This window comes from Streptomyces sp. NPDC007856 (assembly GCF_042868225.1).
GTDB lineage: Bacteria > Actinomycetota > Actinomycetes > Streptomycetales > Streptomycetaceae > Streptomyces.
This window is the reverse complement of record NZ_JBIAEC010000008.1, coordinates 169554-280508: the sequence shown is the minus strand read 5'-3', so window position 1 is coordinate 280508 and position 110955 is coordinate 169554. Positions and strand designations below refer to the sequence as shown.

Genomic DNA, 110955 nt, shown 5'->3' with positions numbered 1-110955 from the left:
CAGCGCCCTCAGCTTTCCCGACGCGTCCGACCGTACGACCCCACCGCCCGCGATGATCGCCGGACGCTCGGCCCGCGACAGCAAGTCGGCCGCCACCGCTGTCAGTTCGGGGCGCGGGACCAGGTCCTGAGGCGTCGCGTCCGGGGCCGTCACCACCGGCAGGGCGGTCGGCGCGAGCAGCACGTCCTGCGGGATCTCCACCCACACCGGGCCGTGCGGTGCCGTCAGCGCCGACTTCCAGGCCGCCGCGATCGCGGACGGGATCTGGGACTGGGTGCGGACCGTGTGGACGGACTTGACCACACCGCGGAACGAGGCAGCCTGGTCGGGGAGTTCATGGAGGTAGCCGTGGCGGCCGCCGCCCAGGCCGGCCGTCGGGATCTGGCTGCTGATCGCCAGCACGGGAGCCGAGGCGGCCGCCGCCTCCTGAAGCGCGGCCAGCGACGTCAGCGCGCCCGGCCCCGTCGACAGCAGCAGTGGTGCCGCCTCGCCCGTGATCCGGCCGTACGCGTCCGCCGCGAAGCCCGCGTTGTTCTCCACCCGCAGGCCGACATAGGTCAGGGAAGAACGCCGTAGAGCGTCGAACATGCCCAGCGCGTGCTGGCCGGGCAGGCCGAAGACCGTCGTCGCGCCGAGCCCGGCCAGCGTCTCCACGACCAGGTCTCCGCCGTTGCGGCCGGGCGGGGGATTCAGCGCGGCCGCCGTCTGCTGATCGGTCGGGCGGAGTACCAGGTCGTGGTCGTGAGTCACTGCTCTCGGTCCCCTAACGAGAATCAGGCGGTGCGGGCCGCCGCGATCTGGCGGCTCATGATGGTGGTCAGTTCGTAGGCCGTGTGCGAGGCCGCGACCGACGTGATCTCCGCGTGGTCGTACGCCGGCGCCACCTCGACCACGTCCGCCGAGACGAGGTTGCAGGACGCCAGGCCGCGCAGGATCTCCAGCAGCTCACGGGAGGTCATGCCGCCCGCCTCCGGCGTACCGGTGCCGGGCGCGTGCGCCGGGTCGAGGCAGTCGATGTCGATGGAGATGTACAGCGGGCGGTCGCCGATGCGCTGGCGCAGCTGGTCGGCCACCTCGTCGGCGCCCCGGCGGTAGATGTCGGCGGACGTGACGATGCCGAAGCCCATCTTCTCGTCGTCGGTGAGGTCCTGCTTGCCGTACAGCGGGCCGCGGGTGCCGACGTGGGAGAGGGCGGAGGTGTCGAGGATGCCCTCCTCCACCGCGCGGCGGAACGGGGTGCCGTGGGTGTACTCGGCGCCGAAGTAGGTGTCCCAGGTGTCCAGGTGGGCGTCGAAGTGCAGCAGGGCGACCGGGCCGTGCTTCTTCGCCACGGACCTCAGCAGGGGCAGGGCGATGGTGTGGTCGCCGCCCAGGGTCATCAGTCGGGCGCCGGTGCCGAGCAGCTCGTCCGCCGCGGCCTCGATCGTCTCGACGGCCTCGTTGATGTTGAACGGGTTCACGGCGATGTCGCCGCCGTCGGCGACCTGGGCCAGGGCGAAGGGGGACGCGTCCTGCGCGGGGTTGTACGGGCGCAGCAGCCGGGACGCCTCGCGGATGGCGTTGCCGCCGAAGCGGGCGCCCGGCCGGTACGAGACGCCGGAGTCGAACGGCACGCCCACCACGGCGACGTCGGCGGTGCCGACCTCGTCCAGGCGGGGCAGCCGGGCGAAGGTCGCGGGGCCGGCGTACCGCGGGATGCGGGAGGAGTCGACGGGGCCGCGGGGCGTCTCGTTGCTGCTCATGGTCAAATGCCTTCTTTCTTGCGCTTCGTCGCGCATGTACTGCTTTCTCTATGACTCTACTGGTGAGCCGGGACCGGTTCGGACGCGAGTTCGGGGGTACGGCCGGCGAGGCGCTCGCGCCAGGTGGCGAGAACCGTCTCGTCGGTGGGCTTCGTCGCCAGGGAGACGAGGAGGTAGGCGGCGAGGGAGGCGAGCAGGCCGTAGTAGACGGGCTCGTTGGCCAGGATGCCGTAACCCGCCATCAGGCCGATGACCGCGAGGCCGCCGACGATCACGGAAGCCAGCGCGCCCTGCACCGTGCCGCGCTTCCACAGCAGGCCGCCGAGGATCGGTACGAGCAGGCCGCCGACGAGGAGGTTGTAGGCGACGGTCAGCGCCTCGACCACGTTGTTCAGCGCGATCGCGGTGCCGATCACCGCCACACCCATGATCAGGATGAAGGCGCGGTTGCCCTTGACCTCGTCGTGTTCCTCGCCGTCCCGCCGTACGGCGCCCTTCAGCCGCGACCAGATGTCGTTGTTGGCGACCGTGGCGCAGGCGATCAGGGCGCCGGAGGAGGTGGACATGACGGCGGCGAGGGCGGCGGCCAGGACCAGGCCGCGCACGCCGACGGGGAGTTCGTCCTTGACGATGGTGGCGAAGGCGTCGTCGGGGCTGCCGAGCTTGGGGTAGAGCACCTTGGCGGCCGTGCCGATCACCGCGCCGGCGAGAGCGTAGGCCAGACAGTAGGTTCCGGCCACCGTGCCGCCCCACTTGGCGGTCCGGTCGCTGCGGGCGGTGAACACGCGCTGCCATATGTCCTGGCCGATCAGCATGCCGAACGTGTAGATCAGGACATAGGTGAAGATCGTCTGGCCGCCGATGCCCAGCGGGTCGAAGTACGAGGTCGGCAGCTTGGCCTTCATCTCGGAGAAGCCGCCCGCCTTGACGACCGCGATCGGCAGGAGCAGGAGCAGCACGCCGATGGTCTTCACCACGAACTGGACCATGTCGGTCAGCGTGATGGACCACATGCCGCCGAGGGTGGAGTAGGCGACCACGATCGAGCCGCCGAGGATGATCGCGACGGTCCGGTTCATGTCGAACAGGACGTCGAAGATCGTGGCGTAGGCGATGGTCGAGGTGACGGCCAGCATGAGGGTGTACGCCCACATGACCACGCCGGAGATGACGCCGGCCCGTCCGCCGTAGCGCAGGTCCAGCATCTCGGAGACGGTGTAGACCTTCAGGCGGGCGATGCGGGCGGAGAAGAACACGGACAGGGCGAGCAGGCCGAGGCCGATGGTGAAGACCATCCACGCGCCGGAGAGGCCGTACTGGTAGCCGAGGCCCACGCCACCGATGGTGGAGGCGCCGCCGAGGACGATCGCCGCCATGGTGCCGGAGTACATGGCAGGACCCAGGCGGCGGCCCGCCACCAGGAACTCGCTCTTCGATTTGGCGCGGCGCATGCCCCACCAGCCCATCGCCAGCATGCCGGCGAGATAGACGACGATCACTGTGTAGTCGACGGCCATGGGGGCCCTCCTTCGCGCACATTCCGGTGGCGTGTCGTGCAGATGCGGTGGGGACGAGCCGGCAACAGATCGCGGGGACATCCGCCCGTACCCGCGGCTGCCGGTCTGCCTTGACACTAGGTGGCCGGAAAGCGACTGCGAAGTGTACGTTCCATCCATATGAACGAGGTCGGATGGAGGGAACGCACACCATGTCGGAAACGACTGCCCCGGTGACCCCGGCGGTCCCGCCGACCCCACCGGTACCGCTCTCCGCCCTGCTGGCCCGTGAGGATCTCGCCCTGCGCCAGATCGCGGGCCCGTCCGGTCCGTCGATCGTGATCCACTGGGCGCACACCTCGGAGATGGCCGACCCGTACCCGTATCTGCTGGGCGGCGAGCTGCTGCTCACGGCCGGGGTGCACATCCCGGAGGCGGCCGGTTCGGATGGGAGCGCCCCCGGTCATGGGGGTCCCCCCGCTCGAGCGAAGTCGAGAGTGGGGGAGGATTCGAGACTGGGGGACTACTTCGACGACTACGTCTCCCGGATCGTCGCGGCGGGCGGCGCGGCCCTCGGCTTCGGCCTCGCCCCGGTGCACGACACGGTCCCGCGCGCGCTGGTCGCGGCGTGCGACGCCTACGGCCTGCCCCTCCTGGAGGTGCCGCCGCGGACCACCTTCTCCGGGGTGGCCCGCGCGGTGTGGCAGCTGATGGCCCAGGCCCGGCTGGCCGAACTCCGCCGGGTCACGGAGGCTCAGCAGAGCCTCGCCGCGGCGGCCTCCCGCCCCGATCCGGTCCCGTCGGTACTGCGCCAGCTGGCCCAGCGACTGACCGGGCACGCGCTGCTGTACGGCCCCGACGGCACCGAGATCGCGGCGGCGGGCCGGAGACCGGCGGAGGGGGTGCGGGGGGCGCTCGCGGAGCTGTCGGGCGTGGTGCGGCCCACGGGGCGTACGGCACCCAGGGCCACCTCCGCCACCGACACCGTCGGCGACACCCACCTGGCCGTCTACGCCCTCGGTGCCGGGGAGGGATTCGTGCTCGGGGTGGCCACCGCCCGGCGCGACCCCGGCGATCACACCATCGCCTCCGTCGCCGCCGTTCTGCTGTCCCTGCTGACCGGTGAGCACCACAGCGGCGCCGGTGCCGGGCGTTCCTCCGCTCTCGTACGGATGCTGCTCGGCTCCCCGCCCGAGGAGGTGGCCCCGCTGCTCGGCGCGGGAAAATGGCTGGTCGTGCACGCCCGGCCGGAGACCCAGGTGCCCGATGCCGTCGCCGCGTCCGCGCTCGGGGCCGCACTGGGGTCGCCGCTGGTCGATCTCGGGCGGGATGTCGTACGGGTGCTGGTGCCGGGCGGGCGGGTGCCGGAGCCGCAGCAGGGGTGGACGATCGGGGTGAGCGCGGCCGTGGACCCGCGGGAGTGGGCGGCGGCCGACGCTCAGGCGGGGCGTGCGCTCGCGCGGGCCCGGGCCACCCGCGCTCCGCTGGTCCGGCACGGCGCCCGGCCGGGCCTTGAGGATCTGGTGCCGCGGGCGGACGCCGAGGCGCACGCCCGGGCGCTGCTCGCCCCGCTCGCCGGCCGGCCCGAGCTCGCCGAGACCCTGCGCAACTGGCTGGCACTGCACGGCAGTTGGGACCGCACGGCGGTGGCGCTGGAGGTGCACCGCAACACCGTGCGGCAGCGCATCGCCCGCTGCGCCGCCCTGCTGGACACCGACCTGGACGACCCGGACGTCCGCATGGAGTTGTGGTTCGCGCTGCGGCGCGGCTGACAATTCCCTTTGCTCGAAAGCCCGGGGTGCCGGGCGGCGGCACGCATGTCTGCTCCCCGAGCTCAAGTGAACGAAAGTACGAGGCAGTCGGCCCCGAGATCGAATCGGGGACGATCACGACGGGTGCGGGGCGGCGACGGGGAGGAGCGCTGCCGCACAATGGAGGCATGCCGATACCCCGGACACCCAGCCGCGCCCAGCTCGTCGACCACCTGGTGAGGACCCGTATCGCGGGGGACGTCGCCACACCCCGCGAGAACAACCTCTCCCACTACCGTCAGCTCGCCAACGGTGTCCGTAACTTCTGGCTCGGCCTGGAGCTGGGCGACCGCTGGACGGACGAGCAGGACGTGCTCGCGGTGATGGCCGAGCGGGTCGGCGTCAACGACGATCCCGAGTACCGGTACGGGCAGGACACGATCGACCCCGAGCTGACCGTGGACGCGCTGGAGCGGATGGCGGCGCGGCTGCGCAAGGCGGCCGAGGGGCGCCAGCGGGTGCTGTTCGCCACCGGGCATCCGGGCGGGCTGCTGGACGTGCACCGGGCCACGGCCGCCGCGCTGCGCGCCGCCGGCTGCGAGATCGTGGTCATCCCGGACGGGCTGCAGACGGACGAGGGGTACGTCATGCAGTTCGCGGACGTGGCGGTGCTGGAGCACGGGGCGACGCTGTGGCACACGCACTCCGGGGAGCCGATGCGCGCCATTCTGACCGGACTTGAGCGCGAGGGACGCCCGCTGCCGGACCTGGTCGTCGCCGACCACGGGTGGGCCGGGTACGCGGGGCAGCACGGCCTGGACTCGATGGGATACGCGGACTGCAACGACCCGGCGCTGTTCCTCGCCGAGTCCGAGGGCACCCTCCAGGTCGTCGTACCGCTGGACGACCATGTCGTCAGCCCCCGTTACTACCACCCGCTGACGGCGTACCTGCTGGCGGAGGCGGGACTTTCCTGACCGCCCGCGCTCCCGGCACGGGACTGTGCGGCCCCGCGAGCGGAGCCGCACAGTGTGGGCGCGATGGGCGCCGCGGGTCAGTTACCGCCCGCCGCCGCCCCAACCCCAGCCGCCCCCACCCCAGTTGCCGCCGCCCCAGTTGCCGCCGCCCCAGTTACCCCAGCCCCAGTTGCCGCCGCCCCAACCCCAGCCACCCCGGTTGCCGCCGCCCCAGCCCCAGCCGCCCCAGCCGCCACGGCCGTGGTGGCGGTGGTGGCGGTGGTGCCAACCGCCGCAACCGCAGTCGACGACCCGGCTGTGGACATTGAGGTTGTGCTGTGCGGGGGCCGCCGAGGCGGTGCCCGCCGTGCCGATCGCGGCTCCGCCCGCCAGCAGGAAGCCTGCCGTGGACATGACGACGTACCGCTTCACGCGCTGTGCTCGCATGGAAAGTTACCCTTCTGTCTCCATCATCTCCCGTGCCTCCGTGGGGAAGACGCGGTGTGGATGGCCGGCGCCGTGCTCACCGATCGGTGAAGGCACGGCGCGCTCTTCAGGTGTCACCGCAGCGGATTCACTGTGTGGCCGTCGCCGCCGACGTCTGCCTTTCCGGGAATCCGGAAGCCGTCGGCCGGTTACGCCACGTGCTGCGGCTGTCACTCATAGAGATTAGTACCGCACCCGTCACTCGGCACCTCGAGGCAACTTCAGTCACGCGGGACGCGGACCACACCCTCCTGTATGACGGTGATGGCGAGCTGTCCGTCCTGTGTGTAGATACGCGCCTGGCCGAGGCCGCGGCCGCCGTGCGCGGAGGGCGACTCCTGGTCGTAGAGCAGCCAGTCGTCGGCGCGGAAGGGGCGGTGGAACCACATGGCATGGTCCAGGGAGGCGCCCACGACGTCCCCGACCGCCCAGCCGCCCCTGCCGTGCGCGAGCAGCACGGAGTCGAGGAGGGTCATGTCGGAGACGTAGGTGGCGAGGACGACGTGCAGCAACGGTTCGTCAAAAGCAGAGTCCAGCTTGCCGTTGGTGCGGAACCACACCTGCGAATGGGGCTCGCGCGGCGCGCCGAACTGCCCGTACGGCGGCTCCTCCACGTACCTGAGGTCGATCGCCTCGCGGGCCTCGATGAACTTCTCGACGACCTCGGGGGCGAGGTGGCCGTAGCCGCGCAGCCGCTCCTGCGAGGTGGGCAGGGTCGCCGGGTCCGGCGAGGCGGGCATGGGCGCCTGGTGCTCCAGACCCTCCTCCTGTACCTGGAAGGACGCGGACAGGTGGAAGATCGGCTTCCCGTGCTGGACGGCGACCACGCGACGGGTGGTGAAGGACCGGCCGTCGCGGATGCGGTCCACGGTGTAGACGATCGGCGCGCCGGGGTCGCCCGGGCGCAGGAAGTAGGCGTGGAGCGAGTGGGCGGGGCGGTCCGCGGGGACCGTACGCCCCGCGGCGACCAGCGCCTGCGCCGCGACCTGCCCGCCGAAGACGCGGGGTACGACGGCGGAGCGGGACTGGCCGCGGAATATGTTCTCCTCGATCTGCTCAAGGTCGAGCAGATCGAGGAGATCCTGGAGTGCCTGGCTCATGGCATCTAGTTGTACAGGCCAGTGATTGCGGCGACGACAGGTCCGTCTTACAGGCCCATGTCCTTCGCGATGATCGTCTTCATGATCTCGCTGGTGCCGCCGTAGATGCGGTTGACGCGGTTGTCCGCGTACAGGCGGGCGATCGGGTACTCGTTCATGTAGCCGTAGCCGCCGTGCAGTTGGAGGCAGCGGTCGATCACGCGGTGGGCGACCTCGGTGCAGAAGAGCTTGGCTGAGGCGGCCTCGGCGGGGGTCAGCTCGCCGGCGTCCAGGGCCTCCGTCGCGCGGTCGGCGACGGCCTCGGCGGCGTCGACCTCGGCCTGGCAGGCGGCCAGCTCGAACTTGGTGTTCTGGAAGTGGGCGACCGGCTTGCCGAAGACGGTGCGCTCCTGGACGTACTGCTTGGCGAACCGGACGGCGGCCTTGGCCTGCGCGTAGGCGCCGAAGGCGATGCCCCAGCGCTCGGAGGCGAGGTTGTGGCCGAGGTAGTAGAAGCCCTTGTTCTCCTCGCCGAGGAGGTCCTCGACCGGCACCTTGACGTCGACGAAGGCCAACTCGGCGGTGTCGGAGGTCTTCAGGCCCAGCTTGTCGAGCTTGCGGCCGACGGAGTAGCCCTCGGACTTGGTGTCCACGGCGAACAGGGAGATGCCGTGGCGGCGGTCCTCGGCGGTGGGCGCGGAGGTGCGGGCGCACACGATCACGCGGTCTGCGTGGACGCCGCCGGTGATGAAGGTCTTCGCGCCATTGAGGATGTAGTGCGTGCCGTCCTCGGAGAGCTTGGCGGTGGACTTCATGCCCGCGAGGTCGGAGCCGGTGCCCGGCTCCGTCATCGCGATGGCCCACATCTCCTCGCCGGTGACGAACTTCGGCAGGTAGCGCTTCTTCTGCTCGTCGGTGGCGAGCATCTTGATGTACGGCAGGGCGAGCAGCACGTGCACACCGGAACCGCCGAACTGGACGCCCGCGCGCGCGGTCTCCTCGTACAGGACGGCCTCGAACTTGTGGCTGTCCAGACCCGCGCCGCCGAACTCCTCGGGCACGTTGATGCCGAAGATGCCCAGCTCACCGAGCTTGTAGTAGAAGTCCCGCGGCGCCTGGCCGGCGGCGAACCACTCGTCGTAGACCGGCACGACCTCGGCCTCGATGAAGGCGCGCAGGGTCTCCCGGAACGCCTCGTGATCCTCGTTGAACACCGTACGGCGCACGCCGCCCACCTCCAGGTACCTGTCTAAGCGCTTGCTCAGACTCGAAGATACCGGCGAGTACGACGACGCGTCCAGGGTGACCTTGGCCACGGCCCCGGTCAGTCGCCCTTCCCGTACCGGCGGAACTCGGAGGTCTTCACCATCCAGGGGCCGGACGCAACCGAGTCCCCGAAGACGTACGGCTCCGTGTGGGCGTAACGGCCCTTGACCGGGTCGGAGTGGACCTCGCCGGTGCCGGTGCGCGGGTCGACGATCATGTAGTGGGCGATCCCCATGGCCGGGTGGTCATCGAGCTTCTCACCGAAGCCGGGATGCGGGTTCGGCGAGAGAACCTCGACCACCGCGAGCACCTGCGCCGCGTCGACGGCGAACCCCTCCTCGTCCAGGAGGGCCTCGGGGATCACGACGACGTCCGGCCGACGCATACGGCCCATCGCCGGATGCTCGATCTCAGGGCCGTTCACGCAGACGCAGCCCGGATGAGTGGCGCGGACCTGCTGGTCGAGCTGGTCGCGAACGCGGCGCAGCAGACGGTGTCGGCGCAGCGACGGCCATCTCATGGCCAGCAGCGGACCGGACGGTCCGATCTCGACACTCCAGGATCCTTCGAGTCGCTCGGACCAGGCATCCAGCTCCTCGGCGATCGCGCGCATCTTCGCGTACTCCACGCCCGGAGGGTAGTGAGCAGCCGCAGGCTGCCGCGTCACCCCTCCCCCGCCGCCGCGAACGCCCCCCGCGCCATCCGGTGCAGCAGGGCCGCCGTGGCCCCCCGGCCAGGGAGCGTGCCCGCGCGGCCCAGGTGCGGGGTGGAGTTCAGCAGGCCGAAGACCGAGTGGACGGCCGAGCGGGCCGACGGCTCGGACAGCCCCGGGTAGACCTCGCGGACCACCTCCACCCACAGCTCGACGTACTGCCGCTGGAGCTGGCGCACCAGCTTGCGGTCGCTGTCGCGGAGGCGGTCCAGCTCGCGGTCGTGCAGGGTGATGAGGGGACGGTCGTCCAGGGCGAAGTCGATGTGGCCCTCGATGAGGGAGTCCAGGACCGCCGTGGGCCGGCTGTCCCCGTCGGCCTCAGCCAGGCGGCGCTTGGCGCCCGTCAGCAGCTGGCCGCTGATGCCGACCAGCAGCTCGGCGAGCATCGCGTCCTTGCCCGGGAAGTGCCGGTATAGGCCGGGGCCGCTGATGCCCACCGCGGCGCCTATCTCGTCGACGCCGACGCCGTGGAAACCGCGCTCGGCGAAGAGCCGGGCGGCCTCCTTGAGGATCTGCTGGCGGCGGGTCGGGGCGTCGGTTCTGGTGACCATGCAGGCAATTCTAGACAGCGAGGTTAGCGGTCGTTAACCTGAAGGAAATGGTTAACGCTCATTAACAGCGGATCACGGGTTCGATCACCGGGTGAGGGGACCGCAGGATGCACGAGGCACCGGAGCTGACGACCGCGGCAGATCCCGCGTCGGAGGCCTGGCGGGCCAATGAACAGGCTCATCTCGCACTCGTCGAGGAGCTGCGCGGCAAGCTGGCCGCGGCGGCCCTCGGCGGCGGCGAGAAGGCACGCGCCCGGCACACCGCGCGGGGCAAGCTGCTGCCGAGGGACAGGGTGGACACGCTGCTCGATGCGGGGTCGCCGTTCCTGGAGCTGGCGCCCCTCGCGGCCGACGGGATGTACGACGGGCAGGCCCCGGCCGCCGGGGTGATCGCCGGGATCGGGCGGGTCAGCGGGCGCGAGTGTGTGATCGTCGCCAATGACGCCACGGTGAAGGGTGGGACGTACTACCCGATGACCGTGAAGAAGCACCTGCGCGCCCAGGAGATCGCCCTCGACAACCGCCTGCCCTGCGTCTACCTCGTGGACTCGGGCGGTGCCTTCCTGCCGATGCAGGACGAGGTGTTCCCGGACCGGGACCACTTCGGGCGGATCTTCTACAACCAGGCCCGGATGTCCGGCGCCGGGATCCCGCAGATCGCGGCCGTGCTCGGCTCCTGCACGGCCGGTGGCGCCTACGTCCCGGCCATGAGCGACGAGGCCGTGATCGTCCGCAATCAGGGGACGATCTTCCTCGGCGGCCCGCCCCTGGTGAAGGCCGCCACCGGCGAGGTCGTCACGGCGGAGGAGCTGGGCGGCGGCGAGGTGCACTCCCGGATCTCCGGGGTCACCGACCACCTCGCCGAGGACGACGCGCACGCCCTCAGGATCGTGCGGAACATCGTCGCCACGCTCCCGGCCCGGCAGACCCTGCCCTGGGAGGTCCGGCCGGCGGCAGAGCCCAAGGTGGACCCGTACGGGCTGTACGGCGCCGTCCCGGTCGACTCCCGTACCCCCTACGACGTACGCGAGATCATCGCCCGTATCACCGACGGCTCCCGTTTCGCCGAGTTCAAGAGCGAGTTCGGGCAGACCCTCGTCACCGGTTTCGCGCGGATCCACGGCCACCCGGTCGGGATCGTCGCCAACAACGGCATCCTCTTCTCCGAGTCCGCCCAGAAGGGCGCGCACTTCATCGAGCTGTGCGACCAGCGCGGGATCCCGCTGGTGTTCCTGCAGAACATCTCCGGGTTCATGGTCGGCAGGGACTACGAGGCGGGCGGCATCGCCAAGCACGGCGCCAAGATGGTGACGGCGGTGGCGTGCACGCGCGTGCCGAAGCTGACGGTGGTGGTCGGCGGGTCGTACGGCGCGGGCAACTACTCGATGTGCGGCCGGGCCTACTCCCCCCGCTTCCTGTGGATGTGGCCCAACGCCAAGATCTCCGTGATGGGCGGCGAGCAGGCCGCCAGCGTCCTCGCCACGGTCAAGCGCGACCAGCTGGAGGCCCGGGGAGAGGCCTGGGCCGCCGAGGACGAGGAGGCCTTCAAGGCGCCGATCCGCGCGCAGTACGAGCGCCAGGGCAACGCCTACTACGCCACCGCCCGCCTCTGGGACGACGGCGTGATCGACCCGCTGGAGACCCGTCAGGTGCTGGGACTCGCCCTGACGGCCTGCGCCAACGCGCCTCTGGGAGAACCCCAGTTCGGCGTCTTCCGGATGTGAGGAGGGGAACCGTGTTCGACACAGTGCTGGTCGCCAACCGGGGCGAGATCGCCGTACGCGTCATCCGTACGCTCCGCTCGCTGGGCGTGCGCTCGGTGGCGGTCTTCTCCGACGCCGACGCCGACGCGCGGCATGTCCGGGAGGCGGACACGGCGGTACGGATCGGGCCCGCGCCGGCGGCGGAGAGTTATCTGTCCGTCGACCGCCTGCTGGACGCCGCCGCCCGCACCGGCGCGCAGGCCGTCCACCCCGGGTACGGCTTCCTCGCCGAGAACGCGGGCTTCGCGCGTGCCTGCGAGGAGGCGGGGCTGGTCTTCATCGGTCCGCCGGCGGACGCGATCGCGCTCATGGGCGACAAGATCCGCGCCAAGGAGACGGTGCAGGCGGCCGGGGTGCCGGTGGTGCCGGGTGGCCGTGACCCCGAACTGGCCGAGGCGGCCCGGGCGCTGGGCGCGCCCGTGCTGCTCAAGCCCTCCGCCGGCGGTGGCGGCAAGGGCATGCGGCTGGTGCGGGACATGACCGTGCTGGAAGAGGAGATCGCCGCTGCCCGCCGCGAGGCCCGCGCCTCCTTCGGCGACGACACCCTGCTGGTGGAGCGGTGGGTCGACCGGCCCCGGCACATCGAGATCCAGGTGCTGGCCGACGGGCACGGGAACGTCGTCCACCTCGGCGAGCGCGAGTGCTCGCTGCAACGGCGCCACCAGAAGATCATCGAGGAGGCGCCCTCGGTCCTGCTGGACGAGCGGACGCGTGCGTCGATGGGCGAGGCGGCCGTACAGGCGGCCCGCAGCTGCGGGTACCGGGGCGCGGGCACGGTGGAGTTCATCGTGCCGGGCGGGGACCCGTCCTCGTACTACTTCATGGAGATGAACACCCGCCTCCAGGTGGAGCACCCGGTCACCGAGCTGATCACCGGCCTGGACCTGGTGGAGTGGCAGCTGCGGGTCGCGGCCGGGGAGAAGCTGGGCTTCACACAGGACGAGGTGACGCTGACCGGGCACGCGGTCGAGGCCCGGATCTGCGCGGAAGACCCCGCGCGCGGCTTCCTGCCCTCCGGCGGCACCGTCCTGCTGCTGAACGAGCCGCAGGGCGACGGCGTCCGCACCGACTCCGGGCTCAGCGAGGGCACCGAGGTGGGCAGCCTGTACGACCCGATGCTGTCCAAGGTGATCGCCCACGGCCCCGACCGGGAGACCGCGCTGCGGAAGCTGCGGGCGGCCCTGGCGGAGACGGTCACGCTGGGCGTGCAGACCAACGCGGGCTTCCTGCGGCGGCTGCTGGCCCATCCGGCGGTCGTGACGGGGGACCTGGACACCGGGCTGGTGGAGCGCGTGGTGGACGAGCTGGTCACCACGAACGTGCCGGAGGAGGTGTACGAGGCGGCCGCGGCCGTACGCGCGAAGGCGCTGGAGCCCCGCACGGACGGCTGGGTCGACCCCTTCTCGGTGCCGAGCGGCTGGCGGCTCGGCGGCACCCCGAAACCGCCCGCCTTCCACCTCCGGGTGCACGACCCGGTGACGTACACCCCGCGCGGCACCTCGGCCGTCGCCGACGCCACGGTCTCCGTCACCCTCGACGGCGTCCGGCACACCTTCCACCGGGCCGGTGAGTGGGTCGGCCGCGACGGCGACGCCTGGCAGGTGCGGGACCACGACCCGGTGGCCGCGTCCCTCAGCCGGTCGGCGCACGCGGGTGCCGACTCCCTCACCGCGCCCATGCCGGGCACAGTGACCGTGGTCAAGGTGGCCGTCGGTGACGAGGTGGCCGCCGGGCAGAGCCTGCTGGTGGTGGAGGCGATGAAGATGGAGCACGTCATCTCCGCCCCGCACGCCGGCACGGTCGCCGAGCTGGACGTGACCCCGGGCACGACGGTCGCGATGGACCAGGTGCTGGCTGTGATCGCACCGCACGAGGAGGTGGCTTGATTGACGGCCGAGCAACTGCCCATGGTCGTACCGGCCTCGGACCTGCCCGCGCGGGTGCGGATCCACGAAGTCGGCGCGCGTGACGGGCTGCAGAACGAGAAGCGGACCGTGCCGACCGAGATCAAGGCGGAATTCATCCGCCGGCTCGCCGACGCGGGCCTGACGACGATCGAGGCGACGAGCTTCGTGCACCCCAAGTGGGTGCCCCAACTGGCCGACGCCGAGCAGCTGTTCCCGCTGCTCGGCGGGCTCGAAGGGGTCGAGCTGCCGGTGCTGGTGCCCAACCAGCGCGGCCTGGACCGGGCGCTGGCGCTCGGCGCCGACCGGATCGCCGTGTTCGCCAGCGCCACCGAGTCCTTCGCGAAGGCCAACCTCAACCGCACGCTGGACGAGTCGCTGGCCGTGTTCGAGCCGGTGGTGCGGCAGGCCAAGGACCGGGGCGTGCATGTGCGCGGCTATGTGTCCATGTGCTTCGGCGACCCGTGGGAGGGCGCCGTCCCGCTGCACCAGGTGGCCCGCGTCTGCACGGCCCTGCGGGACATGGGCTGCGACGAGCTGAGCCTGGGCGACACGATCGGCGTCGCCACCCCCGGCCATGTGCTCGAACTGCTCTCCCTGCTCAACGAGAAGGGCGTGCCGACGAACATGATCGGCGTGCACTTCCACGACACCTACGGCCAGGCGCTCGCCAACACCCTGGCGGCCCTCCAGCACGGCGTCACCACCGTGGACGCCTCGGCCGGCGGGCTCGGCGGCTGCCCGTACGCGAAGTCCGCCACCGGCAACCTGGCCACCGAGGACCTCGTCTGGATGCTGCACGGACTCGGCATCGAGACCGGGGTCGACCTCGGCCGTCTGACCGCCACGAGCGTGTGGATGGCCGCCCATCTGGACCGGCCCAGCCCGTCCCGTACCGTCCGCGCTCTCTCCCACAAGGACCAGTGATCAGCATGGACCACCGTCTCAGCCCCGAGCTGGAGGAACTCCGCCGTACGGTGGAGGAGTTCGCGCACGACGTCGTGGCGCCGAAGATCGGCGACTTCTACGAGCGGCACGAGTTCCCGTACGAGATCGTCCGCGAGATGGCCCGCATGGGCCTGTTCGGGCTGCCGTTCCCGGAGGAGTACGGCGGCATGGGCGGCGACTATCTGGCGCTCGGCATCGCCCTGGAGGAACTGGCCCGTGTCGACTCGTCCGTGGCGATCACCCTGGAGGCCGGGGTCTCGCTCGGCGCCATGCCCCTCCACCTGTTCGGCACGGAGGAGCAGAAGCGCGAGTGGCTGCCCCGCCTGTGCTCGGGCGAGATCCTGGGCGCCTTCGGCCTGACCGAGCCGGACGGCGGCAGCGACGCGGGGGCGACCCGCACCACGGCCCGCCTGGACCCGGACACGAACGAATGGGTGATCAACGGCACCAAGTGCTTCATCACCAACTCGGGCACGGACATCACGGGCCTGGTGACGGTGACCGCCGTGACCGGCCGCAAGCCGGACGGCAAGCCGCAGATCTCGGCGATCATCGTCCCGTCCGGCACCCCGGGCTTCACGGTGGCGGCGCCCTACTCGAAGGTCGGCTGGAACGCCTCCGACACCCGCGAGCTGTCGTTCGCCGATGTCCGGGTCCCCGCCGCCAACCTGCTCGGCGAGGAGGGCCGCGGCTACGCCCAGTTCCTGCGCATCCTGGACGAGGGCCGGATCGCCATCGCCGCGCTCGCGACCGGCCTGGCCCAGGGCTGTGTGGACGAGTCGGTGAAGTACGCCAGGGAGCGCCAGGCCTTCGGCCGGCCGATCGGCGCCAACCAGGCCATCCAGTTCAAGATCGCCGACATGGAGATGAAGGCCCACACGGCACGTCTGGCCTGGCGGGACGCGGCCTCCCGGCTGGTCGCGGGCGAGCCCTTCAAGAAGGAGGCGGCCCTGGCCAAGCTGTACTCCTCCACGGTCGCCGTCGACAACGCCCGGGACGCCACCCAGATCCACGGCGGCTACGGCTTCATGAACGAGTACCCGGTGGCCCGCATGTGGCGCGACTCCAAGATCCTGGAGATCGGCGAGGGCACCAGTGAGGTCCAGCGGATGCTGATCGCAAGGGAGTTGGGGCTGTCGAGCTGAGATGGCTCCGCTCTCGCCGCATCAGACGAGGGCGCGGCGCAGTGCGGCGCGGACGATGCGGCGGTGGAACGGGCGCACCGGCCGAAAGTAGAGCCGGCCCAAGGCGTTGTGAAAGTGGACCACGGTGGCCAGGGTGAGAGTGGCGCCATCGGTGTGGACCGAACCGCGGAAGTCGAGGTGGCGGTCGTCCACACCGGTGATCACCTCGCGCTCGGTCGCCAGCAGACACGGGAATGGCATCGATGCGCGGTGGTCGCCGCGGCGCAGACCGAACGGGCGGACGAGCCCGTCGCGCAGCCTCATCAGCCGCCGGGCCCATGGGGGCAGGTCACTGAAGAGCCGCCGAGCCCACTCCTCCGGATTGGTGCTGCTGCCCGGTGGGAGGCGGACGGCAAAGGCGTCCTGGTAGTCCACACGCGGCAGTTGCGCGGCGAGGGCCGAGTCGGCGCCCGACGGTGAACAGACCCCGCAGCAGCGCTTCGGCCCCGGTCCGCAGCCATCCGGCCCGGCTCCACACCAGCGCCCAGGAGCGGCGCAGCGCGGCGAGCGGGGCGAGTCCGTCCGCCGCGGCGGCCGCCGGGGCCAGGGTCCAGCCTGGGCGGAGGACGAGGGCCGTCAGCACCGCCGAACCCGGCGCGCCGTAGCGGACGAAGGTCCAGGGGCCGCCGTCCGGACGCAGCGGTGCCGGGGCGCCGAACGCGGTGGCGGTGAGGGCCTCCGACACCAGGAAGCCGCCCACCAGCACCGTCCACACGGACAGGCCCCGCAGCACGTACACCGCGAGGACACGGGGCAGCCGGGAGCGGCAGGCAGTGCTCAACTCCCGCTCGATGAACATCCGTTGGCGCGCCCGGGACTCCACGGCACGGGAGTGGACGATCTGCAGCGCCGCGCAGCCGAGGCACAGCAGGAGGAGGAGAAGCGGCAGCCCACCGAGAAGGACGTGCCCCGGCGGGGCGGTGTCGGGGGCATAGGAGTCCTCCATCTCGTGGGCCCTGAACTCGCCTTGGCGCATCTCGGCGAACGCCGGTCCGGCGACGGCGAAGCCCGCCGGCGTCACCGCCAGGCCCGCCAGCCCGGCCAGGCCGACACCCTCTCGGCATCAAGCAAGGTTAGGCTAACCTATCTTCGAACTTGTCCGGCGGGCGTTCCGCCCTGTTCGAAAGCAGTCATGCCCATGCCCCATGCCCGTGCCTCCCACCTCACTCGCCGCGGCCTGCTCGCCGCGGGCGGCGCCCTCGGACTCGGCGCCGTGCTCGCTGCCTGCGGGGACGAGAAGGGGAAAGACGGTGGCTCCGGCACAGGGGCACAGTCCGGCAAGTCCGGCCCCTGGAGCTTCGAGGACGACCGCGGTACGACCGTGAAGCTCGACAAGGTCCCCGCGGACATCGTCGCCTTCACCGGCGTCGGCGCCGCGCTCCACGACTACGGCATCCAGGTCAAGGGCGTCTTCGGTCCCACGACGACCAAGGACGGCAAGGCCGATGTCCAGGCCGGCGACATGGACGTCAGCAAGGTGACGGTCCTCGGCAACACCTGGGGCCAGTTCAACATCGAGAAGTACGCCTCGCTCGCGCCGGACGTGCTGATCACGACGATGTTCGACGACGCGGGCACCCTCTGGTACGTCCCCGAGGAGTCGAAGAAGAAGATCGACCGACTGGCCCCCAGCATCGGCATCTCCGTCTACGACCGCCGGCTCACCCGGCCGTTGCAGCGCATGTGGGACCTGGCCGAGTCGCTGGGCGCGGACATGACGGCCGCGAAGGTGACCGACGCGAAGAAGCGGTTCGAGGCGGCGGCCGCCCGGCTGCGCGCCGCGGCCAAGGCCAAACCCGGCATCAAGGTGATGGCCGGCAGCGCGAGCGACCAGCTGTTCTACGTCTCCGGCACCAGCCTCTCCATCGACCTGGAGTACTTCAAGGCCCTCGGCGTGAACTTCGTCGAGCCGCCGGAGAGCGCCAAGAAGCAGGGCGGCGGCTGGTACGAGTCGCTGAGCTGGGAGAACGTCGACAAGTACAAGGCCGACATCATCATGATGGACGACCGCTCGTCGGCGCTCCAGCCGTCCGACATCACCAAGCCGACATGGAAGCAGCTGCCCGCGGTGAAGGCCGGGCAGGTCATCGCCCGGTCGCCCGAGCCGATCCTGTCGTACGACAAGTGCGTGCCGCTGCTGACGAGTCTGGCGGAGGCCTTGGAGAAGGCCAAGAAGGTCAGCTGACCGACCTGACGCTATTTCAGGAGCCCTTATGACGACGGCCGTAGCCGCCCCGTTCCGATTCTTCTCCCTGCAGGTCGTACGGACGAGGCGGCTGGGGCCGTCTCTCGTTCGCGTCACCTTCGGCGGGACCGATCTGCACGCGTTCCACTCCGACGGGCGCGACCAGTCCCTCTCGCTGTTCCTCCCGCACCCGGGTCAGCCGAAGCCCGTCGTACCCCTGGATCTGGGGGACGGCTGGCGGCAGGCCTGGCGGGAACTGCCCGACGACGTACGGGCCGTGCTGCGTTCGTACACGCTCCGGTGCCTGCGCCGCGACCCCGACGAGATCGACATCGACTTCGCCCTGCACACCCCCGCGGGCCCCGCCTCCCGCTGGGCCTCCCGGGCCACTCCCGGCGACCGGGTGCTGCTGCTCGGCCCGGCGATCGCCGACAACCGCGCCATCCGCTTCCGCCCGCCCGAGGACACCGACCTGGTCGTCCTGTGGGGCGACGAGACCGCCGTACCGGCCGCGACCGCCATCCTCGAAGCCCTTCCGGCCGGCACCCGCGTCCGGGCCTGGCTGGAGGTGCCGCAGGCCGGTGACATCCAGGACGTGCGCACGGAGGCGGACGCGGAGATCACGTGGCTCGTACGGCATGACGTCTTCCCCATGGCCGTCGACGCCGCACGAACCGCTCAACTGCCCGCCGCCGAGCGGCCGTACGTGTGGATCGCCGGTGAGTCGGGGCGGGTCAAGGCGCTGCGGCGGCACTTCGTCGGCGAGCGCGGGGTCGATCGGCGGCGGGTGACCTTCGTCGGGTACTGGCGGCAGGGGATGACCGAGGAAGAACTGCGGGCCGCGGAGTAGCTCCAGCGTGCCTTGATCCAGAAAACTTAGGTTAGGCTAACCTAAGTCAAGGCGGGTCCCCTTCGAACCCGCACGGACTGTCCCCACGGAGGACCCCCGCATGCGCTCGCACCTGCTCAATGGCCTCACCGCGGAGCACTACCGCAGCTCCGTGACCGAAGGAGTCGAGCGGGTGGCGGCCAAACTCGCCACCACCGACCGTCCGTTCACCGGCGTCACCGCCGACGCCCTCTCCCCCCTGATCGACGCCATCGACCTGGACCGCCCGCTCGGCACCACCACCGCCGCCCTGGACGAGCTGGAGGAGGTCTACCTCCGTGACGCGGTCTACTTCCACCACCCCCGCTACCTCGCCCACCTCAACTGCCCGGTCGTCATCCCCGCGGTACTCGGCGAGGCCGTGCTCTGCGCGGTCAACTCCTCCCTCGACACCTGGGACCAGTCGGCCGGCGGCACCCTCATCGAGCGCAGGCTCATCGACTGGACGGCCGCCCGGATCGGCCTCGGCCCCGCCGCCGACGGTGTGTTCACCTCCGGCGGCACCCAGTCCAACCTCCAGGCGCTGCTGCTGGCGAGGGAGGAGGCCAAGACCGACTCGCTCGCGAAGCTGCGGATCCTCGCCTCCGAGGTCAGCCACTTCAGCGTGCAGAAGTCCGCCAAACTCCTCGGGCTGGGCCAGGAGGCGATCGTCCCCGTCCCCGTCGACCGCGACAAGCGGCTGCGGACCGTCGCCCTCGCCCATGAACTGGAGCGCTGCCGCCGGGACGGCCTCGTCCCCATGGCCGTCGTCGCCACCGCCGGCACCACCGACTTCGGCTCCATCGACCCGCTCCCGGAGATCGCCGAGCTGTGCGCCCAGTACGGCGTGTGGCTGCACGTCGACGCGGCCTACGGCTGCGGGCTGCTCGCCTCGCTCAAGCACCGGGACCGTCTCGCGGGCATCGAACGCGCCGACTCCGTCACGGTCGACTACCACAAGTCCTTCTTCCAGCCGGTGAGTTCGTCCGCCGTGCTGGTCCGGGACGCGGCCACCCTGCGCCACGCCACCTACCACGCGGAGTACCTCAACCCGCGCCGCATGGTGCACGAACGCATCCCCAACCAGGTGGACAAGTCCCTGCAGACGACCCGGCGTTTCGACGCCCTCAAGCTGTGGCTGACGCTACGGGTGATGGGCGCGGAGGGCATCGGGCGGCTCTTCGACGAGGTCTGCGACCTGGCGGCGGAGGGCTGGCGGCTGCTGGCCGCCGACCCGCGCTACCACGTCGTGGTCGAGCCGGCCCTCTCCACCCTGGTCTTCCGCTACATCCCGGCGGCCGTCACCGACCCGGCCGAGATCGACCGCGCCAACCTCTACGCCCGCAAGGCCCTGTTCGCCTCCGGTGACGCCGTGGTCGCGGGCACCAGGGTCGGCGGCCGTCACTACCTGAAGTTCACCCTGCTCAACCCCGAGACACGGGCGGCCGACATCGCCGCCGTCCTCGACCTGATCGCCGGCCACGCCGAGCAGTACCTGGGAGAGTCCCTTGACCGCGCGTCCTGAAGCCGGCCCGGCCCACGACTTCGTGGGGATCGGGCTCGGCCCCTTCAACCTCGGCCTCGCCTGCCTCACCGAACCCATCGCCGGCCTGCACGGGATCTTCCTCGACTCCAAGCCGGACTTCGAGTGGCACGCCGGGATGTTCCTGGACGGCGCCCGTCTCCAGACCCCGTTCATGTCGGACCTGGTGACCCTCGCCGACCCGACCTCGCCGTACTCCTTCCTCAACTATCTGAAGGAGAAGGGCAGGCTGTACTCGTTCTACATCCGCGAGTCGTTCTATCCGCTGCGGGTCGAGTACGACGACTACTGCCGCTGGGCGGCGAACAAGCTCGGCAGCGTCCGCTTCGGCACGACGGTCACCGAGGTGACGTACGAGGACGAGCTGTACGTCGTCCGCACGCAGACCGGCGAAACGTTCCGTGCCCGGCACCTGGTCCTGGGCACGGGGACGACCCCCTACGTCCCGCAGGCCTGCCGGGGGCTGGCCGGCGACTTCCTGCACACCTCCCAGTACATGCGCCGCAAGGCGGAGCTGCAGGCGAAGAAGTCCATCACGATCGTCGGCAGCGGCCAGAGCGCGGCCGAGATCTACCACGAGCTGCTCGCCGAGATCGACGTCCACGGCTACCAGCTCAACTGGGTCACCCGCTCCCCGCGGTTCTTCCCGCTGGAGTACACCAAGCTGACCCTGGAGATGACCTCCCCGGACTACATCGACTACTTCCGGGCGCTGCCCGAGGGGACCCGCTACCGGCTGGAGGAGCAGCAGAAGGGCCTGTTCAAGGGCATCAACTCGGATCTGATCGACGCGATCTTCGATCTGCTCTACCAGAAGGACGTCGAGAGCGGCGACCGCCCGTTCCCCACCCGCCTCCTCACCAACTCCAGCCTCACACACGCCAGTTATGACGACGGCGGCTACACCCTCGGCTTCCACCAGGACGAGCAGGACAAGGACTTCGAGATCCGCACCGAGGGCCTGCTGCTGGCCACCGGCTACCACTACGAGCCCCCGGCCTTCCTCGCCCCCATCCGCGACCGCCTGCGCTTCGACGGCCACGGCCGCTTCGACGTCGCCCGCAACTACGCCATCGACGTCACCGGCCGCGGCGTCTTCCTGCAGAACGCGGGCGTCCACACCCACAGCATCACCAGCCCCGACCTGGGCATGGGCGCGTACCGCAACGCGTACATCGTCCGCGAGCTGCTCGGCACCGAGTACTACCCGGTCGAGAAGACGATCGCCTTCCAGGAGTTCGCCGTATGACTTTCGCCTTCCGTGCCGTCGACCCGTTGAAGGACGGCGAACTCCTGCACTCCTGGGTCACCCATCCCAAGGCCTCCTTCTGGATGATGCGGGACGCGAAGCTGGAGGACGTCGAGCGGGCCTACATGGAGATCGCGACGGACGAGCACCATCACGCGCTGCTCGGGCTGCGCGCCGGGGAGCCGGTGTTCCTGATGGAGAAGTACGACCCGGCACGCCGGGAACTGGCCGGCCTGTACGAGGCACGGCCCGGTGACATCGGCATGCACTTCCTCACCCCGGCGACCGACACACCCGTCCACGGCTTCACCAGGTCCGTCATCACGGCGGTGCTGGCCCACCTCTTCGAGGACCCCGCGGTGCAGCGGATCGTGGTCGAACCGGATGTACGCAACAAGGCCGTGCACGCCCTGAACGCGGCCGTCGGTTTCGTGGCCGAGCGGGAGATCCAGAAGCCGGAGAAGAAGGCGCTGCTGAGCTTCTGCACACGCGAGCAGTTCGCCGCCGCGACGGGGGTGACCGCATGACCCTCGCCGACGCCGTGGCCCACCTCTCCCCCGAGCGCTGGGCGACCGCCAACCGTCTGCTCATACGCAAGGCGCTCGCGGAGTTCGCGCACGAGCGCCTGATCACGCCGGAGGCCCTCGACGGCGGACGGTACGTCGTCAGCAGCGACGACGGCCTGACCCGCTACCGCTTCACCGCCACCCGCCGCGCCCTCGACCACTGGCAGATCGACGCCGACTCGATCACCCGCCACCGCGACGGCGCCGAGCTCCCACTCGCCGCTCTGGACTTCTTCATCGAGCTGAAGGAGTCCCTGGGCCTGAGCGACGAGATCCTGCCGGTCTACCTGGAGGAGATCTCCTCCACCGTCTCCGGCACCTGCTTCAAGCTCACCAAGCCCCGCATCACCTCGGCGGAGCTGGCGGGCAGCGGCTTCCAGGCCGTCGAGACCGGGATGACCGAGGGCCACCCCTGCTTCGTGGCGAACAACGGGCGGCTCGGGTTCGGCGTCCACGAGTACCTGTCGTACGCCCCGGAGGCGGCGAGCCCCGTCCGGCTGGTGTGGCTGGCCGCGCACCGCTCGCGGGCCGCGTTCACGGCGGGTGCCGGGATCGAGTACGAGTCGTTCCTGCGGGAGGAGCTGGGCGAGCCCACGCTGACCCGCTTCCGCGCCACACTCACCGGCCAGGGCCTGGACCCCGCCGACTACCTCCTCATCCCGGTCCACCCCTGGCAGTGGTGGAACAAGCTCTCCGTCACCTTCGCCGCCGAGGTGGCCCGCCGGCACCTGGTCTGCCTCGGCGAGGGCGACGACGAGTACCTGGCCCAGCAATCCATCCGGACCTTCTTCAACACCTCCCACCCGGAGAAGCACTATGTGAAGACGGCCCTGTCCGTCCTCAACATGGGCTTCATGCGCGGGCTGTCCGCCGCCTACATGGAGGCCACACCGGCGATCAACGACTGGCTGGCCCAGCTGATCGAGAACGATCCCGTGCTGAAGTCGACGGGCCTCACGATCATCCGGGAGCGGGCGGCCGTCGGCTACCGGCACGTGGAGTACGAGCAGGCCACCGACCGCTACTCGCCGTACCGCAAGATGCTGGCCGCGCTGTGGCGGGAGAGCCCGGTGCCCTCACTTGAGGACGGCGAGTCGCTCGCGACCATGGCCTCCCTGCTGCACGTGGACCACACCGGCGCCTCCTTCGCGGGCGCGCTGATCGAACGGTCGGGCCGCACCCCGACGGAATGGCTGCGGCTCTACCTCCGTGCGTACTACACCCCGCTCCTGCACAGCTTCTACGCCTATGACCTGGTGTTCATGCCGCACGGCGAGAACGTGATCCTGGTGCTGAAGGACGGGGTGGTGCGGCGGGCGGTCCACAAGGACATCGCCGAGGAGATCGCGGTGATGGACCCGGACGCCGTGCTGCCGCCGCAGGTCGCGCGCATCCGCGTCGACGTGCCCGAGGACAAGAAGCTCCTGTCGATCTTCACGGACGTCTTCGACTGCTTCTTCCGCTTCCTCGCCGCGCACCTCGCCGCCGAGGGGATCCTGGCGGAGGACGCCTTCTGGCGCACGGTCGCCGAGGTCACCCGTGAGTACCAGGACGCGCGGCCGGAGCTTGCCGACAAGTTCCGGCGGTACGACCTCTTCGCCCCAAAGTTCGCGCTGTCCTGCCTGAACCGGCTCCAGCTGCGCAACAACCGGCAGATGGTGGACCTCACCGATCCCTCCGGCGCGTTCCAGCTGGTGGGCACGCTGAAGAACCCCATGGCGGGCCTCTGACGGCAATCCTTGATGTCCGACTTAACCCCTTTTGCCGCGAAGTCTCGGCATTTCCCCATTTAATCCATTGAGTCGTTTTGCTTGCGCCACGTGACTCAGTTCACTTACGAAGCTTCCTAGGATCGCGAGCGGCCCTTAACTTCCGGATTCCCCAAAGACTCGGCCATGGTCGACATCGCAGAGCAACTAGCCCGCTTAGTAAATAGGGCAATTGCCGATTTATTCCCCGCGGATTAAGAATGTTCCCGCCGCAGCGCACCGCTAAACGAAATGCAGTGCTGTTTGCCGAGGGGAACCGGCAACTGCGGGTGATCAATTCCCCGGAAAAGGACCGCTCCATGCCCCGTCATGCCCGCAAGCCCTCATCCCGGGCCCGCCGCTTCCTCGCCGGCGGCGCCGTCACCACCGGCACGCTCGTCCTGGCCTGCACGGCCACGGGCGCCGCTCAGGCCGCCACCGCCGCGCCCACCGGCAAGACCGCCTACACCGTCCAGGCCGGCGACCACCTGGCCTCGATCGCCCGGTCCCTCCATGTGCCGGGCGGCTGGCAGGCCATCGCCTCGGCCAACCACCTCGCCAGCCCCTACATCATCCGGACGGGACAGGTCCTCACCCTGCCCGCCGGGTCGGCCTCGGCCACGTCGGCACCGTCCGCGACCAAGGCCGCCACGGCCAAGACCGCGACGGCCAAGACCACGACGGTCAAGACCACGACGGTCAAGACCGCCACGGCCAAGACCGCCACGGCCTCCACCGGGACCTACACCAACAACCTGGACGGCTGGATCAAGCACTCCCTGGCGATCATGGCCAAGAACAACATTCCGGGGACCTACAACGGCATCCACCGCAACATCATGCGGGAGTCCTCCGGCAACCCGAAGGCCATCAACCTCTGGGACTCCAACGCCGTCAAGGGCACCCCGTCCAAGGGCCTGCTCCAGGTGATCCAGCCGACGTTCGACGCGTACCACGTGCCGGGCACCTCGTCGGACATCTACGACCCGGTCGCCAACATCACCGCCGCCTGCAACTACGCGTACCACCGCTACGGCTCGATCGACAACGTGAACAGCGCCTACTGACAGCGAATTTCCAAGCGGTCAGACATGCAATTCGGTTGACAGCCACACCTGCCTCTGAATTGCACTGGCAAAGATCCAAGGATCAAGGACGGGCACCCCGGAGTACGGTTCTCCGGGGTGCCCGTCGTTTTGGCTTCAGTGGGTGATCAACTCTTCGGCCAGGGGACCTGCGGTGAGCGGTAATAGGTGATGCCCAGGGCGTCCCAGCGGGGGGCCTGGGCGGCCAGGCGGAGTTTGTAGGTGTTCCAGTCGTGGGTGGCCGCCGGGGACCAGGCCAGTTCGGCCGCGCCCGGGAGGCGGGGGAACGCCATGTACTCGATGTCGGCCGACGTCTTCAGGGTCTCCGACCACAGGGGGGCCTCCACGCCCTGGATGGCCGAAGCCGGGGCGCCGGGGAGGTAGTTGCCGGGGTTCCAGTCGTACGACCGCTGGACCTCGACGTAACCGGCCCACTTCGTGCCCAGCCTGGTGCCGCTGGTGTACTTCATGTCGAGGTAGAGACGGTCCGCCGGGGACAGGATCAGGCCCGTGCCGTTCTTGGCGGCCTCGGCGACCTGGGCCTTCTCGGCCGCGCTGGTGCCGTCCAGGCCCCAGTACTGGGCGAGGGCGCCCTTGGCCGGGTGGGCGCCGGTGAGCTGGTGCCAGCCGATGACGGTCTTGCCGTACTTGGCGACGATCGGCTGCACCCGGTCCATGAACTTCACGTAGTCGGGGTGGCTGGTGGAGTGCGCCTCGTCGCCTCCGATGTGAAGGTAGCGGCCGGGGGTGAGGGCCGCCAGCTCCCGGATGACGTCGTCCGCGAAGGTGTACGTGACGTCCTTCGGCACACACAGCGAGCTGAAGCCGACCTGTGTGCCGGTGTACAGCGGAGGTGCCACGTCGTTGCAGTTGAGCTGGGCGTAGGAGGCGAGGGCCGCGTTGGTGTGGCCGGGCATGTCGATCTCGGGGACGACCTCCAGATAGCGGGAGGCGGCGTAGGAGACGATGTCGCGGTACTCGGCCTTGGTGTAGTAGCCGCCCTTGCCGCCGCCGACCTCGGTGGAACCGCCGTAGCCGGCGAGGCGCGGCCAGGAGTCGACGGCGATGCGCCAGCCCTGGTCGTCACTGAGGTGCAGATGCAGCTCATTGATCTTGTACATCGCCAGCTGGTCGATGTACCGCTTGACCTGCGCGACGGTGAAGAAGTGCCGGGAGACGTCCAGCATGGCGCCCCGGTAGGAGTAGCGGGGGCGGTCCTCGATGGTGCCGCCGGCGATCTGCCAGGGGCCCGGCTGGGCGGTCTTCTTCTCGGCTGCCGCCGGGAGCAGCTGGCGGAGGGTCTGTACGCCGTGGAAGAGGCCGGCGGGGGCGCTCGCGGTGATGGTGACGCCGGCTGGGTCGCTGTGCAGCCGGTAGCCCTCGGCGCCGAAGTCGCCCTGGGCGAGGTGGAGCTGGATGCCTCCGCCGCCCTGGCCGGTGGTGATCGGCAGTCGATAGCCGGTGGAGGGCCGCAGGATGCCGGTGAGGTAGGCGCCGATGCCGCGGACCTCGGCGGAGTCGTCGACGTCGACGCCGGTCGCCCAGGTGATGCGGTACGGGCCCCCGCCGGGCTCGGCCGAGGCGGGCGCCGGGACGATCCGGTCCAGCGGTGTCGGGGCGGCCGCCTGCGCCGTGGGGGCCGTGCCGAGGGTGAAGCCCCCGGCCGCCGCCAGAAGCAGCAGTGATCCGAGGATGCGAGGTGTTCGGGGAGTCGTGCTGTGGTTCCGTCTCACATGCGCTCCCTTCAGATGTGGTCGAGACCACTCTCCCGCAGATCCGGTGAAACAATCCCTCCATGGCGGAAATCATCCAGAAGGACGGCACCTGGACCTTCGACGGCGATGCCCTGCGGCTCACCCCCGGGCGGGACAAGAACGTGAGCCTGTTCCGCCGCGAGCTGGGCGAACTCGTCGTACCGCTCGGGGCGTTGGCCGGTGTCTCCTTCGAGCAGGGGCGGCGGTCGGGGCGGCTGAGGCTGCGGCTGCGCGACGGCGCCGATCCGCTGACGCAGGCCACCGGCGGCCGGCTCACCGAGCCGAACGACCCGTACCAGCTGGCGGTGGAGTCCGACCGGTACGGCGTCGCCGAGTACTTCGCGGACGAGGTGCGCAACGCCCTGCTGCTGGACGGGGTTTCACCGGATCCGGTCGACGGGTACCTGCTGCCGGGGCCGCCGCTGCCGGTGTCCGCCTCCGCCGGGGACGGCACGGCGGGCTTCGACGGGGAGCGGGTGCGGCTGGAGTGGAACTGGAAGACGGAGGAGGCGAAGTCCTCCGGCGGCCCCCGCACGATCCCCCTCGCGGACGTCACCGGCGTGGAGTGGCAGCCCGCGGCCGGTCTGGAGAACGGCCATCTGCGCTTCCTGGTGCGGGGCGCGCCGGTGTCGGCGCCGCCCAAGTACGACCCGAACGCGGTCGAGCTGTGGGGGTTCAAGAAGGATCCGCTGATGGCGCTGGTGGCCGCCGCCGTACAGGCGCGGCTGCCGCATCCCGCGTCCTCCGCAGACGAGGACGCCATACGCCCGCGGCCCGTGCCCCTCGGCGAGGAGCCGGCCGCCGAGAACGACCATGACGCCCTGCTGCGGCGGCTGCGCGAGCTGGGGGAGCTGCGGCGCGACGGGGTGCTCACCGAGGAGGAGTTCGCCCTCGCCAAGCAGGCGGTCCTCAAGCGCATGTGAGAGCGCGTGCGAGGACCGCCCGCGGCCCGGCTCAGGGAGTTACTTGGCCGTGCGGGACACCGTGAAGTGGTCGATGCGGTTGCCGGTCTCGGCGATGCCCGACACCTTCAGCGTGGTCTGGCGGCCCTTCGGCGCGGGGCAGACGTCCACGCGCAGGAAGGAGTAGTTCAGGTAGCGGACCCGGGACCAGGTGACGGTCTCGTTGACCTTGCCGTCCTTGGTGTTGATGAAGGACGCGACCGAGTCGACCTCGTGCTCGTTGCCCTCGTAGGAGTCCGGGGCACTGAACGCGTACAGGCTGCGGCCCGCCGCGCCGGCGGTGACGTAGACCACGCCCTCGGTCTCGGAGTAGGCGGTGCCGCCGATCGGTAGCTTCTTGGTGACCTGGCCGCCCTTGATGACGTCGGTGCGCTCGTACTGGTGGTTGTGGCCGTTGATGACCAGGTCCACCTGGTACTTCTCGAACAGCGGCACCCACTCCTGGCGCACGCCCCCCTCCGAGGCGTGCGCCGTGGAGGTGCAGTACGCGCAGTGGTGGAAGAACACGACGATGAAGTCGACGTCGTCCGACGACCGGTACTTCTTCAGCTGGGCCTCGAACCACGTGGTCTGGGTTCCGCCGGAGATGCCCAGGTTCGCCGGGATCTCGAAGGAGACGTCGTTCGGGTCCAGCGAGATGACCGCGGTGTTGCCGTGCACGAAGGAGTAGACGCCGGGCAGGTTCTTCGCGTCGGGGCCGTTGTCCGGGAGGGTCCAGCGGGCCTCCTCGCCGCCGTAGCCGTTGGGCGAGTACCAGGCCTCCATGTCGTGGTTGCCGTAAGAGACCATCCACGGGATCTGCTTGGCGACCGACTCGGTCTGGTACAGGAACTGGTCCCAGGTGCGCGAGTCGAAGCCCGTGTCGGTGGCCTTGCCCTGGCCGGCCGGGTCGCCGTACGCGATGTCGCCGGCGTGCAGGTGGAAGGCCGGGTTCTGGCCGAGGATCAGGCTGTCGTTGGCCAGGGCGTGGTAGCTGACGCCCTGGTCGCCGAAAGCGGTGAAGGTGAACGGCGCCTTGTGGGCGGGGGCGGTGGTGAAGGTGCCCAGGGTGCCCGCGAGGTGCGGCTCGGCCGGGTCGAAGCCGTCGTGGCCGACGCCGTAGTAGTAGGTCCGGCCGGGGCGCAGGTGGGTGAGCTTGGCGTGCAGGTAGTACTGCGTGTGGTCGCCGCTCGCGCCGACGCCGGCCGGGGTGTAGAGGCTGCGGACCTCGGCCTCGATCTTGCGGGAGAGGTCCCAGGGCTGCGCGCCGATGCGGATGAACGGTTTCTTCACGGCGACCGGGACCTGCCAGGAGACGGTCATCTCCGTGCGCGGGTCGCTGCCGTAGGCGAGGTGGCGGCCGAAGGGGGCGACGAGGGCGCCGTCGACCGTCTCGGTGGCGGGGGCGGCGGCCTGTGTCGGCACGGCCGCCTGGGCGGTGGCGCCCGGCACGAACGCGCCACCGGCGACGGCGCCGAGCGTGACGGCACCGCCTCTGATCATGGTGCGCCGGGAGAATCTGGCGCGCAGGTACTCGTGCTGCTCGGCCATGCTCATGCGCTCGGCCAGCTTGTCCGGTACTCCCATACGAAGAATGTCCATGGCGTCCGAAACTCGTGGGTCCGGACGACGAGACGCAAGACACAAAGTGGACAGCCCGCGAACAGAGATCCAACAGCCCCACACCAGGCCTCTGCCCGAAATCGGGCACGATTCTTGCGAAACCGGCGGCGGTACTCCAGGATCTACGGGTGCACGACGAACTTGTTGATCATCTGTCGCGGTCCACACCCCTGAGCCGGGGCGAGGCGCTGCGGGTGATCCAGGACGTGCTCGCCTTTTTCGACGAGACGACCCAGGATTTCGTCCGTCGCCGCCACCGCGAGCTGCAGGCCCAGGGCCTGGTGAACGCGGAGATCTTCGAACGGATCGAGGCGGACCTGAAATACCGGGCGGTGGCACCGCCGGAGCTGACGCTCAGGCAGCTGCGCCGCATCGTCTACGGCTGAGAACCGGCCGGGACCACGGGCCGAGGGATACGGGATACCTATATATGTGCGGAATTGTCGGATACATCGGGAAGCGTGACGTCGCCCCTCTCCTCCTGGAGGGCCTGCAGCGGCTGGAGTACCGCGGCTACGACTCCGCGGGCATCGTCGTCACCTCCCCGAAGACGCCCGGGCTGAAGATGGTCAAGGCCAAGGGCCGGGTGCGCGACCTGGAGGCCAAGGTCCCGGCGCGTTTCAAGGGCACCACCGGCATCGCCCACACCCGATGGGCCACCCACGGCGCCCCCTCCGACGTCAACGCCCATCCGCACATGTCGGCCGACAACAAGGTCGCCGTCGTGCACAACGGCATCATCGACAACGCCTCCGACCTGCGCCGCAAGCTGGAGGCGGACGGCGTCGAGTTCCTCTCCGAGACCGACACCGAGGTCCTCACCCACCTCATCGCCCGCTCCACCGCCGAGAAGCTGGAGGACAGGGTCCGCCAGGCGGTCCGGCTGATCGAGGGCACCTACGGCATCGCGGTCCTGCACGCCGACTTCCCCGACCGGATCGTGGTGGCCCGCAACGGCTCCCCGGTCGTCCTCGGCATCGGCGAGAAGGAGATGTTCGTCGCCTCCGACATCGCCGCGCTGGTCATGCACACCCGCCAGATAGTGACGCTGGACGACGGCGAGATGGCCACCCTCAAGGCCGACGACTTCCGCACGTACACCACCGAGGGCACACGCACCACCGCCGAGCCCACCACGGTGGAGTGGGAGGCCGAGTCGTACGACATGGGCGGCCACGACACCTACATGCACAAGGAGATCTTCGAGCAGCCCGACGCCGTGGACCGCGTGCTGCGCGGCCGCATCGACGACCGCTTCTCCACCGTGCACCTCGGCGGCCTCAACCTGGACGCCCGCGAGGCCCGGCAGATCCGCCGCGTGAAGATCCTCGGCTGCGGCACCTCGTACCACGCGGGCATGATCGGCGCCCAGATGATCGAGGAGCTGGCCCGTATCCCCGCCGACGCCGAGCCGGCGTCCGAGTTCCGCTACCGCAACGCGGTCGTGGACCCCGACACCCTGTACGTGGCCGTCTCCCAGTCCGGTGAGACCTACGACGTCCTCGCCGCCGTCCAGGAGCTGAAGCGCAAGGGCGCCCGGGTCTTCGGCGTCGTCAACGTGGTCGGCTCCGCGATCGCCCGCGAGGCGGACGCCGGCATCTACGTGCACGCCGGCCCCGAGGTCTGCGTGGTGTCGACCAAGTGCTTCACCAACATGACGGTCGCCTTCGCGCTGCTCGCCCTGCACCTGGGCCGCACCCGTGACCTCTCGGTCCGCGACGGCAAGCGGATCATCGAGGGCCTGCGGAAGCTGCCCGAGCAGATCACCGAGATCCTCAAGCAGGAGGAGCAGATCAAGGAGCTGGCCGAGCAGTACGCCGACGCCCGCTCGATGCTCTTCATCGGCCGCGTCCGGGGCTACCCGGTGGCCCGCGAGGCCTCCCTGAAGCTCAAGGAGGTCTCCTACATCCACGCCGAGGCCTACCCCGCCTCCGAGCTGAAGCACGGCCCGCTGGCCCTGATCGAGCCGGCCCTGCCCACGGTCGCGATCGTCCCCGACGACGACCTGCTGGAGAAGAACCGCGCGGCCCTGGAGGAGATCAAGGCCCGCAGCGGCAAGATCCTCGCGGTGGCCCACCAGCACCAGGAGAAGGCCGACCAGACGATCGTCGTCCCGAAGAACGAGGACGAACTCGACCCCATCCTGATGGGCATCCCGCTCCAGCTCCTGGCCTACCACACGGCGAAGGCCCTGGGCCGGGACATCGACAAGCCGAGGAACCTCGCGAAGTCGGTGACGGTCGAGTAGGAAATTCACGCGACCACCTAAGCGACAATCGAGCAACCCCCGCGGCGAGCAACCACGTCCGCGAGAGCGGCGCCGGTTTAGGCGCAAAATGGGGACCCCCACGTGTGCCACCGAGCACGTGGGGGTCCATTCGGTGCCGCTGCGGATCAGCCGGTGGCCGTCACCCCCCGGCCGGCGGCACGCCGAGGAAGCGCTGTCGGCCAGTGCGCGACCGCGGCCGTCGCCGCGTACCAGGCCACCGCACCGGACACCGCGGCCACCCAGCCGCCCGCCTTGGCCAGAGACGAACTGTCGGCGAAGGCCGCGACGGCCAGCACCAGCATCGCCAGGAACAGCAGCCCGTGCATGACCTGTCCGAGGCTGTCCCCGCCCGCGAGGGTCAGGGTGAGCGCCACCAGGGCGAAGAGAAGCAGGAAGAGCCCGGCCGCGTCGGCCGAGCCGTGGCCGGCGACGGCCCAGGTGAACCACAGCGCACCGAGGGCCACAAAGCCCGTACCGGAGGCGCTGTCACCGCCCCGGAAGGCCAGCAGGCCGACGAGGAACAGGGCAACTCCGCCCACGTAGTGGGCCACTGAGACGGCGTCGGACGCCGCTACGCCGTGAATGACACCGGTCGTACCGAGCCCGAACGCCAACAGGGTGATTCCCAGGGCGAGTCGGCCGACCACGGTAGTGCTTCCCGTTCCCGCAGAGACTTCGTTGTCCACGGCGGGCTCCCTTCATGCAGTGCTGTTGCGCGGTGACCGATATACGCCCTTCACAAGGGCACAAACCACCTCTACGCGCGAGTAGTTTCGCGCTGCACAAAGGGAGTTGAGAGGCTCGGAGAACCAGGATCAGGGAATGACGATCACCGGTCGCTGCGCCCGCTTGGCGAGCCGCCCGGCGACGGAGCCGAAGATGCGGCCGACGATGCCGTGCGTGGACCCGACGACGATCGCGTCCGCCTCGTACTCCCGCCCCACCTCTTCGAGTTCGTGGCAGATGTCGCCGCCCCGCTCGACCAGGATCCACGGCACCTCGGCCAGATAGTCCGCGCAGGCCAGCTCGAGGCCGAGGACCTCGGTGCGGTGGTCCGGCACGTCGACGAAGACGGGCGGCTCACAGCCGGCCCACACGGTGGTGGGCAGCCGGTTGGCGACATGGACGATGATCAGGCCCGAGTGCGAGCGGTGGGCCATGCCGATGGCGTAGGCGAGGGCGCGCTCGCTGGAGGTGGAGCCGTCGAAGCCGACGACGACTCCGTGCCGGAAGGCTGGGTCGCAGCTGGGGCGTGGCTCTTCCGCCGCCTGGGGATCGGCCGCCGTGGGATCGGCGACCGGCCGCTTGCGGTCCGCGGGTTCGAAGAATTCGTGACCGGCCATGGCTGTCTCGGCGTTGTGATCCTTTATGGGTGGGACGACAGTGTGCGGCGGAGCTGTGTCCGGGAAACATCTTCCCAACCCCATACCCCCAAGGGTACGGCGGCACGCCTTCCGAGCCCAGATCCCGCGCACGCTCCGTAAGCGGTCCCCCGACGTCCGTAGGGGTTCACCGGAGCATGCACGAGCCGCGCCCGTAACGCAATGGTTGCTGCCCCGTACAGGCGGTTTGCACAGGATCAACAGACGTACGACCGGTGACCGAGTGGTCGAACAGGCGTTGAACGGGATGAGCCACCGCCACAGGGAGTAGGAGTCATGCCCGGTCGTCGATCCACCTCCGAGCCGCCGCCCGTGCCGGACACCGTGAGCGATGTGATCCGCTGGGCCGCCTTCAGCTGCGTCCTCGTCCCCGTGGTCCTGGTCTGGTACGGCACCTCGCTGGCCGGCGCGGCGGGGGCCGCCCTGGGCCTGGCCGCCGTCACGGCCGCGTGCCGCTTCCTGCTGCGCCGCTCGGAGCGCTGTGCGGCGCGTTGCGCCGAGCAAGGAGGCGGACGTCACACCCGCCGACAGACACCGGTCGACTGACCTGTTTTCGTACCCCCGAACGCTTCTTTTCAGCCAACTTCTGAATGCCGCCCAAGAGGGGTCCCGACCACCCTCCAACCCCCGTTCGACCTGCACGGAAAGGGTCTACGGGCAGCTGTGCACCCTACGCGGTTTGGCCACTGCCACAAGGCGCACTTCCCTGCGCGCTCCGCGAGTGCAACGCTTCGTGATCGAATGCTTCACGCCAAGTTGTCATGTCGACAATCTGGGGCGTGTGGAACTGGTCACCGCCCGACCGCGGGAACCAGTAGATTCGATCTTGACTGTCTTACGGCGGGGGACTCGTGCAGGACCGAGGGGAAACGTGCAGGAGCGACACAACCGAGGAGCCGCGACCACCGAGGGGGGCTTAGCAGTATGAGCCACGACTCCACTGCCGCGCCGGAAGCCGCAGGCCGGAAACTCTCCGGGCGACGCCGCAAGGAGATCGTCGCGGTGCTGCTGTTCAGCGGCGGCCCCATCTTCGAGAGTTCCATTCCGCTGTCGGTGTTCGGGATAGACCGCCAGGACGCCGGCGTGCCGCGCTACCGACTGCTGGTGTGCGCCGGCGAGGAGGGCCCGCTGCGGACCACAGGGGGCCTGGAACTCAGCGCACCGCATGGACTGGAGGCGATCTCCCGCGCCGGGACGGTCGTCGTACCGGCCTGGCGCTCGATCACCGCGCCACCGCCGGAGGAAGCGCTCGACGCGCTGCGCCGGGCGCACGAGGAGGGTGCCCGCATAGTCGGGCTGTGCACCGGTGCCTTCGTCCTCGCGGCGGCGGGCCTGCTGGACGGCCGCCCGGCGACGACCCACTGGATGTACGCGCCGACGCTGGCCAAGCGCTATCCGTCGGTGCACGTCGATCCACGGGAACTCTTCGTCGACGACGGCGACGTCCTGACATCGGCGGGTACGGCGGCCGGAATCGATCTCTGTCTCCACATCGTGCGGACGGACCACGGCAACGAGGCGGCCGGCGCGCTGGCCCGCCGGCTGGTGGTCCCGCCGCGCCGCAGCGGCGGTCAGGAGCGCTACCTCGACCGGTCTTTACCGGAGGAGATCGGCGCCGACCCGCTCGCCGAGGTCGTCGCCTGGGCGCTGGAACACCTCCACGAGCAGTTCGACGTGGAGACCCTGGCGGCACGCGCCTATATGAGCCGCCGCACGTTCGACCGCCGGTTCCGCTCGCTGACCGGCAGCGCGCCGCTGCAGTGGCTGATCACCCAGCGGGTGCTGCAGGCGCAGCGGCTGCTCGAGACGTCGGACTACTCCGTGGACGAGGTCGCGGGCCGCTGCGGCTTCCGCTCCCCCGTCGCGCTGCGCGGGCACTTCCGCCGCCAGCTCGGCTCCTCCCCCGCCGCCTACCGGGCCGCCTACCGGGCCCGCAGGCCGCAGGGCGAGAGGCCGACCGACACGGAGCCGCCGATGCCGCCGTCCGGCCAGCCGGGCCCGCCCACGGGCCTCGCGGGCCCCGGACCGGTGGGCCACGCACCCATGCTGCACCCGGACCGGGACAGCGGGGTACCGATACAGAGCCGCCGCCAGACAGCGGGCGCGGTGGGACTGCTGCCGGGGCCGCGGAGCGGTAGCTGAGAAGAGGGGGGCGGGCACATCCCGCCCCCCTTTTTTCAGCTTGCAGGACGGAAGCGCCCCGTAGGGGCGCGGGGAACTGCGCGAGCAGCCACGACGGACCCGCAGACGAGCGACGGCCCCTCTCGGCACTTCCTGCGGAGCACAGGGGCACCCAAAAGCTCAGGTCCGCTTTAGGGTGGTCGCATGAACGATCGCATGGTGTGGATCGACTGCGAGATGACCGGCCTCTCGCTGTCCGACGACGCTCTCATCGAGGTGGCCGCCCTCGTCACCGACTCCGAGCTGAACGTACTCGGCGAGGGGGTGGACATCGTCATCCGCCCGCCGGACCAGGCGCTGGAGACGATGCCCGAGGTGGTGCGTCAGATGCACACCGCGTCCGGCCTGCTCGCCGAGCTCCCGAACGGCACGACCCTCCAGGACGCCGAGGAGCGGGTCCTCTCCTATGTGAAGGAGTACGTGAAGGAGCCCGGCAAGGCCCCGCTGTGCGGCAACTCCGTCGGCACCGACCGCGGCTTCCTGCTGCGGGACATGCCGACCCTGGAGGACTACCTCCACTACCGGATCGTCGACGTGTCCTCCATCAAGGAGCTGGCCCGCCGCTGGTACCCGAGGGCCTACTTCAACAGCCCGGAGAAGAACGGCAACCACCGGGCGCTCGCCGACATCCGCGAGTCGATCGCCGAGCTGCGCTACTACCGCGAGGCAATCTTCGTCCCGCAGCCCGGCCCGGACTCCGACACCGCGAAGACGATCGCCGCCAAGCACGTCCTGCCCGCGCAGTAGTCCCCCGGGGTACGGCTCGAGGTGCGCCGCGCGAAAACGTGTGCGCGAGCACCCCTTCGGACCCTGTAGACTTCTTCTCGGCCGGTCGGGGAAACGACGAGTTCCACCGCCGGTCGTGGTGGGTGTAGCTCAGCTGGTAGAGCACCTGGTTGTGGTCCAGGATGTCGCGGGTTCGAGTCCCGTCACTCACCCTCACCGATCAGCCGGTGACTCCCTCGGAGTCACCGGCTGTTTCGTGTGCAGGCCGTCACCTCTGCGGCAGCCGTCCGATGTCGGACACCGGTCCGAGGTGACCGAGCTTGTCGGGGTTGGAGACGGCGCGGATCGCCCGGACCGCGCCGTCGGCGATGTCGAGCTCGACCACGCTGGCCACCCGCCCCTCGGCGTCGTAGGTCACGGCGCCCGGCCGGCCGTTGATCCACGCCGCCCGCATCGAGGCGCCGAGCATCCGGACTCGGCGAAGGCCCCCGACCAGCAACTGTGCGACGTGCCGCGGGTCGGTCACCGACCTGGCGAGCGCCCGTGCCTTGCCGCCGCCGTCGCCGTGGAACACCACGTCCGGGGCGAGCATGTCGAGCAGCGCGTCCATGTCGCCGCCCTCGGCGGCCGCGAAGAACCTACGGGCCAGCTCCTCGGCCTCCGCCCGACGCACCGGGCCCGACGGCGTCACGACCGGCTGACCGTCGGGAGCGATGCGCTTTCGGGCCCGGGCGAAGATCTGCCGGCAGTTCGCCTCGGACTTGCCGGTCAGCCGCGCCACCTCCGGGTAGCCGTACCCGAAGACCTCGCGCAGCACGAACACCGCCCGCTCCACCGGGGAGAGGGCCTCCAGCAGCACGAGGAACGCCATCGACAGCGAGTCGGACAGTTCGGCGTGCTCGGCAGGGCCGGGCCGGTCGGCGGACACGACGACCGGCTCGGGCAGCCAGTCGCCCACATAGGTCTCCCGCCGTACCCGCGCCGAGCTGAGGTGGTTGATGCCCAGCCGTGTCACCGAGGTGGTCAGGTACGCCTTCAGGTTCTCGACCGTGGTCCCGGCCCGGCGCGCCCGGGTCAGGCCGAGGAAGGCGTCCTGCACGATGTCCTCGGCGTCGCCCACGGATCCGGTCATCCCGTAGGCGATGGAGAACAGCAGCGACCGGTATCCGTCCGCGTCCGTTCCAACCGCTGTTGCCGGCACGGATTCCCCCTTCGAACATCCGCAAGACGTCCAGCAGCGTATCCGCTCCTGTCACAGACCGCCGGGGTGCCCTGTCTCAGAGGGCCGACAGCGAACGACATGAACAAGGGGAACAGGTCATGAACCTCGCACTGTGGATCGTCACCGGACTGCTCGCCCTCGCCTACCTGCTCAGCGGCGGCGGCAAGGTGGTCGTGGCGAAGGAGAAGATCGCCGCGTTCGGGCCCAGTGCGCAGTGGGTCAACGACTTCAGCGGCGGCGGCGTGAAGGCCATCGGGGCGCTGGAGGTGCTGGCCGCGGTGGGGCTGGTCCTGCCCGCCGCGCTCGACATCGCGCCGGTCCTGGTGCCGTCGGCCGCCCTCGGACTGGTGATCCTGATGATCGGCGCGGCGATCACCCGGCTCCGGCGCCACGAGGTCCGGTTCATGCTGGTGGACGTGGTCTACATCGTCCTGGCAGCGTTCGTCGCCTGGGGCCGCCTCGGCCCCGAGTCCTTTGTCCACTGACGATTTGTGCACTGACGAGAGGAGACCGCGGCCATGGGGTTGTCGACGGCGTTCACACGGTTGTTCGGGGTCGAGCATCCGATCGCCCTGGCACCGATGGGCGGTTCGGCCGGCGGGGCGCTGACCGCGGCGGTCTCGCGCGGCGGCGGGCTCGGACTGCTGGGCAGCGGCAACGGCGACCGGGACTGGCTGGCCCGCGAACTGCCCGTCCTCGCCGCCGAGGGCGCCGGAAAGCCCTGGGGCGTCGGCTTCCAGGCGTGGGCCACCGATGTCGGTGCGGTGGAGTGGACGCTGGGGCACGGTCCGGCGGCGGTGATGCTGTCCTTCGGTGACCCGAGCCCGTTCGCCGGGCGCGTCCGCGACTCCGGTACGGCGCTGATCCTTCAGGTCACCGATATGGAGGAGGCCCGCAGAGCGGTGGACCTGGGCGCCGACGTGATCGTGGCGCAGGGCACCGAGGCCGGCGGGCACGGGGCCCGGCACGGGCGGTCGACGCTGCCGTTCGTGCCCGTCGTGGTGGACCTGGCGGCGCCCGTGCCGGTGCTGGCGGCCGGCGGGATCGCCGACGGCCGGGGGGGTGGCGGCCGCCCTGGCCCTGGGGGCGGCGGGCGCCGTGCTCGGCACCCGCTTCCAGGCCACGGCCGAGGCCCTGGTCGATCCCGCGACCGCCCGGGCCCTCGTCGCGGGACGCGGCGAGGACACCGAGCGCAGCCGGGTGCTGGACATCGCTCGCGGCTCGCGCTGGCCGGCCGAGTACACCGCCCGTACGCTCCCGCATCCCTTCCTGGACCGCTGGCGCGGCCGGGAGACGGAACTCGCCGCCGACCCCGAGGCCGGGCCGTCGTACCAGGAGGCCGTCGCACGCGGTGACATCCCCGCGCTCCCGCAGTGGGCCGGCGAGGGCGTGGACCTCATCACCGACCTGCCCTCGGCGGCAGACCTGGTCGCCACGCTGGCGGCACAGGCGGAGGAGGCACTGAACCGGGCCTTGGGCCGCTGACCCGTGTGTGCCGGCGCTGTCCGCGTCCGCCCGGCCACCCTCTCCGGCCGGGCTCGCAGACGCCCGGCCTCGTGCGGAACGCGAGCAAACACACGCGAGTGAACACACGGGGACGCTCGCAGGCGAACGTAGGCGGACGCGACCGGCGTTACGAGGACGCCCGCCCCACCAGCTCCGTCGGCAGCACCGCGTGCCGCCGCTCCAGCCCCCGGGACACGGGCGGGCGGCGGTCGGCGATCTCCGTGAGGAGGAGGTCGATCATGGCGCGGCCCATCTCCTCGATGGGCTGGCGGACGCTGGTCAGCGGGGGGTCCATGTGGCGGGCGATGGCGGAGTCGTCGTAGCCGACCAACGCCACGTCGTCCGGGATACGACGGCCCGCCTCGCGCAGCACCTGCCGGGCGCCGGCCGCCATCACGTCCGAGCCGGCGAACACCGCGTCCAGGTCAGGGCGCCGGTCCAGGAGCACCGACATGGCCCGGCGGCCGCCCTCCTCGGTGAAGTCCCCCGGTTCGACGAGGAGTTCGTCCACCTCCCGGCCCGCGTCGCGCAGGGCGTCGCGGTAGCCGTCGACGCGGCGCTGGGCGCCGTAGACGTCGAGTCGGCCGGTGATGTGCGCGATGCGGGTACGGCCGCGGGAGAGCAGGTGCTCCACGGCCGAGCGGGCGCCGCCGTAGTTGTCCGAGTCCACCGAGGTGAGCGTCTCACCGGCCGAGCGGGGGCCGCTGATCACGGCCGGGATCTCCAGCTGGGCCAGCAGGTCCGGGAGGGGGTCGTCGGCGTGGACGGAGACCAGCAGGACGCCGTCCACCCGGTGGGCCGCCAGGTACTGCGCGAGGCGTCGGCGCTCCCGGTCGCTGCCCGCGAAGATCAGTAGCAACTGCATCTCGGTGTCGGAGAGTTGGGAGCCGACTCCGCGCAGCATGTCGGAGAAGTAGGGCTCCGCGAAGAAGCGGGTCTCCGGCTCGGGGACGACCAGCGCGATGGCGTCGGTGCGGTTGGCGGCGAGGGCGCGGGCGGCGGTGTTGGGGACATAGCCGAGCTCGGCGACCGCCGCCTCGACCGCGGCGCGGGTGGCGTCGCTGACCCGGGGCGAGCCGTTGATCACCCGCGAGACCGTGCCCCGGCCGACCCCGGCCCGGGCGGCGACCTCCTCGAGCGTGGGCCGGCCCCCGCTCCGGCCCCGCGCTCCGTGGCTTGCCATGGGCTCCGCCTCTCTCGACCGACTCCTGGTGCTGAGCTGGAATGTAACAGTCCCGTCCGCTGCAGTGACCGTCCCAGGGGCTGCCGCCCCCGAACCCCGGCTCATCGGCCTTCGGCCTCGTCCTCAATCGCCGGACGGGCTGGATTGCAGCCCAGTTAACGCTCAGATAACTGAACGCAGTTGTCCTCGTCCGTTCCCTTGACACCCCGCCGCCAACCGGCGACTCTTCAACACATCACTCATGGGAGCGCTCCCACACTACCTGGCACCTACACATCCCGCACGTTCCCCGCCCGAGCCGCAGCGAGTACGAACGGGCCCAATTCCATGCAGTTGGCCGGGGGGTCGGCACGTCAGGCAACAGGAGGACGCAATGCGCACGAGCATCCGCCGGTCCCAGCGGCTGATGGCCCTCGCGGCCGTCGCCGCGTTGACCACGGGGCTGCTGGCCGGCTGCGCCAAGGACTCGAACGACGGCTCGTCGGACGGCTCCGGCGGCGGAAACGGCAGTGGCAAAGGCAAGATCACGCTGACCATCGGCACCTTCGGCGTCTTCGGCTACAAGCAGGCCGGCCTCTACGACGAGTACATGAAGCTGCATCCGGACATCAACATCAAGGAGAACGTCACCACCCGCACCGACGTCTACTGGCCGAAGGTGCTCACCCGCCTCCAGGCCGGCTCCGGCACCGACGACGTCCAGGCCATCGAAATCGGCAACGTCACCGAGGCCGTGCAGACGCAGGCGAGCAAGTTCGTGGACCTCGGCAAGGAGGTCGACAAGTCCCAGTGGCTGGACTGGAAGAACGCCCAGGCCACCACCAAGGACGGCAAGCTCATCGGACTCGGGACCGACATCGGGCCGATGGCCATCTGCTATCGGAAGGATCTGTTCCAGAAGGCGGGACTGCCGACCGACCGGACCAAGCTCGCCGAGATGTGGAAGGGCGACTGGGCCAAGTACGTCGACGTCGGCAAGCAGTACATGAAGAAGGCGCCCAAGGGCACCAAGTTCGTGGACTCCGCTGCCTCCGTCTACAACGCGGCCCTCGGCGGCGGCGACGAGCGGTACTACGACAAGGACGGCAACGTCGCCTGGGACAAGTCCGACGGTGTGAAGAACGCCTGGAACGTCGCCATGGACGTCGCCACCAGCGGCATGTCGGCGAAGCTGAAGCAGTTCGACCCGACCTGGGACCAGGGCTACGCCAACGCCACCTTCGCCACGGTCGCCTGCCCGGCGTGGATGATCGGCTACATCGAGCAGAAGTCCGGTGACTCCGGCAAGGGCAAGTGGGACGTGGCGGCGGCGCCCACCGCGGCCAACTGGGGCGGCTCCTTCCTCGGCGTGCCGCTCGCGAGCAAGCACCAGAAGGAGGCCGTCGCACTGGCCAAGTGGCTGACCGCGCCCGAGCAGCAGGCCAAGGTCTTCGCCAAGCAGGCGAGCTTCCCGTCGACCCCGTCGGCGTACGCGAGCCTGAAGCCGGCCGCGGACACCACCGCGTACTTCTCGAACGCGCCGCTCACCCAGATCTTCTCCGACTCGGCGAAGACGATCCCGACCCAGTACTTCGGCATCAAGGACCAGCCGATCAACTCCGCGATCACCGACGTCGGCATCCTCCAGGTCGAGCAGAAGGGCAAGTCGCCGTCCCAGGGCTGGGACGCGGCGTCCAAGGAGATCAAGGACGTGCTCGGCCAGTGACCAGCCCCAAGCAGGCTCTCGCGCATCCCGCGTCGAGCGCCGACACCGCGCCCGGCACCCCGCCGGGCGCGGCGCGGGGCGCTCACGGTCGCGGTGCGCCGGCGGGTGCCGACTCCTGGCGCAGCCGGCTGTACCGCTGGGACATGAAGGCGTCGCCGTACGCGTTCGTGTCCCCGTTCTTCATCCTGTTCGGGGCGTTCACGCTGGTCCCGCTGCTGTACACGGCCTGGTACTCGCTGCACGACGTGCAGTTGTCGTCCCTCGACCACCAGAGCTGGGCGGGCCTGGACAACTACAAGAACCTCTGGTCCTCGGATTTCTTCTGGAACGCGCTGAAGAACACCCTGACCATCGGTGTCATCTCGACCGTGCCGCAGTTGCTGGCCGCGATCGGGCTGGCGCATCTGCTGAACTACCGGCTGCGGGGCTCCACCGTCTGGCGTGTGGTGATGCTGACCCCCTACGCCACCTCGGTGGCCGCGGCGACCCTGGTGTTCACGCTGCTGTACTCGTGGGACGGCGGCATGGTCAACTGGATCCTGCACTTCTTCGGGGTGCACGCCGTCAACTGGCGTGAGTCCGACTGGGGTTCGCAGTTCGCGGTGTCGTCGATCGTGATCTGGCGGTGGACCGGCTACAACGCGCTGATCTACCTCGCCGCCATGCAGGCGATCCCGACGGATCTGTACGAGTCGGCGGCGATCGACGGGGCGAACCGCTGGCAGCAGTTCCGGCATGTGACGATCCCGCAGCTGCGCCCCACGATCCTGTTCACGGTCGTGGTCTCCACCATCGGCGCGACCCAGCTCTTCGGCGAACCACTGCTGTTCGGCGGGGTCAGCGGGTCCAAGGGCGGCTCGGAGCACCAGTACCAGACGCTCGGCCTGTACATGTACGACCAGGGCTGGATCATCGGCAACCTCGGCAAGGCGTCCGCGATCGCCTGGTCGATGTTCCTGATCCTGCTGGTCATCGCCGCGGTCAATCTGCTGCTCACCCGACGGCTGAGGAAGTCCCAATGACGACGAGTGAACTGACCCTGCCCGCGAGGAAGGCGCCGACGGCCAGGCGTCGCCGGGTGATGGGCGCCGGCAAGCAGCTGCACGCGGGTCCGGTGACGTATGTCGTGCTCACCGTCTTCGCGCTGGTCTCGCTCGCCCCGCTGGTGTGGACGGCGATCGCCGCCTCCCGCACCGACCGGCGGCTCGCGCAGACACCGCCGCCGCTGTGGTTCGGCGGCAACCTGTTCGAGAACCTGCGGACGGCCTGGGACCAGGCGGGGCTGGGCACCGCGATGTTCAACTCGGTGATCGTGGCGGGCGCGATCACGGTGAGCACGGTGCTGTTCTCGACCCTCGCCGGCTTCGCCTTCGCCAAGCTGCGGTTCCGGTTCTCCAGCCTGCTGTTGCTGCTGACCATCGGCACGATGATGATCCCGCCGCAACTCGCCGTCGTACCGCTGTACCTGTGGATGTCGGACCTCGGCTGGTCCAACCAGCTGCAGACGGTGATCCTGCCGAGTCTCGTCACCGCCTTCGGTACGTTCTTCATGCGGCAGTACCTGGTGCAGGCGCTGCCGACGGAGCTGATCGAGGCGGCCCGGGTGGACGGGGCGAGCAGCATCCGGATCGTCTGGCACGTGGTCTTCCCGGCGGCGCGTCCGGCCATGGCCGTGCTCGGCCTGCTGACGTTCGTGTTCGCCTGGAACGACTTCCTGTGGCCGATCATCGCCCTGAACCAGCAGAACCCGACCGTGCAGGTGGCCCTGAACTCGCTCGGCACCGGGTACGTCCCCGACCAGGCGGTGATCATGGCGGGCGCGCTGCTGGGCACGCTGCCGCTGCTGATCGCGTTCGTCCTGTTCGGCAAGCAGATCGTGGGCGGGATCATGCAGGGCGCGATCAAGGGCTGACCGCCTGCTGCCCAGGGGCCGGGCCACCGCCGCCCCGGCCCCTTCGTACCTCCGCCTCACCTACTACGCCAGGTCTCCTACGACCCCAATGGGAGCGCTTCCATGCCTGAACCCGTTACCTCCGTGACCTTTCCTCCCGCCTTCCTCTGGGGCGCCGCGACCTCGGCGTACCAGATCGAGGGGGCGGTGCGGGAGGACGGCCGCACCCCCTCGATCTGGGACACCTTCAGCCATACGCCGGGCAAGACGGCCGGCGGCGAAACCGGTGACATCGCTGTCGACCACTACCACCGCTACCGCGACGACGTGGCGCTGATGGCGGAGCTGGGCCTGACCGCGTACCGCTTCTCGGTCTCCTGGTCCCGGGTGCAGCCCACCGGCCGGGGCCCCGCGGTCCAGCGTGGCCTGGACTTCTACCGCCGCCTGGTGGACGAGCTGCTCGCGAAGGGCATCAAACCGGCGCTCACCCTCTACCACTGGGACCTGCCGCAGGAGTTGGAGGACGCGGGCGGCTGGCCGCAGCGGGACGCCGCGTTGCGGTTCGCCGATTACGCGCGGCTGGTCGGCGAGGCGCTGGGCGACCGGGTGGAGCAGTGGATCACCCTCAACGAGCCCTGGTGCAGCGCCTTCCTTGGCTACGGTTCGGGCGTCCACGCCCCCGGCCGCACCGACCCTGCGGCCTCGCTGCGCGCCGCCCACCACCTCAATCTGGCGCACGGCCTGGCGGCGTCGGCCCTGCGCTCGGTGATGCCGGCCCGCAACGAGATCGCGATCAGCCTCAACTCCTCGGTGGTTCGGCCGCTTTCCCAGGACCCGGCCGACCTGGCCGCGGCCCGCCGGATCGACGACCTCGCCAACGGCATCTTCCACGGCCCGATGCTGCACGGGGCGTACCCCTCGTCGCTGCTGGAGGCCACGTCCTCGATCACCGACTGGTCGTACGTCCTGGACGGCGACACGCGCGCGATCAACGTCCCGCTGGACGCGCTGGGCCTGAACTACTACACCCCGGCCCTGGTCTCGGCCGCGTCCGGCGAGGTCAAGGGCCCGCGGGTGGACGGCCACGGCGCCAGCGAGCACTCCCCCTGGCCGGGCGCCGACGACGTGCTCTTCCATCAGACGCCGGGCGAGCGCACGGAGATGGGCTGGACGATCGATCCGACGGGCCTGTACGACCTGCTCCTGCGCTACACGCGCGAGGCCCCGGGCCTGCCGCTGTACGTCACGGAGAACGGCGCGGCCTACGACGACAAGCCCGACCCCGAAGGCCGCGTCCACGACCCCGAGCGCATCGCCTATCTGCACGGCCACCTGTCCGCGGTCCGCCGCGCGATCACCGACGGCGCTGACGTCCGCGGCTACTACCTGTGGTCCCTGATGGACAACTTCGAGTGGGCGTACGGCTACGGCAAGCGGTTCGGCGCAGTGTACGTCGACTACGCGACGCTGAAGCGCACGCCGAAGTCGAGCGCCCGGTGGTACGGGGAGGCGGCTCGGACGGGCACGCTGCCGGGGGTGGAGCCGGCGGCCTGACAGACAGGCGCGGCCCGCCGTGGGGGGCGGGCCGCGCCGGACGGGGCTACGCCGTGGCGGGGTCGGCGGCTGTCACGCCTCCGCGAACAGCTCCTCGCCGCTCGTGACGGAGAGCGCCCGGTCGAACCAGATGCCCAGGACGTCCAGGTCCTCGCAGCACATGACGCGATCCCGATCGGCTTCGGAGATCTCGATGCCTCGCACATCGAGGATGCGGAGAATGTCCTCGGCACGGGCCTTGGCACGGCCCTCGGCGCGGCCCTCGGCAAGACCCTCGTTGATGGCTTCCTCGATGATGGTGCCGCTGCCGGGGAAACGGGGGGTGTATGTGGCCATGAGTCGCCTCCACAGTGCACGGGCCGGGGTGTCGCCCAGGCCGACTTCGGTGAATTCCGCCCAGCGCTTCGCGGTCTCGCCGCCGGTGTCGGCCACCGCCTCCGCCAGCGCATCCAGTATCGCAGGCAGGTCCGGATCCTTGGCGTGGGCGAGCGCGGAGAAGACGGCGAGGGCGAGGTCCTCGGCCGCCTCTTCCGGGTCGGTGACCGCGGGGACGTTGCCCGGGCCCAGGACGAGAGGGAAGACCGCGATGCTGGTGTGGCCGGGCAGGCCGACGCGGACGGGTTCCGCCGCCCAGGCCGCGGTCGCCTTGTCCCGGCAGACCACCAGCAGGACCGGAGGCAGCTGGTACTTGGCGTACAGGTGCGCCAGGTAGTAGGTCCAGCTGCTCGGCTTGTCCCGGTCCGGCTTGCCCTGGGCTTCCACGGCGAGCAGGAAGCCCCCGTCCTCGGCCGTGTCGACCCGTAAGAGCGTGTCCACACGGCGCACCAGCGGTCTGATCTCGGTGAGGTCCGTGTCCAGCGGCTGGATCCCCGTGGGCTCGGGGAAGGGGATGCCCGCCCTGGGGAGGGCCCGGGCGAAGAGCCCCGGGTCCTCCCGGAAGATCTGGTGCATCGCCTCGTGCGCTGAACTGACCATGCGACGGAACGTAGGCGAGGTGTCCGGCGCGGCGACGGCGGTTCCGCTGGGGATTCAGCCGTACGGATGAATGTGCCCCTGGCCTATGCCAAACTCTGCTGTCAACGTCCCGGTCTACAGAGTCAGTTGAAGGCGCCGAACGCCTTCGAGAAGGCGAACTCGTCCTGGACGATCGAGCTGCAGGTGGGGTCGGCGGAGTTCTTCGCGCCGCCTGCGCACTGCTTGTCTCGGGCGGCGGACCACATGGACAGACCGCCGAGGCCCTTGGACTTGGCGAAGTTCACCAACTGGGTGGCGTCGTCCACCTTGAAGATCTCGGAGGAGACGTCGTTGACGCCGATCATCGGGGTGACGGCGACCGTCTTCCAGGCGGCGGAGTCGGACAGGCCGAGGACGCTCTTGACCTGGGCCTGGGTGGCCGTGGCGGCCTGCTGGGCGTAGTCGCCCATGTCGCCGTTGTACGAGGCGCCGTAGTCCATCGCCATGATGTTGACGGTGGAGATCTTGACGCCGTTGGACTTGGCGTCGGACAGCAGGTTCACACCGTCCTGGGTGAGGCCCTCGGGCATCACCGGGAGGGTGAAGGAGACGTCCAGGTTCGGGTGCTGGGCCTGGAGCTTGGCGATGGCCTGGGCGCGGCGGGTGTTGGCCGCGGTGTTCGGCAGCGCGCCGCCCTCGACGTCGAAGTCGACCTTGGTCAGCTTGAACGCGTCGACCGCCTTGCCGTACGCCGCCGCCAGCGCGTCGGCCGAGGAGCAGGTGGTGGCCAGTTCTGAGCCGGAGGCACCGCCGAAGGAGACCCGGACGTCACCACCCTTGGCGCGCAGGGAGCCGATCTGCGCGGCGACGGCGTCGCCGGTCAGGTCGGTCACACCGCCCCACTTGGGGGTGCAGCCGCCGCCGTCGGTGATGAACGCGAGGTTGTAGTTCTTCACGCCGGTCGCGTCGGCCGCGCCGGCCAGGTCGAAGGCCGGGTAGAGGGACGTGTCTACGTACGGGGCGAAGCCGGCGGAGGCGGTGGTGCCGGTTCCGCTGCCGCTGCCGGTCGTCTGGGAGGCGGTCGGGGCGGGGGTGCCGCTCTTGGTCGGGGCGGCGGTGGGGGTCGGCGACTGGGTCGCGGTGGGGCGGCCGCTGGGCTCCGGCGTGGCGCCGCCGTCCGCGGAGCACTGGGCGCCGTCGATACGACAGCCCGTCGGGTCGCCGCTGCCGTCGACCACGAAACCGACGGTCACCGACTTGCCTGGCGCGAGGCCCTCGGAGTCCCACTTCGCGGGCTTCACGGTGACGTGCGAACCGCTGACGCTCGACTCGCCGTTCCACAGCGAGCTGAGCCTGGCTCCCGCCGGGAGGTCGAACTCCAGGGTCCAGGTCTTCTCGGTCTGGCCGCTGTTGTTGGTCACGACGTACTGCGCGGTGTACCCGGTCGACCAGTCGCTGGTCTTGGTGTACGCGGCGTTCACTCCGGCCGCGTTGGCGGTGCCGGTGAGCAGGAGCGCGCCACCGCCGACCACAGCCGCGGCCACGAGACCGCCGATCGCCTTGTTCCTGCCGCTGATCCTGCGCCGGTGCGTGGTCATGCGCGTGCCTGCCTTCGCTGTTCACGTGGGTGAGGTGCGGCAGCACGCTAGCGATCCGGAATCGGGCAAACCGCCCGATCGGGGCGGCCGTTGCAGACCTTAGGGTTCGCTTAAGGAAGGGATCGGAGACGATTAATGGTCGAGACCAGTGGGGACCGGTTTGCCCGCTCGGCGTCTTCGGACACGACCCCGCGCCACCGGCCGCCGCCCGTCCAGCTGGAACCAGATCCGCACCTCGGTGCCGCCCAGCACCGAAGAGCCGATCCGGACGTCCCCGCCGGTGGACTCGGCGAGCCGGCGCACGATGTCGAGCCCGAGACCGGTCGAACCGGCGTTCCCGGAACCGCGGCCACGGGCCATCGCCGCCTCGGGGTCCGAGATGCCGGGGCCCGCGTCGGAGATCAGCACGATCACCGCGTCCTCGCCGTTGTGCACGTCGACCGCGAAGGCGGTGCCCTCGGCGGTGTGCCGGAACACATTGCCGAGCAGCGCGTCGAGCGCGGCGGCCAGATCGGCGCGGGCCACGGGTATGCGCACCGGCCGCTCGACCCCGGCCACCCGCCACTTGCGGCCCTCGTCCTCGGCGAGCGCGGACCAGAACTCCATGCGCTCACGCACCACTTCGGCCGCGTCGCACCCGGCTCCGGGGCCGAGGGCGGCCGTCTGCGGCTTGGCCTCCCGGGCCGTACGGATGATGGTGTCGACCTCGCGCTCCAGCTGGGCGACCGCGGCCCGGGTCTGCTCGGCGGCCGGTCCGCCGCCCAGGGAGGCCGCGTTGAGCCGCAGCACGGTCAGCGGTGTGCGCAGCCGGTGCGAGAGGTCGGCGGCCAGCTCTCTTTCGTTCGCGAGGAGTTGGACGACCTGGTCGGCCATGGCATTGAACGCCACGGCCGCGAGCCGCAGTTCGGTCGGACCGTCCTCCGGCACCCGGGCGCCCAGCTTGCCCTCGCCCAGATCGTGCGCGCCCCGCACCAGCCGCTGGGCGGGCCGCACCATGCGCACCCCGAGCCGGTCGGCGACCGCGACCGAGCCGACGATCAGCGCGAGGCCGACGGCCGCGAGCACCGCCCAGGCCGTGCCGACGCCGTTGGTCATCTCGGACTCGGGGACGTACACCTCGACGACCGCGATGTCACCGGAGCCCAGCGCGACCGGCTGGAGCAGTGTGGAGCCGCCGGCCACGGAGGTGGTGGAGGCCCGGCCCAGTTTCCGTACGGCCTGGATGTCGCGGTCGGCGGCGCGCTGCCGGCCGAGGTCCAGCGCGGACCGGCCGCCGCCGGCGGGCAGGTGCACGGCCATCCCGGAGTCGGCGCCGGCCGAGGCCACGACGCGCTCCAGCTTGTCCTGGTCGGTGGTGATGGACAGCGCGGGCGCGACCGCGGCGGCCTCCCGCTCGGCGTTGGAGAACGCCCGGTCGCGGGCCATCTCCTTGACGACCAGGCCGAGCGGGACCGCGAAGGCGACCACGACCATGGTGGTGACCGCCAGGCAGACCTTGACCAGGGCCCATCTCATCGCACCGGCTCCCCGTCCGCGGCCGGTTCCATGGGCGGTTCGAGCTTCACGCCGACACCCCGGAGCGTGTGCAGATAGCGGGGCCGGGCAGCCGTCTCCCCCAGTTTCCGGCGCAACCAGGACAGGTGGACGTCGATGGTCTGGTCGTCACCGTAGGACTGCTGCCAGACCTCGGCGAGGAGTTCCCTGCGCGGGACGACCACCCCGGGTCGGCCGGCGAGGAAGGCGAGCAGGTCGAACTCGCGGCGGGTGAGGTCGAGGCGGACCCCGTCCAACTCGGCCTGGCGGCGCAGCGGGTCGACCGTCAGGCCGCCCACGCGCAGGACGCTGGACGGCGGGGTCTCGCCGCCCGCCGAGCGGGCCCGGCGCAGCACGGCCGCGATCCGCGCGGAGAGATGCTCGACGGAGAACGGCTTGGTCAGGTAGTCGTCCGCACCGGCGTTGAGCAGCCGGACAATCTCCGTCTCGTCGTCCCGGGCGGTGGCGATGATCACCGGGACGTCCGTGATGCCGCGCAGCATCTTCAGCGCCTCGGAGCCGTCCAGGTCCGGCAGTCCGAGGTCCAGGATGACCAGGTCGAAACGGAAATGGGCGACCTCGCGCAGCGCCTCAAGTGCCGTACCGACGCTGCGCACGGTGTGTGCGGCGTCGGTCAGATGCCGGATGAGCGCGGAGCGTACGAACTGGTCGTCCTCGACCACGAGCACACTTGCCATGCGCCGCACCGTACGCCATGCGGCCCATCCCGGACCGACGCCTGTGGATAACTCGGAGCATGTGCGCACGGCGGTCCCCCTGGGGCAGTATGGCCCGCGATGCGCAGAGGACTCGTACACGTACTGGCGTGGCTGCTCGCGACCGGAGCGGCGGTCACGCTGTCGTGGTGGGGTGTGCACACGGTGATGGCCGGGACGGCGTACGACCCGCCGCGCGCGCTGCCGGTCACGGCCGCCGACGCGACGACCCAGGGCGCGAAGGCCCTTCCCTCGCCGGCACGCCGGCCGGCCCCGTCGCACCGGCCGTCGGCCGGCCAGGCGCCGCCGAATCCGGCCGCCCCGCGGTCCCCGAGCCCTTCTGCCTCCCCCAGCGCGTCCGCGTCCGGCCAGGTCAAGTCGTACGACACCGACGGCGGCCGGGCCGTGTTCGACCTGGGCCCGTCCAGTGCCACGCTCGTCTCGGCGACGCCGGGGACCGGCTGGTCGATGCAGGTGTGGAAGACGGAGACCTGGATCCGGGTGGAGTTCAGCCGGGGCACGGACCGGGTGTCGGTGATGTGCACCTGGCACGACGGGCCGCCGCATGTGGACATCGGCACCTACTGAACCGGTTGAAGGACCGCTGAACTCACCGGAACACCGAGGGCGGTGGGGCGGGCGAGGCCACGGCCGCCGCGTCCGTCACCGGGACCGCGCCGCCCGTGAAGTCCATGAGCGGCTTGCCGTGTTCGACCCGGCCCGGGTGCGGGTCGGAGGCGGCACGGCGGGTGAGTTCGGCGACCGGGAGCGGGGCGTCGGAGGCGACCAGGACGGCGTTGCCGAAGCGCTTGCCGCGCAGCACGGCCGGGTCGGCGATCAGCGCGAGCTCGGCGAACCGGGCGGCGGCGGTGGCGATCTGGCCGCGCAGATGGGCGAGCGGCGGGCCGTCGGCGAGGTTGGCGGCGTAGACCCCGGACGGCTTCAGGGCCCGGCGGACCTCGTCCAGGAACTCGGTGGAGGTGAGATGGGCCGGGGTGCGGGCGCCGCTGAAGACATCCGCGATGATCAGGTCCGCCCAGCCGTCCGGCACCTTGGCGAGGCCCGCGCGGGCGTCCGCCGTCCTGACCCGGATCCGGGCGTTCGGTTCCAACGGCAGCTCCCGGCGGACCAGTTGGACCAGACTCGCGTCCCGCTCGACGACCTGCTGGGTGGACCGGGGCCGGGTGGCGGCGGCGTACCGGGCGAGGGTGAACGCGCCGCCGCCGAGGTGCACGACGTGCACGGGCCTGCCGGGCGGGGCGACGAGGTCGATGACATGGCCGAGCCGGCGCTGGTACTCGAAGGAGAGGTACCCGGCGTCGTCCAGGTCGACGTGGGACTGGGGCGCGCCGTCGATCAGCAGCGTCCAGGCGCGGCCCCGGTCGGGGTCGGGCACGAGCTGTGCGAGCCCGCCGTCGACCGCCTCCACGACGGCTTCCTCGGCCGCCGATCTGCGCCGTGTGTTCCTGGACCTGCCCATCCGACCATCTTCGCAGCCCGTCGGGGGGCTCGCCGCATCGGCGGCGGTCGGCTCGGGCGGCGGTCCCGGGCCGCTTCACTGGCAGCCGTCGGCCGCCTCGATCATCCGGGCCGCCTCCCCGAGGGCCCGGCGCAGCACCACCGGGTCGGTGGCGAGATCGGCCTCGCCGGGCGGCAGCAGCCAGTCGGAGCCCGCCACCGGCGGCTCGGGGTTCAGCCTCAGTCCGCGGCCGTCGGTCTCCGTGCAGATGCTGCCCGGCACGTCCCAGCCGGCCGCCGTGCCCGCCGGGACCAGGAAGCCGAGGGTCGCGCAGCCGCCGTCGTGCAGCACGGGCCCCATCGCCTCACCGGCGCCCCGCCGCAGGATGTCGACCGCCTCCAGGCCCTGCCGGAACGGTACGGTCACGAGGTCGCAGGCCGCCGTGTCCGGGTCGTCCCCCTCGCCCGACGACGGCGACGTACAAGGTTCGTTGCTCTGACTGGACTCCCTGGTCTCCATGCCGGCCTCCACACAGCCCTGTCGCGGTCCATGCAGCCCAACGCTCGAGGGCGTCAACGGCTACGGCACAAGTGCGCCGCAAAGGATGGCACTTCATGGCAGATCGTGGATGAGATATCCGGTTTGTAGCTAAACACAGCGTGGCGGGTCCTTCACAGCAGGTACGTTCATGCCCGCCGGAACCAGGGCGTCACTCGGACAACTCGTCCCGAATCCGCCCCGGCACCGGCATGGTTCGACGGTTCGCACGAGAGGACCCGGCCATGGCGTCGTCAACCGAGACCTCGTCACAGCCCGAACGGCCACCCCGGCCGAACCTCGCCTTCCGGCGACTGCGCGGCAGGCGTTCACCGGCCGAGTTCGCGGCGCTCGTACGACGCGCCGCGCGCGAGATCGGTGAGCGGGTGAGCTGTGACGCGCGTTACGTCGGCAGGGTGGAGGCGGGCGAGATCCGCTGCCCCAACTACGCCTACGAACGGGTGTTCCTGCACATGTTCCCCGGCCGTACCCTCACCGACCTCGGCTTCGCGCCCCGTTCGGCCGTCCGCGGCCGTGCGGCGCGTACGGCGGTGGAGGTGCCCGGGGCACCCGTGGGCGCGCAGGCGCCCGGTGAGTCACGGGGGGCCTTCGAACCGTATGACACGCAGGACCCGTGCGGCGCGCCAGAACCGTACGCGAAAGACCATCTGAACCACGAGGAGAGCGACGTGCTGCGTCGCGCATTCATGACTGGCGGCGGCGCCACGGTGGCCGCCGCCACGCTGGGCCCGCTGGGGCTCACCACGGACGCCGCGGCCGCGGTCCGGACCGCTCGCCGGCCCGGGACCCCGGAGGCGCTCGCCCTGGAGGAGGCCGTCCGCCGGATCCGGCTGCTCGACGACCGGCACGGCGCGGACGGCCTGTACCGGCGCGCGGCGGCTCCGTTGCGCGCGGCCTACGCGCTGCTCGACGCGGGCGCGACCCGGCAGACCACCGCGGAACGGCTCCACTCGGGCGCCGGTGAACTCGCCATCTCCGTGGGCTGGCTGGCGCACGACTCCGGCCGCTTCGACGACGCCCGCTCGCACTACGCGGAGGCGCTGGCCACGGCCCGGATGACCGGGGACCCGGCGCTGGAGGCGCACGCCTTCTGCAACACCGCGTTCCTGGCGCGGGACGCCGGCCGCCCCCGGGAGGCGGTCCGCGCCGCGCAGGCCGCCCAGCGCGCGGCCGCACCGCTGGGTTCGGCGCGCCTGATGTCCCTGCTCGCGCTGCGGGAAGCCGGCGGCTGGGCGGGGCTCGCCGACCGCACCGGCTGTGAACAGGCGCTCGTGCGGGCCCAGACCCTCTTCGCGCGGGGCCGCTCGGAAGCCGACCCCGAGTGGATGAGCTTCTACGGAGAGGCCGAGCTGGAGGGGCTGGAGGCGCAGTGCTGGTCCACGCTGGGCGACTGGCGGCGGGCGGCCCGGCACGCGCGCCGGGCGGCGCATCTGCAGGATCCGCACTTCACGCGCAACATCGCGCTGTACACCGCGGAACTGGCCGACGATCTCGCGCGTGAGGGCCGGCCGGACGAGGCGGCCGCCGCGGGCTTGCAGGCGCTGGCCCTGCTGGACGAGGTCCAGTCCTCGCGTATTCAGAGCATGCTGGCGGGAACGGCGCGGGTGCTGCTGCCGCACCGGCGGGCGTCGGGGGTCTCCGAGTTCCTTGACCGGCATGCCGCCGTGCCGAGAACGGGGAGGGCGTAAGCGGTACGGGAGGGGTACGACTATCCCGCCAAGTGCCCCAAGTCGTTCCAGCTCTCGATCGCCGGCTCCCCGTACGCCCAGCCCAGCACCGACAGCGAGGTCGGGTTCAGGCGTATCCGCGCGGCGAAGTCCAGCGGGAGACCCAGCCAGCGCGCGCCTATGGAGCGCAGGATGTGGCCGTGGGCGAAGACCAGGACGTCGCGGTCGGCCGAGCGGGCCCAGGACACCACCTCGTCCGCGCGTGCGGTGACGTCGGCGAGGGTCTCGCCCGCAGGGACCCCGTCCCGCCAGATCAGCCAGCCCGGCCGCACGGCCTGGATCTCGTCCGGCGTCATGCCCTCGTAGGCGCCGTAGTCCCACTCCATGAGCGTGTCCCAGGTGGTGGCCCGGTCGCCGAAACCGGCGAGTTCACACGTCTCACGCGCGCGTGCCAGCGGGCTGGTGCGCACCTCCACCCCGGGCAGTCCGTCCAGCGGGGCCCGGTGCAGTCGCTCGCCGAGCAGCTTGGCTCCCCGCCGGCCCTCCTCCAGCAGCGGCACGTCGGTCCTGCCGGTGTGCTTGCCGGACAGTGACCATTCCGTCTGTCCGTGCCGGGCCAGCAGGATGCGCGGTGCCATGAGAGACCTTTCCGGAAGCGAAGCGGACCTTCTCATCATCGCTCACCCCCGGCCGGGGCAACCCGGGGGGCGATCTCGGCGTCTTTGTGGGCCGGAGCGCCCTCATGGGCGGGGATACGGACACCGTAAAGTGACACGGTCGCCCTCCGGGGCGCGCCGCACAGCGACAAGGGGGAGGGCGATCGGATGCCGCAGACCGAGACACCGGGCACCGAGGGGGCCCCGCGTACCCGGCTGCGCTGGTGGACCGAGCTGCCCCTGATCCTCCTCGTCTACGGCTGCTACTCGGCCGGCCGCCTGCTCGCCCGCGGTGACGTCTCCTCCGCCGTCGACCACGGCCTGGCGATCCTGCGCATCGAGAAGGCCCTGAGCCTCAACGCCGAGCACCCGCTCAACCGTGTGTTCACCCGCGAACCCTGGCTCGGGATACCGGCCGACTTCTGGTACGCCTCGCTGCACTACCTGGTCACGCCCGCCATCCTCGTCTGGCTGTTCCGGACCCGCGCCGAGCACTACCGGCGGGCCCGCACCTGGCTGATGGCGTCCACGTTCATCGGCCTGATCGGCTTCACCCTGCTGCCGACCTGCCCGCCCCGGCTGCTCTCCGCGGACCACGGCTTCGTGGACACCATGGCCCACTACAGCTCGTACGGCTGGTGGGGCGGCGAGGCGAGCGCGCCGCGCGGCATGGGCGGGATGACCAACCAGTACGCGGCCATGCCGAGCCTGCACGTCGGCTGGGCGCTGTGGTGCGGGGTGATGCTGTGGCGGCACGGCGGCACGCGCGTGGGGAAGATCCTCGGCGTCCTCTATCCGCTGGGCACCGCGCTCGTGGTCATGGGCACCGCCAACCACTACTTCCTCGACGCGGTCGCGGGCGTCGCCGTGATGGGCGCCGGCCTGCTGCTCGCGCCGCGCGTGACATGGGCCGTGGACCTGGTCCGGGCCCGCCTGTTCCCGCGCCGCACAACGGTCACGGACGGCACGGGTTCCCCGATTGTCAGTGCCGGATGCCAGACTTCCGCGGGTGAGCGAATTCCACGGCAGCGCGAGTCGCAGCTCGACGCCGGGGCCGAACCGGACGCCTCCCCCAGCGACGCGGGAGAAGGGGCTCCGGCACCGGCTCGCTGAGCTGCGCGGTCCCGACGTACCGGCCAAGGCCCTGGACGCGCGCGCCCTCGCGGCGCTCGCCGCGAACCCCGGGTGCGAGCGGCGGGCGATCCTGGACGGCGCCGGGGTGGACAAGGCGCGGCTGGCGAGCGCGCTGGGCGCGCCGTCCGGCTTCGGGCAGTCGCAGTTCGCGCTGACGCGTGGGAACGCGTTCGAGGCGAAGGTGAAGGCCGACGGCGGCGCGGAGCTGCTGCGACTGGCGCACGCCCGCCTGGATCCGGGCGCCGAACCGCCCCAGGGCGCCGCCGTACCCGACCTGACCGCGCACGGCCCCGAGGGGCGTACGGCCCGTACGGCGCTGGCGCTGCGCGAGGCCACGCGGGCGGGCGGCTGGACCCTGCTGGACCATCCGATGCTCGCACTGGACGTGGCGGGCTCGCTCGCCTTCCTGGAGCCGGACGCGGTGGTGGTGCACCCGGACGGCAGCTGGTCGGTGGTGGAGATCAAGTCGTTCCCGATGCTGGACGGTTCGGCGGACCCGGCGAAGGTCGGCGCGGCGGCCCGGCAGGCGGCGGTGTACGTGCTGGCCCTGGAGAACCTCGCGGCGCGGCTCGGTCCCGCCCCGGTCGTACGGCACCGGATCCTGCTGGTGTGCCCGAAGGACTTCTCCAACCTGCCCGCGGCGTCCGCCGTCGACGTCCGCAAGCAGCGCGCGGTCACCGCCCGTCAGCTGGCCCGGCTCACCCGGATCGAGGAGATCGCCGAGACCCTGCCCGAGGGCGCGTGCTTCGCGCCCGACCGCAGCGCCGAGGAGCTGACGGCGGCCGTGGCGGCGGTCCCGGCGACGTACGCGCCCGAGTGCCTGTCCGCGTGCGAACTGGCCTTCCACTGCCGGGAACGCTCCCGCGAGGAGGGTGCCGTCACCCGCCTGGGCCGGCCGCTGCGCGCGGAACTGGGCGGTCTGACCACGGTCGAGGACGTCCTCGCGGCGGCCCGCGGCGAGAGCGGCGACCCGGCCGACCCGGCGGTTGTGGCCCTGCGCCGGGCCGCGGCCCTGCGCGCGGAGGCCCTGACGCAAGCGCCGCGCCAGGAGGTCGCCCCGTGTCCCTGATCGCCACCCTCGCCCGGCTGGAGGCCGTCAGCAGCGGCCGGGCCCAGCCCGCCGCGACCGTCCGGCACCGCCATCTGTCCCCGCGCCCGCTGGTGTTCGTGCCGCTCACCACCGCCGGCGAGGCGGGCGCCCCGCTCGGCGCGCTGGTCGGCACCGACCGGGACGCCCCCCGCCTGCTGGTCGTGCCGCAGCCCCGCGACCGCGATCTGCGCTTCTCCTTCCTCGCCGACCTGGCCGATGTCGTCCTGCCGTACATCGACTCCTACGCCGAGTCGGTGGAGGCGGCCGAGCGCACCGAGACCGACCCGGAGACCGGCAAGCGGGTCAAGGTCGAGGTGGAACTGTGCGCGGACGCTCCCCAGCTGATCGTCCCGAGCCGCGCCGGCCTGGACCTCGTACGGCTGCTGGGCCGCTCGATGCGGTTCCGCCGGACCGCCGAGCAGGACCCGGACGCCCCCTACCCGGCGCCGCCCCGGGTGCCGCTGCTCGGCCGCTGGCTCACCCACTACGGCGAGCGGTCGCGCGTCCCCGGCTCCTCGCTCCTGCTCGCCCTGACCGATGTGCTGTCCCGGCACTGGGCGACCGGCCAGTCCAGTCTGGAGGACCAACACCTGGGCGCGCTGCTCGCCTGGATCGACCCTCCGGAGGGCACCTCCGGCGCCGAGGCCGCGCGCCGGGCCGAGCTCGCCCGCGACTCCGCCGGCCAGTTGCTGTGCCCGCCGGCCGGACCCGCCACCGACCCGGCGTTCGACAACAAGCTGCTGGCCCCGGCCATCGAGCGCTACGACCGCGCGCGCACCGCACTCGCCGCCGCCGAGGACGCCCTGGCCGCCGACGACCGGCTGGCCGCGCTCACGGCGGCCGAGCGGGAGATCCGCGACCTGGTGGCAAGCCGGACCCGGCCCACCTGGGACGCGGTGTGGCGGGGCCTGGACCTGCTGCGGGCACTGCCGGAGGGCGCGCATGTGGAGGAGCGCTGGACCCGCGACCGCTGGTCCTTCACCGGGCACCGGGACCGGGTGCTGGCGGGCGAGCCCCCGCAGCCGCGCCGGGACGACGCGGTGACGGCTGCGAACAAGCTGGCCACGCGCGAGCGCGAGCAGGCCCGGCTGGAGGCGCAGGAGGCGCTGGACGACCCGCTGGTGATGGCGGGCCGGCGGCTGGCCGGGGAGGCGTTCGCGGGCGAGGTGACCGATGTCGTCATGGCGTACAGCGAGGGCAAGCGGCCGAGCCCGCGCCCGCTGGTGACGGTCCGCACGGACGACCGGCCGCATCTCGCCGAGCGGACGAGGGTGTACCGCTCGCTGGGCGGCAAGCCGCAGTCGGCGGAGTTCGCCGGCTACGAGGGCTCCTCGGACGGGGGTGTGCTGGTCCTCCGCGTCCTGGACAAAATGGGGCGCGGCAGGGAGCCGGAGCCCGGTTCGGTGCCGAAGCAGGGCGACCGGGTCTGCTTCACCCTGTTCGAGCACGAGCAGCGCGGTGGCGCGAAGCTGCCCGACCCGGAGGAGACCCCGTGGACCCACGGCGGCCCGCCGGGTGAGGCCGTCCAGGAGGCCGCCGATCCCATCACCGAGGAGGACGTGCTGTGACGACGGTCGACTTCGACCCCGGAGCCGCTGCCACCCGCGCCACCGACGCGATCCTCCACGACACCCTGCACGGCACCGAGCGCGGTGTGGTCGTGGACTCCCCGCCGGGTGCCGGCAAGTCGACGCTCGTGGTCCGCGCGGCCCTCGAACTGGCCGGGGCGGGCCGCCCGCTGATGGTGGTGGCGCAGACGAACGCCCAGGTGGACGATCTCGTCCTGCGGCTCGCCGAGAAGAACCCGGACCTGCCGGTCGGCCGCCTGCACAGCAGTGACACCGACCCCTACGACAAGGCGCTGGACGAGCTGCCGCAGGTCCGCACGTCGGCGAAGGCGGCGGATCTGAACGGCCTGCCGGTGGTCCTGTCCACGGCCGCGAAGTGGGCGCACGTCAAGGTGGACGAACCCTGGCGGCACGCGATCGTGGACGAGGCGTACCAGATGCGCTCCGACTCCCTGCTGGCCGTGGCGGGCCTGTTCGAGCGGGCGCTGTTCGTCGGCGACCCCGGGCAGCTGGACCCGTTCGCGATCGTCGGCAGCGAGCAGTGGGCGGGCCTGTCGTACGACCCCTCGGCCTCCGCGGTGACCACCCTGCTGGCCCACAACCCCGGCCTGCCCCAGCACCGCCTCCCGGTCTCCTGGCGGCTGCCCGCCTCGGCGGCGCCCCTGGTCTCCGACGCGTTCTACCCGTACACGCCCTTCCGCAGCGGCACGGACCACGGGGACCGCCGCCTGACCTTCGCCGTCCCCTCCGACGGCTCCGGCCCGGACCAGGTGATCGACGAGGCGGCGGAGTCCGGCTGGGGCCTGCTGGAACTGCCCGCCCGGCACACCCCGCGCACGGACCCGGAGGCGGTGCGGGCGGTGGCCGCGGTCGTGCGCCGCCTGCTGGACCGAGGCGGCGCGGCGGTCTCCGAGCGCTCGGACGATCCCGCTCCCCTCACCGCCGACCGCATCGCCGTCGGCACGGCCCATCGCGACCAGGCGGCGGCGGTCCGTGCGGCGCTCGCCGAGCTGGGCGTGGCGGACGTCACGGTGGACACCGCGAACCGTCTCCAGGGCCGGGAGTACGACGTCACGGTCGTCCTGCACCCGCTCTCCGGCCGCCCCGACGCCACCGCCTTCCACCTGGAGACCGGCCGCCTGTGCGTCCTGGCCTCCCGGCACCGCCACGCCTGCATCGTGGTCTGCCGCGCGGGCGTCGGCGATCTCCTGGACGACTACCCGTCCACGGAACCGGTCCAGCTGGGCACGCTGGTGAAGTTCCCGGACGGGTGGGAGGCGAATCACGCGGTGCTGGCGCATCTGGCGGAACACCGGGTGAGCCGGCGGACGTGAGCGGATCCAGGTGCCGGACGCGCACCTTCCGCCGGACGGAGTCCGGCACGCCGCCGGAGGCGGCCGATGAACAGAGCCCGGACGGCTGGGAGGCGAATCACGCGGTGCCGGCGCATCTGGCGGAACACCGGGTGAGCCGGCGGACCTGAGCGGATCATTGGGTTCCGGTCCCCCGCGAGAACCAGCCATGACGGCCTCTTGCGGGGGCGCGGGACAATGGACGGTGGCCCACCTGAAGGCGGCGCCCAGCGAACCGTACGAGGAGGAGACAGGACATGGCGGAGCCCACGCCGCGTCGTAACGAACCGCGGCTACGCCCCGCGCCTCTGATCTTCGAGCCCGCGGAGGCGGCCGGCGATCCCGAGCACTTCTTCGACCTGGAGTCGATCGAGGATCCGCGGTCGCTGCTGGCCCGGGCCACGGAGCTGACCCAGGCGTTCCGCGCGGCCGCCGACCGGGCCGTGGAGTTCCAGGCCATCGCGGCGGCCCAGCTCGCCGACCCGCGCCGGTTCGACCGGCTGACCCCGGCGGACATCGCCGAGCGCGCGGAGTGGACCGAGGACTACGCGAAGAAGATGGTCGAGTACGGCCGGGACCTGATGCGGGGGAACGCCGAGGGCCGGACCTACCCCGATCCCGTGTGATCCCGGGATCTGGGCAAGCCCGCCAGTGAGCCCGCCTGGCATATGCCAGGCGGGCAAGATACTCCTCCCCCACCGTCTCTGTCCCGGTTTTCGGCAACTCAGAAGAACTGCCCGCTCACGCCCGGTACATCTGGGTGGCATGAGCAGCGCACCGAACGTCAACCGAGTCACCTCCGACGGCGTCGCCTGGCTCGCCTCGGCCGGCACCTATCCCCGGAGCATGCTGGCCCTCTGGGAGGAGCGCCCGGACGCCCCGGTCGTCCTGCCCTGCGGCACCGTCTTCGACGTGGTGAGCGCACCGGCGGTCTTCGGCCGCCGGATGCTGGACCGGTTGTGGGACGACGGCCCCGGCTCGGGCCCGGTCGCGATGTTCCGGGGCCGTGTGCTGCTGTTCGCCGCGCCGGGCACGGCCCAGCGGCTGCCCTCGCTGCTGGCGTGGGAGGAGTGGGGATCGAACCGTACGGAGGCGGTGCCGCCGCTGCTGTGTCACGGCACGGGCGACGCCGTGACCGTCCCGGCGCCGGCCGGCTCCGACGCCCCCGGCGACTCCCGCTGGCTGGTCGCCCCGGACACGCGTCATCCCTGGCTGCCCGGGCCGGAGGTGGTCCTCTGGGCGGCCGTGCGGGCGGCCCGCGCGGCAGTGCGGATATCGATTTTTCCTCCCGCCGACCAGGGTGCTAAGGTCTACGACGTCAGCAGGCGCCGCTAGCTCAGTTGGTTAGAGCAGCTGACTCTTAATCAGCGGGTCCGGGGTTCGAGTCCCTGGCGGCGCACGATGGCGATGGCGAGGCATGTCCGCGGAAGGCGCGGACCTGGCTCGCCATCTCTGTTTGTTGCGCGGCTTCGCCGCGCGTTGTGGGGGCTTCGCCACCCACACCCCCACCAGGTCGGTCCAGTGGGCGTGGGTCGCGAGCGCGTCGATCCAGGTGACCGGGGACCCGGAGCGCGTCGGCCCGCGCCGGGAGGTCAGCCGGTGATGCCCGGGGTGATCTGCACCGTCCATGCGCCGGACATCGTTCTCCCCTCCACTTCCACCTTGACGCCCTGGCCGGGCACGGTGAAGGTCTCGCCCAGGGCGACCGGGGCGTCGGCGAGGGGTGGGTAGACCGAGTTCTCCCAGCAGGCCTCGGTGTGGGGGTGGGCGTCGACGACCTCCACGGGGCCGCCGCCGGACTCCGTGCCGCTTCTGATCCGGTACACCAGGACACCCTGCCGGCAGATGGCCCGGTCGTTGCCGGCCGCTCCGCGCGCCTCGAAGGCCAGGACGCTGTCGGGTCCGGTGCGCACGATCGCCAGCTTCACCCCGTGTCCGAGGCCGAAGGCCGCGGCGCCCGCCGTGCCCAGCACTGGGAGGCCGGGGCCGGCCTCCAGCGGCTCCAGGGTCAGCCGGGTCGGCCGCGCGCCGCGCACGCACACCACCTGGCGCGGATCCAGCCAGCCCAGCTTCCACTTGTGCCAGGCGAACAGGTCCGGCGACAGCCCGAACTGGCTACCCATCAAGTCCCAGTCGCCGACGTAGGTGTCCCAGTCGCCCTTGCCGTCGACCGGGCGGTGATAGAGATCGGGTAGGTCGAACACATGGCCGGTCTCGTGGGCGAGAACGAGACGGTCCGGCGGGTGCTTCTCGAAGACCGTGACGACCCGCCGGACGTCCGTGCCGTCCACGTGGACGGGCGCGTCGAGGTTCACGACCTTCGTGGCGTCCGAGTCGACGCCGGGCGCGTCCGGGTCGGCGACGAAGTACACGACCTGGTAGCGGGAGAAGTCGACCTCCTTGTCGGCCACCGCGAACGCGTCCCGCACATAGGCGGCCCGGTCGTCCTCGTCCCAGTCCCGCTTTATGGCGTACGCCGTGGACGGCCGGGGCATGCGCAGCCAGTGCTTCAGCGGGTGCGGTCGGATGGTGAACCTGCCGTAGGAGGCCTGCTGGTAGTAGCGGCTGGTGGCCGGGAAGTGGTCGGCGGTCAACTCGGCGGGGGTGGTGCGCGGGGTGGCGTCCGGGAAGGAGAGGAACACCAGCACGGCGTCCTCCGCGCCGGCCGCACGTCCGTAGTCGGCGTTCCAGGTGTCCAGGCCCTCGGAGTGGTGGGCGTCGGTCCGGTGCAGGGCGCAAGGGGTCGTGGAGAAGGGCTCGGCGACCGCCGGGCCACCGAGGATCGAGGTCGCGGCGAGCGCCGACAGCGTGGTGCACACGGCGGCGGTGCTGCGCAGCTTGGGCACGGGCATGACCTCCGGACGCGTTCGCGGGGACCCGCATCCAGATTGCTGGTATTCATTGGGATATGCCCTGTTCGTCTGCACCACACGGGTGAGTGCGCCCCCGGGGTGCGCCGGCGCACCATGGCGCCCGACACCCCGAAACACTCACGGAACGTCACAACTGGTCGGGGGCCCCAAGAACCCGTCCAGGTGCGGGCAGAAACGATCTGTCAGAAACTGTGCTCCGTCCGGGACACTGGAGAGTGGCTGGAAGGGCCCGGGGCCAGCCTCTATGATCGGCACACTTTCCGGCACGGACATCGATCGAGTGCACTGCGGGAGCGAGCGGTGAGCGGAACGTCCGAAGGGCCGACGCCCGCGGCAGACCTCGACCGGTCAGCCGTCACAGACAGTGACCACACTACCTACCACCGTGTCTTCGCGGCCGCCCCGCTCGCCATGGCCGTCGTGGACCGCGCCGGACTCGTCGCCGGCGCCAACGCGGCCTTCGGCGAGCTGCTCGGCACCGATCCGGACACACTCACCGGACGGGTCGCCGCCGACCTCGTCGACCTGGCCTCGGACGCCCGCAGCTGGCACGCCTACCGCGAGGTCCTGCGCGGCCGGCAGGCGAAGCTGCGCTGCACCCGCCGACTGAAGCACCCCGAGGGGCACTCCGTGTGGGTGCAGGTGACCGTGGCGCCGCTGAGCGGCGAGCCCGGGGTGCTGCTGTCCGTCGCCGACATCAGCGCCCGCCGCGAACTCCAGGCGCGGCTGCGGCACTTGCAGATGCACGACCCGGTGACCCGGCTGCCCAACCGCACGCTGTTCTTCGAGCGGCTCACGGCCGCGCTGGAGGCGGAGTCGTACGAGCAGAGCGGCACCGGCCGGATCGGCCTGTGCTATCTGGACCTCGACGGCTTCAAGGCGGTCAACGACACCCTCGGCCACCGCGTCGGCGACCGGCTGCTCGCGGCCGTCGCCGAGCGCCTGACCCGGGTGGCCGACGAGGCCGGCTACGCCCGCGCGGTGACCCCGCTGGTGGCCCGGCTCGGCGGCGACGAGTTCGCGCTGCTCGTGGAGGACTCAACCGGCACCGAACAGCTCGCCGATCTCGCCGAGTCGGCGCTCAAGTCCCTGGAGGAGCCCTTCGATCTGGCGGGCCAGCGGCTGTCGTTGACCGCTTCCATCGGAGTCGTCGAACGCCATGCCGCCGGCACGACCGCCACCGGTCTGATGCAGGCCGCGGACACGACCCTGTACTGGGCGAAGGCCGACGGCAAGGCCCGCTGGACCCTGTTCGACCCCGAGCGCAACGCGCACCGGATGACCCGTCAGGCGCTGTCGTCCACCCTGCGCCCGGCCATCGAGCGCGGTGAATTCGCTCTGGAGTACCAGCCGTTGGTCGGGATGGAGGACGGACGTCTTTCCGGGGTCGAGGCGTTGATCCGCTGGAATCATCCTCAGTTCGGCACACTGACGCCGAATCGGTTCATCGGACTGGCCGAGGAGGACGGTTCGATCGTGCAGCTCGGCCGCTGGGCGCTCGCCACAGCCTGTCGCCAGGCCCGCCGCTGGCAGTTGGACCATCCCGCGGAGCCGCCCATCTTCGTCAGCGTCAACGTGGCCGTACGCCAGGTGTGGGACTCCGACCTGGTCTCCGACGTGGCGGAGATCCTCACCGAGACCGGACTCGCCCCGCATCTGCTGCAGTTGGAGCTGACCGAGTCGGCGGTGATGGGCTCGGCCGGCCGCCCGCTGCAGGCCCTCCAGGCCCTCAGCGACATGGGCGTCCGCATCGCCATCGACGACTTCGGCACCGGCTACTCCAACCTCGCCTACCTCAGCCGCCTGCCGGTCTCCACTCTGAAACTGGACGGTTCCTTCGTACGCGGCTTCCAGTACGAGGCCGACAAGGACACCGCGATCGCCCCCAACCCGGCCGACGAGGTCATCGTCGAGGCGATGATCCAGCTCGCCCACCGGCTCGGCATCACCGTCACCGCCGAGTGCGTGGAGACCTCGGCCCAGGCCACCCGGCTGCGCCGCATCGGCTGCGACACCGGGCAGGGCTGGCTGTACTCCCGCCCGGTGCCGCCGGATCGTATCTCCGAGCTGCTCGGCGAGCAGACCTACGCGGTCGGCAAGCCGTAGGCGTCCGCGATCAACTCATAGGAGCGCAGGCGCAGTTCGCCGCGATGGGCGTGGGAGACGAGCATCAGCTCGTCGGCGCCGGTGCGCTTGTGCAGATCGTCCAGGCCGGAGCGGACCTCGTCGGCGGTGCCGTGCACGATGTTGGAGGTCCAGGAGGCGATGAACTCCTCCTCCATGGGGCTGAACTCGTGCTGCTCGGCCTCGTCCGGGTCGGGGAAGAGGCCGGGCCGGCCGGTGCGCAGCCGGAGCATGTTGAGGGCCATCGCCCGGGTCTGGCGGCGGGCCTCGCGCGCGTCGTCGGTGGCGAGGGTGGAGACGCCGATCAGGGCGTAGGGCTCGTCGAGGACCGCGGAGGGGCGGAAGGTCTGCCGGTACAGGTCGAGCGCCGGGATGGTGTTCTGCGCGGAGAAGTGGTGCGCGAAGGCGAACGGCAGGCCCAGCAGACCGGCGAGGCGGGCGCTGAAGCCGGAGGAGCCGAGCAGCCAGACGGGCGGGCGGTGCGGGGACTGGACGCCGCCGGGGGCGGTGGCCTGGACGGGCCCCGGGATCGCGTGGATACGGCGGTACGGGTGCCCGTCGGGGAAGTCGTCGTCGAGGAAGCGGGTGAGCTCGGCGAGCTGCTCCGGGAAGTCGTCGGCGCCCTCGTTCAGGGTGTCGCTGCGGCGCAGGGCCGCGGCCGTGGCGCCGTCGGTGCCGGGGGCGCGCCCGAGGCCGAGGTCGATGCGGCCCGGGGCCAGCGCTTCCAGGGTGCCGAACTGCTCGGCGATGACCAGGGGCGCGTGGTTGGGCAGCATGACGCCGCCCGAGCCGAGCCGGATGCGCTCGGTGTGGGCGGCCAGGTGGGCGAGGATCACGGCGGGCGAGGAGGAGGCGACACCGGGCATGGAGTGGTGCTCGGCGACCCAGTACCGGTGGAAGCCACGGGCCTCGGCGAACCGGGACAGCGCCACGCTGGTGCGCAGGGCGTCGGAGGCGGTGCTGCCCGCGCCGACGGTCACCAGGTCCAGTACGGACAGGGGGACGGGGGCGGTGCCGTGCGTCGTTCCCCGGATCTCGTCTGCCTCGTCTGCCGACACGTGTGGGCCTCCTGTTTGTGGTGTGCGCTGTCCTGGGCGGCTTAACAGGAGGCAGTCTCCGTTTATTCCGGGGTTCGTGCCGCCCGGGTCAGACCTGCACGATCGGTTCCCTCGTGAACAGCGTCCCGAGTGTGGGCGCGTTCACTCGCCGGTCGGCCAGCCGCAGCCCCTCCCACACCGTCACCTGGTTCGCGGTGAGCACCGGCTTGGACAGCGCCTTCTCCAGCAGCGACAGATGCGCGGCCGTGTGCAGGGCCGTGTCCGGCAGCAGGACCGCCTCCGCGTCCGGGACGTCGGCCGCCCGGGCCAGCGTCAGCACGTCCTCCTCGCCCCACGTGCCGACCTCGGCCGCCGTGATGATCCCGGAGGACCGGACCCCGGCCACCTCCAGCCCGCCGGACCGCAGGAAGTCCGCGAACAGCGCGGCGATGTCGTCCGGGTAGGTCGCGCCGACCGCGACCCGCCGCACCCCGATCTCCCGGGCCGCGTGCACGAAGGCGAAGGACGTCGAGGACGCGGGCATCCCGGCCAGCCGGGCGAGCGTGCGCACCTGGTCCTGGGCGCCCTCCCAGCCGTGCACGAAGCCACCGCTGGTGCACGCCCAGACCACCGTCTCGGCCCCGGCGAGCCGCAGGCTCTCCATGCCCGCCCTGAGCCGCTCGGTGGACCCCATCTCGCGCAGCGCCGCCACCCGGTGCGCGTCCTCGCCGATGTCGGTGTGGACCAGGTCCACCCGGATGTCGCTGCCCAGGAGCTGCTCTATGCGCGGATAGTCGTCCTCGGCGGAATGGCCCGGGTAGAGGAATCCGAGTGCGGTCATGTCCAGCCTTCCTGCGTCTCTTCCGGCGTGTCTTCCGGCAGTGCGGAGGGCCAGGCGCGCGCCGACTCGTCCAGCAGCGCCTGGTACGGCCCCACGGCTCGGGTACCCAGTCGGCGCAGCGCAGCCCACATCGTGACCTGGTTGGCAGACAGCACGGGAATGCGCAGCTCGGCCTCCAGCTGGGGGATCACGTCGTACGTCGGCAGGTTGGTGCAGGAGATGAAGAGCGCGTCGGCGGTGCCGGGGCGGACCGCCTGCCGGGCCATGGCGACGACGTCCCGGTACGGCACCCGCCAGATGTGCCGGGTCAGGCCCATGAAGGCGCACCCGGTGACCTGGACGCCGGCCTCGGCGACGAAGTCCTCCAGCGCCCGGGTCACCGACACGGTGTACGGCGTGACCAGCGCGACGCGCCGGACACGCAGCTCCTCCAGCGCCTGGAGCAGCGCGCCGGACGTGGTCACGGAGGGCGGCGCGCCCGCGAGGCTCATCGCCGCGCGCATCGCCCGCTCCCCGGCGATCCCGCCGACGAAGCTGCCGGAGGCGCAGGCGTAGGCGACGGCCTCGGGCGCGACGGTGGTCAGCGCGCGCACGGCGTCGCCGAGGGTCTCGTGCTCGCTCACCAGCCGGGCCAGGTCCAGGCTCACCTCGACCGGCACGAACGGGGTCCGGGTCAGATGCAGCGACACGTCGTCGGGCACCCAGCGCCACAGCTCGCGATCCAGGGCGAAGTCGAAGGGGGCCACCACGCCCACCCCGCGCTGGGGGCGGGGGCCGCCGAGAAAGGAGACGTGCATCGCTGGCACCGGCCTCACGCTGGGAGACGAGTGGGCAACGGATCGCGAATGCGCCCGTGTTGACGAAGGTAGGTTCGGGTGCGAGCGTGGTCAATCCGCGGTTAATCCGCGCATGTCAGACGCTCGATCCGCGCTCGTCGGACTCCCGTGGTCCGCGCACGTCAGACGCTCGGAGCCGCCCCGTATGACGACCCTCCCGACCCTCCTGGTGCTGGACGCCGACCCGCCGCCGCGCCTCGGCCGGCTGACCGGCCGCGCCCGGATCGTGCACACGGACGCGGCCCGGCTGGCCGAGCGGCTGCCGCAGGCGGACGTGCTCCTGGTCTGGGACTTCACCTCGCACGCGGTGCGCGAGGCCTGGCCCGGGGAGGGGCCCCGCCCGCGCTGGGTGCACACGGCGAGCGCGGGCGTGGACCATCTGCTGGGCCCGGAGCTGGCGGCCTCCGACACGGTGGTCACGAACGCGCGCGGGATCTTCGACCAGCCGATCGCCGAGTACGTGGCGGCCCTGGTGCTGGCGGTCGCCAAGGATCTGCCGCGCACGCTGGAGTACCAGCGGGAGCGGACCTGGCGGCACCGGGAGGGCCGGCGGGTGGCGGGCACGCGCGCGTGCGTGGTCGGCTCGGGCCCGATCGGCCGGGCGATCGTACGCACCCTGAAGGCCCTCGGCGTGACGACGGCGCTGGTCGGGCGGGTGCCGCGGACCGGCATCCACGGCCCGGCCGACCTGGACCGGCTGATCTCCCGCGCGGACTGGGTGATCGCGGCGGCGCCGCTCACCGAGGAGACGTACGGCATGTTCGACGGCCACCGCTTCGGCGTGATGCAGCCCTCGGCCTTCTTCGTGAACGTCGGCCGCGGTCAGCTCGTCGACGAGGACGCCCTCGCCCACGCCCTGACCCGGCGCTGGATCGCGGGCGCCGCGCTGGACGTCTTCACCGCCGAGCCCCTCCCGCCGGACAGCCCGCTGTGGGGGCTGCCGGGGCTGATCGTCTCCCCCCACATGAGCGGGGACACGGTCGGCTGGCGGGACGAACTGGGCGCGCAGTTCGTGGAGTTGTACGAGCGGTGGGCGGCGGGCAGATCACTGGTCAACGTGGTCGACAAGAAACGCGGATACGTCCCCGGTCACTGACCGCCCGGATCCTTGGAGGGTGCATGCAGCTCACCGACCTCACCGCCGTCCAGCTCCTCGACGGTTACCGCAAGGGCGAGTTCAGCCCCGTGGAGGCGACCGGACAGGCCCTGGAGCGGGCGCGCCGGATCCAGCCGGAGGTGAACGCGTTCGTACGCCTCACCGCGGAGGACGCACTCGCCCGGGCCCGGGAGTCGGAGGAGCGCTGGCGGCGCGGTGAGCCGGCCGGGCTGCTCGACGGGGTGCCGGTGACGGTGAAGGACATCCTCCTGCTGCGCGGCCACCCGACCCTGCGCGGCTCCAGGACGATCTCCGAGCAGGGCAGTTGGGCGGAGGACGCCCCCTCGGTGGCCCGGCTCCGCGAGCACGGCGCGGTGTTCCTGGGCAAGACGACGACCCCCGAGTTCGGCTGGAAGGGCGTGACGGACTCCCCGCTGTCCGGGATCACCCGCAACCCGCACGACCACTCCCGCACCGCCGGCGGCTCCAGCGGGGGCAGCGCGGCGGCCGTGGCGCTCGGCGCGGGCCCGCTGTCGCTGGGCACGGACGGCGGGGGCAGCATCCGTATCCCGGCCGCGTTCTGCGGCATCTTCGGGCTGAAGCCGACGTACGGCAGGGTGCCCCTGTATCCGGCGAGCGCGTTCGGCACGCTGTCGCACACGGGTCCGATGACCCGGGACGCGGCGGACGCGGCCCTGCTGCTCGACGTCATCGGCGCGCCCGACCCGCGCGACTGGTCGGCCCTGCCGCCCGCGCCGGGCTCCTTCACCGAACACCTGAAGGAAGGCGTGCACGGCCTCAGGGTGGCGTACTCCCCCTGCCTCGGCGGGCAGGTCGCGGTGCAGCCGGCGGTCGCGGCGGCGGTACGGCGGACGGTGGCCACCCTCGCCGAACTCGGCGCGTACGTCGAGGAGACCGACCCGGACTTCAGCGAGCCGGTGGAGGCCTTCCACACCCTGTGGTTCAGCGGCGCGGCCCGGCTCACCGAGCGGTTCTCCCCGCGCAAGCGGCAGCTGCTGGACCCCGGCCTGCGGGAGATCTGCGTACGGGGCGCCCGCTACAGCGCGCTGGACTATCTGGCCGCGGTCGACGTCCGTATGGACCTCGGCCGGCGCATGGGCCGCTTCCACGAGCGCTACGACCTCCTGGTGACCCCGACCCTGCCGCTGACGGCGTTCGAGGCGGGCGTGGAGGTGCCCAGGGGCTCGGCCCACCACCGCTGGACGGGCTGGACGCCCTTCACCTACCCGTTCAACCTCACCCAGCAGCCCGCGGCGACCGTCCCGGTGGGCACGGACGCGGACGGTCTCCCGGTGGGCCTCCAGCTCGTCGCCGCCCGGCACCGGGACGACCTGGTGCTGCGGGCCGCGCACACGCTGTACGAGGCCGAGGTGGCATCGGCGCCCACGGTCACCGCCGTCCGGTAGCCGGGCGGGCCTCACGCCCGACGGAAACCGAGCGTCTCCCCGGCCGCCCCGCTGCGCCACAGGTCGGTGCAGGCCTCGGCCATCGCCTCCAGCCCCTCCACCACCTGTCCCCACACGATCCCCGGCACCCACCCCACGTCACCGTTGAGCAGCAGGTTGTTGCGCTCGTAGAACAGGGCCAGGTCGACCACCGTGGTGCCGGGGCGGACCTCGCGGTCGTAGCCGTAGGCCCGGGTGCCCAGTTCGGTGCCGGCGAAGGAGAAGTAACAGAGGTCGCCGGGAATCGGGGTGACCGTCGGGTTCTCCAGTGGGGGTTCCGTGGAGGCGAACGGCGGGAAGAGGGCGTAGATCTCGTTGCGCGCGTATTTGGCGTGATAGACGTCACCCGCGAGCGGGAGCGCGTCCCATACCGCCGCGCAGGTCAGGGGTGCGCGGTCGGCCAGCAGTCGTGCCGTGCAGTGCACGTCCCGCTTCTCGAGCGAGACGGTGACGAATCGATCGGCCATGAGAACAAGGGTGCATAGCCCGGATGCGCTTGGGTAGCCGCGCCGCCATGGCTCCACCACTTGGGAACGACGTACACACATTCCGGTCGGAACTCAGACACGCCGGGCACACCCGGCGTTCGGCGCTCGGTGGCCTTGCCGCCCTCGGTGTGCTGGGCGCGGCGGGCTGCTCCCGGGTGGCCGAGGCGTCCGGCAAGGAGGGCGGCGACCTGCTGGACCGCCTCCGCGCGCAGGGCGTCGTACGGCTCGGGATCGCCGGTGAGATCCCCTTCGGGTACATCGACAAGGACGGGCAACTCACCGGTGAGGCGCCCGAGCTGGCCAAGGTGATCTTCAAGCGGCTCGGGGTGGACAAGGTCCAGCCGGTGCCCACCGAGTTCGGCTCGCTGATCCCGGGGCTGAACTCGCAGCAGTTCGACGTCGTGGCGGCCGGGATGTACGTCAATCCGGAGCGCTGCCAGCAGGTGATCTTCGCCGATCCGGACTATCAGATGCTGGACTCGTTCATCGTGCGCAAGGGCAACCCGCTGGGGCTGCACTCCTACAAGGACGTCGTCGCGAAGAAGGCCAAGTTCGCCACCGGCACCGGATACGCCGAGATCGAGTACGCGGTCGGGGCCGGGTACAAGCAGAGCGACATCCTGATCGTCCCGGACCAGGTCGCCGGGCTGAACGCCGTCGAGGCGGGCCGCGTCGACGTCTTCGCCGGTACGGCGCTCACCACCCGCGAGGTGGTGAAGAAGTCGGGCAAGGCGGAGGCCACCCAGCCGTTCGCGCCGCTGGTCAAGGGCAAACCGCACGTCGACGGCGGCGCGTTCGCGTTCCGGCCGACCGAGACGACGCTGCGCGACGCCTTCAACGTCGAGCTGCGGAAGCTGAAGAAGAGCGGGGAGCTGTTCCGGATCCTGCGGCCGTTCGGCTTCACCAGGGCCGAGATGACCGACCTCACCGCGAAGGAGCTGTGCGGCGGATGACCTCGGGACTGTGGGAACTCGTACTCAAGGGCGTCTGGACCACCGTCCAGCTGCTGGTGTTCAGCGCGCTGCTGGCCGCCGCGGTGTCCTTCGTCGTGGGCATCGCGCGCACGCACCGGCTGTGGATCGTGCGCTTCATAGCCGGCTTCTACACCGAGGTGTTCCGCGGCACCTCGGCGCTGGTGATGATCTTCTGGGTGTTCTTCGTGCTGCCGGTCGCCTTCGGCTGGCAGCTGGTGCCGATGTGGGCGGGCACGCTGGCGCTCGGCCTGACGTACGGCGCGTACGGCTCGGAGATCGTGCGCGGCGCGCTGCAGTCGGTCGATCCGGCGCAGCAGGAGGGCGGTATCGCGCTCAGCTTCACCCCGGCCCAGCGGCTGCGGCTCGTTCTGCTGCCGCAGGCCGTGCCGGAGATGATCCCGTCCTTCTGCAATCTGCTGGTCGAGCTGCTCAAGGGCACCGCGCTCGTGTCGGTGATGGGCATGGGCGATCTGACGTTCAGCGCGAACCTGGTCCGGCTGGCGCTGCAGCGGAGCGCGGAGATCTACACGTATGTGCTGCTGATCTACTTCGTGATCGCCTTCCTGATCACGCGGCTGATGCGCTCCCTGGAGAAGCGGCTGAAGGCGGGGATCGGCAAGGACGCCGGGACCTTCTCGGCGGCGCGTGAGCTGAAACGCGCGCAGACGACCGGAGTGGGGGGTCGTGTCGCATGAAGTGGGACTGGAACGCGGTGAGCGGGTTCATGCCGCACTTCTGGGACGGGCTGCGGGTCACCCTGGAGGCCCTGGCCCTCGGTTCGCTGGTGTCCTTCAGCCTGGGCCTGGTGTGGACGCTGCTGATGCGGACGCCGAGCCGCTGGGTGCGCTGGCCGGTCGGGGTGGTCACGGAGTTCGTGCGCAACACCCCGCTGCTGGTGCAGCTGTTCTTCCTGTTCTACGTGCTGCCCGAGTGGAATGTGACCTTCTCCGCGCTGACCACCGGTGTCTTCGCGATCGGCCTGCACTACTCGACGTACACCATGCAGGTCTACCGGGCCGGTATCGAGGCGGTGCCCGCCGGCCAGTGGGAGGCGGCGACCGCGCTGAACCTGCCGCGGCGGCGGACCTGGACCGCGGTGATCCTGCCGCAGGCGATCCGCCGGGTGGTGCCCGCGCTCGGCAACTACGTGATCTCCATGCTCAAGGACACGCCGATGCTGATGACGATCACCGTACTGGAGATGCTCGGCCAGGCCCGGCTCTTCTCCCAGCAGCACTTCCAGTTCACCGAGCCGGTCACCGTGATCGGTGTGGCCTTCATCCTCATCTCCTACCTGGCCTCCCTACTCCTGCGAGCCCTGGAGCGACGCCTTGTCCGTTGAGACCCGTCCGCAGCCCTCCCGTACCGACGCCCAGCCCACCGAGCTGATCCGTCTGGAGAACGTCACCAAGCGCTTCGGCGCCAACACCGTGCTCGACCGGCTGGACTTCTCCGTCGACGCCGGCCGGCACGTGACCCTGATCGGCCCGTCCGGATCCGGCAAGACCACGATCCTCAGACTTCTGATGACCCTCACCAAGCCGGACGAGGGCACGATCACCGTCGACGGGGAGCAACTGTTCCCGGCGCCGGAGAAGCAGGTCCGGGAGGTCCGCAAGAAGATCGGAATGGTGTTCCAGCAGTTCAACCTGTTCCCCAACATGAGCGTGCTGCGGAACATCACCGAGGCGCCGGTGCAGGTCCTCGGCATGTCCAGGGACGAGGCCGAGGAGCGCGCCCGGGAGCTGCTGGAGCTGGTGGGGCTGACCGACAAGTGCGACGTGAAGCCGACCCGGCTCTCCGGCGGACAGCAGCAGCGGGTGGCGATCGCCCGGGCGCTGGCGATGCGGCCGCAGGTGCTGCTGCTGGACGAGGTGACCTCCGCGCTCGACCCGGAGCTGGTCGCGGGCGTCCTCGACGTGCTCAGGGACATCGCCCGCAGCACCGACATCACCATGCTCTGCGTGACCCACGAGATGGGTTTCGCCCGCGACATCTCCGATCGGGTGCTGATGTTCGACGGCGGCCAGGTGATCGAATCGGGTTCCCCGGAGAAGATCTTCTCCGAGCCGGAGCAGGACCGCACCCGGGAATTCCTCAGCGCGGTGCTGTGACCACGGCGCGTGGATCCGGAAGATGCCGAGGTCCAACCGCTGGGTCTTGACTTTGGCATATGCCAGAGGGTCTGCGCCGCAGTTGGGAGGGGTCCGGCGGGCGGAAGAATCTCGCCAACCCCCTCTCCCCGCAGCGGGTTTGCCCGTTATCGTGGTAGCGATCCGCCGACCGGATCTCGCGGCACACACAGGCGAGCGAGCGCAGGGGGAACACCGTGGCGCTGATGAACGAGCCGACCGCCCCGTACCACTCGGCCCAGGACGCCCTGCGCGTGCTGGAGACCGTCGCCCGCCACTCCGCCGGCATCACCGACACCGAAGTGGCCCACCGCACCGGCCTCGGCCCGGCGCGGCTCACCGCCCTGCTGCGCATGCTGCGCCGGGAGGGCTATGTCGAGCAGATCACCGACGGGGCGTACGTCACCGGCGACACCCTGCGCCGCCTCACCTCCGCGCACGACCGGGAGCGGGCGGTGCGCGAGAAGCTCCAGCACACCCTGGACCGGCTGCGCGACTCGGTCGGCGCGGCGGTCTACATCAGCCGGTACGTCGACGGCGAGGTCAAGGTCACCCAGTACGCCGCCGGGCCCACCACCCCGGCGGTCAACGAGTGGGTCGACTTCCGCTACTCCGCCCACGCCACGGCGGTCGGCAAGAGCCTGCTCACACAGCTCGACCACAACGCCCGCCGCGACCATCTCTCCCGCCACAAGATGGCCCGCCTCACCTCGCGCACCATCACCAGCGACAAGCTGCTGCTGTCCCGTCTGGAGTCCCAGCCGCCGACCGTGCCGGTCCTGGACCTGCAGGAGTACGCGATCGGCACGGTCTGCGCGGCGGTCCCGATCACGGCGGGTTCCTCCGTGGGCTGCCTGGCGCTGTCGCTTCCCGTGGCGCACGCCCACCGCCTGAAGCAGGCGGCGGACACGCTGAACCGGAACGCGGCGCCGGTGCTGCTGTCCCTGGCGCTCTAGGGGCCCCACAGGGTGGTCACGAGCACCCCTCAGGACCAGGTAGTATTTTCTTCGTCGCCAGCCGCGGGAGACAAAACCGCGGCGGGCGAGAGTCATGCGCCGCTAGCTCAGTTGGTTAGAGCAGCTGACTCTTAATCAGCGGGTCCGGGGTTCGAGTCCCTGGCGGCGCACGATGACGATGGCGAGCCACGTCCGCAAAATGCGCGGACCTGGCTCGCCATCTCTGTTATTGCGCGACTGCGCCGCGCGTTGTGGGGGCTTCGCCACCCGCACATGCCGACGGCTACGGCATCAGGCCGCCGGACTCCGAGAACGTCATGTGGGCGGTGGCGATGAAGAAGACGCAGAAGGTGATGGCCGCGCCGAGGAAGGCCACCCCGAATCCGGTGCCGACGGCCAGCCTGGCGGGCGCCGGCGGGCGGGCGGTGGCCCGCTGGGGCTGCTCCGGCAGGTACCGCACGGTGACGAAGTCGCCTTCCACGACGGTCGCCGGGCCGCCGTCCTCCTCGAAGCGGACCGTGCGGCCCTCGCGGGTGGTGAACTCGTAGACGTGATGCAGGGTCGTCCGCACGGACGTGTCCCCGCCGCCCCCTCTGGTCGTCGTGTACATCCGCAGACAGCGCCCCTCGGCGGTCAGGCCGTGCGCCCAGGTCCTGCCGACCCGCCGGGCGCGGCGCATCAGCAGGAAGGCGGAGTACCCGAAGCCGGCGATCATGACGGTGGGTACGGCGTAGAAGAAGATCTCGAACATGAGGTTCCCCCGAGGTCCGGTACGCCGTCCACTCGATCGGCGTGCGAGGAACCTACCCGACGGTAGGGGCAGCCGGTCTCAAGGGAACCTCAGTTTCCGCGCTGTGGCGGAACGGTCCTCAGAAGGTGACGTCCGAGCAGGCGTAGAACGCGTTGCCGGTATCGGCGATCGTCCACACCGCGAGGATGACCTGGTGCCCGCTCAGCCCGGTCGGCAGGGTGCCGCTGTGGCTGAGTGTGGCCGGCGGGCGCCGGCCGTCGTACGGGACCGCCAGGAACGGGGTGAGGTTGAGGTCCGAGCGGGACAGGGCGTGGTTCTGGTTCCAGCCCTGCCTGGTGACGAAGTACCTGAAGTCCGTCGTGGCGTGCTGGGCGGTGAACTGCCAGCGGAAGGTGTACGTCCGCCCGCCCGTCACCCTGGTGGTGGGCCAGGCCCCGCCGGACGGGGTGGTCGGCGAGCTGAGCTGGGCGAACCGGCTCAGCCCGCCGTTGCAGATCTGGCCGTCGGCGGGCCCCGCGGCCGGGAATCCCTTGGGGCCCTCGACGCTCTGCGGCTCGTACTGGATGTCGCCGCAGCCGGTCACCGTGCCGTTGGCGCAGAGCTTCTGCCTGCTGATCGGGAGGTCGGTGTAGCCGTGCCCGCTGGCGCCGCCGGTGGAGAGCGCGAACGCTCCGGCGGTCACCACGCCCAGCACGACCGCGGACAACCTGGTCCTGGTGTGCATACTGCCGCTCCTGCAGAACGTGGGGAGTTCGGTGAGCTGTGCAGGTAGGTCCAGACCAAGTGTCAGGTTATTGGCGTTAGTTGAACATGTCCATACCAATCGCGGCCCGTGCCGGAGGCCGTGCGGCAGGCCGGGCTACGCCGGTTCCCCGCGCCCTGCGCAGAAGGCGACCGTCAGATCCCGCACCAGCACCTTCCGCTCGTAGTCGTCGAGTTCGACCAGACCGCGCCCGGTCAGCCGGGTCACCGTGTCCTCCACCGAGTCCACCACCGAGTCGAGCATGCCGGCCCGCTGCCCGGCGTCCAGCCGGGCGATCCAGCGCCGGTGCATCGCGGCGGCGACCTCCGGGACGTACTCCACCCGGAGCGGCTGCACCGCGAACACCTCCAGGCCGACCGGCTCGGTCTCCTGCGCCACCAGCCGGGTCAGCTCGTCCCCGGCCGCCGTCACCCCGCCGTCCGTGCCGCCCGCCGGCTCCACCGGCACCCGCGCCAGCGCCGCCTCCACGCACTCGCGCAGATACGCCTCGTGGTCCTCGACGCCGAGCGTCGCCCGCGCGGTGTCCCGCATCCGCCACACCACCAGCACCGCCACCTTGAGCGGCACCCCGTCGGGATCCGCCGCCGACATCGGCTCGCTGCGCCAGTGCCGCAGCCGCACATCGACCCGGTGGCGCGGCAGCAGCGGGTTCACCCAGAGCAGCCCGGTGCGCCGCACCGTCCCCCGGTAACGGCCGAACAGGCCGAGCACCCAGGCCCGCCCGGTCCGCCCCCGGGTCAGCCCGCCGAAGCCGAAGATCCCGAGCACACTGGCCCCGGTGTACGCCGCCCACTGCGCCGGGCCGAGCCCCGCGCCCAGGGACGCGGGCAGCCGCAGCACCTCCACCGCGGCCGGCGGGAGCTGCCCCGCCCACCAGGAGGTGGCCAGACAGCCGGTGATCCCGCACACCCCGGCCAGCGCACCGGCCGCGCCCGGCAGCACCCGCGCCGGGCGCTCCACCAGTTCCGGGTCGATCTCCGGCCGCGGCCGACGGCGCTCCGGCGCCGGGGGTTCCGCGTCCGGCTGCTCACCGGTGTCCGGCCGACGGGCCACCACGGCGGGCTTCAGCGGCACCTTCACCGGGTCCAGCGGCTCGGTGTCGTCGCGGTAGAGCAGATGGACGGGGATCTCCGTGGCCGACCCGTTCTGGGTCAGCCGGTCCGTGCGCTCGCCCGGCTCCAGTCCCTCGGATTCGGGCGGTGTGTGCGATGTGGTCGTACTCATGCGTGTCTCCAGCCTCCGCGCCAGACGCGTGATGAACAGGGGGATGAACAGTGGGATGAACAGGGGTTGGGGTGGATGCGTGATGAACAGGGGTGGTGTGGCGGACAGGGATGGTGTGCTGGACAGGGCCTTGGGGCCGGGGCCGGCCGGGTCGGAGCCCCGTCGTGTGGTCGGGGTCCGGCTACGCGAACAGCCGGCGCCAGGTCTCCGGTCCCGGGTAGCCGTCCGCCGCGCCGCCGCGCCAGCCCTGGGTGCGCTGGAAGGCCTCCACCGCGCGCCGGTCCGCCTCGCCCCAGCGTGGACCGGGACCGGTGGCGTAGAACCTGCCGAACCCTTTCTCCACCAGCCGACGGCCGAGCCGCGTGACGTACGCGTTCTCCGCGCCCGGACGGAAGTAGCCCCGGCCCGGATAGCCGGGCACCCCGTGCGAGGCCGGCACCCGCTGGGCGGCCGGCACCCCCTGCGCGGCCGACCGGCCCGATCCTGCCGCCGCCGGGGCGATGTTCTTGCCCTTGCCGGTGACCAGCAGTTTCCAGGTGCGGGGGCCGGGCAGCCCGTCGGCGTTCCTGCCGGTCCAGCCCTGGGCGAGCTGGAAGGCCCGGGTCGCCCGCCGGTCCGCCTCGCCCCAGCGTGGACCGGGGCCCCGGGTGTAGTACCGGGCGCCGCCCCTGGCGATCAGCATCCGGCCGAGCAGGGTGACGTACGCGTTGTCGGCGCCCGGGCCGAAGTGGGCGGCGCCCGGATAGGGGACCTTGTTCTTGAGCGCGGCCGGCGGCGCGCCCGCGGTACCGGTGCTCAGGCCCTTGTAGCGGTAGGGGACGTACTTGTCGGCGTGGCTCCAGTAGGGATACGGAGTGGTCTGCCGGCGGGCGTGCGGGGGTGTCTGCTCGTAGACCGTGTAGTACGTGTGCGTGTAGTCCGTCCAGCCGCCGAAGATCACCACATGAGAGCCTTTCTCGGGGTCGTCGGGATTGTGGTAGAGCAGGATGTCGCCGGGTGCCAGCGCCTCCTTGGTGATCTTCACGCCGAACTCGTCGAGGCTGCCCGTCCACTCGTTGCTCGGCAGACCCCAGGCCATGGACACAAAGCCCGAGCAGTCCTGCCGGTAGCCGTCGCTCCAGTAGTCGTCCATGCTGTACGGCACCTGCGCGGCCACCCAGATCTTGGCCCGGTTGATGATCTTGGTCCGGGTGGTGGCGGGGATCCGGGCCGTGCCCGGCCCCGCCGGTTTGCCCTCGGGGCCGTGCAGCGGAGCCTGGGCGCCCTGGGGGGTCTCGGGCTCACCGCCGCCGGCGGCGTCGGCGCGCGCGTCGGCGAGGGTGCCGGGAGCGACGACGGCGGCCGCCGGGGTGACCGCGCCGAGGACGGCGGACGCGGCGGCCACGGCCACGATTCCGCAGGCCGCCGGGCGGGCGCCCGAGCGGCCGGAGAACAGACCGAGGCCGGCCCGCCGCCCCTGGACGCAGCCGGGGCAGTCGCAGTCGCGGGCGGGGGCGACTTCCTCGAACGCCGGAGCCGTCATGCGATCTACCTCACATTCGAATGGGCTTTGTCCGTGAGTGTGCACATTGATCAGTTTTCCAACTGTCCGGCAGATCGCCACTTTGACGGTCCGAATGATGTACCCGCCCCTCCGGGCCGCCGACCGATCACCTGGGGGTGGTCAAAGGCACCCCTCAAGGTCAGGTAGACTTATCTCCGTCAGCAGGCGCCGCTAGCTCAGTTGGTTAGAGCAGCTGACTCTTAATCAGCGGGTCCGGGGTTCGAGTCCCTGGCGGCGCACGATGACGATGGCGAGCCACGTCCGCAAAATGCGCGGACCTGGCTCGCCATCTCTGTTATTGCGCGACTGCGCCGCGCGCGGTGGGGGCTCCGCCACCCACACCCCCGTGTCACAGTGAACCGGTATCGAGAAGCGGAACAGGGCCCTCCCCCCGACTGGCCGGATACCCTCTGGCCATGGCAGCCCGGGACCTCCAGGAGCGGATCAAGAAGCTGATCGTCGACCGACGGCTGCCCTCGGGTGCCCCGCTGCCGACCGAGCCCGAGCTGATGGAGTACCTCGGCGCGAGCCGGAACTCGGTGCGCGAGGCCCTGAAGGCGTTGCAGGCGATGGGGATCGTGGAGATCCGGCACGGGTTCGGGACGTACGTCGGCTCGATGTCCTTCGCACCCATGATCGAGGGCCTGGCCTTCCGCACCGTCGCCGGGCACTACCGCGGCGAGGACTCCCTGCTGCAGCTGCTGGAGCTGCGCGAGGCCGTGGAGACCGGGCTGGTCTCGCGGCTCGCCGGGCGGCTGCCCGAGGCGGACCTCGTTGAACTGGACGCCCTCGTGGACCGTATGGAACAGGAGGCCGCCGAGGGGGCGGGCCTCGCCGAGACCGACCGGGCCTTTCACGCCACCCTCTACCGGGGGCTGGACAACGTGCTGCTGAGCGAGGTGCTGGAGGCGTTCTGGGACGCCTTCCACCGGGTGCAGCGGGATCTGGTGGACGTGCCGCAGGACCCCAGGGTCACCTGCCGGCAGCACCGGGAGATCCTGGACGCGGTCCGGTCCGGCGACTCACTGCGGGCGGAGGAGGCCATAAGAGATCACTTCGGCAACATCCGCGTCCGCCTCTCCACCACCGGCACACCCCGGCCCCCCGAGACCACCGGCACACCACGGCCCGCCGAGACCACCGGCGCGCCCCGGCCGCCACAGACCACCGGCGCGCCCCCGCCTCCCGAGCCCCACGCGCGCCACAATGAACGGGTTTGAGCGGTAAACACCATGTTTCGCGTCTTGCGATCATGCGGAGCGCCGTAGAACCCTGGGTGTCCAAGCTGCCGCCGTTTGGCGGGAGTTGGGGGGAAGCAAACGGTTGCCGGACGGCGGGGAGGGGGCCCGCCCATGAACCGATGCCGAGGGGGGCATCATGCAACCGGAAGGTCGCCGTCCCGTGTCTACAGGGTGGGGAAGACGTGGGGACTGCGAGCCACCACAGCGACAGAACACGCGGTGACCTGCGTGTGGGGGGAATGACTCATGACGTCGACGCCGACGGGCGCCGGACAGAGCCACGTTCACGACGATCCGTCACAGACCACGCAGTTGAGGGTGATCGGGCACCGGACGGCCCAGTTCCGCCGGATAAGGAAGAGCCTGCCGAGATACGACTACGAGCACTACAGCCGACTCGCGGGCCCCCTCACCCAGCCCGACCCGGGCAAGCCCTACAAGGTGCAGTACCGGTCGCTGCTCTCCCAGGAGCCGCACCGCATCCGCGCCGCGCTCATGCTGGGCGCGGCCCCGATCCTCTCCCTGGTCCTGCTGTTCTGGCTGCTGCAGCCCGAGCACTGGACCGAACGGGACTATCCCGCCCATGACTTCCTGCCGGTGCTCGACGTCGTCATGCTCGTCTCGATCGGCCTGATCGAGTTCTTCCGCTGCATGAACGTGCTGTCCAACGCGCACGCCACGCTCGTCGCCCGCGACCCGGTCCCGGTGATCCCGGAGACCGGCACCAGAGTCGCCTTCCTCACCACCTTCGTGCCCGGCAAGGAGCCGCTGGAGATGGTGACGAAGACCCTGGAGGCGGCGGTGAAGCTCCGTCACCGGGGCCTGCTGCACGTGTGGTTGCTGGACGAGGGCGACGACCCGGCCGTCAAGGAGGTCTGCGCCCGGCTCGGCGTGCACCACTTCACCCGCAAGGGCGTCGAGCGGTGGAACCAGCCCAAAGGCCCGCACCGCGCCAGGACCAAGCACGGCAACTACAACGCCTGGCTGGCGGCACACGGCGACGACTACGACTTCTTCGCCTCGGTCGACACCGACCACGTTCCGCTGCCCAACTACCTGGAGCGGATGCTCGGTTACTTCCGCGACCCGGACGTCGGCTTCGTCATCGGCCCGCAGGTGTACGGCAACTACGACACCTTCGTCACCAAGGCCGCCGAGTCCCAGCAGTTCCTCTTCCACGCCCTGATCCAGCGCGCCGGCAACCGCTACGGCGCCCCGATGTTCGTCGGCACGTCCAACGCAGTGCGGATCAGCGCCCTCAAGCAGATCGGCGGCCTGTACGACTCCATCACCGAGGACATGGCGACGGGCTTCGAGATGCACCGTGCCAAGAACCCGGCCACGGGCCGGAAGTGGAAGTCCGTGTACACCCCGGACGTGCTCGCGGTCGGCGAGGGGCCGAACGCCTGGACGGACTTCTTCACCCAGCAGCTGCGCTGGTCCCGGGGCACGTACGAGACGATCCTCAAGCAGTACTGGAAGGGCCTGTTCACGCTGGGGCCGGGCAAGCTCTTCAATTACACGATGATGATCATCTTCTATCCGATGTCCGCCCTCAACTGGATCCTCGCGGCGCTGAGTTGCGCCCTGTTCCTGGGCCTGGGCGCCTCGGGCGTGAACATCGACCCGACCGTGTGGCTGATGCTGTACGGCAACGCCTCCGCGCTCCAGATCGGGCTGTACATCTGGAACCGGCGGCACAATGTCTCCCCGCACGAGCCGGAGGGCTCCGGCGGTGTCGCGGGCATGGTGATGTCCGCCCTGTCCGCGCCGATCTACGCACGCTCCCTGATGGACGCCGTACTGCGCCGCAAGAGCAGGTTCGTGGTGACGCCGAAGGGCGAGTCGGCGAGCCCCGACACGCTGTTCGGGACGTTCCGGGTGCACTGGTTCTTCATCCTGGTCTTCGCCGGCTCGCTCGCCGCCGGCTTCGTGTTCGGGCACTCCCACCCCGCGATGCTCACCTGGGCGTCCTTCGCCCTGCTGATCACCGCCTCGCCGATCTGCGCCTGGCGGTACACGCTGCGGCAGGAGCGGAAGAAGCCGAGGCCGGCGGCGGCCACGGCGGCCGGCGAACCGCGGGACGCGGTGCCCGCCCCGTACGCGGCCCATCCGCCGCTCAAGCGGCCCACCTGGACGGCCGGCGAGCAGCAAGGGGGCCGCAGCGCGGACCGGAGCGGGGAGAACGAGCAGACCATGCAGATCGCCCTTGGCGGACTTGGGGGAAGCAAGGAATGAAGGACCAGGCCGGCCGCCGTCGCGCCCGCAGGCTCGCGATCGGTACGGCGGTGGTACTCGCGCTGGCCGGGATGAACGGGCCGTGGCTCTACCGCTTCGGCACCGCGCAGTATCACCAGTACAAGATCAACAGACCCGAGTACAAGGCCGAGAACGGCCACTGGGACATCATCGAGTTCCCGCCGGAGTACCGCCAGGACACCATCCACGCGGCGCTCCTGCACACCGGCAAGGTGCTGCTGGTGGCCGGCTCGGGCAACAACCAGGACAACTTCAACGAGAAGAAGTTCGACACCCGGATCTGGGACCCGGTCAAGGGCACGATCAAGAAGATCCCCACGCCCAGCGACCTGTTCTGCACCGGCCACACCCAGCTCGCCAACGGCAATCTGCTGATCGCGGGCGGCACCAAGCGGTACGAGAAGCTCAAGGGTGACGTCAAGAAGGCCGGCGGCGTCATGATTCTCTACAACGAGAACCCGGACAAGCCGATCACCCTGCCCGCGGGCACCAGGTTCACCGGCAAGCAGAACGGCAGGACGTTCGTCTCCCAGGACCCGGTGCTGATCCCGCGCGCCACCAAGGTCTTCGACAAAACCGGCAAGTGGCTGCGGAACAACCCCGGTTACGGCCGTGTCTACGTCGAGGCGCCGCAGGAGGGCGCCCAGTACGAGACCGGCACCCAGGACAACTACCGGATCCAGGGCCTGACCGGCACCGACGCGCGCAACACCTATGGCATCGCGCAGAAGCTCGCCCTCGACAAGAAGGACTTCGAGGGAATCAAGGACGCCTACGAGTTCGATCCGGTCGCCGAGCGGTACGTCAAGGTCGACCCGATGAACGAGGCCCGCTGGTACCCGACGCTCACCACCCTGTCGGACGGCAGGATCCTCAGCGTCTCCGGCCTGGACGACATCGGTCAGCTGGTGCCGGGCAAGAACGAGGTCTTCGACCCGAAGACGAAGAAGTGGACGTACACGAAGACGGTCCGGCAGTTCCCGACGTATCCGGCCCTGTTCCTGACGCAGAACGGGAAGATCTTCTACTCGGGTTCGAACGCGGGGTACGGCCCGGACAACGTCGGCCGGGACCCCGGCATCTGGGACGTCGACACCAACAAGTTCAGCAAGCTCCCCGGGCTGAGCGACCCGAACATGATGGAGACCTCAGGGACCGTGCTGCTGCCTCCGGCGCAGAACGAGAGGTTCATGGTGATCGGCGGTGGCGGCGTCGGTGAGTCGAAGCTGTCCAGCAGGAAGACCCGGCTGATCGACCTGAAGGCGCAGAACCCGCACTTCGTGGACGGTCCCGAGTTGGAGAAGGGCACGCGCTATCCGCAGTCCTCGGTCCTGCCCGACGACACGGTGCTGGTCTCCGGCGGCTCCGAGGACTACCGGGGGCGCGGCGACTCCAACATCCTGCAGGCGCGGCTGTACCACCCCGACAGCAACAGCTTCACCCGGGTCGCGGATCCGCTGGTGGGGCGTAACTACCACTCCGGGTCGATCCTGCTGCCGGACGGCCGGGTGATGTTCTTCGGCTCCGACTCGCTGTACGGCGACAAGGCGAACACCAGGCCGGGGAAGTTCGAGCAGCGGATCGAGATCTACACACCGCCGTATCTGTACCGGGACTCGCGGCCGACGCTGAGCGGTGGCCCGCAGACGATCGCCCGCGGCGCCTCGGGGACGTTCACGTCGGATCACGCGGCCGGCATCAAGAAGGTGCGGTTGATCCGGCCGAGTGCGTCGACGCACGTGACGGACGTCGACCAGCGGTCCATCGCCCTGGACTTCAAGACGTCCGGGAACAGGATCACGGTGACGGTCCCGGAGAACCGGAACCTGGTCACCTCCGGTTGGTACATGTTGTTCGTGGACGATGACCAGGGGACGCCGAGCAAGGCGCAGTGGGTGAGGGTTCCGTAGGGGTCACTTGCTCTTCTCGGCGAGTCCGAGAGCGTACGTCGCCCACCAGTCCCCCGCCTTGGGACCCCCCTTGCACTGCCCGTCCGACTCCCCCGGCCGCTTGACCCACAGATAGGCGTCCACCAGGGGGTCGGCGGTCTTCGTCGTCGGGGTCTCGCCCAGGGCCCGGCCCGGCGGGTTGCACCAGCGCTGGGCCGGGTCGCCGGACGTGTAGGGGCCGTTGCCGTTGCGGCTCGTGTCGATGACGAAGTGCTTGTTGCCGACCTTCGCCGAGAGCTGCTTGCCGTAGGCGATGGAGTCCTGGGTGGAGTAGAAGTTGGAGACGTTGACGGAGAAGCCGTCGGCCTGGTCGATGCCGGCCTGCTGGAGGGGCTGGAAGATCTGGTCGGGGCGGCCCCAGCCGGCGTTGCCCGCGTCCAGGTAGACCTTGGTGTTCTTCAGCGACTTGAGCCTCGCGATCGCGCCCTTGAGAAGGTCGTAGCGCTCCTCGTGGAACTGGGCCGGGGTGCAGCCGTCCACGAGGTGGAGCACGGCGTCCGGTTCCAGGATCACGATGGCGGGACGGTCCTCGATGCCCCGGGCCACGGCGTCGATCCAGGCGCGGTAGGCGTTGCCGTCGGCGGCGCCGCCCTGGGAGTACTGGCCGCAGTCGCGGTGCGGGATGTCGTAGAGGACGAGCAGGGCCGTGCGGTCGGACTTCGCGGCGGCCTCGGTGAAGCCGCGCGCCTCCTTCTCCGGATTCTCCGGGCCGATCCACTCCCCCACCGGCTGCTCGGCGATCTTGCGGATCTGCGCGGCCTCGGCCGTCTTGCCGGACTTCTCGTAGGCGGTTAGCTGACGGGCCGCGGTGCCGTCCGGGTTCACCCAGAACGGATCGGCGGCCTTGGGCTGTTGGGTGATCCGGGCCCCCGGGTCGCCGTTCTTGTCCCCGCCGCCGGAGGAGCATCCGGCGAGCAGCAGCGCCGCCCCCAGCACCGCCGCCGCCGACGCCCGCGCGGAAGAACGGGCCCCCCTGCTGTCGTACATGCGATTCCCCCCTGGGCGCACTGGTCCGGGTGTCCAATCGTGGCATATCCGCCCGGTCCGTCACGAGGTCGCGAGGTCGTGCGGCGGGGCGTACGGGACCGGACGTACGGGGGTCAGCCGGCGGTTCCGGTGAGGTACGCGGAGACCACGACGTTGGCCGTGTAGCTGTGGGCGGCGCGGTCGAAGGGGCCGCCGCAGGTGATCAGGCGCAGCTCGGCGCGACCCGGCCGGTGGGGGCCGTAGGCCTGGCGGGCGTCGAAGCCGGCGCGGGGCAGCACGCGGACGTCGTCGATGACGAACTGGGCGACCTTGCCGTCCGAGCGGACCACCCGGACCGTCTCGCCGGGCTTGAGGGTGCTGAGCCGGTAGAAGACCGCGGGCCGGGTCTCCGTGTCGACGTGCCCGACCAGGAGCGCCGCACCGCTGGCGCCGGGTGTGGTGCCGGCGCCGTACCAGCCGACGACGCCCGGCTGGTCGAACGGGGGCGGGTCGACGGCGCCCCGGGCGTCCAGTCCGCGGCTCACCACCGGCGCCTGGACGCCCAGTTGGGGGATGTCGACGCGCTGGGGCACGGCGCCCGCCCCGAGCGGCGTGGCCGGGCTGGGCAGCCGGGCGGCCTGCGCGGGTGCGAGGCCGAACAGGTTCCCGGTGGCGGGGCCGTCCGTGGTGTGCGGTACGCCGGTCAGCCCGCGCCCCCACAGCCACAGCCCGAACAGCAGCACCGCCCAGGTCAGCCAGGTGATGAGCCGGTCGGTGCCGGTGGTGCGCCCGTGGTCGTCGGACATGGGCGGCGCTCAGCGGGTGCCGCGGCCGCGGCGGGTACGGAGCCCGACGGCGACCGCCGCGATGCCCGCGAGGGCCAGGCCGGTCACCGCCTGGCCGGTGTCGGGGCCGGAGTCGGTGGTGGCCACCGTGGCGAAGTGAGCGGTGCCGCCGCCGCCCGCGGGGACGGGGGCGACGGGCGAGGGGGCCCCACCGAACAGGCGGCCGGGGTCCTGGAACGGTCCGACTGCCTGGTTGGGCGCCGTCCCCGGCGCCGTCCCCCTGTCGACCACCGTGATCCTGCCGCTGATCACGAAGTCGGCGCAGGTGATCCTGACGTCGTAGGCGCCCGCCCTGAGGGAGGAGCGGACGCGGGTCTCGCCGGACAGGGTGCCCTGGCTGCCGGTCAGCTGCGCGTCGGCGACGAACGCGTCCGAGACGGCGGTGCCCTGCCGCCCGGAGCAACCGTGCACCCGCACGGAGACGTCGGTGCCGGGTGCGGGGGCCGCGGGCGTCACGGAGACCGAGCCTCCGTCGGCCGCGTGGGCCGCCGGGGCGAACGCGGCGACGGCCAGGATTCCCGTACAGAGAGTGAGGCGTAGTGAGCCCATCGTGAACCTCCAGTTACCAGGAGGCTCCCCCGCGCCGGGCGCCTCCGCATCCTCGGGAGGCGCCCGATTGCTCCGAACGGGTGGATGAAGGTTTGAAAACCCCAGGTCAGACCCGTTTGGCGGCAGCTCAGACGAGGTCGACCAGGTCCGCGATGGAGTCGACGACCTGCGAGGGGCGGAAGGGATAGCGGTCGACGTCGTCGGGCTGGGTGACGCCGGACAGCACCAGGAAGGTGCGCATCCCGGCCTCCAGGCCCGCGAGGACATCGGTGTCCATGCGGTCGCCGATCATCGCGGAGTTCTCGGAGTGGGCCCCGATGGCGTTGAGCCCGGCGCGCATCATCAGCGGGTTGGGCTTGCCCACGAAGTACGGCTTCTTGCCGGTCGCGGCGGTGATCAGGGCGGCGACCGAGCCGGTGGCGGGCAGGTCGCCCTCGGTGGAGGGGCCGACGTTGTCCGGGTTGGTGGCGATGAACCGGGCGCCGTCGTTGATCAGCCGCACGGCCTTGGTCAGGGCCTCGAAGGAATAGGTGCGGGTCTCGCCGAGGATGACGAAGTCGGGGGCGTGGTCGGTGAGGATGTAGCCGATGTCGTGCAGCGCCGTGGTCAGACCGGCCTCGCCGATGACATAGGCGCTGCCGCCGGGCCGCTGGTCGTCGAGGAACTGGGCGGTGGCCAGGGCGGAGGTCCAGATGTTCTTCTCCGGCACGTCCAGGCCCATGCGGCGCAGCCGCGCGTGCAGGTCCCGGGCGGTGTAGATGGAGTTGTTGGTGAGCACCAGGAAGGGCCGCCCGGACTCGCGCAGCTTCTTCAGGAAGGCGTCGGCGCCGGGGATCGGAACACCCTCGTGGATCAGGACACCGTCCATGTCGGTGAGCCACGACTCGATCGGCTTGCGGTCTGCCATGTTGTGCGTCTCCTGGCGTGCGTACGGTCAAGAAGAGCGGGGGACGCCGGAACCACGGCGTACCGACGCCCCCAGCCTAATCAGCGCGGCCTGATCTTGACCCGGCCGTACGGCGACCGATCGGCTCAGCTTCCGGTGGCCGACTTCCAGTCCTCCACGTACGACATGAGGTTCTTGTCGATGTCGTTCCAGTCCGGCTCGAAGATCTCCACGCCGTCCATCAGCCTGGTGAGGGCGATGGCGTTGGCGTCGGTGGCCTTGACGTCCTGGCGGGCGGCGAAGCCGCCGCCGATCTCGCTGACCTCCTGCTGCTGCTTCCGCGCGAGCATGAAGTCGAGCAGCTTCTTGCCGTTCTCGCTGTGCGGGGCCTCGGTGACCAGGCCGGCCGCGTACGGCAGGGCGAAGGTGGTGGGCTTGCCGTCCTGGCCGGCCGGGAACCAGATGCCGAGGCCCGGCATGTCCTTGGACTGGGCGTAGTTCATCTGCACATCGCCGTTGGCGACGAGCAGCTCGCCCTTGTCCACCTTGGGTGCGAGCTTGCCGGTGGAGGCGGACGGGCCGACGTTGTTGGCCTGGAGCTTCTTCAGGTAGGCGAGCGCCTGCTCCTTGCCGCCGAAGTCGTGGACTGCCTTGATGAGCACGGCGGTGCCGTCACCGGCGACACCGGGGGTGGAGTACTGGAGCTTGTTCTTGTACTTGGAGTCGAGCAGTTCGTCCCAGGTCTTCGGGGCCTGGTTCAGCTCCTTCTTGTTGTAGACGAACCCGAAGTAGTTGTTGACCACGGAGGTCCATGTGCCGTCGGCGCCCTTGTCGCCGCCGCCGACCTGGCCGGAGTCCTTCGGCTGGTACTTCTGCAGCAGGCCCTTGCTGTCGGCCTGCTGGATGAACGGGGGCAGGGTGACCAGCACATCGGCCTGCGGGTTGGACTTCTCGCGGACGGCGCGCTGCACCATCTCGCCCGACCCGCCCTCGACGTACTTGACCTTGATGCCGGTCTGCTTGGTGAAGTCGGCGAAGACCTTGTCGTACCAGCCGTCGCCGTTCTCGCCCTTGAGGCCGTCGGCGCTGTAGACGGTGACGGACTTGGCGTCGGAGGCGGCGGAGGAGCCGCCGCAGGCGGACAGCACGGGGGTGGCGAGCAGGGCGAGGGCTACGGCGAGCGTGAGGCGGTTTCCGGACATGGCGAGGCCAGCTCCTGGCGGGTGAAGGGAATTACGGGGGTGTGGAGTGATCAGCGGTACGACGCCCGGGTGCGGACCCGGGAGACGGCGAACAGGACGAGCAGGGTCGCGGCCATCAGCACCACGGCGACGGCCGAGCCGGTGAACAGGGCACCGCGGTCGGTGGCCGCGTAGATCAGGACGGGCAGCGGGGTCCAGTCCGGCGGATAGAGCATCATCGTGGCGCTCAGCTCGCCCATGGACAGGGCGAAGCAGAGGCCGGCGGCGGCGGTGAGGGAGGGCAGCAGCAGGGGCAGGCGGACCCGCCGCAGGACGTGGGCGGGCCGGGCGCCGAGGGAGGCGGCGGCCTGTTCGTAGGCCGGGTCGAGGCGGGTGATCGCCGCCGACACGGACTGGTGGGCGAACGCGGTGACCAGCACGGTGTGGGCGAGGATCACGATCCACCGGGTGCCGTTGAGCAGCATCGGCGGCTTGGAGAAGGCCACCAGGACCGACAGTCCGACCACGACCGACGGCACGGCGACCGGCAGGACGAACAGGGCGTCCATGAGCCGCCGGTGGCGCTGCTTGAGCCCGGCGGCGGCCAGCGCGGCCCAGGTCCCGACGGTCAGCGCGAGCAGGCTGGCGGCGGTGGCCGTGAGCAGGCTGGTGGTGAGGGCCTGGAGGGCCTCGCCACGGGTGGCTGCACGGTAGTTCGCGGTGGTCAGTCCCGAGGGCAGCGCGCCGGACCAGTGGGTGGCGATGGAGGCGCCGAGGACGACGAGCAGGGGAAGCGCGAACACCGGCACGAACAGGACGAGGAACACCGCCCAGACGGCCCACCTGGCCTTGCGGCTATGCACCAGCACGACGGCTCACCACCCGGTAGAGGCCGTAAAGACCCACGGAGATCAGGACGTTGGCGACGGCGACCACACAGGCGCCCGGATAGTCGGACTCCAGGATCGCCTTGCCGTACACGAGCATCGGCAGGGTGGTGACCCCCTTCGCGCCGGTGAACAGCACGATCCCGAACTCGTTGAGACACAGCACCAGCACCAGGCTCCCGCCGGCCGCGAGCGCGGGCAGCACCTCCGGCAGGACGATCCGGCGCACGATCCGGGGCGCCCGCGCTCCCAGCGAACCGGCCGCCTCCAGCTGCGCGGTGTCGAGCTGCGAGAAGGCGGCGAGCAGCGGCCGCATCACGAACGGCGTGAAGTAGGTGACCTCGGCCAGCAGCACACCCCAGGGCGTGGTGAGGAACTGGAAGGAGCCGATGATCCCTGTCGTGCCGTAGATGAACAGCAGTGCCAGCGTGATGAGGAAGGACGGGAAGGACAGGTACACGTCGATGAACCGGGCCACCCCCTTCGCCCCGGGGAACGGCACGAACGAGATGACCAGCGACAGCAGGAACCCGAGGACCAGGCACCCGGCGGTGGAGGCGAGCGCCAGCCAGACGGTGGTCCACAGCGCGTTCCGGAAGCCTTCGGAGGCGAAGACGTCGGCGTACGGCTGGAGGGAGGTGCCTCCGCTGTCCGGCTGGAAGGACTGCCGGACGACGAGGGCGAGGGGGTAGAGGAAGAGGAGGGCGAGGAGCGCCACGGGAGGAAGGGCCCACAGCAGCCGCCTACTCATGGCCGGCCTCCGCGGGCAGCAACACCGCGTCCTCGGGGGCGAAGTGCAGGGTCACGGTCTCTCCGTGCCGGGGCGGATCCTTCAGCTCGCGCACGTCCGCCATGACGCAATGCCCGTCGACCTCGACGTACAGCCGGTGCGTGGCGCCGCGCCACTGGATCTCCCGTACGGCACCGACGAGTTGATTGGGGCCCTCGCCCAGCCCGACCAGATGCGGCCGTACACACAGCGTGGCCCGCGCTCCCGCGGCGGCGCCCGCCGTGTCGACCTTCAGTTCCGTGCCCGCGAACGCGACTCCCCCGGAGCCCACGGTCACCGGTACCAGATTCGCACCACCCACGAAGGACGCCGTGAACTCGTCGGCCGGCGCCCGGTACAGCTCCCGCGGCGTGCCACAGGCCCGCAGCTTCGCCTTGTCCATCACCGCGATCCGGTCGGCCAGCGTCAGCGCCTCGACCTGGTCGTGGGTGACGTACAGCATCGTCATGTCCGGCAACTCACGGTGCAGCCGGGCGAGTTCGGCCAGCATCCCGGACCGCAGCCGGGCGTCCAGCGCGGACAGCGGTTCGTCGAGGAGGAGCACGTCCGGCCGGATGGCCAGCGCGCGGGCGATGGCGACCCGCTGCTGCTGCCCGCCGGACAGCTCGCGCGGGTGCCGGCGGGCGTAGCCGGCCATCCCGGTCAGCTCCAGCGCCTCGGCGACCCGCTGCCGTATCTCGCTCCTGGGCGTCCTGCGCGCCCTGAGTCCGAAGGCCACGTTCTCGTCGACCCGCATGTGCGGGAACAGCGCGTAACTCTGCACGACCATGCCGATGCCCCGCCGGTACGGCGGCAGGTCCGTCACGTCCCGGCCGCCGAGGAGCACCCGCCCGGACACGGGCCGTACGAACCCGGCGACCGCCCGCAGCGCGGTGGTCTTGCCGGAGCCGGACGGCCCGAGCAGCGCCATGACCTCGCCGGGCTCGACGGTCAGGTCGAGCTCGTGGAGGACGACGTTGCCGTCGTAGGCGACGGTGACGGAGTCGAAGCGGATGCTCATCTCACCGTTCTTCCGCGAGCAGGGTCGGCAGGCCGGCGACCGAGTCGAGGACGTGCGTGGCGCCGGCCGCGCGGAACTCCTCGTCGCCGTGCGCCCCGGTGCGTACGCCGGCGACCAGCCCGGCCCCGGCGCGTACCCCGCTGAGCACGTCGTAGGAGGTGTCCCCGACGACGGCGACCTGGCGTACGTCCTCGGCGGCCTTGGTGCGGACGAAGGCATCCAGGACCATGTCCGGGTACGGCCGCCCGCGCCCGCCGGCGTCCACCGGGCACAGGGTGAGCGGGACGAGGTCCCGCCAGCCGAGGGCGTCGAGGATCGCGTCCTGGGTGACCCGGGCGAAGCCGGTGGTCAGGACGACGGTCCGGCCGCCGCCGGCCAGCTCCTCGATGGCCTCGCGCGCTCCCGGCACCGGGGCGATCAGGCCGCCGGCGACCAGATCGCCGTACGCCTTCTCGAAGGCGGTGTTGGCGCGCTGGGCGCGGTCCTCGGCGCCGAACAGGTGGCGGAAGACGGAGATCTTGGACTCGCCCATGGTGGCGCGGACGTAGGCGAGGTGCTCGGCGTGCTCGGCCGAGCCCGGCTCGACGCCGAGTTCGCCGGCCGCCGCCTCGAAGGCGCGCTCGACCAGTCCGCCGTCGGCGACGGTCGTACCCGCCATGTCCAGGACGACCAGACGGATGTCCGGGGTGATGTCGGTCATGGGTTGCTCACCAGCCCAGTTCGTTCGCGGTGGTCTCGGCTATCGCGGGGGCGCAGGTCATGCCGCGCCCGCCGGGCCCGGTGACCAGCCACACCCCCTCGCGCACCTGCCGGCGGTGCACCACCCGGCCGGGCTCGGTGCACTGCGCGTACACACCGGCCCAGCGGCGGCGGATGCGCGGCAGCGGCCGGCCGAGCAGGGACTCGACGACCCCCGTGAGGTGCTCGTACGGCTCCTCGACGGTGTCGAAGGCGAAGGGGTGCTCGTACTCGTGGGTGTCGCCGATGGTCAGGCCGCCGTCGGCGCGCTGCACCATGAGCAGCTGCATCTTGTGCGCGGCCGCGGTCTCCGGCTGCGGCTGCCGGGCGTTGAGTTCGTCCAGCGCCGGGGAGGCGTAGGCCGGGTAGTAGCGGAAGCTGTCGGCGTCGGCGACGGAGGTCGGCAGCGGCTCGCCCAGCGGGTCGGTCTGCATCATCTGCAGGCGGACCCGGCGCACGGGGAGGTCCGGGCCCGCGAGTTCGCGGACCAGTCCGCCGAGCCAGGCGCCGGTGCACAGGACGACCGTGTCGGCGCGGTGCACGTCGCCGTGGTCGTCCCGGACGGTGCCGGCGCCGACGACCTCGCGCACCTCCCGGCCCGGCAGGAAGGTGTAGTTCGGGGATTTCAACAGCGCTGTACGGAGGGCGATTTGGGCGGTGCGCGGCTCGACCGCCGCGTCCCGCTCGCAGTACAGGGCGGCGGTGAAGTCGCCCCGCAGGGCCGGGTTGAGGGCGCGGGCCTCGCTCGGGACGAGGAGCTTGTAACCGCGGGCAGCGGCGTCCGCGCGGGCCACGGCGGCCTCGGCGACGGCGAGCTCCAGGGGGCCGCGGACGGGGGTCAGGGACCCGTTCGCCCTGAAGCCCAGCGCCGGCACCCGTGCGCCGATCCCTTCCCACAGCTCCCGCGCCCGCAGCGCGGTCTCCAGCTCTTCTCCGGCGGCGCGGCCACTGACCCAGATCTGCCCGAAGTTGCGCAGCGAGGCGCCGCGCGCCTCGGCCTCGCGCTCGATCTGGACGACCTGGTGGCCGCGCTGTACCGCGTGCCAGGCGTGCATGGTGCCCACCACGCCTGCTCCGACGACTGTCACTTTCACGACGGCAACGCTCCTCGGGATCGGGGAACCGGAGACATCCGGCTGACAACGCGAGCGTGAACGACCCATCACGTTTGGGCTAGACCCGTTATCTTTCTGTGACATTACAGCGAGGTCGATACCGGGACATCAGTCGCTTTTCAGCCCTTGAGGTGGGTGGTGAAGGAGAACCGGTCCCCCCGGTACAGCGAGCGCACGCGCTCCAGGGGCCTGCCGTCGGTGTCCCGGGAGACGCGGTGGATCAGCAGCATCGGCAGGGCGGGCGGGGTGCCGATGAGCAGGGCCTCGCGGGGCGTGGCCAGCACGGTCTCGATGCGCTCGTCGGCGTCGCCGAAGGAGATGCCCTGGCTGGTCAGATAGCCGTAGAAGGAGGAGTCGGGGTCGAAGTCGGCGTCCAGCCGGGGCACCCGCTCGACGGCGACGTACGTGCTCTCCAGGCCGACCCGCTCCTCGTCGGCGAGCAGCACGCGCTCCAGGTGCCAGACGGGTTCGCCGCGGGTGAGCCCGGTCTCGGCCGCGAGGGCGTCCGGGCAGGGGAAACGGTCCAGGGTGACGAGCGCACGACCGGGCGTACGGCCCTGCCGGCGCACACCCTCGGTGTAGCTCGCGAGCGACAGCGGCTGGGCGAGCTTGGGCCCGGCGACGACGGTTCCCCGGCCCTTGCGCCGCAGCCGCCCTTCCAGCACCAGCTCCCGTACGGCCTGCCGGACGGTCTCCCGGGCGACGTCGTAGCGCTCGGCGAGGTCCCGCTCGGTGGGGATGACGCCGTCCTCCCCCAGCTCCTCCAGCAGCGCGGCGATCCGCGCCTTCACCGCGTAGTACTTGGGGATACGCCCGTGCTCGGGGATGCCGGAGCGGACGGGGGCGCCGGGGGCCTGGTCGTTCGGGTAGTCCACGCAGGGATCGTCGCAGACGGCAGGGGTGTCCGAGGTACGGCCCCCGGGCTCAGCGGCGTCTGCGGGCCAGTAGCAACGCGCCGCCGGCGACCCCGAGAAGCGCGGCGGTGGCCGCGAGCAGCCCTTGGGCGAGGCGGGATCCGGTCAGTGCCAGCTCACTCGGGTCCTCCCCGTCGCCCTCCGCCACGGCGGCGTACGGCAGGTCGGGGTCGGCGGTGGGGGTGGCCGGGGCTTCGGTTCCGGTGCCGGGTGTGGCCTGCGTACCGGCGGACACGCTGGGTGCCACACCGCCGCCCTCCTGGGAGGCGTCCGGAGCCGGGCTCTGCGTGGCGTCCGGAGCCGGCGACGCATACTCCCCGATCCCGAAGCGGTAGGCATTGGACTCCCCGACCCAGTCCCCGTCGTCGCCCCGGCGCTGTACGACGGCGGCGTTGGCGGTGACCTGGTTGGATGCGGTGTCGGAGGGGAACACGAGTCTGACCTTGACGCTGACGGTCCTGCGAGGCGGTACGGCGAACCCGTGGAACCCGGCGCCGTCGAGCACGCCGATCAGCTCCTGCTCGTCGGTACTCTCGAACGTCACCGGCCGGGCCGTGGCGCCGTCGTAGAACTCCAGCTTGGGCTGGTTCGGTTTCAGCTCGCGCTTGTCGTCGACGAGGACGATCAACGGATGGATGCCGGTGCAGGCGTGGCTGGTGGTGTTGGTGAGGTCGATGTACCAGGTGCCGTAGCCGCCGCCCGCCTCGTAGGAGGGCGGGCCGCCCCGGATCCGCGCGGCGAGGGGGAAGGCCCGCGGGTTGCCGCCGGTGCAGGCCGGTGGCGGGTCGGCGAGGGCGGCGGCCTGCGCCGCGGGGCCGACCACCCAGGCGGAGGCGGACGCGGCGGCTGCGGTGAGGCAGAGGGCCAGAGGTGTGAATGGTCGCATAAACACATAACCATGTCGGTCAGATGGGCACGCCGGCGTCCGCCACTCCGGTACGGGCCGCGAAGTCCGCTCGATCGGCGGGGTAACACTTGAACAGGCCTGCGCACCCTCCCCGAAAGCGCTGAGGAGCATGCATCATGAAGATCGCGACGTCCCAGAAGATCACCACGTTCCTGATGTTCGAGGGCGTCGCCGAGGAGGCGATGACCTTCTACACCTCGCTCTTCGACGACGCCGAGGTCGTCAACGTCACCCGCTACGGGGCCGACGGCACCGGCAAGGAGGGGAGCGTGCAGCACGCCACGTTCTCGCTCGCCGGGCAGCAGTTCATGTGCATCGACAGCCCCGCGCACCACGACTTCACCTTCACGCCCGCGATCTCACTCTTCGTGCAGTGCGAGGACGAGGCCGAGATCGACCGCCTGCACGCCGCCCTCACCGAGCAGGGCACGGAACTCATGCCCCTGGGCAACTACGGCTTCAGCGCCAAGTTCACCTGGCTCAACGACCGCTTCGGCGTCTCCTGGCAGCTGAACCTGCCGGCATGACCTGACCGACGCCCACCCACCGAGCCGCGTCAGACAGTACGCGGTTGCGGGTCCGCCGTGGCTGGTCGCGCAGTTCCCCGCGCCCCTTCGGCGCGCACATCCCCCCGCCCGAACACCGGCGCCAACAGCAACTGCGCGGCCCCCTCCGCCACCACCCGCTCCCCCCGCGGAGCGACCCGCACGGATGCCCCACGCACTCCCTCCCGCCGAGCCCGGGCATCGAGCACCTCCCCGACTCCCCGCACAAAACCCTCCGGTGCCCCCGCGATCGTCCGCCCCCCGAGCAGCACCACATCGATGTCCAGCAGCCCGACCAGATTCGCCGCCGCCACCCCCAGCACCCGCGCCGCCTCCCCGTCCTCCCCGCGGCCCACCGCCGCCAGGCACAGCGCCTCCACGCACCCCCGGTTCCCGCACTCGCACAGCGGCCCGTCCAGCTGGATCACCTGGTGCCCGAACTCCCCCGCCCCGGTCCGCACCCCCCGATGCACACGCCCACCGATCACCAACCCGGCCCCGAGCCCCGTACCGAGATGCAGATAGGCGAAGGAGCCGCCCTCGCTCCCCTCACCCCCGACCGACAAGCCGAGCGCCGCCGCATTGGTGTCCTTGTCCACCACCACCGGCACCCCCAACCGCTCCCCGAGCGCGTCCCGCAGCGGAAACCCGTCCCACTCGGGAAACCCGGTCACCCGGTGCAGCACCCCGCGCGCATGATCGAGCGGCCCCGGAAGCGCCACCCCCACCCCGAGCAGCGACCCGGCCCCCGCCGGACCCTTCCCGGCCGGCTCCTCCCCGGCCGCCCTCTCCCCGCCCGGCCCTTCCTCACCCGGAAACGCGCCCAGCACCTCCCGCACCACCCCCGTCACCGCATCCCCGACCACCGCCAGCACCGCCTCCGCCCCGGCCCCCAGATCCAGCTCGGCCCGCCGCTCCCCCACCACGGCCCCGTCCAGATCGACCAGCACCACCCGCAGCTCGTCCCGGTCCAGATGCACCCCCACCGCGTGCCCGGCCTCGGGCACCAGCCGCAGCACGGTCCGCGGCTTGCCCCCCGTCGACGCCCGCCGCCCGGCCTCCGCCGCGAACCCCTCCTCCCGCAGCCGCGCGGTGATCTTGCTGACGGCCTGCGGGGTCAGCCCGGTCCGCTCGGCCAGTTCGAGCCGGCTGATCCCCTCCGCCCCGGCGTCCCGCAGCAGCCCCAGCACCAGCGCGGCGTTGTGCGACCGCACCGCGACGAGGTTCGCCCCCACCGGCCCGCCACCGCTCGCCGACACTCCGCCCGCCGACACACCGCTCGCCGTCCTCGTCCTGTTCACGCCACCCATTGTCCCCACCACTTGCACTTTGGCAACAGCGTTGCGAAAGTAGCTCCATGGGATCCATGACAGGGCGCACGACCGCCACCCCCCTCCGCGTCGGCCTGATCGGCTACGGCCTCGCCGGCTCCGTCTTCCACGCCCCGCTGATCGCCGCCACGGAGGGCCTCGCCCTGGACACCGTGGTCACCGCCAACCCGGAGCGGCAGCAGCAGGCCCGCGCCGAGTTCCCGGACGTGACGCTCGCCGCCGGCCCCGAGGAGCTGTTCGACCGCGCGGACGAGCTGGACCTGGTCGTCATCGCCTCCCCGAACAGGACGCACGTCCCGCTCGCCACCGCCGCCCTGAAGGCCGGCCTGCCGGTCGTCGTGGACAAGCCGCTGGCCGGCACCGCGGCCGAGGCCCGCGACCTCGCCGCTCTCGCCGAGGAGCGCGGCCTGCTCCTGTCGGTCTTCCAGAACCGCCGCTGGGACAACGACTTCCTGACCCTCCGCAAGCTGATCACCCAGGGAGACCTGGGTGACGTATGGCGCTTCGAGTCCCGCTTCGAGCGCTGGCGCCCCCAGCCCAAGGGCGGCTGGCGCGAGTCCGGCGACCCCGCAGAGATCGGAGGTCTGCTCTACGACCTCGGCAGCCATGTCGTCGACCAGGCCCTGGTCCTCTTCGGCCCGGTCACCGAGGTCTACGCCGAGACGGACCTCCGCCGCCCCGGCGCCGAGACCGACGACGACACCTTCATCGCGCTCACGCACGCGAACGGCGTCCGCTCCCACCTCTACGTGTCCGCGACGACCGCCCAGCTCGGCCCCCGCTTCCGGGTGCTGGGCTCGCAGGCGGGCTATGTGAAGTACGGCCTCGACCCGCAGGAGGCGGCCCTGCGCGAGGGCCTGCGCCCCGGCCCCCGGTGGGGCGCGGAGCCCGAGTCCCTGTACGGCCGTATCGGCGCCGGAGAGTCCCCGCTGACCGGCGGCGGCACCCCCGTACCGACGCTCCCCGGCGACTACCCCGCCTACTACACGGCCGTCGCCCGCGCCCTGACCGGCGCCGGCCCCAATCCGGTGACCGCGCTGGAGGCGGCCGCCGCCCTCGACGTACTGGAAGCGGCCCGCAAGTCGGCCACGGACAAGGTGACGGTGACCCTCTGATGCCACACCAGCAGCACCCCCAGCACCACCCGCAGATCACCCCCCGGACCACCCCCGAACTCACCCCGTCCATAGGGGAGTTGGAGGCCCAGGAACGCCGCCTGGTCTTCCCGCGGTTCACGTACGACGACGCCTGGGCCCTCGGCTCGCTGCTGGTCGAACTGGCCCGGGAGCGCCAGGCCCCGGTCGCCATCGACATCCACCGCGCCGGCCAGCAGCTCTTCCACGCGGCCCTGCCGGGCTCCACCCCCGACAACGACTCCTGGATCGCCCGCAAGCGCCGGGTCGTGGAGCGCTACGGCGCCTCCTCCTACCTGGTCGGCGCCCGCTTCCGCGCCAAGGGCACGACGTTCGAGGACTCCTCCCGCCTCGACCCCGACACCTACGCGGCCCACGGCGGCTCGTTCCCGATCAACGTCGAGAACGTGGGCGTCATCGGCGCGGTGACCGTCTCCGGCCTCCCCCAGCTCCAGGACCACAGGTTCGTGGTGGAGGCACTGGAGCAGTTCCTGAAGGTGTGACACCCGCCGGGATTACGTGACGGATCCCTCCGGTTGGGAATGGCTGCAGACGTGATGGTCACGGCCCCACCCGGAGGGACAGCCCCATGAGCACCGTGAGCACCTTGAAGGACAGGATCGGCCGGTACGGCATCTGGAGCATCGGCCTGCGCGCGGAGGACCCCTCCCGGCGCGGCGAACTGGGCGAGGCGGCCGCTGAGTTGGAGGAGCTCGGCTTCGGCGCCGCCTGGCTGGGCGGCAGCAGCGCCGCCCGGCACGCCGTACCCCTCCTGGAGGCGACCGACCGGCTCACCGTCGGCACCAGCATCCAGAGCATCTGGCAGTACGACGCCGAGACCAGCGCCGCCGCCTTCGCCGAGGTCGACGCGGCACACCCCGGCCGCTTCCTGCTCGGCCTCGGCGTGAGCCACGCCAAGCTCGCCGACCAGTACCGCCGGCCGTACTCGGCCCTGGTCGCCTATCTCGACGCCCTGGACAAGGTCGGGGTGCCCGCCGACCGCCGGGTGCTGGCCGCCCTCGGCCCGAAGGTCCTGGAGCTGTCCCGCGACCGGGCGGCGGGCGCCGTGCCGTACCTGGTCACCCCCGAGCACACCGCGCAGGCCCGCGAGATCCTCGGCGCCGGACCGCTGCTCGCCCCGGAGCTGAAGGTGGTCCTGGAGACCGACCCGGCCCGTGCCCGCGCCCTCGCCCGCGACACCCTCGCGATGTACCTGGCCCTGCCGAACTACACCAACAACTTCCTCCGGCACGGCTTCACCGAGGACGACCTCGCCGACGGCGGCAGTGACCGCCTGGTCGACGCGGTCTTCGCCTGGGGCGACGACAGCCGCATCCGGGATCGCATCGACACCTTCCACGAGGCGGGCGCGGACCACGTGGCCCTCCAGGTGGTGGCAGGCGGCGACAGGAACACCCTTCCCAGGGAACAATGGCGCCGCCTGGCTTCTCTGCTGGGGTGACCTCAGGCGCCCCAAAGGGGCGCGAGGAACTGCGCGAGAAACCACGGACGACCCGCACCCGCCGAACTCGCGCAGTCCTCACCCCCTTAAGCGTCTTTGAGCTCCTGCCGCTGCCGACCGAGCCCAGGAATCTCCAGCTCGACCACGTCCCCGGCCCGCAGATACGGCTTCGGCTCGGGCCGCCCCATGGCCACCCCGGCCGGCGTCCCCGTGTTGATGACATCCCCGGGATACAGCGTCATGAACTGGCTGACGTACCGCACGACCTCCGCCACGGGAAAGATCTGCTCGGCCGTCGTACCGTCCTGCTTCAACTCCCCGTTGACCCACAGCTTCAGCGACAGATCCTGCGGGTCGGCGACCTCGTCGGCCGTCACCAGCCACGGCCCCAGCGGATTGAACGTCTCGCAGTTCTTGCCCTTGTCCCAGGTGCCACCGCGCTCGATCTGGAACTCCCGCTCGGACACGTCATGGGCCACCGCGTACCCCGCGACATGCGCGAGCGCCTCCTCGGCCGACGACAGATAGCGGGCCGTACGTCCGATGACGACCGCCAGCTCCACCTCCCAGTCGGTCTTGGCCGAGCCCCTCGGGACGAGCACCGTGTCGTTCGGCCCGACCACCGTGTCCGGCGCCTTGAAGAAGACCACCGGCTCGGCAGGCGGTTCGGCGCCGGTCTCGCGGGCGTGGTCGTGGTAGTTGAGCCCGATGCACACGATCTTCCCAATGCGGCCGAGCGGCGGCCCGATGCGGAGCCCCGTCGCGTCCAGCGCGGGCAGCTCGCCGGACTCGGCCGCCGCCCGTACCCGGTCGAGCGCGGCCTCGTCGGCGAGGAGCGCGCCGTCGATGTCGGCCACGAGGCCCGACAGGTCCCGCAGGGTCCCCTCGGCGTCGAGCAGCGCGGGCCGCTCGGCCCCTGCCGTACCGACTCGCAGCAGCTTCATGGTCACAATCTCCCTCGATCGCGGACGCCCGGACCGATGGGTGCAGCCATCGGAGGACTGGTCGATCGTCCAATCGGCCGGTCCAGTCCGCAAGACCTTGTTCACGTACTGGACCGTAACCGCGCCTGCTACCGGTACAGCGCGGCCCGTTCCAGCGCGGTCCAGGCCGTGCTGGTGACGACGTACAGCGCGGCGGCCAACGGTACGACCGCCACGGTGACGAGCGTGAAGAAGGACATGAACGGCATGACCTTGTTGACCGCGCCGAGCCCCGGCACCTGCTCGCCGCCCACCGCTCCCGCCGCGCCCGCGGCGATGGGATCGGCCGCCTTCATCCGCTTGGTACGAAGGCAGTTGAAGGTGGCGATGACCGCGACGGTCGCGAAGAGCCCGAGATAGACCAGCCCCGCCGGCCCGAACACCCCACCGCCGGCGAGGGCGTCGGCCCAGCGCCCGCCCAGCGGCGCCGCGAACAGCCGGTGGCCGAGCAGCCCGTTGCTCGCACCGCCGATCGTGGAGCTGGAGAAGAGGTGGTAGAGGAGGAAGAAGGCGGGCAGCTGGAGCAGGCTGGGCAGACAGCCGGACAGCGGTGACACCTTTTCCTCGGCGTGCAGTTCGAGCACCGCCTGCTGCAGCCGCTGCGGGTCCTTGGCGTGCTTCCTGCGCAGTTCGGCGATACGCGGCTGCAGTGCGGCGCGGGCGCGCCCGCCGCGGGCGGCGGCGCGGGACAGCGGGTGGACGAGGAGTCGTACGAGCGCGGTGAACAGGACGATCGCGGCGGCGGCCGCGGAGGCGTGGAAGAGCGGCTGGAGCAGGTCGGCGAGCTGCTCGACCAGACGGGCGAAGACGGAGAAGACAGAGAAGACGGACATGGGTGAGCCCTCCGGGGGTCTCGTCGTGCCGGAAGTGAACAGAGCGGCATGACGACCCGCGCGGGGTCACGTGTGCGAAGGAGGGACGTGCCCTACGCGGCGGTCGCCGGAAGGACGTGCCCGGGTGCCCTGGGCCGGCGCCGGCCGGGCGCGTCGGGATCGCGCTGCGGCAGGAAGGCCGTACGCCGGGCCCGGTCGCGGATCGCCGTACGCACCCGGGTGGGCGGGACGGCGGGCGCACAGCGGGCGGCGATCAGCGCGCAGGCGGTGAACGCCGCCCCGGCCGCCGCGGTCGCGGCGAGCGCCACGGTCGCGGAGAGGTTGCCGGTGTCGAGCAGCATGAGCGGCAGGAGCAGAAGCAGCAGCGGGGCGAGCGCACGCGACCGCGCGAGACTGCGGACCACTTGGCTTCCCCCTTCCACGGTCTCAACCTCCGGTGCCTGTTTGCCCTTTATACAAGTAGAGCCGAATACAGGCAGAGCCGACCCGACACCGGAAAGGGCCCCGTATGCCGCGCACTCCCACCTGCGTCCTGACCCACACGAATTCCGCGCAGGTAGACGACGGTCACGCCGTGGACCGGTTCGTCGAGATCGGCTCCTTCACCAAGGTGCTCACCGGTACGGCGCTCATGCGCATGGCCGCCGCGGGCCTGCTCGACGTCGACGATCCCGTCGAGCGCTGGCTCCCCGCCGCGCCGCGCACCGGCATCACGCTGCGGCACCTGGCCGAGCACACCTCCGGGCTGCCGCGCCTTCCGCCCGGCGCCGGGGGCCGCGATCCGTACGCCGCGTTCGACGGCGACGCGCTGCAGCGGCTGCTCGGGCGGCTGGACGGGGTCGTGGTCCGGCCGCCGGGAGAGCAGGAGGAGTACTCCAACCTCGGGTACGCGGTCCTGGGCGCGGCACTGGTCGGCGCGGCCGGTGCGCCGTACGAGGAGCTGCTCGCCGAGCATGTCCTGCGGCCGCTGGACGTGCATGAGGTCAGCGCGCGTCCCGACCCCGGCCGGCGCCTGCTGGCTCCCGGGTTCCTCGGCAGGACTCGCAGGCCCTGGACCATGGACGGGGCGATCCTTCCGGCGGGCGGTCTGTGGGCGACCCCGCGTGCGGTCGCCGATCTGCTGGTCCGGCTGGTGCTGGAGCGCCGGCTGGGAGATCCCGCCCCCTCCTGGCAGACGGCCGGCCCGCTGCTCTGGCACAACGGCGCGACCCGCCATGCCTCCGTCTTCGCCGGAGCCATGGCGGACGGCCGGTGGGTGGTCGTCCACCGGCTGGGCGGCCGGGCGGAGGCGACGGATCAGGCCGGGATCGACGTCCTCAGGGGCGCCGGATCGGGCAGCTCCTGACCGGCCGGCTCGGAGCACGGCCTGTGCTCAGGCCGGTTCCGTCTCCAGCGGCTCCAGCAGCCGCTTCGGCTTCAGCAGGACCCGGCTGACCGGATCCGCCGGGTCGGGGTCGAGGCCCGGGCCGGGCTCCATGACCACGTCCTCGACCGGTACGACGACCCCGCAGGCGGGGCATTCGCCGTACGGCCCGAGGTCCGTGCCGCAGGCCGCGTGCCGGAAGTACCGCAGCTGTGTCTCGGTGAAGTGCTCGCGGCCCCACAGGCCGAGGGCCCGCAGGGTGGGCCACAGGGCGATGCCGCGCTCGGTGAGGACGTACTCGTCGCGCGGCGGCGACTCCTGGTACCGGCGCTTTTCGAGGATGCCCTCGGCGGTCAGGGTCTGCAGGCGGGCGGCCAGGACGGCGCGCGGGATGCCGAGGTGGACCAGGAAGTCGTTGTAGCGCCGCACGCCGTAGAGCGCGTCCCGGACGACGAGCAGCGTCCAGCGCTCGCCGACGACCTCGAGCGCGCGGGCGATCGAGCACTCCTGTGTCGCGTAGTCCTTGCCCAGTGCCATGCCGTCCACTGTAGCCACTTTCCGACACATGGGTTCAGTGACCGAACCGACGGTGTTACGGTGGAGGAGCCAGGTTAGTTCAATGACCGAACTGACAGTCGGTTCGCCGAGTGACCCACACGTCACCGCAGGCCCCGTAAGGACAGGACCCCGCCATGACCGGGCTCGACTCCGCCACCACCATCCCCGCCGCCACTGCCGTACGCGGCACGAGCGCCCCCGACGCCCCCGTACGCCCCCGGGCCACCCTCGCCCTGACCAGCGCTGCCACCGCCGTGGCGCTGATGACGTACACGGCCCCGATGGTCACGCTCCCGGAGACCGCGGCCGCCCTGCACACCCCGCTCTCCGGCCAGGCCTGGCTGCTGAACGGCACCCCGCTGGGCCTGGCCGCCCTGCTGCTGGTGGCCGGCAGCCTCGCCGACGACTACGGCCGCCGTCGCATCTTCCTCGGCGGCACCCTGGCCCTCGGCATCACCACCGCTCTCGCCGCCTTCACCACCTCGACCTGGCAGTTCACCCTCGCCCGGATCGCCCAGGGCGCGGCGAGCGCGGCGATCCTGGCCAGCAGCCTCGGACTGCTCGTGGCGGCCTTCCCCTCGCCACGCGGCCGACTGCACGCCACCGGCGTGTGGGGCGCCTTCGTCAGCGGCGGCATCGCGGTCGGCCCGCTGGTCGCGGGCGCGCTGCCGACCTGGCGGATGGCGTACGGCGTCCTGGGCGCCGCCGCCGTCGTCGTGGCCGCGCTGGGCACCCGTACGCTGACCGAGTCCCGCGCCCCGCGCGGCGGCCGGCCGGACGTCCTCGGCGCCCTGACCTTCGGCCTCGCCCTGGTCGCCCTGGTGGCGGCCCTGACCCTGGGCCGCGACGGCTGGCTCCGCGCACCGGTGGGACTGCTGCTGGCCGCCGCCGTCCTCCTGATCGCGCTCTTCGCCGCCGTGGAACACCGGACCGGCACGCCGATGATCGACCTCGGCCTGCTGCGCCACGCCCGCTTCCTGGCCTCGGCCGCCGGCGGCCTGTTCACGGGCCTCGCGGTGATCGGCATGTTCAGCTTCCTGCCGGCCCTGTTCCAGCAGACGCTCCGGCTGTCCCCGATGGGCACGGCCTGGCTGCTCCTGCTCTGGTCCGGCCTGAGCTTCGCGGTGGCCCTCCAGGTCAAGCACCTGGCCGGCCGTATCGCCCCGCGCGCCCAACTGGCCGTCGGCTTCGCCCTGCACACCATCGCCGTACTGACCATGCTCGGCGCCCTCGCCTCCGGCTCCTGGACCCGGCTGCTGCCCGGCCTGATCATCAGCGGAGTGGGCAGCGGCCTGCTCAACGGCGCGCTGCCGCTGCTCGCCGTCGAGTCGGTCCCGCGCGAACGCGCCGCGATGGGCTCCGGCGCCCAGCAGACCTTCCGCTACATCGGCTCCTGCGCGGGCGTGGCCCTGACCATCGCCCTCGCCACGTCCACCGGCAACCTGGCCCACGGCGCGAACATCGCCCTGCTGGTGTCGGCGGCGCTCGCGGCGGTCGGGGCAGTGAGCGTGCTGGCGCTGCGGGAGCGGGCGTAGCGGCGCGCTGAACAGGCCGGGCGCTCAGCGGGGCCGCATGGACACCAGCTTCCCCCACACCACCATCCGGTAGCGCGAGGTGAACTCGGGGGTGCAGGTGGTGAGGGTGATGTAGTAGCCGGGCTGGTCGTACCCGTACCCGGGCCGCACGAGCGAGCGCGGGACCGGCCGCACGACCCCCGAGTCCAGGGCGGAGGTCTGCGGCAGGATCTGGTCGACGTCGTACGTGTACGTCGCCGTCCGCGTCTCCACCTCGATGTCGTCCCCGCGCCGCAACCGGGGCAGGTACCGGAACGGCTCGCCGTGCGTGTTGCGGTGCCCGGCGAGCGCGAAGTTGCCCGCCTGCCCCGGCTGTTGGGTCCCCCGGTAATGGCCGACGTACCCCTTGTTGAGGACGTCGGCCTTGCTCACACCCTCGGCGATGGGCACGCGCAGCCCCAGCCGGGGGATGGTGAGGACCGCGTACGCCTGGGACCGCCGGGGCAGGCTGACGGGCGTGTACGACCGCTGCGGCGTACGGGACTCGGAGGCGTCCGGGGTCGATGCGGGGGCCGTGGATGGTGAGCTGGAGGTGGCGTTGGGCGCCGGGGCCGCGCCACCGGCGCCGTACCCCCCATGCCCCCACTCCCGCTCCAGCGCCTCCACCTGCCGCTCGGCGCCGCGCCGGGCCTCCCGGTTGGTCCACCACAGCTGGTGCACGACCAGCAGCATGAGCAGCACACCGACGGTGACGAGCGCCTCGGCCCCGCCCCACAGCACGCGCCGCCGCCGGGCACGCCGACGCCGATCGCTGTGCCGTACGACCCGCACACCCGACCATGCCGGCATCCGCACCCACCTCCACGGGCCCCACGGGAGCCGCCCGCAGGGTAGGCGCAACGGGCACAACTGGCCATAGTCGCAAGCGAATCACCGACTTGACGACTTCCTCAACGGGTTTGAGAGACCACGGCTACCAGGGCTCGGGTGGCCGCCGCGACCTGCTCCACACGGACGTGGTGACGACGGCGGGCAAGGCCCTGTGGAACTCGGAAACGGGAGACGCCGACGCCACGGGCCTGACCCGGCCGCCGCGTTCGACCTGTCCCGCTTCTCTTCCGTTACCTGCGGCTCGGGAGGCCTGGTCCCCCGCTGGAACACGGTGACGACGGGCGGATCGGACCTCTACACACCGCACCCGGACACATACGTCTCCGGCAAGTCCCTGTCGGTCCCCTTCGCACCGAAGTCGATCCAGACGCTCCAAGTGGACGGAGTGACGGTGCGAGGAGAGCAGAGGGAAGCCAATGAACTGGCCTTACTCCCTCCTGTCACCGCTCGGCAGTACGGTGTCCCCCATGCGCCCCGACACGCCTGCCGAGAACGTCGACCACACCGCCGAAGCGGCACGCCTGGAGCGAACCGCCGGACTGTACCCCGAGGACGCCGAGGCCCTGCTGCTGCGGGCGGCGGCCCACCTCGAACTGTCCGGCGACCGCCCCGCGGCCACCGCGCTCTACGACCGCCTGCTGTCCACGACGGACGCCCTGGAGAACCCCGCCCTCGTACGAGCCCTGAAGGCGTCGAACCTCTGGGAGTACGGCCACGAGGCGGAGGCAAGGGCGATCATCGAGGGCCTGCGCACCTCCGCTCCCCGCGACCCGGCCCCCTGGGTGATCATCGCGGAGTCCCTGGAGTCGCACGACGAGCTGGAGGCCGCGGCGGAGACCTTCACGGAGGGGGCGAGCCTGCTCCTGCCGGAGGCGGACGACCCGGAACCCGCACCCGCCACCCACCCACTCCTCTACGGCCGCCACCGCGTCCGCCGCATGCTGGGCCTGCCCCACGACACCTGGGACACACTGGCGGACACGCTCCACACGTCCCCCGTGTCCCTGGACGAGCTCCACGACCCCAAACGCGTCTGGTCCCTGGGCTCGGAGAACCCGGCGGAACTCCAGGCGGAGATCACCCGCCTCCAAGCCGAACTGGGCGCCTACAGAGAGGCCCTCTCCCGCCCCTTCCCGGTGGCGGTCCTCCACTGGCCGGCGGGTGAACTGACAGAACTCCTCTCGGCCTACCCGCCCCTTGCCGTGGAGTACCCCTCCCACGACACCCACCTGGCGACCATAGAGTCGTCCCTGCGCGAGCTGTCGTCTTCGGGCACGGCGAACCTGGGCATCGTGACGGGGACGGTCCCTTCGTACGAGGCGTTCGCGGCGTCGGAGGGGTCATCGCCGGAGGACGTCACGCTGCTGCCGCAGTATGCGACGACGCTGGCGGCGCGGGGGCGGGCGGTTGCCTGGCCGCCGCAGAGGGGGGCGGAGTGCTGGTGTGGCTCTGCCCAGTTCTATGACGCGTGCCACGGAGCGTAAGAACACGCCGATCCGCCACCCCCGCAAGCCTCCGCCCCAGCCCGGCGTGCCGCCACCCAGCCGGCACGCCCCTCATTCCGGCTCCCCATCCAGCCCCCCGAATGGCCACCCACCCGGGCTCGGCCTTGCAGCCACTGAAAGACCCCGGTGCCCTGATTTCGGCACACGACCTCCACCTGTCAGTGGCTGCTGTTAGAACTGATCCACATCGGCGGGCAAGGCCGCGCACGAGCAACATGAGGGATCAGGGGGGAGCAGCCCGTGGCAAACCCGATGGGTCGGTCGGAGCCGATCGCTGGCATCTACGAGAAGCTGATCACGCATGACCTCCGCAACGAGTTGGAGCGATTCGAGGCGGCTGGCTGGAAAGCCATTGCCGCCGAGGTCAGCTCCGAGTCCGCACCCCATGTCCTAGCTCGCTATATCGGTGAAGCTGTCGGCCAGAGGCTGGCTCAAGTTCCGGCCGAGGATCGCGTCAGCGTCGCGAACCACATCCTCAAGGCACTGGCCGCTACGGACGCTCCAGAATCGAGCGATACCGACGCCGTCAGCTCCATCATCGAGGGGCCGCGACAACTGCTGACTCTTGCACGGCAGGAGGCTCCGGGCGTCTACGCCTTGCGCCCCTTGACGCCTCTGTCCGAGACGTCGCTCATAACCAACTCCCCGGAGGACCTCAGCCTCGGTGCCGAGCTGAGGGCGGAGCTGGCCACGGCGGATCGCATCGACCTGCTTTGCGCGTTCGTGAAGTGGTACGGGATTCGCGTTCTGGAGGACTCACTGCGCGCCGCGCGGGACAGAGGCGTGCCGATTCGCGTCATAACGACCACCTACATCGGCGCCACCGAACGCCACGCGCTCGACCGTCTGGTCCGGGACTTCGGTGCCACGGTCAAGGTCAACTACGAAACGCGTTCCACTCGACTGCATGCCAAGGCCTGGCTGTTCAGGCGCAGAACAGGCTTTGACACGGCGTACGTTGGCAGCTCCAACCTCTCGAAGGCCGCACTGCTCGACGGCCTGGAGTGGAACGTGCGACTGTCGTCCGTCGCCACACCTGCCGTGCTGAACAAGTTCGAGGCGACCTTCGATGCGTACTGGAACGACGCCGCCTTCGAGACATACGACCCCGATCTCCACGGCGAACGTCTCGATGAAGCGCTGGCCCAGGCGAGCGGCACCAACGGCAGCTCGGACCTGAAGATCAGCCTCTCGGGTCTCGAGGTGCGCGCCTATCCCCACCAGCGGGACATGCTGGAGCGGCTCACTGCCGAGCGGGAGCTGCGCGGGCGGCATCGGAACCTGCTGGTCGCGGCGACCGGCACCGGGAAGACGGTGATGGCCGCCCTCGACTACCGCAGTCTGTGCGGCAAGTCCGAGGGAGACCGGCCAAGGCTGCTGTTCGTGGCCCACCGCAAGGAGATCCTCAAGCAGTCCCTGCGTACCTACCAGGAGGTACTGGACGACGCTTCCTTCGGAGAGCTGCTCCACGCAGGGCAGGATCCCCGCGACTGGGACCACGTCTTCGCCAGCGTCCAGTCGCTCAATGTCCAGCGTCTTGAGCAACTGGCTTCGGATCACTTCGACGTCATCGTCATCGATGAGTTCCACCACGCCACCGCCGCCACCTACCGGCGCGTCATCAACCACTTCAGGCCGAAGGAGCTGCTGGGCCTGACGGCCACCCCCGAACGGATGGACGGGCTCAACGTCCAAGACGAGTTCTTCGAGGGCCGAATCGCAGCCGAGATGCGGCTCTGGGAAGCCCTGGAGAACGACCTCCTCTGCCCCTTCCACTATTTCGGCATCCCCGACGGCACGGATCTGACGAACCTCGGCTGGCAGAAGGGTTCGTACGCCGATCAGGAGCTCGGCAACCTTTACACCGGCAACCACGCGCGCGCCCGGATCGTGGTGAAGCAGATCCGGGACAAGATCTCCAACCCTGGCGCGATGCGGGCGCTCGGCTTCTGCGTGACGAAGGCCCACGCCCACTTCATGGCGGACTTCTTCCAAGAGGCCGGCTTCAAGGCAGTGGCGCTCGACAGCGACTCGCCCTCGGAAGTGCGCTCACAGGCCTTGTCCGACCTCGGTGACGGAAAGCTGCAGGTGATCTTCTCCGTCGACCTGTTCAACGAGGGACTCGACATCCCCGACGTCGACACACTGCTTCTCCTCCGCCCCACCAACAGCGCCACCGTCTTCCTCCAGCAGTTGGGCCGGGGCCTGCGCCGCACCGAAACGAAGCCCGTCCTCACCGTCCTTGACTTCATCGGTCAGCACCGGGCCGAGTTCCGCTTCGAGGAGCAGTTCCGGGCCCTGACCAACCTGTCGCGGAACCGACTCCTTGATCACATCGAGCACGACTTCCCCCAGCTGCCGTCCGGCTGCCAGATCATCCTGGAGGGCAAGTCGAAAGACCTCGTCATCGACAACATCCGGACCCAGCTGGGTGCCACGGTGAAGACACTGATGAAGGAGGTCAGGGCCTACGGCACGCCGCGCCTCGCCGGTTACCTGCGGGAGAGCCGTCGGGAGATCAAGGAGCTGTACAAGAGCGACAACTCCTGGACGACCGTGCTGCGCCGCGCCGGCCTGATCGACGAACCCGCACCCTCTGGAGAGGCCGCACTCCTCAAGCGGGTCCACGCCTTCCTGCACGTAGACGACCCGGAGCGCGCGGAGGCCTACCTCCGCCTCCTCCAAGACAACGCTCCGGCCTATGAGGAGCTCAGTCCCACCGACAAGTCGTATGCCCGCATGCTGTTCTTCAACCTCTGGGACAACGCAGGCGGCTACACCAGCCTCCAGGAAGGTCTGGAGTCGCTGCGGGACCAGCGGGTGTTCCGGGACGAGTTGCGGCAGGTGATTTCACACGTCATCGAGCAGGCCGACCACGTCCCCATCCCGCTCTCCGGCCCCCTCAGCCATGTCCCAATGAAGGTACACAGCGCCTACAACCGCTCCGAGATCCTGGCCGCTCTCGGCGTAGCTCGCTTCGGCGGTCAGATGCCCCGTTCCTTCGCGCAGGGCGTGCAATGGGTCGAGGAGCTTGAGACCGACGCACTTCTCATCACTCTGGACAAGGACGAGAAGGACTTCTCGCCCACCATCCGGTACAAGGACTACGCGTTGAGCCCGACGCTCTTCCACTGGGAGTCCCAGAACTCAACGGCCGCCAACTCCCCCACCGGCCTGCGCTACCAGAAACACAAGGAACGCGGCAGCCACGTCCTCCTGTTCATGCGGCGTTACAAGAACACCGACATAGGCAAGTCCCAGCCCTGGATGCTGCTCGGCCCGGCCACCTACGAAAACCACACGGGCAGCAAGCCGATGGCGATCACATGGCGTCTGAAGCACGAACTACCGGCCGACATGTGGACGTACTCGGCTATCACTGCTAGCTGACCGACGCCGAGATCAGCGGGCTTCAGCGTCGGCCTGGAAGTGCGTCTGAGCGCGCTCCAGGACCTCGTCCGGGTCCCGGCCGTGTGCGTCGAGCCAGTGGAGGAGGTCAGCGATCACGTTGATCGCCGCCTCCTCCGCCACCGCCGTCCCCACCCGGCCACGCTTCGACCCTGTCGGCAGGTTCGTAACGTCGGCGTAGAACCCGAGGACGTTCGCGGCGCGGTCCACGCGAAGGCCTGCGGTGTGTCCGTCGGCCGCCTTGAGGCAGGTGCGGAGCTCGCACCAGGTCGTCTTGCGCCCAGGGGCAAGGTCGACGCCCCAACGGTCAGTGATGGCGTCGATCAGGGCCATGCCGCGTCCCGACTCGGCGTCCGCGCCTGCGTCCGTGAGCGTCGGAAGGGCCCGAGGGTCGGGGTCGTGGACTTCGATACGCAAGCGGGTCCCGCTCATGGAGACCGCGAGCGTGGTCGGGGTGCCAGGGCCGACGTGCTTGATGACGTTGGCGACGAGCTCGCTGACGCACAGTTGCGCGGTTTCGCTGAGTTCCTGCAGTCCCCAGCGTTCCAGGTGAAGCCGCAGGATCCGCCGTAGCGCGGCGACTTCCTCCGCCTCAGCCAGAAACGGCAGTTTCCACGCCCTTCGTGGCATACACCCCATGCAGTCCATGATCTACTGCGCTCCTTCGCTCACACGGCGGCGGACATCCGATGCGCCAAGTAACCTCACGACAACTAAGAGTTGCATTGAGACTTCCAAAATGGAACTCTCATCTCTCGCGAAGAGGAGCGCAGGGCAACGCAACGCGCCCCCGC

103 protein-coding genes, 4 tRNA genes and 2 pseudogenes (1 of these 109 cut by a window edge) are annotated in these 110955 nt (G+C 71.0%); 58 read left to right on the top strand and 51 right to left on the bottom strand.

Annotation, left to right across the window (positions count from 1 at the left end):
* The 3 genes in view from ACFYOH_RS21275 to ACFYOH_RS21265 are tightly spaced (at most 56 nt apart) and all read right to left on the bottom strand, a layout consistent with a single transcriptional unit that may run on beyond the window.
* Positions 1 to 750: the beginning of a thiamine pyrophosphate-binding protein gene (locus tag ACFYOH_RS21275; RefSeq protein ID WP_388627618.1), read on the bottom strand. 936 nt of this gene lie to the left of the window's left edge; the window shows 750 of its 1686 coding nt (coding positions 1-750); its start codon is at positions 748 to 750; its stop codon lies off the left edge, out of view.
* 23 nt (positions 751 to 773) lie between these two features.
* Positions 774 to 1742 carry an agmatinase gene (gene speB, locus ACFYOH_RS21270; RefSeq protein WP_388627616.1) on the bottom strand — a complete coding sequence of 323 codons (969 nt, stop codon included), beginning with the start codon at positions 1740 to 1742 and terminating at the stop codon, positions 774 to 776.
* A 56-nt stretch (positions 1743 to 1798) separates the two neighbouring features.
* The gene (locus ACFYOH_RS21265) at positions 1799 to 3259 is read right to left on the bottom strand and encodes a sodium:solute symporter (RefSeq protein WP_388627614.1); all 1461 of its coding nucleotides are present in this window, start codon (positions 3257 to 3259) and stop codon (positions 1799 to 1801) included.
* Positions 3260 to 3432: 173 nt separating this feature from the next.
* Here ACFYOH_RS21265 and ACFYOH_RS21260 point away from each other — a divergent pair, with 173 nt between their 5' ends.
* Together ACFYOH_RS21260 and ACFYOH_RS21255 are read left to right on the top strand one after the other, a co-directional pair.
* Positions 3433 to 5010 (top strand): helix-turn-helix domain-containing protein, encoded by a 1578-nt coding sequence (locus ACFYOH_RS21260; RefSeq protein ID WP_388627612.1) that lies wholly within the window; start codon positions 3433 to 3435, stop codon positions 5008 to 5010.
* Positions 5011 to 5177: 167 nt separating this feature from the next.
* The gene (locus tag ACFYOH_RS21255; protein ID WP_388627610.1) at positions 5178 to 5966 is read left to right on the top strand and encodes a phosphatase; all 789 of its coding nucleotides are present in this window, start codon (positions 5178 to 5180) and stop codon (positions 5964 to 5966) included.
* Between the two features lie 81 nt (positions 5967 to 6047).
* Here the strand turns inward: ACFYOH_RS21255 and ACFYOH_RS21250 are convergent, their stop codons facing one another.
* The 5 genes from ACFYOH_RS21250 to ACFYOH_RS21230 form a co-directional block, all read right to left on the bottom strand.
* A complete protein-coding gene (locus ACFYOH_RS21250) occupies positions 6048 to 6392 on the bottom strand; it encodes a hypothetical protein (RefSeq protein ID WP_388627608.1) in 345 nt (114 codons plus the stop codon).
* Between the two features lie 260 nt (positions 6393 to 6652).
* Positions 6653 to 7531, bottom strand: coding sequence for an acyl-CoA thioesterase (locus ACFYOH_RS21245; protein WP_388627606.1), 879 nt, complete (start codon positions 7529 to 7531; stop codon positions 6653 to 6655).
* A gap of 47 nt (positions 7532 to 7578) precedes the next feature.
* Positions 7579 to 8736 (bottom strand): acyl-CoA dehydrogenase family protein, encoded by a 1158-nt coding sequence (locus ACFYOH_RS21240; protein WP_388627604.1) that lies wholly within the window; start codon positions 8734 to 8736, stop codon positions 7579 to 7581.
* A gap of 98 nt (positions 8737 to 8834) precedes the next feature.
* On the bottom strand, positions 8835 to 9404 hold the full coding sequence (locus ACFYOH_RS21235; RefSeq protein WP_388627602.1) for a Uma2 family endonuclease: 570 nt from the start codon (positions 9402 to 9404) through the stop codon (positions 8835 to 8837).
* 35 nt (positions 9405 to 9439) lie between these two features.
* The gene (locus ACFYOH_RS21230) at positions 9440 to 10039 is read right to left on the bottom strand and encodes a TetR/AcrR family transcriptional regulator (RefSeq protein ID WP_388627601.1); all 600 of its coding nucleotides are present in this window, start codon (positions 10037 to 10039) and stop codon (positions 9440 to 9442) included.
* A 107-nt stretch (positions 10040 to 10146) separates the two neighbouring features.
* Between ACFYOH_RS21230 and ACFYOH_RS21225 the strand changes: the two genes are divergently transcribed.
* Genes ACFYOH_RS21225 through ACFYOH_RS21210 form a run of 4 tightly spaced genes read left to right on the top strand, consistent with a single transcriptional unit; the run spans position 10147 to position 15799 of the window.
* Positions 10147 to 11763, top strand: coding sequence for a carboxyl transferase domain-containing protein (locus tag ACFYOH_RS21225; RefSeq protein WP_388627599.1), 1617 nt, complete (start codon positions 10147 to 10149; stop codon positions 11761 to 11763).
* Positions 11764 to 11774: 11 nt separating this feature from the next.
* Positions 11775 to 13688, top strand: coding sequence for a biotin carboxylase N-terminal domain-containing protein (locus ACFYOH_RS21220; protein ID WP_388627597.1), 1914 nt, complete (start codon positions 11775 to 11777; stop codon positions 13686 to 13688).
* A gap of 21 nt (positions 13689 to 13709) precedes the next feature.
* On the top strand, positions 13710 to 14633 hold the full coding sequence (locus ACFYOH_RS21215) for a hydroxymethylglutaryl-CoA lyase (RefSeq protein ID WP_388627742.1): 924 nt from the start codon (positions 13710 to 13712) through the stop codon (positions 14631 to 14633).
* Between the two features lie 5 nt (positions 14634 to 14638).
* Positions 14639 to 15799 carry an acyl-CoA dehydrogenase family protein gene (locus tag ACFYOH_RS21210; RefSeq protein WP_388627596.1) on the top strand — a complete coding sequence of 387 codons (1161 nt, stop codon included), beginning with the start codon at positions 14639 to 14641 and terminating at the stop codon, positions 15797 to 15799.
* 21 nt (positions 15800 to 15820) lie between these two features.
* Here ACFYOH_RS21210 and ACFYOH_RS21205 read toward each other — a convergent pair whose 3' ends face one another.
* Complete coding sequence (locus tag ACFYOH_RS21205; protein WP_388627595.1) at positions 15821 to 16213, bottom strand: DUF2867 domain-containing protein; 393 nt, start codon at positions 16211 to 16213, stop codon at positions 15821 to 15823.
* The gene (locus ACFYOH_RS21200) at positions 16128 to 16859 is read right to left on the bottom strand and encodes a hypothetical protein (RefSeq protein ID WP_388627593.1); all 732 of its coding nucleotides are present in this window, start codon (positions 16857 to 16859) and stop codon (positions 16128 to 16130) included. The genes ACFYOH_RS21205 and ACFYOH_RS21200 overlap by 86 nt, the downstream gene beginning before the upstream one ends.
* Before the next feature lie 117 nt (positions 16860 to 16976).
* On the opposite strand from ACFYOH_RS21200, the gene ACFYOH_RS21195 reads away from it, so the two are divergent.
* The 7 genes from ACFYOH_RS21195 (at position 16977) to ACFYOH_RS21165 (ending at position 25064) form a co-directional block, all read left to right on the top strand.
* Entirely contained in the window at positions 16977 to 18023 is a 1047-nt protein-coding gene (locus tag ACFYOH_RS21195) for an ABC transporter substrate-binding protein (RefSeq protein ID WP_388627740.1), read from the top strand.
* A 28-nt stretch (positions 18024 to 18051) separates the two neighbouring features.
* The gene (locus ACFYOH_RS21190; RefSeq protein ID WP_388627591.1) at positions 18052 to 18873 is read left to right on the top strand and encodes a siderophore-interacting protein; all 822 of its coding nucleotides are present in this window, start codon (positions 18052 to 18054) and stop codon (positions 18871 to 18873) included.
* A gap of 100 nt (positions 18874 to 18973) precedes the next feature.
* Positions 18974 to 20416, top strand: a complete 1443-nt coding sequence (gene desA / locus ACFYOH_RS21185; RefSeq protein WP_388627589.1) for a lysine decarboxylase DesA — start codon at positions 18974 to 18976, stop codon at positions 20414 to 20416.
* Positions 20400 to 21683 (top strand): lysine N(6)-hydroxylase/L-ornithine N(5)-oxygenase family protein, encoded by a 1284-nt coding sequence (locus ACFYOH_RS21180; protein WP_388627587.1) that lies wholly within the window; start codon positions 20400 to 20402, stop codon positions 21681 to 21683. Before desA ends, ACFYOH_RS21180 begins: the two co-directional genes overlap by 17 nt.
* A complete protein-coding gene (locus tag ACFYOH_RS21175; protein WP_388627586.1) occupies positions 21680 to 22210 on the top strand; it encodes a GNAT family N-acetyltransferase in 531 nt (176 codons plus the stop codon). The genes ACFYOH_RS21180 and ACFYOH_RS21175 overlap by 4 nt, the downstream gene beginning before the upstream one ends.
* Positions 22207 to 23979, top strand: coding sequence for an IucA/IucC family protein (locus ACFYOH_RS21170; RefSeq protein ID WP_388627584.1), 1773 nt, complete (start codon positions 22207 to 22209; stop codon positions 23977 to 23979). Before ACFYOH_RS21175 ends, ACFYOH_RS21170 begins: the two co-directional genes overlap by 4 nt.
* A 338-nt stretch (positions 23980 to 24317) precedes the next feature.
* Positions 24318 to 25064, top strand: coding sequence for a LysM peptidoglycan-binding domain-containing protein (locus ACFYOH_RS21165; RefSeq protein WP_388627583.1), 747 nt, complete (start codon positions 24318 to 24320; stop codon positions 25062 to 25064).
* A gap of 146 nt (positions 25065 to 25210) precedes the next feature.
* On the opposite strand, the gene ACFYOH_RS21160 is transcribed toward ACFYOH_RS21165, so the two are convergent.
* Positions 25211 to 26815, bottom strand: a complete 1605-nt coding sequence (locus tag ACFYOH_RS21160; protein WP_388627581.1) for a beta-N-acetylhexosaminidase — start codon at positions 26813 to 26815, stop codon at positions 25211 to 25213.
* 62 nt (positions 26816 to 26877) lie between these two features.
* Here ACFYOH_RS21160 and ACFYOH_RS21155 point away from each other — a divergent pair, with 62 nt between their 5' ends.
* Positions 26878 to 27759: a DUF4429 domain-containing protein gene (locus ACFYOH_RS21155; protein WP_388627579.1), complete on the top strand. Its 882-nt coding sequence runs from the start codon at positions 26878 to 26880 to the stop codon at positions 27757 to 27759.
* A 39-nt stretch (positions 27760 to 27798) separates the two neighbouring features.
* Here ACFYOH_RS21155 and ACFYOH_RS21150 read toward each other — a convergent pair whose 3' ends face one another.
* Positions 27799 to 29364: a fibronectin type III domain-containing protein gene (locus ACFYOH_RS21150; protein WP_388627577.1), complete on the bottom strand. Its 1566-nt coding sequence runs from the start codon at positions 29362 to 29364 to the stop codon at positions 27799 to 27801.
* A gap of 164 nt (positions 29365 to 29528) precedes the next feature.
* Between ACFYOH_RS21150 and ACFYOH_RS21145 the strand changes: the two genes are divergently transcribed.
* Both ACFYOH_RS21145 and glmS read left to right on the top strand, forming a co-directional pair.
* Positions 29529 to 29786, top strand: a complete 258-nt coding sequence (locus tag ACFYOH_RS21145) for a hypothetical protein (RefSeq protein ID WP_388627575.1) — start codon at positions 29529 to 29531, stop codon at positions 29784 to 29786.
* 44 nt (positions 29787 to 29830) lie between these two features.
* Complete coding sequence (glmS, locus tag ACFYOH_RS21140; RefSeq protein ID WP_388627573.1) at positions 29831 to 31648, top strand: glutamine--fructose-6-phosphate transaminase (isomerizing); 1818 nt, start codon at positions 29831 to 29833, stop codon at positions 31646 to 31648.
* 146 nt (positions 31649 to 31794) lie between these two features.
* On the opposite strand, the gene ACFYOH_RS21135 is transcribed toward glmS, so the two are convergent.
* Both ACFYOH_RS21135 and ACFYOH_RS21130 read right to left on the bottom strand, forming a co-directional pair.
* On the bottom strand, positions 31795 to 32355 hold the full coding sequence (locus tag ACFYOH_RS21135; protein WP_388627572.1) for a GPR1/FUN34/YaaH family transporter: 561 nt from the start codon (positions 32353 to 32355) through the stop codon (positions 31795 to 31797).
* 129 nt (positions 32356 to 32484) lie between these two features.
* A complete protein-coding gene (locus tag ACFYOH_RS21130; RefSeq protein WP_388627570.1) occupies positions 32485 to 33012 on the bottom strand; it encodes a universal stress protein in 528 nt (175 codons plus the stop codon).
* 315 nt (positions 33013 to 33327) lie between these two features.
* Between ACFYOH_RS21130 and ACFYOH_RS21125 the strand changes: the two genes are divergently transcribed.
* From ACFYOH_RS21125 to ACFYOH_RS21110, 4 genes are all read left to right on the top strand, one after another.
* On the top strand, positions 33328 to 33597 hold the full coding sequence (locus tag ACFYOH_RS21125) for a hypothetical protein (RefSeq protein WP_388627569.1): 270 nt from the start codon (positions 33328 to 33330) through the stop codon (positions 33595 to 33597).
* A 378-nt stretch (positions 33598 to 33975) separates the two neighbouring features.
* Positions 33976 to 35193 carry a helix-turn-helix domain-containing protein gene (locus tag ACFYOH_RS21120; RefSeq protein ID WP_388627568.1) on the top strand — a complete coding sequence of 406 codons (1218 nt, stop codon included), beginning with the start codon at positions 33976 to 33978 and terminating at the stop codon, positions 35191 to 35193.
* Positions 35194 to 35376: 183 nt separating this feature from the next.
* Positions 35377 to 35979: an oligoribonuclease gene (gene orn, locus ACFYOH_RS21115; RefSeq protein WP_388627567.1), complete on the top strand. Its 603-nt coding sequence runs from the start codon at positions 35377 to 35379 to the stop codon at positions 35977 to 35979.
* A gap of 118 nt (positions 35980 to 36097) precedes the next feature.
* A tRNA-His gene (locus ACFYOH_RS21110) sits at positions 36098 to 36170 on the top strand.
* Positions 36171 to 36226: 56 nt separating this feature from the next.
* On the opposite strand, the gene sigJ is transcribed toward ACFYOH_RS21110, so the two are convergent.
* On the bottom strand, positions 36227 to 37159 hold the full coding sequence (gene sigJ / locus ACFYOH_RS21105) for an RNA polymerase sigma factor SigJ (protein ID WP_388627565.1): 933 nt from the start codon (positions 37157 to 37159) through the stop codon (positions 36227 to 36229).
* Positions 37160 to 37278: 119 nt separating this feature from the next.
* On the opposite strand from sigJ, the gene ACFYOH_RS21100 reads away from it, so the two are divergent.
* The 3 genes and pseudogenes from ACFYOH_RS21100 to ACFYOH_RS21090 all read left to right on the top strand — a co-directional run bounded on the left by ACFYOH_RS21100 (position 37279) and on the right by ACFYOH_RS21090 (position 38665).
* Positions 37279 to 37665, top strand: a complete 387-nt coding sequence (locus tag ACFYOH_RS21100; RefSeq protein WP_388627564.1) for a DoxX family protein — start codon at positions 37279 to 37281, stop codon at positions 37663 to 37665.
* Between the two features lie 33 nt (positions 37666 to 37698).
* Positions 37699 to 38181 (top strand): annotated as a pseudogene (locus tag ACFYOH_RS21095) (nitronate monooxygenase); the annotation flags it as partial.
* A 61-nt stretch (positions 38182 to 38242) separates the two neighbouring features.
* Positions 38243 to 38665 (top strand): nitronate monooxygenase, encoded by a 423-nt coding sequence (locus tag ACFYOH_RS21090; RefSeq protein ID WP_388627562.1) that lies wholly within the window; start codon positions 38243 to 38245, stop codon positions 38663 to 38665.
* A 148-nt stretch (positions 38666 to 38813) separates the two neighbouring features.
* On the opposite strand, the gene ACFYOH_RS21085 is transcribed toward ACFYOH_RS21090, so the two are convergent.
* On the bottom strand, positions 38814 to 39869 hold the full coding sequence (locus tag ACFYOH_RS21085) for a LacI family DNA-binding transcriptional regulator (protein ID WP_388627561.1): 1056 nt from the start codon (positions 39867 to 39869) through the stop codon (positions 38814 to 38816).
* Between the two features lie 373 nt (positions 39870 to 40242).
* Here ACFYOH_RS21085 and ACFYOH_RS21080 point away from each other — a divergent pair, with 373 nt between their 5' ends.
* The 4 genes from ACFYOH_RS21080 (at position 40243) to ACFYOH_RS21065 (ending at position 45019) form a co-directional block, all read left to right on the top strand.
* Positions 40243 to 41574 carry an ABC transporter substrate-binding protein gene (locus ACFYOH_RS21080; protein WP_388627559.1) on the top strand — a complete coding sequence of 444 codons (1332 nt, stop codon included), beginning with the start codon at positions 40243 to 40245 and terminating at the stop codon, positions 41572 to 41574.
* Positions 41571 to 42596, top strand: coding sequence for a carbohydrate ABC transporter permease (locus ACFYOH_RS21075; protein WP_388627557.1), 1026 nt, complete (start codon positions 41571 to 41573; stop codon positions 42594 to 42596). The genes ACFYOH_RS21080 and ACFYOH_RS21075 overlap by 4 nt, the downstream gene beginning before the upstream one ends.
* A complete protein-coding gene (locus tag ACFYOH_RS21070) occupies positions 42593 to 43486 on the top strand; it encodes a carbohydrate ABC transporter permease (RefSeq protein WP_388627555.1) in 894 nt (297 codons plus the stop codon). The genes ACFYOH_RS21075 and ACFYOH_RS21070 overlap by 4 nt, the downstream gene beginning before the upstream one ends.
* A gap of 102 nt (positions 43487 to 43588) precedes the next feature.
* A complete protein-coding gene (locus tag ACFYOH_RS21065; RefSeq protein WP_388627554.1) occupies positions 43589 to 45019 on the top strand; it encodes a GH1 family beta-glucosidase in 1431 nt (476 codons plus the stop codon).
* Positions 45020 to 45091: 72 nt separating this feature from the next.
* Here ACFYOH_RS21065 and ACFYOH_RS21060 read toward each other — a convergent pair whose 3' ends face one another.
* The 4 genes from ACFYOH_RS21060 to ACFYOH_RS21045 all read right to left on the bottom strand — a co-directional run bounded on the left by ACFYOH_RS21060 (position 45092) and on the right by ACFYOH_RS21045 (position 49802).
* Positions 45092 to 45994, bottom strand: coding sequence for a hypothetical protein (locus ACFYOH_RS21060; protein ID WP_388627552.1), 903 nt, complete (start codon positions 45992 to 45994; stop codon positions 45092 to 45094).
* Positions 45995 to 46116: 122 nt separating this feature from the next.
* Complete coding sequence (locus ACFYOH_RS21055) at positions 46117 to 47571, bottom strand: cellulose binding domain-containing protein (RefSeq protein WP_388627551.1); 1455 nt, start codon at positions 47569 to 47571, stop codon at positions 46117 to 46119.
* 132 nt (positions 47572 to 47703) lie between these two features.
* Positions 47704 to 49086 (bottom strand): sensor histidine kinase, encoded by a 1383-nt coding sequence (locus tag ACFYOH_RS21050; RefSeq protein ID WP_388627550.1) that lies wholly within the window; start codon positions 49084 to 49086, stop codon positions 47704 to 47706.
* On the bottom strand, positions 49083 to 49802 hold the full coding sequence (locus tag ACFYOH_RS21045) for a response regulator transcription factor (RefSeq protein WP_388627548.1): 720 nt from the start codon (positions 49800 to 49802) through the stop codon (positions 49083 to 49085). The genes ACFYOH_RS21050 and ACFYOH_RS21045 overlap by 4 nt, the downstream gene beginning before the upstream one ends.
* 99 nt (positions 49803 to 49901) lie before the next feature.
* Here ACFYOH_RS21045 and ACFYOH_RS21040 point away from each other — a divergent pair, with 99 nt between their 5' ends.
* Positions 49902 to 50408, top strand: coding sequence for a hypothetical protein (locus ACFYOH_RS21040; protein ID WP_388627546.1), 507 nt, complete (start codon positions 49902 to 49904; stop codon positions 50406 to 50408).
* A gap of 22 nt (positions 50409 to 50430) precedes the next feature.
* Here the strand turns inward: ACFYOH_RS21040 and ACFYOH_RS21035 are convergent, their stop codons facing one another.
* On the bottom strand, positions 50431 to 51300 hold the full coding sequence (locus ACFYOH_RS21035) for a spermidine synthase (RefSeq protein WP_388627544.1): 870 nt from the start codon (positions 51298 to 51300) through the stop codon (positions 50431 to 50433).
* 75 nt (positions 51301 to 51375) lie between these two features.
* Positions 51376 to 51798, bottom strand: a complete 423-nt coding sequence (locus tag ACFYOH_RS21030; protein WP_388627542.1) for a hypothetical protein — start codon at positions 51796 to 51798, stop codon at positions 51376 to 51378.
* A gap of 263 nt (positions 51799 to 52061) precedes the next feature.
* Between ACFYOH_RS21030 and ACFYOH_RS21025 the strand changes: the two genes are divergently transcribed.
* Positions 52062 to 53525 (top strand): hypothetical protein, encoded by a 1464-nt coding sequence (locus ACFYOH_RS21025; RefSeq protein WP_388627540.1) that lies wholly within the window; start codon positions 52062 to 52064, stop codon positions 53523 to 53525.
* Between the two features lie 20 nt (positions 53526 to 53545).
* Here the strand turns inward: ACFYOH_RS21025 and ACFYOH_RS21020 are convergent, their stop codons facing one another.
* On the bottom strand, positions 53546 to 54142 hold the full coding sequence (locus ACFYOH_RS21020) for a histidine phosphatase family protein (RefSeq protein ID WP_388627538.1): 597 nt from the start codon (positions 54140 to 54142) through the stop codon (positions 53546 to 53548).
* Between the two features lie 186 nt (positions 54143 to 54328).
* Here ACFYOH_RS21020 and ACFYOH_RS21015 point away from each other — a divergent pair, with 186 nt between their 5' ends.
* From ACFYOH_RS21015 to ACFYOH_RS20985, 7 genes are all read left to right on the top strand, one after another.
* Positions 54329 to 55273, top strand: coding sequence for a phosphatase PAP2 family protein (locus ACFYOH_RS21015; RefSeq protein WP_388627537.1), 945 nt, complete (start codon positions 54329 to 54331; stop codon positions 55271 to 55273).
* Positions 55170 to 56363, top strand: coding sequence for a hypothetical protein (locus ACFYOH_RS21010; RefSeq protein WP_388627535.1), 1194 nt, complete (start codon positions 55170 to 55172; stop codon positions 56361 to 56363). Before ACFYOH_RS21015 ends, ACFYOH_RS21010 begins: the two co-directional genes overlap by 104 nt.
* Positions 56354 to 57952: a hypothetical protein gene (locus ACFYOH_RS21005; protein ID WP_388627533.1), complete on the top strand. Its 1599-nt coding sequence runs from the start codon at positions 56354 to 56356 to the stop codon at positions 57950 to 57952. Before ACFYOH_RS21010 ends, ACFYOH_RS21005 begins: the two co-directional genes overlap by 10 nt.
* A complete protein-coding gene (locus ACFYOH_RS21000; protein WP_388627532.1) occupies positions 57949 to 59286 on the top strand; it encodes an AAA domain-containing protein in 1338 nt (445 codons plus the stop codon). The genes ACFYOH_RS21005 and ACFYOH_RS21000 overlap by 4 nt, the downstream gene beginning before the upstream one ends.
* Positions 59287 to 59561: 275 nt before the next feature.
* Positions 59562 to 59930: a hypothetical protein gene (locus ACFYOH_RS20995; protein WP_388627530.1), complete on the top strand. Its 369-nt coding sequence runs from the start codon at positions 59562 to 59564 to the stop codon at positions 59928 to 59930.
* Between the two features lie 139 nt (positions 59931 to 60069).
* Positions 60070 to 60639, top strand: coding sequence for a bifunctional DNA primase/polymerase (locus ACFYOH_RS20990; protein ID WP_388627528.1), 570 nt, complete (start codon positions 60070 to 60072; stop codon positions 60637 to 60639).
* A tRNA-Lys gene (locus tag ACFYOH_RS20985) sits at positions 60630 to 60703 on the top strand. Before ACFYOH_RS20990 ends, ACFYOH_RS20985 begins: the two co-directional genes overlap by 10 nt.
* A 193-nt stretch (positions 60704 to 60896) precedes the next feature.
* Here the strand turns inward: ACFYOH_RS20985 and ACFYOH_RS20980 are convergent.
* Positions 60897 to 62156 (bottom strand): M6 family metalloprotease domain-containing protein, encoded by a 1260-nt coding sequence (locus ACFYOH_RS20980; protein WP_388627527.1) that lies wholly within the window; start codon positions 62154 to 62156, stop codon positions 60897 to 60899.
* A gap of 321 nt (positions 62157 to 62477) precedes the next feature.
* Between ACFYOH_RS20980 and ACFYOH_RS20975 the strand changes: the two genes are divergently transcribed.
* Positions 62478 to 64283 carry a putative bifunctional diguanylate cyclase/phosphodiesterase gene (locus ACFYOH_RS20975; protein ID WP_388627526.1) on the top strand — a complete coding sequence of 602 codons (1806 nt, stop codon included), beginning with the start codon at positions 62478 to 62480 and terminating at the stop codon, positions 64281 to 64283.
* Here the strand turns inward: ACFYOH_RS20975 and ACFYOH_RS20970 are convergent.
* The 3 genes from ACFYOH_RS20970 to ACFYOH_RS20960 all read right to left on the bottom strand — a co-directional run bounded on the left by ACFYOH_RS20970 (position 64262) and on the right by ACFYOH_RS20960 (position 66976).
* Complete coding sequence (locus ACFYOH_RS20970; protein WP_388627525.1) at positions 64262 to 65359, bottom strand: LLM class flavin-dependent oxidoreductase; 1098 nt, start codon at positions 65357 to 65359, stop codon at positions 64262 to 64264. The genes ACFYOH_RS20975 and ACFYOH_RS20970 overlap by 22 nt on opposite strands.
* Before the next feature lie 88 nt (positions 65360 to 65447).
* Positions 65448 to 66179 (bottom strand): decarboxylase, encoded by a 732-nt coding sequence (locus ACFYOH_RS20965; RefSeq protein WP_388627524.1) that lies wholly within the window; start codon positions 66177 to 66179, stop codon positions 65448 to 65450.
* Positions 66176 to 66976 (bottom strand): decarboxylase, encoded by an 801-nt coding sequence (locus tag ACFYOH_RS20960; RefSeq protein ID WP_388627739.1) that lies wholly within the window; start codon positions 66974 to 66976, stop codon positions 66176 to 66178. The genes ACFYOH_RS20965 and ACFYOH_RS20960 overlap by 4 nt, the downstream gene beginning before the upstream one ends.
* A 184-nt stretch (positions 66977 to 67160) precedes the next feature.
* Between ACFYOH_RS20960 and ACFYOH_RS20955 the strand changes: the two genes are divergently transcribed.
* Together ACFYOH_RS20955 and ACFYOH_RS20950 are read left to right on the top strand one after the other, a co-directional pair.
* A complete protein-coding gene (locus ACFYOH_RS20955) occupies positions 67161 to 68111 on the top strand; it encodes a D-2-hydroxyacid dehydrogenase (RefSeq protein WP_388627523.1) in 951 nt (316 codons plus the stop codon).
* A gap of 23 nt (positions 68112 to 68134) precedes the next feature.
* Positions 68135 to 69538, top strand: coding sequence for an amidase (locus ACFYOH_RS20950; RefSeq protein WP_388627522.1), 1404 nt, complete (start codon positions 68135 to 68137; stop codon positions 69536 to 69538).
* Between the two features lie 11 nt (positions 69539 to 69549).
* Here the strand turns inward: ACFYOH_RS20950 and ACFYOH_RS20945 are convergent, their stop codons facing one another.
* Positions 69550 to 70044, bottom strand: a complete 495-nt coding sequence (locus ACFYOH_RS20945) for a DUF3830 family protein (RefSeq protein WP_388627521.1) — start codon at positions 70042 to 70044, stop codon at positions 69550 to 69552.
* 47 nt (positions 70045 to 70091) lie between these two features.
* Here ACFYOH_RS20945 and ehuB point away from each other — a divergent pair, with 47 nt between their 5' ends.
* The 6 genes from ehuB (at position 70092) to ACFYOH_RS20915 (ending at position 74297) form a co-directional block, all read left to right on the top strand.
* On the top strand, positions 70092 to 71018 hold the full coding sequence (ehuB, locus tag ACFYOH_RS20940) for an ectoine/hydroxyectoine ABC transporter substrate-binding protein EhuB (RefSeq protein ID WP_388627520.1): 927 nt from the start codon (positions 70092 to 70094) through the stop codon (positions 71016 to 71018).
* Positions 71015 to 71734 carry an ectoine/hydroxyectoine ABC transporter permease subunit EhuC gene (ehuC, locus tag ACFYOH_RS20935; RefSeq protein ID WP_388627518.1) on the top strand — a complete coding sequence of 240 codons (720 nt, stop codon included), beginning with the start codon at positions 71015 to 71017 and terminating at the stop codon, positions 71732 to 71734. The genes ehuB and ehuC overlap by 4 nt, the downstream gene beginning before the upstream one ends.
* Complete coding sequence (gene ehuD / locus ACFYOH_RS20930) at positions 71731 to 72381, top strand: ectoine/hydroxyectoine ABC transporter permease subunit EhuD (protein WP_388627516.1); 651 nt, start codon at positions 71731 to 71733, stop codon at positions 72379 to 72381. The genes ehuC and ehuD overlap by 4 nt, the downstream gene beginning before the upstream one ends.
* Positions 72371 to 73153: an ectoine/hydroxyectoine ABC transporter ATP-binding protein EhuA gene (gene ehuA / locus ACFYOH_RS20925; protein ID WP_388627514.1), complete on the top strand. Its 783-nt coding sequence runs from the start codon at positions 72371 to 72373 to the stop codon at positions 73151 to 73153. Before ehuD ends, ehuA begins: the two co-directional genes overlap by 11 nt.
* 215 nt (positions 73154 to 73368) lie before the next feature.
* On the top strand, positions 73369 to 74127 hold the full coding sequence (locus ACFYOH_RS20920) for an IclR family transcriptional regulator (RefSeq protein ID WP_388627512.1): 759 nt from the start codon (positions 73369 to 73371) through the stop codon (positions 74125 to 74127).
* Between the two features lie 96 nt (positions 74128 to 74223).
* Positions 74224 to 74297, top strand: a tRNA-Lys gene (locus ACFYOH_RS20915).
* 113 nt (positions 74298 to 74410) lie between these two features.
* On the opposite strand, the gene ACFYOH_RS20910 is transcribed toward ACFYOH_RS20915, so the two are convergent.
* The 4 genes from ACFYOH_RS20910 to ACFYOH_RS20895 all read right to left on the bottom strand — a co-directional run bounded on the left by ACFYOH_RS20910 (position 74411) and on the right by ACFYOH_RS20895 (position 78387).
* Entirely contained in the window at positions 74411 to 74878 is a 468-nt protein-coding gene (locus ACFYOH_RS20910) for a DUF3592 domain-containing protein (protein ID WP_388627510.1), read from the bottom strand.
* Between the two features lie 118 nt (positions 74879 to 74996).
* A complete protein-coding gene (locus tag ACFYOH_RS20905) occupies positions 74997 to 75602 on the bottom strand; it encodes a lytic polysaccharide monooxygenase (RefSeq protein WP_388627508.1) in 606 nt (201 codons plus the stop codon).
* A gap of 135 nt (positions 75603 to 75737) precedes the next feature.
* A complete protein-coding gene (locus ACFYOH_RS20900; RefSeq protein WP_388627506.1) occupies positions 75738 to 76865 on the bottom strand; it encodes an SPFH domain-containing protein in 1128 nt (375 codons plus the stop codon).
* A 181-nt stretch (positions 76866 to 77046) separates the two neighbouring features.
* Positions 77047 to 78387: a peptidoglycan-binding protein gene (locus ACFYOH_RS20895; RefSeq protein ID WP_388627504.1), complete on the bottom strand. Its 1341-nt coding sequence runs from the start codon at positions 78385 to 78387 to the stop codon at positions 77047 to 77049.
* A gap of 186 nt (positions 78388 to 78573) precedes the next feature.
* Here ACFYOH_RS20895 and ACFYOH_RS20890 point away from each other — a divergent pair.
* From ACFYOH_RS20890 to ACFYOH_RS20875, 4 genes are all read left to right on the top strand, one after another.
* Positions 78574 to 78647, top strand: a tRNA-Lys gene (locus tag ACFYOH_RS20890).
* A gap of 177 nt (positions 78648 to 78824) precedes the next feature.
* Positions 78825 to 79628 (top strand): FadR/GntR family transcriptional regulator, encoded by an 804-nt coding sequence (locus ACFYOH_RS20885; RefSeq protein WP_388627503.1) that lies wholly within the window; start codon positions 78825 to 78827, stop codon positions 79626 to 79628.
* A gap of 267 nt (positions 79629 to 79895) precedes the next feature.
* Positions 79896 to 81887, top strand: coding sequence for a glycosyltransferase family 2 protein (locus ACFYOH_RS20880; protein WP_388627501.1), 1992 nt, complete (start codon positions 79896 to 79898; stop codon positions 81885 to 81887).
* Positions 81884 to 83818: a galactose oxidase-like domain-containing protein gene (locus tag ACFYOH_RS20875; protein WP_388627499.1), complete on the top strand. Its 1935-nt coding sequence runs from the start codon at positions 81884 to 81886 to the stop codon at positions 83816 to 83818. The genes ACFYOH_RS20880 and ACFYOH_RS20875 overlap by 4 nt, the downstream gene beginning before the upstream one ends.
* A 3-nt stretch (positions 83819 to 83821) precedes the next feature.
* Here ACFYOH_RS20875 and ACFYOH_RS20870 read toward each other — a convergent pair whose 3' ends face one another.
* The 12 genes from ACFYOH_RS20870 to ACFYOH_RS20815 form a co-directional block, all read right to left on the bottom strand.
* Positions 83822 to 84844 carry a glycoside hydrolase family 6 protein gene (locus ACFYOH_RS20870; RefSeq protein ID WP_388627497.1) on the bottom strand — a complete coding sequence of 341 codons (1023 nt, stop codon included), beginning with the start codon at positions 84842 to 84844 and terminating at the stop codon, positions 83822 to 83824.
* A gap of 113 nt (positions 84845 to 84957) precedes the next feature.
* A complete protein-coding gene (locus tag ACFYOH_RS20865; protein ID WP_388627495.1) occupies positions 84958 to 85629 on the bottom strand; it encodes a class F sortase in 672 nt (223 codons plus the stop codon).
* Between the two features lie 9 nt (positions 85630 to 85638).
* The gene (locus ACFYOH_RS20860; protein ID WP_388627493.1) at positions 85639 to 86217 is read right to left on the bottom strand and encodes a hypothetical protein; all 579 of its coding nucleotides are present in this window, start codon (positions 86215 to 86217) and stop codon (positions 85639 to 85641) included.
* A gap of 127 nt (positions 86218 to 86344) precedes the next feature.
* Positions 86345 to 87124 carry an HAD-IIA family hydrolase gene (locus tag ACFYOH_RS20855; protein WP_388627491.1) on the bottom strand — a complete coding sequence of 260 codons (780 nt, stop codon included), beginning with the start codon at positions 87122 to 87124 and terminating at the stop codon, positions 86345 to 86347.
* A 125-nt stretch (positions 87125 to 87249) separates the two neighbouring features.
* Positions 87250 to 88305, bottom strand: coding sequence for a 2-aminoethylphosphonate ABC transporter substrate-binding protein (locus ACFYOH_RS20850; RefSeq protein ID WP_388627489.1), 1056 nt, complete (start codon positions 88303 to 88305; stop codon positions 87250 to 87252).
* A 50-nt stretch (positions 88306 to 88355) separates the two neighbouring features.
* Positions 88356 to 89153, bottom strand: coding sequence for an ABC transporter permease (locus ACFYOH_RS20845; protein ID WP_388627487.1), 798 nt, complete (start codon positions 89151 to 89153; stop codon positions 88356 to 88358).
* Positions 89140 to 89922, bottom strand: coding sequence for a 2-aminoethylphosphonate ABC transporter permease subunit (locus ACFYOH_RS20840; RefSeq protein WP_388627485.1), 783 nt, complete (start codon positions 89920 to 89922; stop codon positions 89140 to 89142). The genes ACFYOH_RS20845 and ACFYOH_RS20840 overlap by 14 nt, the downstream gene beginning before the upstream one ends.
* On the bottom strand, positions 89915 to 90961 hold the full coding sequence (locus tag ACFYOH_RS20835; protein ID WP_388627484.1) for an ABC transporter ATP-binding protein: 1047 nt from the start codon (positions 90959 to 90961) through the stop codon (positions 89915 to 89917). Before ACFYOH_RS20835 ends, ACFYOH_RS20840 begins: the two co-directional genes overlap by 8 nt.
* Before the next feature lies 1 nt (position 90962).
* Complete coding sequence (locus tag ACFYOH_RS20830) at positions 90963 to 91661, bottom strand: HAD family hydrolase (protein ID WP_388627482.1); 699 nt, start codon at positions 91659 to 91661, stop codon at positions 90963 to 90965.
* Positions 91662 to 91668: 7 nt separating this feature from the next.
* Positions 91669 to 92793 (bottom strand): TIGR03364 family FAD-dependent oxidoreductase, encoded by a 1125-nt coding sequence (locus tag ACFYOH_RS20825; protein ID WP_388627480.1) that lies wholly within the window; start codon positions 92791 to 92793, stop codon positions 91669 to 91671.
* 140 nt (positions 92794 to 92933) lie between these two features.
* Complete coding sequence (locus ACFYOH_RS20820) at positions 92934 to 93689, bottom strand: GntR family transcriptional regulator (protein ID WP_388627479.1); 756 nt, start codon at positions 93687 to 93689, stop codon at positions 92934 to 92936.
* Positions 93690 to 93738: 49 nt separating this feature from the next.
* Positions 93739 to 94614 (bottom strand): hypothetical protein, encoded by an 876-nt coding sequence (locus ACFYOH_RS20815; RefSeq protein WP_388627477.1) that lies wholly within the window; start codon positions 94612 to 94614, stop codon positions 93739 to 93741.
* Between the two features lie 137 nt (positions 94615 to 94751).
* Here ACFYOH_RS20815 and ACFYOH_RS20810 point away from each other — a divergent pair, with 137 nt between their 5' ends.
* Positions 94752 to 95162, top strand: coding sequence for a VOC family protein (locus ACFYOH_RS20810; protein WP_388627476.1), 411 nt, complete (start codon positions 94752 to 94754; stop codon positions 95160 to 95162).
* Between the two features lie 29 nt (positions 95163 to 95191).
* On the opposite strand, the gene ACFYOH_RS20805 is transcribed toward ACFYOH_RS20810, so the two are convergent.
* Positions 95192 to 96490, bottom strand: coding sequence for an ROK family protein (locus ACFYOH_RS20805; protein WP_388627474.1), 1299 nt, complete (start codon positions 96488 to 96490; stop codon positions 95192 to 95194).
* Positions 96491 to 96546: 56 nt separating this feature from the next.
* Here ACFYOH_RS20805 and ACFYOH_RS20800 point away from each other — a divergent pair, with 56 nt between their 5' ends.
* The 3 genes from ACFYOH_RS20800 to ACFYOH_RS20790 all read left to right on the top strand — a co-directional run bounded on the left by ACFYOH_RS20800 (position 96547) and on the right by ACFYOH_RS20790 (position 99106).
* Positions 96547 to 97626 (top strand): Gfo/Idh/MocA family oxidoreductase, encoded by a 1080-nt coding sequence (locus ACFYOH_RS20800; protein ID WP_388627473.1) that lies wholly within the window; start codon positions 96547 to 96549, stop codon positions 97624 to 97626.
* The gene (locus tag ACFYOH_RS20795) at positions 97626 to 98147 is read left to right on the top strand and encodes a heme-degrading domain-containing protein (protein WP_388627471.1); all 522 of its coding nucleotides are present in this window, start codon (positions 97626 to 97628) and stop codon (positions 98145 to 98147) included. The genes ACFYOH_RS20800 and ACFYOH_RS20795 overlap by 1 nt, the downstream gene beginning before the upstream one ends.
* Before the next feature lie 86 nt (positions 98148 to 98233).
* Entirely contained in the window at positions 98234 to 99106 is an 873-nt protein-coding gene (locus ACFYOH_RS20790; RefSeq protein ID WP_388627470.1) for an LLM class F420-dependent oxidoreductase, read from the top strand.
* Between the two features lie 86 nt (positions 99107 to 99192).
* Here ACFYOH_RS20790 and ACFYOH_RS20785 read toward each other — a convergent pair whose 3' ends face one another.
* The 3 genes from ACFYOH_RS20785 to ACFYOH_RS20775 form a co-directional block, all read right to left on the bottom strand.
* Complete coding sequence (locus ACFYOH_RS20785; protein ID WP_388627468.1) at positions 99193 to 100050, bottom strand: fumarylacetoacetate hydrolase family protein; 858 nt, start codon at positions 100048 to 100050, stop codon at positions 99193 to 99195.
* Between the two features lie 128 nt (positions 100051 to 100178).
* Entirely contained in the window at positions 100179 to 100922 is a 744-nt protein-coding gene (locus ACFYOH_RS20780) for a YidC/Oxa1 family membrane protein insertase (protein WP_388627467.1), read from the bottom strand.
* Between the two features lie 92 nt (positions 100923 to 101014).
* Positions 101015 to 101326: a DUF6412 domain-containing protein gene (locus tag ACFYOH_RS20775; protein WP_388627465.1), complete on the bottom strand. Its 312-nt coding sequence runs from the start codon at positions 101324 to 101326 to the stop codon at positions 101015 to 101017.
* Between the two features lie 104 nt (positions 101327 to 101430).
* Between ACFYOH_RS20775 and ACFYOH_RS20770 the strand changes: the two genes are divergently transcribed.
* Positions 101431 to 102267 (top strand): serine hydrolase domain-containing protein, encoded by an 837-nt coding sequence (locus tag ACFYOH_RS20770; protein WP_388627463.1) that lies wholly within the window; start codon positions 101431 to 101433, stop codon positions 102265 to 102267.
* Between the two features lie 27 nt (positions 102268 to 102294).
* Here ACFYOH_RS20770 and ACFYOH_RS20765 read toward each other — a convergent pair whose 3' ends face one another.
* Positions 102295 to 102822 carry a winged helix-turn-helix transcriptional regulator gene (locus tag ACFYOH_RS20765; protein ID WP_388627462.1) on the bottom strand — a complete coding sequence of 176 codons (528 nt, stop codon included), beginning with the start codon at positions 102820 to 102822 and terminating at the stop codon, positions 102295 to 102297.
* 155 nt (positions 102823 to 102977) lie between these two features.
* Here ACFYOH_RS20765 and ACFYOH_RS20760 point away from each other — a divergent pair, with 155 nt between their 5' ends.
* Complete coding sequence (locus ACFYOH_RS20760; RefSeq protein ID WP_388627460.1) at positions 102978 to 104378, top strand: MFS transporter; 1401 nt, start codon at positions 102978 to 102980, stop codon at positions 104376 to 104378.
* 24 nt (positions 104379 to 104402) lie between these two features.
* Here the strand turns inward: ACFYOH_RS20760 and ACFYOH_RS20755 are convergent, their stop codons facing one another.
* Positions 104403 to 105206 carry a class E sortase gene (locus ACFYOH_RS20755; RefSeq protein WP_388627459.1) on the bottom strand — a complete coding sequence of 268 codons (804 nt, stop codon included), beginning with the start codon at positions 105204 to 105206 and terminating at the stop codon, positions 104403 to 104405.
* A gap of 32 nt (positions 105207 to 105238) precedes the next feature.
* Between ACFYOH_RS20755 and ACFYOH_RS20750 the strand changes: the two are divergent.
* The 3 genes and pseudogenes from ACFYOH_RS20750 to ACFYOH_RS20740 all read left to right on the top strand — a co-directional run.
* Positions 105239 to 105642: pseudogene (locus tag ACFYOH_RS20750) on the top strand (hypothetical protein); the annotation flags it as partial.
* Between the two features lie 73 nt (positions 105643 to 105715).
* Complete coding sequence (locus ACFYOH_RS20745) at positions 105716 to 106732, top strand: hypothetical protein (RefSeq protein WP_388627457.1); 1017 nt, start codon at positions 105716 to 105718, stop codon at positions 106730 to 106732.
* 273 nt (positions 106733 to 107005) lie between these two features.
* On the top strand, positions 107006 to 110143 hold the full coding sequence (locus ACFYOH_RS20740) for a DUF3427 domain-containing protein (RefSeq protein WP_388627737.1): 3138 nt from the start codon (positions 107006 to 107008) through the stop codon (positions 110141 to 110143).
* A gap of 12 nt (positions 110144 to 110155) precedes the next feature.
* Here the strand turns inward: ACFYOH_RS20740 and ACFYOH_RS20735 are convergent, their stop codons facing one another.
* Positions 110156 to 110809, bottom strand: a complete 654-nt coding sequence (locus ACFYOH_RS20735; protein ID WP_388627456.1) for an ATP-binding protein — start codon at positions 110807 to 110809, stop codon at positions 110156 to 110158.
* Between the last annotated feature and the right edge of the window lie 146 nt (positions 110810 to 110955).

What these genes read in the sequence shown, in the direction of transcription:
- desA (WP_388627589.1), top strand. Translation starts at nt 18,974, where the DNA reads ATGCGCTCGCACCTGCTCAATGGCCTCACCGCGGAGCACTACCGCAGC.
- ACFYOH_RS21175 (WP_388627586.1), top strand. Translation starts at nt 21,680, where the DNA reads ATGACTTTCGCCTTCCGTGCCGTCGACCCGTTGAAGGACGGCGAACTC.
- ACFYOH_RS20900 (WP_388627506.1), bottom strand. Translation starts at nt 76,865, where the DNA reads ATGAGTACGACCACATCGCACACACCGCCCGAATCCGAGGGACTGGAG.
- ACFYOH_RS21230 (WP_388627601.1), bottom strand. Translation starts at nt 10,039, where the DNA reads ATGGTCACCAGAACCGACGCCCCGACCCGCCGCCAGCAGATCCTCAAG.
- ACFYOH_RS21195 (WP_388627740.1), top strand. Translation starts at nt 16,977, where the DNA reads ATGCCCCATGCCCGTGCCTCCCACCTCACTCGCCGCGGCCTGCTCGCC.
- ehuB (WP_388627520.1), top strand. Translation starts at nt 70,092, where the DNA reads ATGGCTCCACCACTTGGGAACGACGTACACACATTCCGGTCGGAACTC.
- ACFYOH_RS20850 (WP_388627489.1), bottom strand. Translation starts at nt 88,305, where the DNA reads ATGTCCGGAAACCGCCTCACGCTCGCCGTAGCCCTCGCCCTGCTCGCC.
- ACFYOH_RS21120 (WP_388627568.1), top strand. Translation starts at nt 33,976, where the DNA reads ATGAGCCACGACTCCACTGCCGCGCCGGAAGCCGCAGGCCGGAAACTC.
- ACFYOH_RS20980 (WP_388627527.1), bottom strand. Translation starts at nt 62,156, where the DNA reads ATGCCCGTGCCCAAGCTGCGCAGCACCGCCGCCGTGTGCACCACGCTG.
- ACFYOH_RS21080 (WP_388627559.1), top strand. Translation starts at nt 40,243, where the DNA reads ATGCGCACGAGCATCCGCCGGTCCCAGCGGCTGATGGCCCTCGCGGCC.
- ACFYOH_RS21085 (WP_388627561.1), bottom strand. Translation starts at nt 39,869, where the DNA reads ATGGCAAGCCACGGAGCGCGGGGCCGGAGCGGGGGCCGGCCCACGCTC.
- ACFYOH_RS21260 (WP_388627612.1), top strand. Translation starts at nt 3,433, where the DNA reads ATGGAGGGAACGCACACCATGTCGGAAACGACTGCCCCGGTGACCCCG.
- ACFYOH_RS20815 (WP_388627477.1), bottom strand. Translation starts at nt 94,614, where the DNA reads ATGCGACCATTCACACCTCTGGCCCTCTGCCTCACCGCAGCCGCCGCG.
- ACFYOH_RS20880 (WP_388627501.1), top strand. Translation starts at nt 79,896, where the DNA reads ATGACGTCGACGCCGACGGGCGCCGGACAGAGCCACGTTCACGACGAT.
- ACFYOH_RS20955 (WP_388627523.1), top strand. Translation starts at nt 67,161, where the DNA reads ATGACGACCCTCCCGACCCTCCTGGTGCTGGACGCCGACCCGCCGCCG.
- ACFYOH_RS20810 (WP_388627476.1), top strand. Translation starts at nt 94,752, where the DNA reads ATGAAGATCGCGACGTCCCAGAAGATCACCACGTTCCTGATGTTCGAG.
- ACFYOH_RS20790 (WP_388627470.1), top strand. Translation starts at nt 98,234, where the DNA reads ATGAGCACCGTGAGCACCTTGAAGGACAGGATCGGCCGGTACGGCATC.
- ACFYOH_RS20950 (WP_388627522.1), top strand. Translation starts at nt 68,135, where the DNA reads ATGCAGCTCACCGACCTCACCGCCGTCCAGCTCCTCGACGGTTACCGC.
- ACFYOH_RS20805 (WP_388627474.1), bottom strand. Translation starts at nt 96,490, where the DNA reads ATGGGTGGCGTGAACAGGACGAGGACGGCGAGCGGTGTGTCGGCGGGC.
- ACFYOH_RS21100 (WP_388627564.1), top strand. Translation starts at nt 37,279, where the DNA reads ATGAACCTCGCACTGTGGATCGTCACCGGACTGCTCGCCCTCGCCTAC.
- ACFYOH_RS20865 (WP_388627495.1), bottom strand. Translation starts at nt 85,629, where the DNA reads ATGTCCGACGACCACGGGCGCACCACCGGCACCGACCGGCTCATCACC.
- ACFYOH_RS21210 (WP_388627596.1), top strand. Translation starts at nt 14,639, where the DNA reads ATGGACCACCGTCTCAGCCCCGAGCTGGAGGAACTCCGCCGTACGGTG.
- ACFYOH_RS20740 (WP_388627737.1), top strand. Translation starts at nt 107,006, where the DNA reads ATGGGTCGGTCGGAGCCGATCGCTGGCATCTACGAGAAGCTGATCACG.
- ACFYOH_RS20960 (WP_388627739.1), bottom strand. Translation starts at nt 66,976, where the DNA reads ATGCACGTCTCCTTTCTCGGCGGCCCCCGCCCCCAGCGCGGGGTGGGC.
- ACFYOH_RS20745 (WP_388627457.1), top strand. Translation starts at nt 105,716, where the DNA reads ATGCGCCCCGACACGCCTGCCGAGAACGTCGACCACACCGCCGAAGCG.
- ACFYOH_RS20895 (WP_388627504.1), bottom strand. Translation starts at nt 78,387, where the DNA reads ATGACGGCTCCGGCGTTCGAGGAAGTCGCCCCCGCCCGCGACTGCGAC.
- ACFYOH_RS20765 (WP_388627462.1), bottom strand. Translation starts at nt 102,822, where the DNA reads ATGGCACTGGGCAAGGACTACGCGACACAGGAGTGCTCGATCGCCCGC.
- ACFYOH_RS21255 (WP_388627610.1), top strand. Translation starts at nt 5,178, where the DNA reads ATGCCGATACCCCGGACACCCAGCCGCGCCCAGCTCGTCGACCACCTG.
- ACFYOH_RS21150 (WP_388627577.1), bottom strand. Translation starts at nt 29,364, where the DNA reads ATGGGAGTACCGGACAAGCTGGCCGAGCGCATGAGCATGGCCGAGCAG.
- speB (WP_388627616.1), bottom strand. Translation starts at nt 1,742, where the DNA reads ATGAGCAGCAACGAGACGCCCCGCGGCCCCGTCGACTCCTCCCGCATC.
- ACFYOH_RS20885 (WP_388627503.1), top strand. Translation starts at nt 78,825, where the DNA reads ATGGCAGCCCGGGACCTCCAGGAGCGGATCAAGAAGCTGATCGTCGAC.
- ACFYOH_RS21125 (WP_388627569.1), top strand. Translation starts at nt 33,328, where the DNA reads ATGCCCGGTCGTCGATCCACCTCCGAGCCGCCGCCCGTGCCGGACACC.
- ACFYOH_RS20755 (WP_388627459.1), bottom strand. Translation starts at nt 105,206, where the DNA reads ATGCCGGCATGGTCGGGTGTGCGGGTCGTACGGCACAGCGATCGGCGT.
- ACFYOH_RS20795 (WP_388627471.1), top strand. Translation starts at nt 97,626, where the DNA reads ATGCCACACCAGCAGCACCCCCAGCACCACCCGCAGATCACCCCCCGG.
- ACFYOH_RS21265 (WP_388627614.1), bottom strand. Translation starts at nt 3,259, where the DNA reads ATGGCCGTCGACTACACAGTGATCGTCGTCTATCTCGCCGGCATGCTG.
- ACFYOH_RS21015 (WP_388627537.1), top strand. Translation starts at nt 54,329, where the DNA reads ATGCCGCAGACCGAGACACCGGGCACCGAGGGGGCCCCGCGTACCCGG.
- orn (WP_388627567.1), top strand. Translation starts at nt 35,377, where the DNA reads ATGAACGATCGCATGGTGTGGATCGACTGCGAGATGACCGGCCTCTCG.
- ACFYOH_RS20770 (WP_388627463.1), top strand. Translation starts at nt 101,431, where the DNA reads ATGCCGCGCACTCCCACCTGCGTCCTGACCCACACGAATTCCGCGCAG.
- ACFYOH_RS20905 (WP_388627508.1), bottom strand. Translation starts at nt 75,602, where the DNA reads ATGCACACCAGGACCAGGTTGTCCGCGGTCGTGCTGGGCGTGGTGACC.
- ACFYOH_RS20945 (WP_388627521.1), bottom strand. Translation starts at nt 70,044, where the DNA reads ATGGCCGATCGATTCGTCACCGTCTCGCTCGAGAAGCGGGACGTGCAC.
- ACFYOH_RS21190 (WP_388627591.1), top strand. Translation starts at nt 18,052, where the DNA reads ATGACGACGGCCGTAGCCGCCCCGTTCCGATTCTTCTCCCTGCAGGTC.
- ACFYOH_RS21030 (WP_388627542.1), bottom strand. Translation starts at nt 51,798, where the DNA reads ATGGAGACCAGGGAGTCCAGTCAGAGCAACGAACCTTGTACGTCGCCG.
- ACFYOH_RS20840 (WP_388627485.1), bottom strand. Translation starts at nt 89,922, where the DNA reads ATGAGTAGGCGGCTGCTGTGGGCCCTTCCTCCCGTGGCGCTCCTCGCC.
- ACFYOH_RS20830 (WP_388627482.1), bottom strand. Translation starts at nt 91,661, where the DNA reads ATGACCGACATCACCCCGGACATCCGTCTGGTCGTCCTGGACATGGCG.
- ACFYOH_RS20875 (WP_388627499.1), top strand. Translation starts at nt 81,884, where the DNA reads ATGAAGGACCAGGCCGGCCGCCGTCGCGCCCGCAGGCTCGCGATCGGT.
- ACFYOH_RS21050 (WP_388627550.1), bottom strand. Translation starts at nt 49,086, where the DNA reads ATGAGATGGGCCCTGGTCAAGGTCTGCCTGGCGGTCACCACCATGGTC.
- ACFYOH_RS20910 (WP_388627510.1), bottom strand. Translation starts at nt 74,878, where the DNA reads ATGTTCGAGATCTTCTTCTACGCCGTACCCACCGTCATGATCGCCGGC.
- ACFYOH_RS21250 (WP_388627608.1), bottom strand. Translation starts at nt 6,392, where the DNA reads ATGCGAGCACAGCGCGTGAAGCGGTACGTCGTCATGTCCACGGCAGGC.
- ACFYOH_RS21155 (WP_388627579.1), top strand. Translation starts at nt 26,878, where the DNA reads ATGGCGGAAATCATCCAGAAGGACGGCACCTGGACCTTCGACGGCGAT.
- ACFYOH_RS20785 (WP_388627468.1), bottom strand. Translation starts at nt 100,050, where the DNA reads ATGAAGCTGCTGCGAGTCGGTACGGCAGGGGCCGAGCGGCCCGCGCTG.
- ACFYOH_RS21060 (WP_388627552.1), bottom strand. Translation starts at nt 45,994, where the DNA reads ATGGTCAGTTCAGCGCACGAGGCGATGCACCAGATCTTCCGGGAGGAC.
- ACFYOH_RS21045 (WP_388627548.1), bottom strand. Translation starts at nt 49,802, where the DNA reads ATGGCAAGTGTGCTCGTGGTCGAGGACGACCAGTTCGTACGCTCCGCG.
- ACFYOH_RS21040 (WP_388627546.1), top strand. Translation starts at nt 49,902, where the DNA reads ATGCGCAGAGGACTCGTACACGTACTGGCGTGGCTGCTCGCGACCGGA.
- ACFYOH_RS21130 (WP_388627570.1), bottom strand. Translation starts at nt 33,012, where the DNA reads ATGGCCGGTCACGAATTCTTCGAACCCGCGGACCGCAAGCGGCCGGTC.
- ACFYOH_RS21170 (WP_388627584.1), top strand. Translation starts at nt 22,207, where the DNA reads ATGACCCTCGCCGACGCCGTGGCCCACCTCTCCCCCGAGCGCTGGGCG.
- glmS (WP_388627573.1), top strand. Translation starts at nt 29,831, where the DNA reads ATGTGCGGAATTGTCGGATACATCGGGAAGCGTGACGTCGCCCCTCTC.
- ACFYOH_RS20990 (WP_388627528.1), top strand. Translation starts at nt 60,070, where the DNA reads ATGAGCAGCGCACCGAACGTCAACCGAGTCACCTCCGACGGCGTCGCC.
- ACFYOH_RS20735 (WP_388627456.1), bottom strand. Translation starts at nt 110,809, where the DNA reads ATGGACTGCATGGGGTGTATGCCACGAAGGGCGTGGAAACTGCCGTTT.
- ACFYOH_RS20760 (WP_388627460.1), top strand. Translation starts at nt 102,978, where the DNA reads ATGACCGGGCTCGACTCCGCCACCACCATCCCCGCCGCCACTGCCGTA.
- ACFYOH_RS21020 (WP_388627538.1), bottom strand. Translation starts at nt 54,142, where the DNA reads ATGGCACCGCGCATCCTGCTGGCCCGGCACGGACAGACGGAATGGTCA.
- ACFYOH_RS21165 (WP_388627583.1), top strand. Translation starts at nt 24,318, where the DNA reads ATGCCCCGTCATGCCCGCAAGCCCTCATCCCGGGCCCGCCGCTTCCTC.
- ehuD (WP_388627516.1), top strand. Translation starts at nt 71,731, where the DNA reads ATGAAGTGGGACTGGAACGCGGTGAGCGGGTTCATGCCGCACTTCTGG.
- ACFYOH_RS20835 (WP_388627484.1), bottom strand. Translation starts at nt 90,961, where the DNA reads ATGAGCATCCGCTTCGACTCCGTCACCGTCGCCTACGACGGCAACGTC.
- ACFYOH_RS20800 (WP_388627473.1), top strand. Translation starts at nt 96,547, where the DNA reads ATGACAGGGCGCACGACCGCCACCCCCCTCCGCGTCGGCCTGATCGGC.
- ACFYOH_RS21225 (WP_388627599.1), top strand. Translation starts at nt 10,147, where the DNA reads ATGCACGAGGCACCGGAGCTGACGACCGCGGCAGATCCCGCGTCGGAG.
- ACFYOH_RS21055 (WP_388627551.1), bottom strand. Translation starts at nt 47,571, where the DNA reads ATGACCACGCACCGGCGCAGGATCAGCGGCAGGAACAAGGCGATCGGC.
- ACFYOH_RS20860 (WP_388627493.1), bottom strand. Translation starts at nt 86,217, where the DNA reads ATGGGCTCACTACGCCTCACTCTCTGTACGGGAATCCTGGCCGTCGCC.
- ACFYOH_RS21035 (WP_388627544.1), bottom strand. Translation starts at nt 51,300, where the DNA reads ATGGGCAGGTCCAGGAACACACGGCGCAGATCGGCGGCCGAGGAAGCC.
- ACFYOH_RS20870 (WP_388627497.1), bottom strand. Translation starts at nt 84,844, where the DNA reads ATGTACGACAGCAGGGGGGCCCGTTCTTCCGCGCGGGCGTCGGCGGCG.
- ACFYOH_RS20780 (WP_388627467.1), bottom strand. Translation starts at nt 100,922, where the DNA reads ATGTCCGTCTTCTCTGTCTTCTCCGTCTTCGCCCGTCTGGTCGAGCAG.
- ehuC (WP_388627518.1), top strand. Translation starts at nt 71,015, where the DNA reads ATGACCTCGGGACTGTGGGAACTCGTACTCAAGGGCGTCTGGACCACC.
- ACFYOH_RS21245 (WP_388627606.1), bottom strand. Translation starts at nt 7,531, where the DNA reads ATGAGCCAGGCACTCCAGGATCTCCTCGATCTGCTCGACCTTGAGCAG.
- ACFYOH_RS21025 (WP_388627540.1), top strand. Translation starts at nt 52,062, where the DNA reads ATGGCGTCGTCAACCGAGACCTCGTCACAGCCCGAACGGCCACCCCGG.
- ACFYOH_RS20855 (WP_388627491.1), bottom strand. Translation starts at nt 87,124, where the DNA reads ATGGCAGACCGCAAGCCGATCGAGTCGTGGCTCACCGACATGGACGGT.
- ACFYOH_RS20965 (WP_388627524.1), bottom strand. Translation starts at nt 66,179, where the DNA reads ATGACCGCACTCGGATTCCTCTACCCGGGCCATTCCGCCGAGGACGAC.
- ACFYOH_RS21215 (WP_388627742.1), top strand. Translation starts at nt 13,710, where the DNA reads ATGGTCGTACCGGCCTCGGACCTGCCCGCGCGGGTGCGGATCCACGAA.
- ACFYOH_RS20995 (WP_388627530.1), top strand. Translation starts at nt 59,562, where the DNA reads ATGGCGGAGCCCACGCCGCGTCGTAACGAACCGCGGCTACGCCCCGCG.
- ACFYOH_RS21065 (WP_388627554.1), top strand. Translation starts at nt 43,589, where the DNA reads ATGCCTGAACCCGTTACCTCCGTGACCTTTCCTCCCGCCTTCCTCTGG.
- ACFYOH_RS21070 (WP_388627555.1), top strand. Translation starts at nt 42,593, where the DNA reads ATGACGACGAGTGAACTGACCCTGCCCGCGAGGAAGGCGCCGACGGCC.